This window comes from Leptolyngbya sp. Cla-17 (assembly GCF_016807185.1).
GTDB lineage: Bacteria > Cyanobacteriota > Cyanobacteriia > Leptolyngbyales > Leptolyngbyaceae > ULC077BIN1.
The window spans coordinates 1,773,367-1,888,709 of sequence record NZ_JAEVYN010000002.1 but is presented as its reverse complement, the minus strand read 5'-3'; the positions used below and the strand labels follow the sequence as shown (position 1 = coordinate 1,888,709).

Genomic DNA, 115,343 nt, shown 5'->3' with positions numbered 1-115,343 from the left:
CATTCGTCAAGCCATGGATGTGTTTCAGCATCGCCAGCCAGCTTTGGTGATTTTGGATTCGGAATTGCCCGATGGAGACGGAGTTGAGTTTTGTCGTTGGTTGAGACAGCAGCAATCCTTAATTTTGATGTTATCTGCCCGAAACACCGAAGCCGACATTGTAGAAGGGCTGCGGGCTGGTGCAGATGATTATTTGACAAAACCTTTTGGAATGCAGGAATTTTTGGCACGCGTAGAGGCTCTAACCCGTCGCCGAATAGCAATGCCGCCGCCTATTTCATTAGACTGTGGGGACTTGAAAATTGATTTGGTTCATCGCCGGGTTCGATTTAGGGAGGAACTCATCGATCTGACCCCTCAAGAATTTAGTCTTTTATACGTGTTAGCACAGGCAGAAGGTCTGCCGCTTAGTCGTTCAGAATTGCTGCGTCGAGCTTGGCCTGATGCAATTGATAACCCTCGCACAGTTGACACGCACATATTATCGCTGCGGAAAAAAGTGGAAACCGATCCACGCCAACCAAACTTAATTCAGACCGTCCGAAACGTTGGCTATCGCCTGGGCTTGGAAAGCCTGACTCTCAATGCACCGACTCACGCAGACTACTCCAGCAATCGTCGTAAAGCGTTGGTACAGTCTTCTTCTCGGAGAACGGCAGTGGGCGATTCGTGAAACATTAGCGAAGTTTTCCACGGGACTCTCTACGAAAATCGCACTCCTTGAAGAATCCTAACCCTTCCTTTGTTTGACCACTGTTAGGATTCATTCATTAATGCAAGATTATCTCGATGAACGACCGTCTCTGGACAGGGGTAACCCAGAATCTGTTCAATTTCATCGGATTGATGCCCTTGAATTTTTCTCAGTTCCACGCTCCTATAATTAACGACTCCGCGGGCAACCTCTTCACCTGAACGATCGCACACTGCGATCGCATCTTGACTTTCAAACTCGCCCTCCACATGAATAATTCCGGCAGCTAACAAAGACTTTCCAGCGTGACGAATGGCTTGCACAGCGCCTTCATCTAAAAAAAGCTTACCCATTGGCACTAATCCATGAGCAATCCAGCGCTTACGCGCATTGGCGGGGCGAGATTGGGGTTCAAACTGGGTACCAATCGCTTCGCCTTGCAAAATCTTTTCAATATTTTGGGCAGTACGCCCATCAGTAATCACCGTTCGCACGCCTGCACCTGTGGCAATGCTAGCTGCTGAAATTTTGGTCATCATCCCCCCCGTTCCCCAACTAGAGCCGCGATCGCCGATCTGCACCTGTAACTCTTTAAGGTCAGTGAGTCGATGCACTACCGAAATTGGTTTCGCATCAGGATTGCTGCGAGGATCAGCAGAATACAAGCGGTCAACATCGGTTAATAAAAATAGCCAATCTGCTTTGACTAGGCTTGCCACCAATGCTGATAACGTATCGTTATCTCCAAATTTAAGCTCATCCACCGCCACTGTATCATTTTCATTCACAATGGGAATGACCCCTAACTGTAACAATTCCTGAAACGTTTGTTCTACATTGATATAGCTGTTGCGCTGCACCAAATCTCCGCGAGTTAACAACACTTGGGCGATCGGCTGCTGTAACACGCTGAATAAATCATCGTATATGCGCATTAATCGTCCTTGTCCAACGGCTGCAACCGCCTGTTTGAGAGCAATGCTTCGAGGGCGCTCTGTTAAACCTAAACGGGCACAGCCTACCCCCACTGCTCCTGAAGATACCAATACAACACGATATCCTTGGTAGCGCAACCGACTCAGCGTTTCTACCAAGATTGCAATAGTTGACAATGCCAAGCTACCTGTTTCTGGCTGAGTCAAGCTAGAGGTGCCAATTTTAACAACGATGGTTTGAGGCATGAATCAGTAAGAGAAGATTAAGAGTCTAGATAAGACAAAGCGCCAACCCCCTATCAACTGGGAATTAGCGCTCTATCTATTACTCATAAAAATATGTTTAAGGTCTTTATTTAGCTGACCTCATTGAATCTTCTATAAGAATGCCAGTAAAACTTGACGTTAAAAAAATTCTTAATGTTTTCTTTGTATTCTTATAAATCACACCATTATGTAGGTTTATTAGTTTCTTTCATAGAGCGATTGGATGGTAGCGACGCACCCAAGGCTTGAGAAAGCCAAACTTCCAAGGTGTGAAAAGACGATTTTCGAGGATCAAAGTCGGGATGTATCATTGGTTCTACGAGGATGGTAAACATGCCAAGGCGGTTTCCTGCTAAAACATCGGTAAACAGGCGATCGCCCACCATTCCCACTTGTTCTGGTAGTAGACCCATAGACTCAACGGCTCTCCGAACCTTACGTCGAGAGGGTTTAGCAGCGCCCGAAATATAAGGCAAGTCAAGGGCTTTGGCAATTCGCCGAATCCGCGCTTCACTTACGTTATTGCTAACAAGCCATAGCGTTGCCACCTGCTGCACTTCTTTAACCCAAGGCAAGAGTTCTTTGGATATTTGAGCAGCCCGCAACGGCACTAGGGTTTCATCTACATCTAGCACTAACCCTTTGAGTTGATGGGCATTCAGCAATTCAGGCGTGATCTGAAGAATAGTGCCCGGAATCACCAGGTTCGGTTGTAAAAGTTTGCTCCAAAACATAGAAATCTTATTTTGAATAATTAGCTTGGAAAAAATTGACTGTTAGGTTGCCACCCCCATCCTTACCTCTTAGGTTGCCATCCCCATCCTGCAAGCTACTGTTAACTTGCCCCATGCGGCAGAATTTTCTACAAAGCTTATTTTATTGGGCGAGAGATTTTGTGGCATCCCGCTGATCGTGAATGGTGTTTTGGGCAGCTTGGTGAGCAGCTAAGGTGCGACTGAATACGTGGGTACCATCGTATCGGGCAACAAAGTAAAGATAATCGGTGTTTTCAGGATTAAGGGTTGCTTCTAAACTAGCTTTACCGGGGCTGGCGATCGCCGCAGGGGGCAAGCCCGGATTGACATAAGTATTGTAGGGATGTGGGGTTTCTACCTCTCGGTATAATAATGGACGATCAGGCGTTTGTTTAATGCCAAAGGCGTATTCAACCGTGGGATCAGAAGCCAAAGGCATCCCTTTCTCTAACCGATTTGTGAATACGCCCGCAATTCGATTGCGCTCCTCTGGAACCACCGCTTCTTTTTCCACAATGCTGGCTAAGTTGACCCATTGCGCCAAGGTGAGAGTCTTATCTTTTTGTTGTTGATAGATGGGCAATGCTACTTGTTCAAAGCGATCGAGCATTTGCTGAATCACGGCATCTGGCTGAGCGGGTGAAGCGATTTGGTAAGTATCAGGAAAAAGGTAGCCTTCTAGTCGTGGAAAACCTGATACTGGGCTGGCGGCTGGCAGCCAAGGATACTGCGCCAAAGAAACCTGATCTGCTGCCGCTAAGAAGTCCTTAGCGGAGAAAAAGCCTTCTTGCTCAAAGTATTGAGCCATTTCACGTATAGACCAGCCCTCTGGAATCGTGAAGCTAAGTTGCGTCACCTTGCCTGTCCAAATCGTGCTGGCAATTTCTGGCAAAGACTGAGTTTTGGAGAGTTGATAGGTGCCTGATTGAAAGCCACCTTTAGCATCTTGAAAAGTTGTCCAACGAGTCCATAGGCTCCAAGCTGTAGCTGACCGGATTAGCCCTAAGGATGCTAAATCTTGCCCAATTTCTTGGGCAGATGTGCCAGGAGCAACGCGCAGATTAATCGGTTTGGCATCTGCCTGAGCAGGGCTGGATAAAATGGGGGCTGTTGTCGTCAACCACCAGTTCCAGGTTTGCCAGGTTGCTGTTCCTAGCAGGGCTAGGGCGATCGCGAAGAAGAGTAAACCTTTGGGAAATCGTTTAGCCATAAAAAGGGTATCCATCATAGCTGTAATTACAGCAGTTTGAGACAGAAAAAGTGATCGCGGCAGGCTTTTATGCTAACCGCGATCGCTTTTTTCCTAGTTCGAGTCGAGATCATCAAAAAGTTGATCTTCGATATCAGCAAGTAAGGGCTGAAGTTTCTCCAGTTCTTCCGGCAAAAGCAGACGAGGCTGGTTATTTTCATCCATCCGCGCCAATATAAAAAATGGATCAAGCGGAGCATAAACCGCAAATTCTTTTTCCTCACGGTAAAACCGCGCTAAGAGTTGCAGTTCTTCAACATCTTCTTCGTCTGTTTCGGAAGTAATTTCGATAAATTCGTCTTCATCTTCTAGATCAGGCAAGTCTCCTTCTACCGTTAATACAACCGCTGTCCTCTTTAGAGTTAGATTTTGCTCCTCTAAAACGGCTTTTGCAATTGGAAACAGAATATCTATTTCTTCTTCACTCTCAACGGGAATTGCCTCTTCATCATCGTCTGCTTCACCCTGCCAAGCAAAAATTTCGACAGGTGCGTCTACAGGAACTAGCAAAGCATAGTCCTGCTCTTCTACTTCAATAAACCGCTCAACTGTGCAGGCAATTTTTCGCCCAGCATCATCGGTCAAAATTACTGTTTCTGCATCCATTTCAATCTCGTTTTCATCCATTGCAAGACTACTCCTCATGCATAGTGCCCAAGAAGCATTCTGCCAAAGTCTGTTTCACCTTTGCCTATTTTGGCTGAATTTTTCAAAAGAATTCTTAATTCTCGTTACAATCAAGGGCAGAATGCTTGGGCAGTTTTCGTTCATCTAGCCATTGTTGCAGAATAATTGCCGCTGCTTTGCGATCAATGAGTCCTTTTTGTCTGGTGGCTGGAATTCCTTCTGCTTTTAGCATCTCTTTTGCCTCAAATGAAGTCAGCCGTTCATCCACATATTCCACTGGAAGGTTTAGTTCATGGGCGATCGCAGTGGCGAATTTTTGTACTTGCCGAGCCTGAGATCCCAAGCTGCCATCCATAGAATAGGGCAACCCAACCACTAGGACATTCACCTGGCGATCAGTGACTAACTCTTGCAACTGTTCCAGGGTAGTTTTAAATGAACGATGCTCAATCGTCTCAATTCCGAAGGCAATGAGTCCCGTGCCATCGCAGCCAGCAACCCCAATTCGTTTCTTACCAACATCTAGACCCAACGCAGAAATCGGCATCAACCATCACCGCCTAACAACACGGACCTTCAGGCGGATGGTCAGAAAAATCCGTTTTAGAAGACAAGTTTAAGATGGCATTTTTAGGTTGAATCGATTTAGAAGACCCTTTAGAACGAATTTTTAGGGTAGCTTGAGATTGTTGCAGAGCTTGGCTGATCGATTGCAGGTTAATTCGGCTAGGAATGGGCTGCTTACGAGGTTGAAGCCCTTGCAGAACTTCTGGAAGCTGGAGATTCTCAAATCCACTGAGTCTAGATTCTCGAACCTTGTGCCACACCGATCGCGACATCATTAGCGTATGGGCGATGCGATCGGCTCCCAATTGCTTTAAGTACTCTTCTCGCTCAGGTTGATAATCGTAAGAAGCAAGCTGAAGCGATTGGGTTGGCATCTCTTGGATAATTCGTGCCATTTGAGACATCAGCTCGGGATATAGCCAAGTGTAGGAGGGATTGACAGTCAATTGCGCCTGATGAGGACGAGAACCATCTCGGCAAAGCTGAATCTGAAAGTAGCCGATCGCGGCTTTTCGCTGCGACTCAAAAATATAACCACTCACCACTTCCAATTGATTCAGCCAGTTTTTAACTCCATCAAGCAATGAATCAATCAAGCTAGTTTTGAAATCAGAAAGATGGCGATCGAACACCTGCCGTACCAAAGGCGGCATGAACATGGTGTCGAGTTGGTAGAGTAGCTGAGCATCTGCATTGCTCACGGGCAGCAAATTGGGTAGATTTGGCTCTCGGTCTGCAAGGCTTTGTAGAAGGGCTGGATCAATCTCCCAATAGGTAATGTGCGCTAAGGGCTGGAAGCCGTTTTGCCGATACAGCGCCAGCAGTTCATTGTCATTTACGTTAACTTCGAGCAACCACGTCCGAGCTTCCCAAACGGTTTCAAAGCAGTAACGTAATAAATGAGAACCGATATCACTGAGAGGTAAAGGGGCAGTATCAACCGCGATCGCGCTCTCATCCAAGCTCACAGGCTCATCCAAGCTCACAGGTTCATCTACTATTGCAACCCGATCAACCCGCCAAGTAGTGCGAGTGCGATTAAACGGAGAAATCTTGACAATTCCCCTTAGTTTATTATCTTGCCCAAAAACATAGGCACCAAACAGGTGGGAACGGTTGACCAAAAAGCTTAGAAATCGCCAGGGGGCATACCAGCGGAGTGGCTTGAGAGGCTTATCTGGATTGATAGAAAACTGTAGTTCTTCGCCTTCGACTTCATCACACAGCCGATCAGCAGTTTCTATATCACCATACTGAACAGGGCGAATTAAAACGTCGGTGGGTTGAGGGAATGATTGAGTCATTGATTAAAATGCTGAATCAGCCAGAAATGAACTGAAGATCACATTAACATTCTAATCGGTTTAGCGAATTCGCCAGTGTGACAGATACTAATTCTAGATTGATGGCTGTAGATGCAGCTTGATTAAAGGGGACGAATTAACACGACTGGGGTTTGCTCATCGGCGTTCCCTGCCGGATTTTTCTTTAAAGCTTGCTGGAGCATCTGAACTGCCACGTTGGGTGAAGCAGCCAACACTTTGACGGCTCCTAAATCGTTGACATCGACGATCGCCGCTGATAAACCCGTTTCCTGCTGAATCACATCCACAACCTGTTGAGGATTCTCTGGTCCCAACACAATGAACTGGTCATAGGGCGGCAAAGTGCCCGTTACGTCGTCAATCAGGCGAGCTTGCTCCCCTGCCAGTTGATAAAAGACCCCCGGCTTACCAAAAACTTTAGCGATCGCGCCCACTAGAAACGCCGCCAACACTCTCAGCGGACCGACCAAATCAATTAGAGCTTGCAATCCACAGGCTGTTGCTAGGCTAGAAGTGGGTAGAAATAAATAACACAGCCGTTTGGCAGCCCATCCTGGCTTAGTTTCTTGAGGATCTCGGAAGCGACCTTGCATAATCGCGATCGGGCTTTCCCCAATCGTCACCACATCCCCTGGCTTGGCATGAGGACTCACATAGCGCCGGACCACCTCCGCAGGAGTATCTAACTCTGTCAATAAATGGGTCCGAATGGGCAACACTTCAGCCGTTGGTGTTGACCGCCAATTTTTAGACTCTGCCGGATCAGGAAACTGGAACGGCACAATCACATGGCGCGTTTTGGGAATTCGCCCTTGTGGACCATACGTCAGGTAATGTACCTGCACCCACGCCGTTTTCAGTTGACTCAGATCAGCCCCGTGAATATCAATTTGTACTTCCAAGGTCGTCCGTTTACCGACCTTAACGATGTAAGCAAACCAGTAATTATCTGGACGAGCCGTTTCATCAGGATGATGCGAAACGACTTGTGTTTGAGTTGTTACGCCCATCAAACTTCCGCCTGATAGCAATTTCACTTCTGCCTCTATCTGCGGCACCATAATTTCGAGATTGGCAGTGCGGTTAATTAGCTCCATCTCGCCCACCAGCCGATAGTGGTTCAGTTCTTGCTCCTGAAGATGCCACTGTCCAACGGTTGCCACCAATTTATTGCCAGGGCGATCGCGATACTGAATTTCTAATGCCAGAAAATACAACCCAATGAGTAGGATGCTCGTGACTAGAATGAGTCCAAGAAATTGGAGAAGCACAAAAACCTCGGCGTAAAAAGGGCTGGATGAAATATTTAGAGAGCAACAGCCTGCAAAAATCGTCATCGATTGAAAATTTTACCGTGGCTTGGGCGCGTTCGGATGGAAGATAGTCATATGAAGGTGGGGGAGTTGACACAAAAACAGGTCGCGATCGCTAAAAATGAGAAGTGTTATTTTCAGGGAAGGGCGATCGCCTCTTTCCCACTCTCTCACTCGAACCCTGCTTTATGTCTCAACCAGAACGCAAATCCTGGGATGCGGGGCGATTCCTGCAAACCCTCTCTTTTTTCGAGACCATTCCTGTCGTTAGTTGGCTCCAGCATATGGTTTTTGGTTCTACTCCACCGCCGCCGCCCCAGCCTCAAGCAGGGCTAATTTTCGATTTTAGCCAGCCATCATCCACGCTAAGCCAAGTTTGGGGAGCATTAGATGATGTGGTTATGGGAGGGGTCAGTGCCAGTTCTTTCCAGATAGAGGAAAACGCAGCATTGTTTACGGGCAACGTTTCCACTGAAAATTCGGGTGGTTTTGCCTCCGTTCGTACCCGCAATTTCGATCCCCCACTCAACCTAACGGGACACACTGGAATTGAGCTACGGCTGAAAGGCGACGGGCAACGCTATAAGTTTTTGGTGCGAGATGAAGATTCCTGGGATAGCCTCGCCTATACCTATTCATTCGATACCGTGCCGAATCAATGGATAGATGTGCGAATTCCGTTTAACCTGATGGCTCCAGTATTTCGGGCTAAAACTGTTGCCAATGCCAAAGCGTTAAACACCGCACGCATTCGATCGCTTCAGTTAATGCTGAGCAAGTTTGAATATAATGGGGCGCTAAATCCCAATTTTAAGCCAGGTGAGTTTCGGTTATTTGTGAGGGCGATCGCGGTTTATTAGGGTCTATTCCTCACTGTTGAAGTGGTGATCTAAAAAGTTTAATGTGTGGTTACGAAGCTCATAGTAGCGAGGATCTTCGCGCAGGTCGGGCAAATTACGGGGATGGGCGAAAGGCACGTCTAGAATCTCACCAATTTTGGCGTTGGGGCCATTGGTCAACATGACAATGCGATCGGACATATAAATTGCCTCATCTACATCGTGAGTCACCATTAACACGGCTTGACGCTGGTTCTCCCAAATATCCAGCACTTGCCGTTGAAGTTTGCCACGGGTGAGGGCATCCAGTGCTCCAAAGGGTTCATCCATCAGCAGCATTTTAGGGCGAGTTGCCAAAGCACGGGCAATACCAACCCGCTGCTTCATCCCCCCCGAAATCTCGTCGGGGTACTTGTTTGCGGCGGCTGTCAGATTCACCATTGCCAGATGCTCCGTGACGATCGCCGCTTTTTCTAATTTGGGCAGATGCCCCAACACTTCATCCACGGCTAATCGGATATTTTCACGTACCGTGAGCCAGGGTAGCAAGCCGTAATGTTGAAACACCATCATGCGATCGGCTCCCGGCTTGCGGATTTCCTTACCTTCCAAGGTGACTCGTCCGGCAGTCGCTTTCTCTAACCCTGCCACCATTTTAAGCAAGGTCGATTTGCCGCAGCCAGAGTGCCCAATTAGGCAGACAAACTCATCATCCCGAACGGTGAGGCTAATGTCATCTAACACTACAAAACTACTACCATCTGGGTTTGGGTAGGCTTTGCTCAGGTTTTCAATCACCAAAAACTCAGAAGATAGCGAATTGGGCTGAACATTATTGGTTTGGACGGTGGATTTAATCATGATGTTTTAGGAGGAGCAAGGAGTGGTGGCGAGAGTTGTGAATGTTGAGCTTCGAGTTGGGATAAGTTCAAGGTTGAAAACTTAAGGTTCAACCTCTCCTTTAGCCCCTATCAATTCTTTAGCTCATATAAATTGCGGTAGGTCGATTAGCGCGAATCTCAAAACTGTTAAGGTAGCCAACGGGATCGCTAGGATCGAAGCCCTTTTGGTCGATGAAGGCTTCAGGTGGTTCAACTTTGTAATCATCTTTGGGACAGGCAATACCCAAATCGGCAGCGACTTCGCGGTAGATATCAGTCCGCCATCCTTGGGCAGCAATTTGATTGGCATCTTTTGGGATGTCTTCAATCTGTCCCCAGCGAGCTGCTTGGGTCATCAGCCACAAGCTGCGCGATCGCCACATGAAGGTGGAATGTTCTCCGGGCTGTTTAGGAAAATCATTGGGTAGGTCAAAAAACAGAGTGGTATCTGCGGACGAAATCACGCGCTTTTTGCCATCAAAACCGCCGTAGTTGTATTCCCCCACAATGCCCGGACGGGTAAATTTATCCACTGGTCCTTTTTTAGGTTTGGCTCCCGTGAACGATCGCTCGGTGATCAGCGTAGCGACTTCTGCACTATTTTCCGGTTTGCCGCAATATTGACAGGCCTCAATCATTGCCTTGAGCAATGATCGATAGGTTTTGGGATATTGAGTGATGAAGGATTCCATTACACCCAATAGGCGATCAGGATGTCCCAGCCAAATTTCCTTGCCTTGGGCGAAGGTAAAGCCCACATTCATGTTGCCTGTGATGGCGCGAGTATTCCAGGGTTCCGCTACCATATACGCCTGCATTGAGCCAATCCGCATATTGGTCACCATTTGCGGCGGCGGCACGATGATGATGCGAAACTCCTTCAGCGGATCGACTCCAGCAGCAGCAGATAGATAACGGGCAAAGTATTCATAAATGGCGGAACTGAGCACCACTGCCCAAACTCGGCGTTCTGGTGGCTGATTGTCAAAATAAGTGCGGAACTGTTTGCCAAAGGTTTCTAGATCGCCGTTGTATTCATGCCAAGGACGCAAGCCAAAGTCCCACATGTCTTTGTTCATGGTCATGGCGTTGCCGTGGCGATGGATTACCATTCCGGCGCAGAGTGGCGCATGGCGAGCACCTTCGGCACCGATACGGGCATTGGTCACGGCACCTGAAACCACGGGCGAGGCATCCAGACGACCGAAGATGAGTCCGTCGCGGGAGGTTGCCCAACTGGCTTCGCGGCTCAGCCTCACATTTAGCCCATACTTGCGAAAGAAACCTTTTTTCCAGGCAATCGCAAACGGAGCGCAGTCATTGACAGGCACATAGCCAACCGTAATATCCGGCTTTTCCAGTTCTTCTGAGCGAATCACAGGCGCGATCGCTCTGGCTTCTTCAGTCAAGCCTTGGGCTGAGCGATCGGCGCTAATTTGACAGGAAGATAGCGCTGCCCCACTTGCCATTGCACCAGCACCCAGCAAGAATTCGCGTCGCGTCCAAGAATTACTCATGGCAGTGGGAGAATGATAGTTTTAAGTTTTGAGGATGAAGCTGATAAGAATAGGGTTGAAGCAGCAAGTGTTTCCTGATCAACCAGGCTGATTCAATTCAAAATTAGAACTCAAGTTTATGAATTGACAGTCGAGGGGCGGCGATGGGTAACGAGGGCTTGGAGTTGCGCGATCGCCACATCCAAAAGCAAGCCCGTAACACCAATCACCAGCACCGCCAGGAAAACGGAACTCAGGTTTAAGCGACTCCACTCATCCCACACAAAAAAGCCAATACCAACGCCACCCGTGAGCATTTCTACTGCAACGATGACCAACCATGCAATCCCTAGGCTAATCCGAAGTCCAGTGAAGATATAAGGCAAGCTGGCTGGCAGAATGATCTTGTAAATCTGCCGCCACTTGGGCATTTCCAATACCTGCGCCACATCCAGATAGTCTTTAGAAACGCTCGACACGCCTAAAGCGGTGTTAATGATGGTGGGCCACAGGGACGTAATGAAAATTACGAAAATTGCTGAGGGCTCTGCCAGATTGAAAATGGCTAAGGCGATCGGCAGCCATGCCAACGGAGACACTGGCTTGAAAATTTGAATCATTGGATTGAATGCCAGCATCACCGAGCGAGACATGCCAATCAAAAAACCGAGTGGAATCGCCACCAGTGCCCCTAAAGAAAACCCAATAATCACCCGCCGTAAACTCGCCAACAACAGCCAACCGATGCCCAAATCTCCTGGACCGCGCTGGTAGAAAGGATGCAGAATAAAATCCAGATTGTTGACAAACGCCTCCGGTGGCGTGGGCATCAAATCACGACGGAATAACGCAATGATCCACCACAGAGCAATGATGCCTAAAAAGCCTAGAGCAGGCAACAAAACCGTGTCTCGTAGCAAAATTGGTTTGGAATTTTTCCAGGTTGATTGGGCGATCGCAGCAAAAGCTACCGCTAAATTCATTAGCAACATCACAGCACCTCAATATCGCAAGCGGGTACAAGAACTGAGCAGTACGGGCAAGAGACACTGGCAAGCCGTGCATTCGCTAAAATGCTGACTCTTCAGTCCTCTCTCAATGCTGACGGAGTTAGCTGACGGGCTAGGGCTGAGAGATGCCCTCCAAAGGATACAGATTGATGATTGGAGATCGATAGCTAGGAACTTTCAATCCAAAATCTTCAATCTAAAACGCCCCCGGTTCGCCCCAAAAAGTGGTTCCTCCGCTTCGCTTTGCCAATTACATAGATTGGACAGAAGCAAATTAAGCTGGCTTCAGTTGTTGGAAAAAATTTAACATATTTCTCCAAGAAGTGCTCAACTCCTACCGATTTGCACAGAAAGGTGAGCGCAGTGTTGAAATTCGCTAATTTACAGTGATGGATAAATTATCTATAGGCCTTACACAAGAAAAACAAGCTCGAATCATTGGTATGCTGAGATCTAAAGCATCTTTAGAAGCACGTTCAAAAGGTTTTCATGTCTGTTCTTAGCCCTGCAATCACCGCTTTTCCACTCGCTGCCGTCGTTGGGCAAGAAGCCATTAAAACGGCATTGCTGTTGGCAGCTATTGATCCTGGTTTGGGTGGTGTGGTCATTGCCGGACGGCGAGGCACTGCAAAATCCGTCATGGCACGCGCACTGCATGCCTTATTACCCCCGATCGAGATTGTCCAAAATTCGCTCAACTGCAACCCCGATCTACCCAGCGAATGGGACGATGCCACTATCGAGCGGAGAATGGAGAATGGCGCCTATGAAGCGTCTCCGAAGGAGTTGGGGCAAATGGAAGATAATTTGCCGAACTCTGAACTCCAAACCCTGAACTCCTCACTTTCCACTCAAATCATCCCCTCGCCGTTCATCCAAATTCCTTTGGGCATTACAGAGGATCGGCTGATTGGGTCGGTAGATGTGGCGCAGTCGATTAAGCGCGGCGAGACGGTGTTTCAACCAGGATTGCTGGCTGAGTCGCACCGGGGCGTGTTGTATGTGGATGAGATTAATCTGCTAGATGACCAAATCTCTAATCTGCTGCTGTCGGTGCTAACGGATGGCTGGAACCAGATTGAGCGCGAGGGCATCAGCTTTCGTCATCCCTGTAAGCCGCTGTTAATTGCGACCTACAACCCGGAAGAAGGAGATTTGCGAGAGCATTTGTTGGATAGGATTGCGATCGCCCTGTCTGCGGATGGAGTATTAGATATCGGCGATCGCGTTTTGGCAGTGGAGCAGGCAACCGAGTATGCCAACAATACCCAAGAGTTTCTGAGCCAATACGCCGAAGATTTGGATTCTCTGCGAACTCAAATTATTTTGGCACGGGAATGGCTAAAGGACGTGCGGATTCAGCCAACACAGATTGAATACCTGGTCACAGAAGCCCTGCGCGGTGGCGTACAAGGACATCGAGCCGAACTGTTTGCCGTGCGGGTTGCTAAAGCTCATGCTGCCTTGGAAGGACGCACGGAGGTGAGTGCCGAAGATTTGCGCCGTGCCGTGGAGCTAGTGATTATTCCGCGATCAACAATCGTGCAAACTCCACCCGAAGAAGCACCACCACCACCACCACCGCCACAAAACCAATCAGAGCAGGATCAAGAGGACGAGGAGGGCAAAGAAGACGAGGAAAACGAGGACGATCAAGAAAACGAAGACGATCAAGAACTACAGGAACCAAACAGCGTCCCAGAGGAGTTTGTGTTTGATCCAGAAGGGGTAATTTTAGATCCAGAAGTACTCTACTTTGCCCAGATGGCAACGAAGCGCGGCAAGTCGGGGAGCCGCACTACTATCTTTTCGGACGATCGCGGTCGCTACATTAAACCCGTGCTGCCCAAAGGTCAGGTACGCCGTATCGCTGTAGACGCTACCCTCCGAGCCGCCGCACCCTACCAAAAATCTCGCCGTCAACGCAGCCAGGAGACAACCGTAAGGCGGGAGGATAACTCCGCAAGGCGGGAGGATAACTCCGCACCCCGGAAACGAGTCTTTGTTGAGCAACCCGACATCCGCGCCAAACGGCTTGCCCGGAAAGCTGGAGCACTGGTGGTGTTTGTTGTAGATGCGTCTGGCTCCATGGCGCTGAACCGGATGAACTCGGCAAAGGGAGCCGTATTGCGATTGCTGACGGAAGCTTACCAAAATCGCGATCAGGTTTCCCTAATTCCGTTTCGGGGAGAGCAGGCAGAAGTATTGCTGCCACCCACGCGATCAATTGAGGCGGCAAAACGCCGACTTGATCGGATGGCGTGTGGCGGGGGATCTCCTTTGGCGCATGGACTCACCCAAGCGGTACGAGTGGGCATGAACGCGCAGCAGTCAGGTGATATTGGGCAGGTCGTGATTGTGGCGATTACCGATGGGCGCGGGAATGTGCCTTTGGCACGATCGCTGGGGGAGACGATGGAAGACGGCGAGAAGCCTGATATTAAAGCAGAACTGCTGAATATCGCTGGGAAAATTCGAGCGATCGGCTTTCAGCTACTCGTCATCGACACAGAGAATAAGTTTGTTTCCACTGGATTCGCTAAAGAACTGGCAAAGAATGCCGGAGGAAAGTACTATCACCTGCCGAAGGCAACCGATCAAGCGATCGCATCCATGGCGAAAAATGCAATTTCAGACATGAAATCTCGCTAAACTTACGTCATTGGAATCCCGCGCTAGCTAGCTTTGGGTTGCTCCAAAGTTCCAGAGAGTCCTGATATGGTTGGCGCTGGGTGCAGGGTATAACAAGATCAATTGGCTTGCGTCCTGCGATCGCTTAGAAGGATTTTTTTGCTAAGCATGAGTAACCGCAACGGTTGGCAACTCTAGACAATTCGCGGGGTTTGTGATTCCCACTCTCTAATTTACTCATGGTTTGATCCATCCGGCATAGTTGCCCCGCGTAGAATGGCTCCGGTTAAGTTTGCGCTACTCAGTTCTGCTTTTGCCAGGTTTGCATCGGTCAGATTTGCCCCACGCAAATCGGCTCTACCTAGGTAGGCTTCGATAAAATTTGTTTCTGTGAGATTGACCCCCCGCAGATCGGCACGGCTCAGATCAGCTCGGTTAAAGCGCGATCGCTGCATGGTTGCTTGAGTGCATTTTACCTTCGCCAATATTGCCGCTGTTAAATTGGCATCGTTTAAGTTGCATCCAGTCAAGTCCGACTCAGTCAGGTCTGCTCGTTCTAACTTGGCGTTCACCATCATGGCTTTCCGAAGGCTCGTTTCTACAAGAATGGCATCTGTTAAAAATGTGCCTTTCAGCTCTGCGCCGTCCAAAATAGCACCCGTTAAATTGACTTCCCGTAGGCTTGCCTCGCTCAAGTTTGCCTCGCTCAAATCTGCCTTGCTCAAGTCTGCACCCGTTAAATTTGCGCCGCGCAGATCGGCATTGCGTAAATCTGCTCCTCGGAGATTTGCGCCTTCATAGCATCGCTTCTCATAGCGAAGATTGGCACCCCGCAAGCAAGCACCCCGTAGATTTGCGCCGCTTAGGTTAACGTTGCGTAAATCCGCACTAATCAGGTTTGCATCTAACAAATTTGCCAACGTGATATCTGCCCCGCGCAAATCGGCAGCATAAAGAATCGCGCCGTGCAAGTCGCTATCCCGCAAGTTTGTTGCCAGTAAATCAGCCTGACTTAAATTGGCTCCACACAATCGCGCACCCGATAGATCAGCGCGGCTGAGGTTTGCCCGATTGAGATACGCCAACACAAAACTGGCTCCTCGCAGATCACAGTCTGTGAAATTTACCCCAATGAGGTCGGCACCGTCTAAATCCACACCGCACAGATTTTCTCCTTGAAAGTCTGTAGTACCGGAATCATAGCGCTGTATTAGCTCACTGGCATCCATGGAAATCAACCGGGTTTATCTTCTTGTAATCCAGTGTGGCAGTAGATGGAGCAGAAACCACTACTCTTGAGCATTGAAGATTCCCGTTTTTGCCGAGTGATCATCGGCAACTGACAGCAACTGAGTAGAGTTAGTCCAGGGTTCTGAAGTATCTAGCGATCGCACCGATGAAGTCAACAGTTGAGTTTGTCCAAAATTTGCCTCTGGCATTGTTGAGCCTTGGGTAGATTCTTCAAAATCGTCCAGAGTAATACGGGTTGCTTGTTCAGAATTCCCAAAGATAGACGCAGGATTACCGTGTAAATACAACGTCCGTACACATTTGATGATTGTGTCGGCAGTTTGCACTCCTTCTTCAGGCTCAGGTAGCCGTCGTGCGGTGCTGTATAACACCGCTTCTAAATCAGTGTAGGTTTGAAAATTCTGTATCAACTCACGCAACAATCCATCTAGTTCATACATTTTTAGATCAAGCCAGTCTTCTCTACTAAATGTAAAGTCAGAATAAAGCGTAGAAAAGACCAGAATCTTTGCTCGAAGCGGATTGGTGTACTTTAAGATTCCTAAGCGCACGTCAAAAAGGCCAGTGACAGATTTCAAGGCTTGGTCTGAATCACTCTGAAGGGGAGTATGAGTTTCCTGCTTAGATACAGGAGATGGTAGCTGAGCCTGCTTAGATACAGGAGGTGGTAGCTGAGTTTGATCTGGCGATCGCTCCAGCACTGCTACTTCTGCATACATCAAACCCAAACTATTGGTTAGCTCCGTAGCGATCAGAGTATATTCCGTCCGCTTGCTCAACGTTTTTACTACTGCATCTAACGCCATTTTCAGGCGCTCAATCGTTGGAGATATCGTATGCAATTCTTTTAGCAGCATTGTCGTATCAAATTTTTCTAACTGCTTGGAATCGCTGATCCATTGATTTTTACAAACATAAACCATCAGCTTTTTAAAGCGGGTGATATAGGAACTTTGCTCAATCTGATAAGCGAGATCTTGATAGGAAACGTCTGCTGCGTCAGCGATTGATTGGGTTTCCGATGCTTTGGTGCTTTCAACGATGGAGACCTGAATTTCAGGATAAAGCGGTAGCAAGTGGACGATTAACCCCTGGCCCACAACTTCATACTCCGCCGACTTATTTAGCGTTTGCACAAACTGTGCCAAGGTTTGGCGGAGTTGGTTTCCGTTTACTGCCAAACTGTGTATTTCTTGTACGAGAGAGGCAGTATCGAACTGGGTGAGCCGAGTCAAGTCACTTTCCCACTGACGGTGGCAAATATAAAAAAGTAGCTTTTTTAATCGGACTGGATCATTACCGCGATCAATGCTGTAGGCTATCTGCTGATAAATCGGCTGCATTTCCCTACGCTGAGGCGTTGCCGCAACGGGCGTAGGCAGAAGCCTGGTTTGATCGCTTACAGGCAAATCTTGAGCGGACGCGTCCTGATTGGATTGAGTTGGAGGATAAAATCGATGCGCCTCGCTCAATAGCTCTTTGGCAACAAGAGCATATTCAGTTTGCTTACTGAGGGTTCTAATGGCGGTTTCTAATCGATGGCTTAATTGCCCAACATTAGAAGCTAGCCCTAAAAATTCTTGAAATAACCCTTTTAGATGAATTGCATCAAGCTTGATAGAGTCGGTTTCCCAGCGATTTTTGCAGACGTAAAACAGCAGTTTTTTAATCCGCGCTAAGTTGGCGCTTTGAAAAAGCTTTTTCGCTGCTTCGTCATATGGATCTTCGATCGCGTCTTCTGGGTTTAGCAGAATTTTGTAGGCTGGAACAACCTCACGGATATTTTTGAGTTCGCGAGGTCCTAAATAGTGGGTATCAAGCTGTAGCACATGTTTTGCTACGTCATAGACTGTTTGGGAAATACAAATTCCACCAGGGTCAGCTTCAGTTTGTAATCGGGCTGCAATATTCACTCCATTTCCCATGACATCGGTTGCAGTGATGTACATGTCTGCAAGATGAATACCAATTCGGTGCATCAAATAGTCTTTTGGCGGCAAAATAATGGCGCTTGCACCGATCGCCTGCTGAGTCGCGATCGCACATTCCACCGCTTTGACCGCACTAGAGAAACACATCAGCAACCCATCGCCTGTGGTCTTTAAAACCCGTCCTTCAAATTGTTCACATATCCGTTTCATCAGCGCCAAATCACGCCGAATCAAGTCCAGGGTATGCTCTTCATCCACTGACATCCTGGCACTAAAGCCAACGCAATCCGTAAACACCACGGTTGCTAACGTGCGGTGCCCCTTGAGGTCTGCTGTCAGGATCTCGTCTTCCATGAGGGTCATCACCGGCAAACAATTTTCAGGCTGCAAAAAATTAATACAGGAAACACAGTAGACAAAGCTTGGAAAAGATTAATCTAAAATTACCGGCCCTACTGACTCTCTCAAGTGCCTGTTTTGACCTTGGCAACTCTGTATGAGCGATCGCCTAGGTGACGATCGAAAGCAGGTTTACACTAACTTAGATTGGGCAAGAGTTCAAATGCTTTTACTCCTACTAGATAGATAACCCCATTACTCTTTTATAGAGTGCCCTGGTTGCATAAGTTTCGCACGACTCTACAAAAATCAACTTTTGAAATAAATCTCCCTTTTAACCTACGCTCTTTCACCACGAGTTGGCGCTAAAAACACGAGCAAATCCAATTGATACCTTAACACTTGCAATATTTAGGCCGTGTATTGCGTTGCCTCACTTATAGAGAACGATTTATAGCTAACGCTCAAGATTTGCTTTTTATGCAAATGGAGTGAATTCTCTGTAGAATGCCTCATAGGTCGCTTACTTTCTGTGATTTGCCTTAGCCACTCCATAGCTGATCACGCAGATACTTGAGGGGCAATTTATTCGGCAGTTCAATTAAGTTTTGACACTGCTCAGAAATTAGCTAGGACTCGTTAGAGTAAGAAAGCTAATTGACGGCTTAATCGATTAACGATACTGCGACTTTTTATTTATGGGTATTTTAGTCACAGTCAAATTTTATTTGGAGTGAGTCCTAATGCAATCGACACGACAAACCTATGATGTGTTGGTGATTGGGGCTGGTCATAATGGACTAGTTTGTGCTGCCTATTTATTGAAGGCAGGATATAAGGTGTTGTTATTGGAGCGGCGATTAGTGCCTGGAGGAGCCGCGACAACCGAAGAAGCAATGCCGGAAGAGGCTCCTGGTTTTAAATTTAATTTGTGCGCGATCGACCACGAATTTATTCATCTCGCTCCGGTCGTGGAAGAGTTGGAGCTAACAAAATATGGATTGGAGTATTTATTTTGCGATCCGGTGGTGTTTTGCCCCCATCCTGATGGCAAATATTTTTTAGGGCATCGATCGCTCGAAAAAACCTGTGCGGAAATTGAGCGTTACAGTCCGCGTGACGCTCAAAAATATGCTGAGTTTACCGAATATTGGCAGCAGGTGATTCATGCGATGACGCCGATGTTTAATGCTCCACCGCGATCGCTAATCGACATTGCCGGAAACTACGACCCTGGCAAAATCAAAGATCTACTGTCAGTGATTGGTTCAACCAATAAAGCATTGGATTTTGTGCGGACCATGCTGTCTAGCGCTGAAGATTTGCTGAGTGAATGGTTCGACTCTGAATTTCTGAAGGCTCCCCTGGCTCGTCTGGCTGCCGAAATGGGCGTGCCTCCTTCCCAAAAAAACCTGGGCATCGGCACAATTATGATGGCGCTGCGGCATAACCCTGGGATGGCAAGGCCCAAAGGCGGCACGGGCGCATTGACTCAAGCTTTGGTCAAGCTGGTGCAGGCACTAGGCGGCGAAATTTTGACTGAGCAGACGGTGAAGCAGATATTAGTCGATGAAGGACGGGCGATCGGAGTTCGGACTAGCACCGGGCAAGAATATCGAGCGGAAAAGGGCGTAATTTCCAATATTGATGCACAGCGGTTATTTCGACTGATCGATAGCAGCGATGTGGATACTGCTGATCCGAATCTGCGGGAACGGCTGGAACGGCGCATCGTCAACAACAACGAAACTATTTTGAAAGTGGATTTGGCAATGTCGGAGCCGCTTAAGTTTGAACGCCATAACCATCAAGATGAGTATCTGATTGGTTCGGTACTCATTGCTGATTCGGTGCGCCATGTAGAAATTGCCCATAGCGACCCGGCAATGGGGCGCATTCCCGATGCCGATCCTTCGCTTTATGTCGTGCAGCCAACGATGCTCGACCCGACCATGGCTCCGGATGGAATGCATACGGTTTGGATTGAATTCTTTGCGCCTTACAATATTGCTGGATTGGAAGGAACCGGCGATCTCGGCACCGGCTGGACGGATCACTTGAAACATCAGGTTGCCGATCGCGTGATCGATAAACTGGCAGAGTATGCCCCAAACGTCAAAACTGCAACTATTGCCCGTCGAGTGGAAAGCCCCGCCGAATTGGGAGAACGATTAGGAACGCTCAAAGGGAATTATTATCACATTGATATGACCCTGGAACAGATGGTCTTTTTCCGCCCTTTACCGGAAATTTCCAACTATAAAACCCCAATCGACGGGCTGTATCTAACGGGGGCGGGCACCCATCCGGGGGGTTCCATTTCGGGAATGCCGGGACGCAACTGTGCGCGAGTATTTTTGCATACACAACAGCCAATTGCTCAAGCGTTCAAAGATGCAAAAAACGCTTTAGAGTCAGCCGCTAAACATATGATGGGGTGATATGAGCGCACAGGTTTTGATTTTGGGAGGGAGTGGGCGGATTGGCAGCAGCGTCGCAGCGGATCTGCTTACGTTTACGCAGGCAAAGATCGTGATTGCGGGACGCAACCCTATTTTGGGCAAAAAAGTATGCGATCACCTGGGAGAAAGAGGGCAGTTTTTACCGCTAGATTTGGGCGATCACGATGGATTAACTCAAGCGATTTCGCAAGCTGATTTGGTGATTCATTGTGCCGGACCGTTTCACTATCGCGATACCCAAGTGTTAGAAACCTGCATTCATCACGGCGTAAGCTATGTAGATGTGAGCGATCATCCCTCGTTTACTCGCAAAGCAATGAACTGTACAGCAGCAGCAGCGGCGGCCGGAGTCACCGCGATCGTCAACACGGGCATTTTTCCGGGCATCTCTAACAGCATGGTGCGGCAAGATGTAGAGCAGTTGGATGAAGCAGAGACGATTCACTTGAGTTATGCCGTCGCCGGGTCGGGGGGAGCTGGCGTAACGGTGATGCGGACCACATTTTTGGGACTTCAAAAGCCGTTTTCAGCCTGGATAGATGGAGCCTGGAAAACAGTGAAGCCCTATAGCGATCGCGAAACGATTGAATTTCCTCAGCCCTATGGACGCACAGGTGTTTACTGGTTTGATATGCCCGAAACATTTACGTTATCAAGCACCTTTCCAGTCAAAACCGTGATCACAAAATTTGGCACAATTCCTGATTTCTACAATCATCTCACCTGGAGTGTTGCCCGCTGGTGGCATCCCTGGCTGCTAAAACAGCCGTTCGTAATTGAGTTTTTGTCCCAGGTTAGCCACTTTATGACCGATGTTACGGATTCTTTTAGCGGTATTGGAGTTGCCATTCGCTCTGAAGTTATCGGGATGAAGGATGGCAAAGCGACTCAGGTTTGCTCCACGCTGACCCACCCTAACACTGCGATCGCGGCGGGTTATGGCACAGGCAGCATTGCCGAATTGATTCTATCTGGGCAACTTGACAAACCAGGCGTATGGGTCGTGGAACAAGCCCTGCCGACTAATTTATTTACACAAACCCTGCAACAACGGGGCATTCAAATTGAGCAATCTATTCAAACGCTGCCCCACGCAACGATTAACAGTTGACCCAGGACAAAGAACAGCAACTCAAGGCTTAAAGCTTAAGATTCCCCATCATCTACATCTGTGGCAACTTCTATGCTGCTAACGACCCGATTTCGTCCCGTGGATTTAGCTCTCAACAAGTTTTGATCTGCCCGTTTTAGCAAATTCACTCCTCGCTCATCATCTGTGCTTCTCAGCGTGGCAGTTCCGGCACTGATGGTGATCGTTAGGTCGAGTCCTGCATCAATCGTAAAGGGCTGTTCTCCAATTAAGCGGCACAGGCGACGGGAAACCAAATCTGCTTCACTTTCATCGGTGTTGCTGAGAATAATCACAAACTCTTCGCCGCCATAGCGAAATAGGGTGTCGCGAAATCTTAGATTGTGGCGTAGGCGGTTAGAAACCAGTTGCAACGCTCGATCGCCAATTGGATGACCATAAGTATAGCTGTCGCCGGGTGTGTTAGGACAGATTGGTGATGAACATCAACACCCGTGAGCTTTGTGAATTGACCCTTGTCCTAAGTCTTCCGTCCGTTGCTATATCATTAATTCGTTTGAAGTAGTCTATGTCTAGCATGACTAGGCTGAGGGATTCTGATCGCGTTAGAGTATTCTGAATTTGCCTCGGCAGCTCCCAGTCCAGCGCACGGCGATTGTTGAGTTCTGTGAGCGGATCAGAAAGCGCGATCGCTGACAGAATATCGTTTGTTCTCATCAACTCTCGATGAGTTTTAACTGCCCGTACTCCAGCTAGAATTTGCGATCGTAGTAATCGATCTTGCTTCGCGATCTCATCCGGTTTTAATGTCTCACCTTGGATATCCTGTTGAGGCAACCAGAGATAGGCATCGCATCCTCCTTCTAAAGCCTCAGTTCGGGCTTCCATCTCCCATACTTGTTTCAGGTCAGGTTCCAACATGTGAGTTGGAATTTCTAACAACAGGCAATAAATCCAAGCAAGTTTTGCTTGTCCCTTAATCTCATAACAAAGCTCAAGACTACCGGGTTGATTCGCTTGTAGAATGATCAAGTCAGGTTGCTGCGCTTGAATGAGCGGCACTGCTTCACTAGGACGAGACGCAATTTCTACAGCACAATTCAGCAAATTGTGAATACGATCCAAAAGCGTTGCAAAAAAAACATCACCTCCAACTAACAGAATTGAAGCGTCCATTGAATATTAATAGCCCAATCTGATGAAGCGGGTTGTGATTTCAAAAAAGCATCGAATCTCGCAAGCTGTAAACATACGTAGAGATAAGAAGTAGACGCCAGTTTTATCAGTAATGAAAATAGGGTTGGTGACCGAATATACTGAAACTTTCAGTACCTACACGAGCCATTCTTCCTTTTTCTGAAAATTATCAAGCAAAACTGAATATAGTAAAGAGTATCAGCTAAAAGCGATGCATCCGAGGTAGACATGCATTATGCCACTCAGCTCCTATTTTTGTGTCAACGTAGTTATCTTAATTGCTCTAAAGAGGTCATAGGCTCGTCTTTTAGAAGTTTGCCGAACAGATATGCGCCATTTTAGTACATCAAATGGATTTGCTTTTAACAAATCAAATGTTAAGCGGCTGGACGATCCTATAAAAATACATGTTCTATTTATAACTCAGTAGAATGATCCATTCTATAGAATATGCCTACTTATTTCTCAGGTAAATGCTGAAAATCACCAAAATTCATCAAATTAAATCATGCTGCTTTAATTTGATGTGTTGGTTACCTTTTTGTAGATGTGCATCTACAAGAATGGTTCTCATATGGATACATTTATCCTGATTGGAACAAATCATTGGCGAAAAGCGACTGGTAGGGAGGTTCATGTCCGTTGAGATCAAGCTGGTTTACTTCCTCTTTTTCTTAGGTATGGTCTCGTTTAATACGGCATAATTCTTGCAATCATTTTTAACCACGCTTATGCACCTTGACTTTAAGTTGCCCTGGGTTCTTTCTAGTCTTGCTGGTTTTCTGCTAGTCTTTCCCAGTTCAGTTCAAGCGAATAGCTTGCAATCTTGGCGCTTTGATGCTCGGCAAAATCGGCTAGAGTTTTCTACTGATGAAGGGGTGCAACCCACTGCTCAGCTAGTCGCTAATCCAACCCGTTTGGTAATTGATCTGCCGGGTACAAAGTTAAAGCGCCCAAAAATCAGTGAATCTTTTAGTGGGACGGTTCAAAACCTGCGAATTGGTCAGTTTGATGCCCAAACGACTCGATTAGTCATTGAACTGGCTCCAGGCTATGTGCTAGATCCAGCCCAAGTTAAGGTGCGGGGACAGTCACCAACTCAATGGTCTGTGCAGTTGCCTACACCTCGCCTCGATGTTGCAAGCCCTGTTGTGATTCCGGCGCAAACCACTGGTGCTTCCCAATGGGCTGGCGCTACCATTCCCAAACCGACTGTGATGGGAACTGTGCCTGGACGAAAAATTTCTCCAGCGATCGCTGCAACTCCACCAGCCATTGATTTGAATGGGTTGATGCCAGCGGGGCGATCGCTCAATTGGCTTCAGCAAAGACTGGCAAGCTTGCGATCGGGTGAATATGCCTCTCTAAAACCAGGCATGTTTTTTATGGACTTAGAGACTGGAAACTATGCAGAGGTTAATGGAGACAAAGTGTATCCCACGGCTAGCATTATCAAGCTGCCCATCTTAATTGCCCTGTTTCAAGCAGTGGATGCCGGAACCATTAGCCTGAACGAAACGTTGACCATGACTAGGGATGTGATTGTGGGCGGCTCTGGAGAAATTCAAGACCTGCCACCAGGGAGCAAGTTTAGCCTGCTGGATACCGCAACCAAGATGATTGTCACCAGCGACAATACCGCGACCAACATGATCATCAAGCGCATGGGCGGCATTCAAGTACTCAACGCACGGTTTCGCAGTTGGGGCTTGCAAAAAACGGTAATGCGAAACATGTTGCCCGACCTTAAAGGGACGAACACGACCACTGCCAGAGAACTTGTTCAACTACTGACCCTGCTGGATAAGCAACAGTTGCTATCATCTCGCAGCCAAAGTCAAGCGCTAGATATTTTGCAGCGGGTGCGTAACCGAACTCTGCTGCCCGTTGGGTTAGGGCGGGGAGCAACGATCGCCCACAAAACAGGCGACATCGGCTTTATTTTAGGTGACGCAGGCATTATTCAAATGCCCACGGGTAAGCGCTACTTAGCGGCTGTGCTGGTGGAAAGCGCCTACGACGATCCGGGTGCGAGAGATTTCATTCAAGATGTTTCTCGGATTGTCTATACCTATCTGAGTCAACCCGGCAGCGCTGCATTTCTTCCGTAGCGGGTTTTGGGGAACAGAGGCGGATGAATTCACCTATTCCACCGTAGTCGTCAGAACTTCGATGTGCTGGGTTTTGAGTTTGTGAATGGAGGTTAAGGTAGGTAGCATGGACCGTTAAACCTGTGTTATGCCATCCACACCCGAAAGTTTGCAAAAATTTGTTCGTTACTGCCAGCATCTCAAAGGTGATGAGAAGGGCGAGTCGCAAAACTTCCTCGATCGCTTCTTTCAGGCGTTTGGGCATGAAGGCGTGAAAGAAGCCGGGGCAACTCTGGAAGAACGGGTAAAAAAAGGCAGCAAAAAAGGCAACACAGGCTTTGCGGATCTGGCATGGAAGCCCCATTTGCTAGTTGAGATGAAGAAACGGGGCGAAGACCTCAATAAGCATTACGCGCAAGCCGTCACTTATTGGATGCAGTTGCAGTGCCCTAGCTATGTGATGCTGTGCAACTTCGACGAGTTTTGGATCTACGACTTTCGCAAGCAGTCGGAAGAGCCGATCGAGAAGATTGCGCTAGAGCGTTTACCCGAACGAGCAGGTGCATTCACGTTCATGAATCCAGAGTTGGATCGTGCGCCTGTCTTCAACAACAATCTGGTGTCGGTGACGGAGAAAGCCGCCGGACGCATGGGCGAACTGCTGACGATGCTGACCCAACGATCTCGGGATGCGGTTGATCCAAAAACAGCACAGCGGTTTGTGCTGCAATGCGTGTTGGCAATGTTTGCGGAAGATCGAGACTTGTTGCCAAAGGATCTGTTTATTGGTGTGGTGCGCGAGTGTTTGGAGCGATCGCGCCAGGGCAAACCCTCAAACACCTACGATATTCTGGGCAACTTGTTTCAGGAGATGAATCGACCGGGCATTGCTCCCGCAGGACGCTATCAGGGCGTGGACTACTTTAACGGTGGGTTGTTTCGGGAGGTTCATCCCCTGGAGCTAAACGAGAAAGAACTGGAGCTACTGGAAGCTGCCGCATCACAAGACTGGAAAGCGGTGCGTCCGTCCATCTTTGGCAACATCTTTGAGTCGGCGATCGGCAAAAGCGACAGCAAAGAACGTCATGCTCACGGCATTCATTTCACCTCCGAAGAAGACATTCTCAAGATCGTTCGCCCCACCATCACGCGCTATTGGGAAGACAAGATCGCCAACGCGACCACTCTGGCGGAACTCTCCACCTTGCAGACCGAGTTACGCAACTACAAAGTGCTTGATCCGGCGTGTGGGTCGGGCAATTTCCTGTACATGGCGTATCTCGAACTAAAACGACTGGAGCGGGTGCTGCAAGACAAGATTGATGCCCGTCGCACGTCGGAACGAGGGCAGGGGCAGATGAGCATTGGCTTTGTTACCCCGCAGCAGTTTTATGGCATGGACACGAATGCGTTTGCGGTGGAGTTGGCACGAGTGACGCTGATGATTGCCCGCAAAGTGGCGATCGACCTCTGCGATATTCACGATCAGCCTGCCCTGCCGTTAGACACGCTGGATGAAAATATTGTCTGCAAAGATGCGCTGTTTACGGAGTGGGTAAAGGCAGACGCGATTATTGGCAATCCACCCTTCTTGGGTGGTGCGAGAATGCGAAAGGAACGGGGAGATGATTACGTTGAACGAGTCTTTGAAAAGTTTTCAGCAATCAAAAATCAGCAAATTGACTTTGCTAGCTATTGGTTTCGACTGGCGCATGAGCGACTTAATGAAAATGGCAGAGCTGGTCTAGTTGCTACAAACTCAATTAGTCAAGGCAAAAGCAAAGCAGCAGCTCTAGATTACGTTACTGATAACGGTGGATTCATACACGACGCGATCTCTACTCAACCCTGGACAGGAGAAGCGGCTGTTCATGTCAGTATTATCAACTGGAGCCGCAGGAACCCTGGAGCTTTCTATCTTGATGATCAGAAAGTCGGTTTTATTAGCTCATCGCTCAAATCTACTACAGATGTTTCTGCTGCTAAACCGCTTAAAGCCAACGCAAATAAGAGCTTTAGAGGTGTAGAACCCAATGGTATGGGTTTTTTAGTCACTAACGAGCAAGTACAAGATTGGTTAAAGGCTGATTCTCGAAATCAAGAAGTCCTTAAACTGTTTTCGATGGGTGCGAACTTGGCACAAAATCCTCACGGAATGCCTAAACGTTGGGTGATTGATTTCAATGAAATGACTGTTGAGGATGCCAGCGACTATAAACTACCTTTTCAGCATGTCAAAGCTACGGTCAAACCAGAACGAGATAAAAATCGTGTGCAACTGCTGAGAGATACGTGGTGGAAGTTTAAACGTACTAATCAACCAATGCGGATAGCACTTTCAACATTGAGCCACTGTTTTGCAGTTCCGCGAGTCTCTAAGTGGGCAATGCCTCTCGTTATTTCTGTCGATTGGCTTGTAGGAGAAAAAACGGTTACTTTCGCTTCTGATGATTTCTATGTCTTAGGCGTTTTACTATCTGCCGTTCACAGAACATGGATGGAGGCTCAAAAATCTACTTTAAAGGGAGATATTGCCTACACTCCAAGCACCTGCTTTGAAACCTTCCCCTTTCCCCAACTAAAAGATCCCCGACATCTTCAAGATGTCGGTACCCCTAACAACCGCGATCGTCGAACAAATCCGCGCCACTGCCCTCGAACTCCACGACTACCGCGCCACCCAAATGGAACGCAAACAGTGGGGCATCACCAAGCTCTACAACGAATACTTCCACGAACCCACCAGCCAACTCTATAAACTCCACGCCAAACTCGATCGCTTGGTGATGCAAGCTTACGGCTTCGACCCAGACGATGACCTCCTCGAAAAACTGCTGACGTTAAACTTAGAATTAGCAGAAAAAGAGAAGCGGGGAGAAGCGATTGTCGGTCCCTGGGCACCTTATACGGAATTGCGGAAGGCAGTATTTTTTGACCAGATTAAATTGCTTGAATCCAATCAAAGCCCACTTTGCCTTGAACTATCGCAGGATGCTGCATCAACCATTGGCACCGCTTGACTAAGACATCCTCTAAAGCATCAAGATTGTCAAACACTTGATTAGCGACTGCTTCGCGCAGCAAAGACCAGACACATTCAGTGGGTTGCAGTTGGAGGGTATAGGGCAATAGCGGGTAGAAGAAAATGCCGGGGGGCACCTGAAGTTTTTGGCTCATATGCCACGCGGCTTGATCAACCAGTAGAATGATCAACTGCTGACGATGGGGATTGACCTGAGCCGCAAATAGCTCTAACGCCATCTGCATCATGGAGACATTGGCACGGGGCAATAAAAGGAAGTAGCTCGCTCCAGTGGCAGGATGGACAAAACCATAGGTGTAGACCCATTGATAGCGGCGACAATGATGCGCTGATGGGCGCTCTCCTATGGGTGCCCAAACCCGCCTGACAATGGGTTGCAAGCCTAATCGAGCTTCGTCTTCCGCCCAAATTACAATCTCCCGATTGGGAAACAACGAGCGCAACCACGTCATACCAAATCAAAAAATGCCTGCGACAGATAGTGCATCTACAATAAAGCTAAAGCCAGTCAGAGAAGCAACGGTTTTGGTCGTTAAATCGGCAATCAATTTGTCCACTTTCGTTTGTAGTTGAGTTAGGTTCTTGAACAGTGCCCAGCGCAAATCCTTCTTCAAGTGCTGCCACAACCGCTCAATGGGATTCAACTCAGGGCAGTAAGGCGGTTGAAACAGCAGCATGATATTGTCTGGAATCACCAGGTCTTTGGCTTTATGAAAGGCTCCGTTATCGACTTGGAGGATGTTGAGGCTATCTGGATAGGCTTGCGAAAATTGGTCGAGGAAAAGCTGATAGCATTCACTATCGACATGGGTAAATTGCAAAAAGAACTGCTCTCCGGTGGTCGGTTCCACCGCACCATAGATCCAAAAGGCTTTGAACTGCCATTGCCAACTGCCTAGTGGTTTGACTCCTAAGCTCGTGATCAATCGTCCAACTGTCGTTTTCAACCCAAATCGACTTTCATCCTGAGCGAAGTAGCGAATCCGTTCAAACTCCGGTTTTACTAGCGTTGCATACTGTTTGAGCAGAATCAGGTCGTCGCTGAGGTTTGCTTAAAGGCCTCAAGGGCTTCTGGGTTCTGCTTGGCATGAACCGGACGGGCGGCTTTCAACTTCGCACCCAAGCGGTAGCGCACCAGATGATGCACGGTGGCATACTCGGCTTCTACGTTCAAGGTCTCTGATAACCATTGCTGCACTTGTGTGTAGCTGCCAAAGCCTGTTTCAGGGTCATCCAATCGTCGTTGCAGGCTCTTGAGCGCCCACCCTGGAATCACCTGCGGTCGTCCTGAACTTTGGCGAGTTTCGAGCAATCCGTTCAGTCCCGCTTCCCGATACTGGCTCAACCAGCGTTGCACACTCCCCCGGTGCCGCCCGACCACTTTTGCAATCGCACTAATACTCCTGGCATCCGCTAACTTCAGCAAGTACAACACTTGCAACCGCTCTTTCCGGTTTGGATTTGATTGCTGTTGAATCAGAGCTTCTAGTTCTGCCACTGTTTCCTGGATTTTGATGCGAGTGACACCCACCATTGCTGTTGTTCTCCACACGGTAGAACTTAGTCTCCCATTTGTTACTCCCTTTTTTCAATTTGGTATCACATGACCTGCCAATCCTGCTTTGAACTCTGCTTGCTGCTCAAGGGTTGCGCTTTGATGATGCACCGGACGCGGCACCTGCAAGCTCAACCCCAAACGTCGTAGATACTTCCAGGCTGTTGAGGAGTGTAAAGAAATGCCAAAGTAGGTTTCGATGTACTCCCCGACTTTCGGACCGCTCCAGAGTCCGCCATCCTCAGGGGGACTCTGTAAGCGCTGCTGCAATTCTTGTTGTTGCTCATCACTTAAAGCCAGACGATTGCCTCCAGGGTTCAAGCGCTGACGATTCACCAGTCCCACTGCACCCTCGACGTTGTAGCGACGAGCGATTTTTCGCACTCCACTACAACTGAGTCCACAAATTTCAGCGGTTTGTTCAATGCTCATCGGAGTCTTTGGATGACTGAGCAATCGAATCACTAACCAACGGTTTTTCTCGCCAGCATCTTGGCACTGAATATACCGCTGAGTTAGATCTGCGTAGTCTAGATGAGGGCTAATTTGAGTGCGTCGCCGAGGCATTGACAGAGTACCTTTTTCATCTTGTTAAATGATACTCCCCTACTCAATTCCGTATTAGATAGATCCCCGACTTCTCTAAAGAAGTCGGGGATCTGAAACGCATTACTCATCTAACATCAGCGATCGCACGCTTACTTCTTGAGGCAACGACTGATCTTCTAAGAACATTTGATAGGCGTCCGTTGCACCTGTTAGCATCTGCACCCATTCCAGTTGCGGCAACGTACCCTGTCTCAAGCCCGCATACTCTCGATAACTCGAAAACTCCCACTCTCTCGGATGGCTCACCAATTCAGCCTTGACTGGATTCAAGTGAATGTAGCGTACCAGATGAACCACATACGCCTCGCGATCAACCTGGATCGAGCAAAAACGTCCCTGAAATAAGGAGCCAACCCGGTTGTAGCGTGCATTCATCCCTTTGGTATATGCCAGAGATAATGCCTTCATCTGTTGACTCACACTGCCAGTCTGAAACTGCACCAGTAGATGATAATGGTTTGGCATCAGACAGTATGCCAAGATTTCTACCGTCTCAGGGGTCAAATAGTGCCGTATCAACCGCAGAAAATGTAGGTAATTCTCGCGCTCAAAGAAGATATTTTGGCGATTATTGCCCCGATTGTATAGATGATAAATATTGCCAGTTTCAAAGGCGATCGCGCGATAGGGCATGAGGAAGTTTGAAAGCAGCTAAACTTAGTCTTCCCAAACCATTCGGAGATCCCCGACTTCTTTAAAGAAGTCGGGGATCTGTAAAGTCGAGAATCTGAGATTAAATCAATCCCGTAGACAAAACGGGGTTCAAATAATCGTCCTTGAGCTTTTTTAGAAATTCCAGATTTGAGTTATTGTCATACTTCTCACAGTTACGATCGCGGATGTAGTGTCAAGCTCAGCAAGTTAGAATTGATCAGCCAGCCTGATTCGGTTCGGCTGCACGCGATCGCTGTTGTCATCTGTGATTAGGAGTCTGTTCTGCCGTGGTTATGCAAGCCTCTATTAGCCCCTACGAAGCAAAAACCCAAGATATTGCTCGTCAGCTTATTTCTGCCACGCGGGAAAATCGCTCTCTATTTGCCCAAATGCGCGACCAAATGCGGTGGGATGATAAGCTGCTGGGCTGGGCGATGAGCAATCCGGGCTTGCGCGTGCAGTTATTCCGTTTCATCGACTGTTTGCCATCGCTTCGCAGTAAAGCCGAGATTGCGCGTCACCTACAAGAATATTTGGGCGAGGAATCAGTGGAGCTTCCAGGAGCATTGAAAGGAATGCTCAACTTTGCCAATCCTGACTCCATGCCGGGACAAATTGCTGCGACGACCGTCTCCACTGCGGTTGAAACCCTGGCACAAAAATACATTGCGGGTGAAACCATTCAGCAAGTGCTGAAAAGTATTGAACGATTGAGGAAAGAGCGGGCAGCTTTTACAGTGGATTTGCTAGGCGAAGCGGTGATTACGGAACCAGAAGCGAAATCCTATCTTGATCGCTATTTGGAACTGATGAATCAGCTAACGGACGCAGCAACTCGTTGGTCGAAAGTAGATCAAATCGATCGCGCGGATGGAGCAGAGTTGCCCAAGGTTCAGGTGTCCATCAAGCTAACGGCGCTTTATTCCCAGTTCGATCCATTAGATGAGAAGGGCAGCCAGGAAAAAGTGAGCGATCGCGCCCGAACCCTATTGCGCCATGCGAAAGAATTAGGTGCTGCTGTCCACTTTGACATGGAGCAATATCAATATAAATCCAGCACGTTGGCAACGCTGAAGCAACTGCTGCTTGAGGATGAATTTCGCGATCGCTCGGATATTGGCATTACGTTGCAAGCCTATCTGCGCGACAGCTTGGGGGATTTGAAAGACCTGGTTGAGTGGGCAAAAGAACGGGGCACCCCAGTAACCGTGCGCCTGGTCAAAGGTGCCTATTGGGATCAAGAAACGATTAAAGCAGTGCAAAAAGACTGGCAGCAACCTGTTTTTAATGACAAGGAAACCACGGATGCCAACTTTGAGGCAATGACGCGTCTGCTGCTAGAAAACCACGAGCATTTGTACGCCGCGATCGGCAGTCACAATGTTCGCTCTCAGGCACACGCGATCGCGATCGCCGAAGCACTGCAAATTCCACCCCGCCGATTTGAGTTTCAGATGCTCTACGGGATGGCGGATAAATTGGCAAAAGCGATCGCAGATAAAGGCTACCGTGTGCGGGTGTACTGTCCCTATGGCGAACTGATTCCCGGTATGTCCTACCTGATTCGCCGCTTGTTGGAAAACACCGCTAACAGTTCCTTCCTACGCCAAAATCTGGAAGAACGCCCCGTGGAAGAATTGTTGAAAGCACCCGTCAGAAGAGAGGAGTCTGAGTCCCCACTCCCCCAACTCCATACCTCGAATCCCTTCCTCAACGTTCCCGACACGGACTATGCCAATATGACTCATCGCCAAGAAATTCAGCAGGCATTGCAGCGAGTCCGTCAACAGTTGGGTAGGACTTACCTGCCATTGATTGATGGCGAGTATATCAACACTGAAACGACGGTAAAGTCATTGAACCCATCAAACTTTAGTGAAGTGGTGGGCGAGATTGGATTAATCAGCATTGAGCAGGCAGAGCAGGCGATCGCGGCGGCTAAAGCGGCGTTTCCGGCTTGGAAGAAAACTCCGGCAACTGAACGAGCCAATATTCTTCGTCGGGCGGGTGATTTGATGGAGCAGCGGCGCGAAGACCTAATCGCCTGGATGGTGCTGGAAACGGGGAAAACCGTGCGAGAAGCTGATCCAGAAGTGTCAGAAGCGATCGACTTTTGTCGCTACTATGCCGATGAAATGGAGCGGTTAGATAGCGGCGTTGCTTACGATTTCCCGGGTGAAACCAACCGCTATCACTACCAACCACGAGGCATTTCCCTGATCATCTCGCCCTGGAATTTTCCCCTGGCGATTCCCGTGGGCATGACCGTTGCCTCTCTCGTGGCTGGCAACTGCACTCTGTTGAAACCGGCTGAAGTGTCCTCAATCATTGGCGCGAAGATTGCCGAAATTTTGGTAGAAGCCGGTATTCCTCAAGGGGTGTTTCAGTTCGTTCCCGGTAGAGGCTCTACCGTTGGCGCTCACATGGTCAAGCATCCTGACGTTCACATGATTACGTTTACCGGATCGCAGGAAGTAGGCTGCCGAATCTATCGAGAAGCGGCGGAACTACAACCCGGGCAAAAGCACCTGAAACGGGTGATTGCAGAAATGGGCGGCAAAAACGCCGTGATTGTGGATGAAAGCGCAGATTTGGATCAGGCCGTGCAGGGCGTAGTGCAGTCAGCATTCGGCTACAGCGGTCAGAAATGTTCTGCTTGCTCTCGTGTGATTGTGTTGGAGTCAATTTATGAATTATTTTTGGCGCGGTTAGTGGAAGCAACGCGATCGCTCAACTTGGGCAACACCGAACTGCCGAGTACGAAAGTCGGTCCTGTGATTGACGCCAATGCCCAAACCCGCATTAAAGAATATATCGAAAAAGGACGACTTCAGTCTCAAGTTGCCCTAGAAATGGATGCCCCGGAAGGCGGCTACTTTGTCGGTCCGGTCATTTTTCGAGATGTGCTGCCCGACCACACGATCGCCCAAGAAGAAATCTTTGGTCCCGTGCTAGCGGTGCTAAAAGCAACGACTTTTGATCAGGCAATCGCGATCGCTAATGGCACCAATTTCGCCTTGACTGGCGGTTTATATTCTCGCACGCCATCCCATATTGAGCAGGCACAACAGGAGTTTGAGGTCGGCAATCTCTACATCAACCGGGGAATTACCGGGGCGATCGTGGCGCGGCAACCCTTCGGTGGCTTCAAGCTCTCTGGGGTTGGCTCCAAAGCAGGGGGACCCGATTACTTGCTGCAATTCTTAGAACCAAGAGTCATCACTGAAAACATTCAGCGCCAAGGGTTTGCTCCCATTGAAGGAGCGGATTAAAAGCTGCGAAGTTGCTGAGTTCGGGGATTACTGTGGGTTGAAAAATATGGATTCTAATCAACGACTAGACTACCTCTATAAAGAGTATGTCCGGTTAAATCAACAAGCTGAAGAGTATATCAGAAGTGCATTTGAAGACTTCAAATTAATGGGAGTCATTGGTGCAACGATCGCGCTATGGAAACCTGTTGTTGATATCATCGTGTTGGCAAATCCCAAAATCGACTATAGCGGTTTGCTATTTATCGGATTTTTGAGCCTTTTGCTCGTCATTGCCACCATTGGCTTCTGGAACTTAATTAAGCAATCTTTTATTATTTTCTTCGCCGATAACCTTCAAGGCTACGAAGAAGAGATTCGACGAGAGCTAAATGAGATGAATAACTCCAGAGTTTTTAATCTCAACCTCGATAAAGAAAACAAACTGATTGGCAGCTATCGAATCACATATACCGCTTTCTTAGCAATTTTCTCCATAGCAACCACTATTATTCCATCGATCATCCTGTTTCTCTTCGACAGTCGGTATGCGGTGATCTATCTGTTTACATCAATCACCCTTTTCACGGTCTACTTGCAGGTACTAAGGAAATCAACGAGACGTTTTTTGCTCAAGTAAAAGGCTTGGACGCTTGGGTTTTCTCGTTTATTTTTGTCTCAATGTTTATCCCAACAGAATTGGGATTGAGCATGGCATGATGGGGCGATCGCCGCTAGCGGGTCAAAACAGCCTACAATGCAGGACGATGTTGGAAGATCGGCGCTTACGCAATAGGGAACTATGGAACTGGAAAATAAGCTGAAAGAAGTGAATACAAAGGCATTAGAGCAGGCGATCGCCAAAGTCATCACCGATGCCACAGGTTGGGACTATGCCTGCACTTTTAAGGTGATTGAATATGTGAATACGGGCACCGCAGAAGTAAAGCTCGTGCTGGAAACCACCGACTGGCTGATGCCCAAGCAAGATTAAAGGAGCTTAAAACTTGAATGTCAATTGAATTTTAAGGACGAACGGTACAAGCTTTGCGATCGCGGTCTGATCCTGGTTCTTGCCAAGAATAGGCAAAGTGGCTCACTGACGTAAGTTGCGGTGCTAGCCGATAAAGCACCTGCATTTGTGTTTCCAACGGGGGACGGTTGCCCACCGATTTTTGCCAGACCCCAGCCAGCACTGGTTTTACCTGTACTCCCACTGGGGCGCGGCTCAATACCCGCTGAATTTGCTGCATGATGCAGCTGGTATTGCCACACACGCCATACGCCATTGGATGCCATTCACTGGTAGCAGGAAAGCGATCCCACAGTTGCAACCTAGAATCATAGCCCTGCCCAATCGTCAGGTTGCCATCGGGAAAAAATACGACTCCAGCAGGCATACCTCGATTTTGCACGTTACCTGTGGCTTCGTTGACAAAATCAATCACTCCTTGCCCCGCATGGGCAACGGCTAACCGCCAGAGTTCTGCCTGAAAAAGAGTGGCTTGTTTTGCGGTGGGCAAGTTGGCGGGAATCTGCGATGTATCAATTCCTTGCCAAACGGGGCGCTGCTCTGCCAGTTGCGGTGTAAGACCTTTGACACTGTTGGTTTCTTTCAAATCACTAGCTTTGAGAAAGCCGTATTGCAAAAAGCGTCGTAGCAGTTCTACCCCGCTGGGATTCTGCGCCCGTTGCAAAAGTGTCTGTTGGGAAGCATCACCATAGACCCATAAATCTTGGACTTTGCTGGCGACTGAAGCACTACCTGTTCCACGAGGATACCGAATGTAGTCGAACAAAATACCATCGGGTTTACGTTGGGCGATCGCGGCAATTAGCGCCGAATAATCTTGTCGGGCTCGAGGGCTGTAGGGATCGACAAAGACTTCATCTGGAGTCAGTTGCCCTAAATCGGTGCTGAGTCCTGGCAGCACATTGGCAGTTAAGCTCGTTTGCCCCAACCCATTTTTTGCCAACGTTTGCTGGCGATCGAAGCGGCGCACATAGTTTGCACCAAAGTTCATGCCAAACATCCAGGCATACACCTTCAGCCCACGCGCCCGTCCTTTTTGAATCGCTTGTGCCAGCAGATCCACATTGTCGGCACCCGAACCCGCCAGAGTAGACAGCCAAGGAGTAGTGTTTTGGTTGACCGGCAGCAGCGCCCGACCGGTATAAAATGCCTCGACATAAACCTGGTTATAGCCGCGATCCACAATCCGATCTAACACCGCCTCTAGAACACCGGGTTTGGCATCGCACGCATACAGCCGAATCCAGATTGCTTGATTTTGAGGCCAGGTTTGAGTGCGGCATTTTCGTAGGCGATCGCCCTGCTGCACAAGCAGTGCTTTATATTTTTTTTGCGCATCTGCATTGCCTTTCACCGCTTCAACTCGCAGCTTTTCTTTTTGAGCGATCGCGGCACCCGTTTGTTGACAGTAAGGCGTATTTTGGGCTTGGGCAGGCTGCAACGCCGTTGCAGCAGCTACCAACCCTGCCGTTACAGAGGTGATAACAGCACTACGGAAAGCAAGGCGTGATCGGTGACTGACCATCAACGCAAAGGCTGATAGCCGTTTATGTGGAGTCTGCTTTGCAAAATGCAGATGATTGAAATCATTAGACACCATGGCACAAATCAGTATGAGCAAAAATCTGCCTTACCAGACTAATGCACGATCTCAAATTTGGCACAAAAATTAACCCGGCTAGAGCAGTAAAGCTGTGATTAACGTCCTTTATATAGGATATCCAGAAAGTTTCGGGCTAATGTATATGAAATATACGGAAATCTGAACATCTACTTTTCCAGAGTGTTTATACAGAAAGTTTCTCTCTAAATAGAAGTTCTGTCGCTTACGCGACTGACTGTATGCCATCGTCAAGAATCATAAACCCCGAACTTGTAGGAGTTTGGAGCGCAAACGCTAGATTTGGACTCGGTGCTCAGGCAGACGAGATTGTGGTGTTCAAGCCAGATGGCACAGGTTGGCTTGAGGTGCTAAATGGTTTTCCCTGCTCAGCAGACTTTTTCGAGTGGACGCTCACATCTCCTGGCTGGGTAGCTTTAGCTGGCACTAAAAGTCTGACGTTGGATGTAAAAACAGATAAGCTCATTGATTCTCAAGACTTAATGGAGGTCAAACACTTGCCCTATCAAGTTCAAGAGGAACATACGCCGTCAGGTAAAGTCATGCAGGTGCTTCGGATTGAATTGCTTAACTTTGGGAAAGGAGCTTTCGGTTTTCTAGAAATCAACCCCGAATCGTATACTGAGCCGCGAAATCATAGGGGAAGCCGAGTACACAAGCGACAGAATAAGGCACTGAATCTGACCTCTTCCAGCTTTGCTCGTTTCTCGCTTTTCCGGCGACGGGCGAGATTGGATCGTTAAACCATTTGAATTCTCAGTGAGGATATGCTACTGCGCAGTTGGTTGTGGACTAGACCTGTGGAAGTAAAGGATAATCAAAGGGTTGCTTTTCCTGGAGCTTTAGGTATGGTGCTTGAACTCGTTCTTTGTCCAACTTGTGAAAGCAGCGATGTGGTAAAGCATGGTCAATCTGGCGAAGATAAACAACGCTACAAATGTCGCAACCCTGAGTGTGGTCGCAGCACTTTTATTCGAGAGTATGCTTACCGGGGCTATTTGCCTGAAGTGAAGCAACAGATTGCAGCTATGGCAGTCAACGGCAGCGGGATTCGCGATACCGCTCGGGTACTCAAGATTAGCCGCACCACGGTGATTGAAACGTTAAAAAAAAGATCGTCACTTGAAAGCCGTCAACGAAGCACGTTTAGCACAACTTGAACCGACTCAAACAATCGTGAAACTGTGCCAGTGGAAAGATTTGGAGGCTGAAGCCGACGAAATGTGGAGTTTTGTGGGTTCAAAGCAACAGCAACGGTGGCTGTGGCACGCTATTGACCATCACACAGGCGAAGTGTTGGCGTATGTATTGTCGAATCATCAGGACAGTGCCTTTGTTGAACTCAAAACCTTATTGGAGCCGTTTGGAATTATGCAGTTCTATACGGATGGCTGGGGCGCTTATGAACGGCATCTTGAGCCAGCTTTTCACACGGTTGGCAAGGCAAATACTCAAACGATTGAACGCAAGCATTTAACTTTACGCACCCGGATTAAACGGTTGGCTCGCAAAACCATTTGCTTTTCTAAGTCAATTTGGTTACATAATGTCGTCATTGGTTTATTCGGTAGTGCACTAAAGGATTGTGGGGTAGGTAACGACATCCTGCCAGGTCCAAGGCTGCTCAGCCAGTTTTGCTCGTTGAGCCGCAGTTGTTTTGAATCGACTATGCCGCCAAATCCAATTGAAATAGCTGACTACTAAGCGTGTTGTCACTTTCGTTTGCTCCCACAGCTTGCCGAACTTGTTTTGCCTGCGGTGCCATCGAGCAGTTTGTTGTCGGACGATGCCGTTGGTTCGCTCTAAGCGCTGCGTTTTGTCTTTGCCAACATAGTGCAGAATTTCAGGCGGAAGGACTCGTTCATAGCCTCCCCAGTCATCACTGTTCCACTGTTTGCAAGCCGTTTTTCCCTGTGTACTAATTACCAATTCCTCAATAAGTTCGTCTGTATGCTTGCCCACTCGTGCCGCTAAAATCAGTCCACTGGAGTCCGCTAAACTCAGACCTATCCAGCAGTCTCCCACTTCTAATTCATTGGAAAGACATTGCTTCTGTTTTTTTGCACGAAAGACCACATCTCATCCGCACTCACCTCTGCGGTTGCCACTTGCTTGACCTGGTCGTTATGAATTAGCTGAGCCTTGGCACTCGATGCCCGAACAATACTGACCACGGTGTTGTATGCCAAGCCTGTAATTCGGCTAATCCCTCGTAAGCTGCTGCCCTCACTATGAGCTTGTAGCACCTGCTGAACTTGTTCCGGACTCACTCGTCGCCAGTAGTACAGCGTGTCAAAGCTCTCACAGAAGGTTTGCTGGCAGTGAGGGCAGAAATAGCGTTGGTGTCCATTGGGCAGCTTGCCATGCTTATGACACTTAGGATGACCACAAAGTCGGCATTCCATAGCTTCTTGAGGGGAAAGAATTGATCCTACTTTACCAAGCCCACAATCCTTTAACGCACAATCGTTTATTCATCAACCGCTATGAATTTGGCTTGAATATTTAGCCTCAATCCACAGGTCTAGTCCATTACCTACCGCAGTGGGTTGTTAGATCAAGTACGCCTGAGAACAACGAAGCGATCGCCTTTCATCCCAACCAGCCTTTCAACTTTTCTGCTACTTGAGGACGACGAAGTTTCCGCATTGCTTTGCTTTGAATTTGGCGAACTCGTTCTCGTGAAAGGTTAAATAAACCGCCGACTTCTTCTAAGGTGCAAGGTTTGCTAGAGCTTAAGCCATATCGCAGCGAAATGATATCTTTTTCGCGCTCGGTGAGTACGTCACCCAGCACGTTCCAAATGTCTTGGCGAAGCATGGTTTCGCTAATTTGCGATTCGGGCGATCGCGTTTCAGCATCTTCTAGCAGATCGACTAACTCGGTATCTTCATCTTTACCAATGCGGTAGTTAAGCGACAGCGATCGACGATGCACCTGATGTAGATTTTGCAGTTGTTCGGGGGTCACTTCCAGCGCGAGCGCCAGTTCTGCTTCTGTGGGATTTCGATTTAAAGACCGCTTTAAATCTCGTTGAATCACCTTGAGCTTGTTTAATTTTTCGACAATGTGAATGGGCAGGCGAATAATGCGAGAATCATTGGCGATCGTGCGGGTGATGCCTTGCCGAATCCACCAGTAGGCATAGGTCGAAAACTTATAGCCCTTTTCTGGGTCAAATTTCTCAGTGGCGCGATTGAGTCCTAAGGCCCCTTCTTGAATCAAATCTAGAAAGGGAACACCACGATTGAGATAGCGTTTAGCAATAGAAACCACTAAGCGCAGATTAGAGCGAATCATGGTGCGCTTAGCAACCCGACTGCGATGAAGTTGATGTTCTAATTGGCGCTCAGTAATCTGCAGTTCTTGAGCAAGAGTTGCTTTGCTAGGTAATTGGCCTAAATCGTTGAGCAACCGCGATCGCGTTATTTCTACCTCCGCCGTAAACTGAATGCGTTGAGCGAGTTCCAATTCCTCGGCGGCAGTTAATAAGGGGTAGCGCGCCATCTCCTTAAAAAACGCACCCACAGCATCATCAGTTAGCATTTTGCTATGACCAGAGGGTCGTGCCGAGGCAATATCCTCGTCAGAATCTAATAATTTATCCAGTATCAAGTCAGAGTTTAGTCCAGCGTCAATTCCTAGATCCAATTCCAACCCGCTCTCCTTGCCTGAAGAATCGTCCTCAACAAATTTTGTTAGAGAATCTGCCAACTTAACTTCAGACCCATCTAATAATTCTTCTACCTCACCAAATGTGGAATAAACCCTTGTGGAAGCATTGGAGCGTTTCATCTCTGGGGACATATGCATCTCGACTAGGTGAAGGAGAATTGTCTAAACGATTTGAAGCGCAATGCTAAGACAAGAAGAGATTAAGCACAGAACGTTCGATCATATTAGCGACTCTGAAACTAAACCGCCTCAAACTAAGGACAGATCTAATGTAAGGACTTATATCAGTTAGGTCTAGTTTCAGAACATTTAGAATTCAATCACTGCACTTTTGTCAAAAGGTTCCTCTCAACTAACCTACTTGAAATGAGTTTCTAGGTTGTTCATAGAGTTACAAATGCAGGTTCTGATCCAGATTTCAAAGTAAATTTATGTGACTGACGATTTCAATCGCAGTAGGACGCAGGGCATTTGCAGCGGTTACGGGGCATCCATTTAACGCATTTTCAGCAAAGGATTAGACCCGTGACAGAAAAAGTTTTGCTGTTTTGCAAAAAGGGCGTATAGTAGGGGACATTTTGCCGTCATGTGTGGTCGTTATCGTGACTCTTCCTACTTTTCCTGAAGCAAATCATCCCCTGATCAAATCCCTGGCGCATTATAGCGACCAGGAACTGCTAACGCTATTTCAACGCCATTCTGATGCCGGGCAGTACTTTACAGCAATCTTTTGCCGCTATAGTTCAATGGTCTACACGTTGATTCGCCATTCTGCGCGATCGCCTGTGCAAGCCGATTACTTATTTGCCACGACCTGGCGACACATTTTTTATGAACTCAGCGGTTTAGATTTGCGATCCGCCACGGGCGAAGCAATTTTGACGCTACAAGCCTGGCTGCTGAACATTACTGCTATCTGCATTAATCAGGCTGATCTCCCTGCTGTCGAAACCATCCACTACAGCCTCAAAGAAGCGCCACCGCCGCTCTGGTGTTACATTGAGCAGGCGTTGGATCAGATTCCACCTGTGCTGCGGTTGATGGTGCTGATGGCGCAAACCTTCGGCTGGAGCGAAACCCGGATCTCCGCTTACTTGCAGGCTGAAGGAGAAGGCATGTCAGCCGCCGAGGTACGGGTGCGCCTGCAAGAAGGCTACCAACGATTGGAAGAAAACTTGCCCGATGATATTCGCGCGATCTATTTGGTGACTGAACAGTGGGCACAGGGCGATCGCGCTGCGGTAGTTTAAACCCATATCAATTGTTTTATTTGCACAGCCTTATTGGGGCATAGAATGCTGTTTCTGCTTACTGCCTAGGGGTTATGTGCAGGAAGTCTTTGCACTTTACGCCTACGTCTCGTCAGTGATCGGAAATGTAATTTGAAAAGCCGTTCCTGTTCCCGGCAATAGTGTAATGTCTCCCTTAATCTGGTGGACTAAGTTCCGCACGATTCGCATTCCTAAAGATGGAGAATTCTGCCAATCAATGGTTGTAGGGATGCCAATCCCGTTATCCATCACTAACAAAGTGCCTTTATATTCATTGAGTGACTCATCTAAAACTGAGGTGACACAAATTCTGATTTCCCCCAATTGATTAGCGGGAAACGCATATTTTAAGGAATTGGAAATGAGTTCATTAATGATTAAGCCACAGGGAATGGCAGTGTTGAGGTTTAAATAGGTGCCGTTAGTTTCAATGCTGAGTGTGACTTGTTGATAACTAATGCCATAGGAACTGAAAAGGTTATTTACGAGGCTATGCAGGTACTCGCTCAGATCAATTTCGGCTAGATCTGAAGATTGATAGAGTTGCTCATGAATCAATGCCATAGATTGCACTCGATTTTGAGATTCTTGCAGCACCTTAAAGGTTTGCAGACTATCTACTTTTCGGGATTGCATTCGCAGCAAGCTTGAAACAATTTGTAAGTTGTTTTTCACCCTGTGATGCACTTCTTTGAGCAGCACTTCCTTTTCTTGCAGCGATTTTCTGAGGCTGGCTTCGGCTTGTTTGCGATCGCCCAGTTCGGTTTGCACTTGCCGATAAAGGTTTGCTTGTTGAATAGAGATCGCCAGCTGATTGGCAATTTGCTGCATCAGGTCGGCTTCAGCAGGTAGCCATTGCCGTTTTTCGGCGCAGGCATGAACAATCAGCAATCCCCACAAATGAGGAACAGCAGCATCACTACGATGCACAATCGGAGCAACAATTTTGGATTGCACCTGTGTTTGCTGCATAAACTCAACTAAACAATCGCCCCAGCCATCTAAAGCAGTGGAAGAGACAATGCGCGAGTTGCCTTGAAGGTACAAGTCGTGGCAAGCCGGTGGAAAGTGTTCATCTTCAAACCACATGGCTGCAATGGTGGGGTAATCTGACACAACCGACTCTTTCAAAATCACACCAGAGCCGTTAGTGGTGAGGTGAAAAATCAAGGCACGGTCTGCCTGTAAGGTTTGGCGTACCTCGTTGACGGCAACGGTCAGCACTTCATCCAACTCAAGGGATTGATAGATATTCTGCGAAATAGATCGGAGTAGGTGTTCGCGAGCGGCTTGCTGCCGCAGAGTTTCTTCGGCTTGCTTGCGAGCGGTAATGTCTAGGGCAACCCCAAAAAGGCGAGTCACCTGCCCGGCAGCATTGCGTTCGACCTGCCCCAAGCTAGACAGCCACACACAGGAACCATCTGGGCGAATGAGCCGATGATCGACTGCATGGGGTTCACCCTGCCCAAATGCCTGATCTATCACTTGGCAATACATTGCGCGATCGTCGGGGTGAATTAACTGGATAATTTGTTCTATCGGAGGTTTGGGTTGATCGGGATCTAGCCCAAACAGGCGAAACAATTCCGCAGACCAAGTGCCTTGCTGAGTCATGGGATCGACCTCCCAACTGCCCACGTGGGCAACGCGTTGAGCTTCTGCCAAACTGGCTTGGCTGCGCCGCAAGGCTTCCTCAGTTTGGTGACGCTCGGCATCTAGTCGCTTGGCTTCGGTGATGTCTTGGGGCATACAGAGGCTATACAACGGCTTGCCATCGGGATCATAGATCAAGGCAACAGTGAGATTGACCCAGATGATGTCGCCATTTTTGCGAATGTAGCGCTTTTCCATTTGGAAGCGGGAAATTAAGCCCGCTAGAAGCTGGTAGAACAGTTTAAGATCGGTAGTCACATCGTCGGGATGGGTGAGATCCAGGAACGTCATCTGGCAGAGTTCGGGGTCGCTGTAGCCCAGCAGTTCTTGATATTTGGCGTTGCTGCGAACCATACGCTGGTCATTCATAGTGGCAAGACCGATCGCAATTGGTGCATTTTCAAAAAACGCGCGAAACTGCTCTTCGCTTTGGCGCAACGCGTTTTCAGCCTGTTGCCGTTCCGCTTCACGCTGTTTAGCTGCGGTGCTATCTTGAAACATGCCGAGGCTATAGCGGGGGTTGCCATCGCGATCGCGAATTAAAGCAACAGTGAGAGTAGTCCAAACAACGTCACCATTCTTTTTAATAAATCGCTTGTCCATTTGAAATCGAGATTGGTCGCCTTCAATTAAGCGCTGGATGCAATTGACATTGGTGAAAACATCGTCTGGATAGGTAAAATCGACAAATGTCATTTTGGCAAGCTCTTCGTCGCTATAGCCCAATAGCTGTCGATGTGCCGCGTTGACTCGCACAATCCGGTAATCATAAGCATCAGCAAGCGAGATCGCGATCGGTGCATTTTCAAAAATGATGCGGAGCTGTTCCTCGCTATATTGCAACGCTTCCACTGCCTGCTGCCGCTCTGCTTCCAGGCGCAGGCGATCGACTTCGCTGCTTTTGTATTCAGCTTCGCCGCGCTTCGCTTCGCTTACATCTAGCAAAACGCCATCCCACAGCATATCGCCATTGGGTTGACGCTCAGGATTAGAAACACCTTGAATCCAAACAACTTGCCCCAAAGGTGAAATAAAGCGCCCTTCCCACTGCCAGGAATTTAGCGTGGCGAAGGACTCAGCCGTAGCCGCTTCAAGAGATGCGCGATCATCGGGATGGCAGCACTGCACAAACACTTCCGCATCTTGCTCAACGGTTGCGGCGGAAATGCCAAACAAGGCTTCAAACTGAGGACTGACATAGGGCAAAGTGCGATCGCCATCCGTACTGATGCGGAACTGAAAAATGACTCCCGGAATATTCGCCGCTAATCGTTGAAACCGTTGTTTGCCTTGACGTAGTGCTGCTTCGGTTTGCTTGAGAGTAGTGATGTCGCGCTCAATCACCAAAATGGATATCAAGTTGCCATCAACATCAAATTCAGGAATGTTATGGGATTGGAACCATCGCTCCCCGTTAGGCGCTGACATCGAAAAATCAACCGTCAAAAGTGTTTGGGTTTGCATCACTGTCCGCAGCGTTTGCTCCCAAAATGTAACCGACTCGGCTGGCAGACTCAATTCGCGATCGCTTTTGCCTAAAACAACCGATTGCGGCAGTCCAAGAGTCTTTGCAGCCGCAGGATTAAGATATAGATAGCGAAACGCTAGATCAAAGCGAAAGATGCCATCGGGAGAATTTTCAGCTAAGGTGCGAAATTCTTGCTCCTGTCGGCGGAGACTAGCTTCCGAAGCTTGCAGTTGTTGGGTTTGGGCTTGCACGTGGCGCTCCAGCTCATCATTGAGATCGTGAAAGGCTTCTTCGATCGCTTTGCGCTCAGTAATATCAATTGCCGCCCCTAGCATTTGCACGGCTTGTCCGGCTGAGTCATAGCTCCAACGGGCGCGGTCAACTATCCAGTGAATGCTGCCATCGGGATGAATAATGCGATACTCTATTTGGCAGGCAGTCTGTATTTGTGTGGCTTGGGCAAACGTTGTTTCAACCCGCTCTCGATCATCTGGATGCAGGCGATCTCGCCAACGTTCATAACTCGGCTCTACTTCCCCTGGCACATAGCCTAGTAGCCGATAGCAATTCTCAGTCCATGCTAATTTTCCCGTAGCAAGCGTCAAACTCCACAAGCTGATGTGGTTTAAATCGATCGCCAGCCGCAGCCATTCTTCACTTTGGCTTAGAACAGCTTTTGCCCCTTTAACTTCCGAATCTGGGGAGGAACAAGAGTTTAAATCCTCCAGTATTGAAGAGTTTGGGAAGCAGACAGGGTTTGCAGTTGCCGTGCAGTCATTTGAAAGATGTAAGGGTGTTTCCAACGTGCAATGGGCCGCTTTTGCTAACTCTTGCCGACATTGGGCTAATTCTGCCTGTAGTTCAGCGTTTTGTGTTTGCAAAACAGCAACAGAACGGGCGATCGCAGCACAATCAAAAATCTCACTTTCAGGACGCAGAAACTCGGTCATGACTCAAAAGGGTGAATGATGGATTAACCACACTACAAATAGAATAATAGGGGCGGAAGCTAGCGGTCAGCCGTCGAACACATACAGGGCAGATGCGGCAATAAATCGACGGCTGCCAGCAGATCGCCTAGTGCGACCCTATTTTATTGTCCCCAGATTTGCTTTGCTTATCGTCTTTATGTCGATTTTCTCAGTGAACTTCAAGAAAGCAATCGCCTTGATTCGCTGATTTCCACATTGGGTACCTTAGGTTCATGACAACAATTTTGATGATTGATGACGACTTATTGGTGCGAGAGTCCCTGAAGGATTTGTTAGAAGTTGAGGGATTTCAGGCGATCGCGGCCAGTAGTGGGGCTGCTGGCGTGCTGCTGGCTGAGCAGCAAGTTCCTGATGTCATTTTGTGCGATGTGCAAATGCCAGAGATGGATGGCTATCAAGTGCTACATACACTTCAGCAAAACCCGATTACCGCGACTATTCCATTCATTTTTTTGACTGCCAATGCCAGTAAGGCACAGGTGCGACAGGGAATGACCCAAGGAGCCGATGATTACCTGGTCAAGCCCTGCACGACTGAAGAGTTGTTGGCAGCGATCGCTACCCGCCTTGCCAAACACGCCGCGCTGCAATCTCAGTCTGAAAAACAATTGAGTAATCTCCGCAGCAGCATTTCGCTCTCTCTGCCCCATGAATTTCGCACCCCCCTGACTGCTATTCTCACCTCGGCAGAATTGTTGCATGGTATTGCGGATGAAGCGACCCCAGAAGAAATTTTAGAAATTGCCCAAACGATTCAATCGGGCACTAGAAAGCTCTATCGCCTAGTCCAAAACTTTTTGCTCTATGCCAAGTTAGAACTCCTCCTGCGGGAGACCGATCGATCTCACACTTTGCCGCTGGGCGAAACCCATGAGCCTGGTAGCTTTATTACCGGAATCGCTAGGAAGCTGGCTCAACAACGCGATCGCGCTGCCGATCTGCACGTGGAACTAGGCACTGCTATTCTTGCCTGTCCTCATTTTGAGGTAGAAAAAGTGATGACTGAACTGATTGACAATGCCTTTAAGTTTTCGGAAAAAGGCACCCCCATTCAAATTTCAAGCCATCAAGACCTAACTGCTTATCACATAGAGATCATTAATCAAGGGCGCGGCATGACCAACGCACAAATTGCCAATGTTGGTGCTTATGTGCAGTTTGAGCGGCAATATTATGAACAGCAAGGCATCGGACTGGGACTCGCGATCGCTCATCGACTGCTCACTCTTTACGGCGGACAGTTGATCATCGAGAGCATACCCAATCAGTCGATTTGCGTGAAGGCAATCTTTCCGATAGGGCAGGAGGAAGAGAGGGAGTAAAAACGTGCACCTCTTTACTCTCTATCTTTTCACGGCTTCACTCTCTTTCTGCGCATCCAAAAGCTGGTCTAGCTGCTGCCATACTTGATTGAGAACAGCATCCAAACCTTGACGGGTAGCGGCGGAAATTTTGAAAACCGGGGCGTGGCTTATCTGACGCAGTTGGGCAGCGATCGCCTCTACATCCACAGTTTCATCCACAGCATCCATTTTGCTGAGTGCCACAATTTGGGGACGATTGGCCAATCCGCGATCGTAGGCACAAAGTTCATCTTGAATGGTGTGGTAGCTGGCGATCGGGTCTTCGCTGGTCACATCAATCAAGTGCAATAGCAGACGAGTGCGTTCAATGTGGCGTAAAAAGTCAAATCCCAATCCAACGCCTAAGTGCGCCCCTTCAATCAGTCCTGGAATGTCGGCAAACACAGTGCCATCACCGGTCGGTTTCCGCACTACACCCAGATTGGGCACCAGCGTTGTAAAGGGATAGTCAGCAATTTTGGGGCGTGCTGCCGATACTGCCGAAATAAAAGTAGATTTTCCAGCATTGGGCAATCCAATAATTCCCACTTCTGCCAGCAATTTCAACTCTAGCCGCAGCATCCGAGAATCACCGGGCAATCCGGGCATGGCTTTTTCGGGAGCGCGATTGTGATTGGTCAAAAAGCAGGAGTTTCCTAAGCCGCCTTTTCCACCCTTCGCTACACAGACCGTTTGCTCTAGTTCCACTAAATCTCCCAGCAGCTCCTCGGTTTCTGCGTCAAAGATCATGGTGCCACAGGGAACTTCAATGATGCGATCGTGCCCTGACGCACCTGTGCACTTACTTGGTCCACCCCGCATTCCGTCATCCGCTTTATACAAACGGTTGTAGCGAAGATCGAGCAAGGTTTGTAGGTTCTCCACAGCTTTTACAATCACTGAGCCACCCCTACCCCCAGTGCCTCCGGATGGTCCACCCGCAGGCACATACTTTTCTCGCCGAAAGGCTACCAGCCCATCGCCTCCATCCCCTGCCTTCACTTGAATCTCGGACTGATCAATAAATTGCATGAATTAGAAATTGAAACCCTCTCTCTTGATGATAGACGGGATACCAGACGAGATGCGAAAGGAGTGGATGATCACCAGCCAGCGATGCGCTGAAACTCGTTCATGAAACTCATGTGTACTGTGGCATCCGCACAGACAAACCGAATTCGTCCCATCTCGGTACTTCGGAGTAGAAATTGGCTCACAGTTTCTAAGGCGATGCGCGCAGCGATATCGGGTGGAAACCCTGATTTTCCAGTCCCCAATGCTGGAAGCGCCAGTGCTCGAATGCCTCGACTACTTGCCAGTTCTATACAGCGTGAATAGCACTGAGCTAAGAGGGCTTCTTCATCCTGATTGCCACCATTCCAGGCAGGGCAAACAGTATGAATCACCCACTGAGCAGGCAGCTTAAATCCGGGTGTGATCCGTGCTTCTCCCACAGGGCATTCACCCACCTGTTGGCAAGCTGCTAATAATTCTGCCCCTGCTGCCCGATGGATAGTGCTGGAGAGAGCACCCGTTGCAGAAAGGGTGCGATCAGTAGAGTTGACGATCGCGTCCGTGTGTTGCTGCAAAATATCTCCCAAAATGATGCCTTTCCCCAGCGCGTAGAACAGGCTGGTGTGTCCTCTGCTGTGGCTGCTACTGCGGCGACTTGTCTGGTATTGCGCCATCTTGCGCGAACCTGCAATATCTCTGGCTCGCAGTTGCTCATCTAAATCACCCAGTTGCTCAGCTTCGGGGGCAGACATAGGCACATTGGAGTCTAACACCCTCTTCTTTGCCTCTTGCAACACGGCACTGGCACCGTCAAACTCTCCCCGATCCACGAGACGGATAGCTTCTTTCTTTGCTCGTGCTGCCATCATCAGAACAACCTGTTGCTGCACATCCTGGTTGAGTGGCAGTGTTTCAAATTGGGCAGCGGTGACGACGGGTAGGTGCAATACGGCTTGCTGGGTCAATCGCGCTTGGTGAGGATCAGTCCAGGAAAGGTGGATAGTGCATAGGTCAGATGAGTGAGCCAAAGCAGGAATTTTGAATCGCACAACTACATCCAGTGGGCTGCCACTAATCAAATTGGGTAACTGAAATTCTCCCTGGTCGTTGACGGTCAGGTCGTTGAGAACGTCCGCGACCACGACATTGCCTTGAGGCGCGATCGCCAACGCAACATTAGTGCCCACCGTGGCAACTAACCCAGTCAATTCTCGCTCAAAGATGCCGGGTAACTGCTCTGGGGAAGCAATGTAGTAATAGTTACCATCCCCACTACTTGCCATCGCCGACAAGAGGTCTTCGTTGTAATTATCGCCTACGCCCATCGTGGACGTGCTGATGCCGCGCTTCGTTAAGCCGTGAACATCTGTAGCGATGCGATCAGGGTTGGTTTCGCCCACGTTTGCCAGACCATCGGAGAGTAAAATCACTCGGTTCAACTGAGCCGAGAGGTATTGACTGACTTGAATGCTGCCTTGCAGCCAGCCGCCATGTAGAGCAGTACTGCCACCGGGTTGAATTTGCTGAATTTGGCGGACAAACCGGGCTTTGTTATTGGCGGGAGTGTTGGGAATCAGGGTTTGCACCTGATCATCAAAAATCGTGACGCTGAGGCGATCGCTGGGTAGCAATTGTTCAATCGCATAACAGGCTGCTTTGCGCGCATAATCAATTTTGTTGTGTGACCCCATTGACCCCGATCGGTCAATCACAAAGCCAATATTTAAGGATGGGCGTTTAGTATCCAGTTCAATCGTGGGTGGGGTGAGCCGCACCAACACATCTAGAGTCGTTGGGCGATCTGAGCAAACCGCAGATTGTAGGGGAATTAAATCAATGCGAGGCAGATTCATGAGGATGACCTCCGTTTTCGGGTATGTGTGAGCAAGGCAGACAATATCAGTTGCAACAGGGTTTGCTGTTCTTGAGAGCTACTAGGAGAAACAAAGTCATTCCGCACATGCAACTCTAAACCGGGTAAAATCTCAATCCGAAACCACTGGGAGGGCGTTGGCAGTGAGGAAGTTGGCAATGAAACAGGAGTCGGAGAGGCTGGAGCATTTCCTATCAGCTTGTTTTCAGCGGAGATTGAGCGATCGCCCGTTCGCTGCTGAATTTGTTGCAAATAGGCTAAAGCTGGATTAGCAGGCGTAATGGTCAATTGAACGCCACCTTGCAATAAATTTTCCAATTCAGAATTGGTTTTAGCTTTAGCAAATTGCCCAATCGCGCTGGAACCATAGCCTTCGGTTAACAACTTGCGAACCAGCAATACTTGCAATAAATGGCGATAGGTATATCGAGCTTCCCGTCCTTCCTTGAGCGGCTCATCCAACATTTCCAGACTGGTGTAATGGCGGACAAGCCGAGGCGTGACTTCTTCTCGAATCCGACTTTGCACCCGTTCTTCTGGTAAAAATTGGGGCAACAATTCGTTCGCAACCTGGACTAATTCATCCAATGACCAGTTGGGTGAAGCTTGAGCAAGCTGCTGCAATGATTTCATGTTTCCATCCTAATCCTAACAATCCGAGTTGTCAATATCAACAAAAATAGAAAATACCTGATTCGTCAAAGATGAACGAGGCGGTTCCAAGAGGTCAGCTATCATAGGCTGTACTTGGTGACTTCCAGTCATGACCCATTGTCTCAACCCTAATTGCCAGAAGCCTCGCAATCCTGATAGTGCCAAAACATGCCGCAATTGTGGAGCAACACTGTGGCTGAAAGATCGCTATCGGGCGATCGCCGCGATCAGTCAAGGCGGGTTTGGCAGGACTTTTTTGGCGGTAGATGAAGACAAGCCCTCCAAGCCGCGCTGCGTAATCAAGCAGTTTTTGCCCGTTGCTCAAAATCCGCGCAACCTTAAGAAAGCTGCCGATTTATTTGAGAAAGAGGCAATTCGGCTAGAAGATTTAGGCCACCATCCCCAAATTCCAGAACTGTTTGCCTACTTTCGCCAAGACGGACAGCAGTATTTGATTCAAGAATTTATCCATGGCACAACCCTTGCCGATCTATTGGCGCAGGGAGCCTTTAGCGAAGTGCAGGTGCGGGAAGTGCTGACTAGCCTATTGACTGTGCTGGAGTTTATCCACGCGCACAATGTAATTCATCGCGATATCAAACCCGGCAACATCATTAGTATGGCAACTCCTCCAGGCGGCATGACATTGCTGCAATCTGGAAAACTCGACTGGACAAGTTTGCAGCAAGCCCTTGCCACTGAAGCTGCCCAGGGTTTTCGGAATGTGATGAATCCATCTTACCGATTTCATGAGTTGCTCAGTTTTAGCCTCTCTCAACCGCCAAAGGATTTTGCAATTGGACTACAAACTCACTGTGAACAACTTGCTGCTCAGTTTGCCCGCTATCCTGCTCTGGCTTTAGCACAGCGTCAATATCTGGTTGCCGATGCCAACCGTCTATTGTTTGAACTGCGGCAAGCATCGGAACCGAAAATGGGACAGACTGAGATCGGGCGATTGGGGCTGGTGGATTTTGGAGCCGCCAAATCGGTGAAAGGTTTGGAGCCGTTGCAAACTGGAACCACCATTGGCAGCCCAGAATATGTAGCGCCGGAACAGGCAAGAGGAAAAGCCGTTTTTGCCAGCGATTTGTATAGCTTAGGCGTGACTTGCATTCATTTACTGACCCAGCTTTCGCCCTATGACCTGTTTGATCCCCATGAAAACGCCTGGATTTGGCGCAGATCTTTAACTCATCCCGTGAGCGACAGGCTAGGATTCATTTTAGATAAGTTGCTGGAACCTGCTATTCCCAAACGCTATCACTCTGCAACGGAGGTTTTGCAAGACTTGGAGGGAGCGATTCCCGTAGGGATTGTTCCACGAATCGCCGCATCTTCCTCTGTCCCAACTTCATTCCTATCCGCTTCAATAGCAACATCAATACCAGCTCCGCTCTCCGTATCAGCCTCCTTCCCTCCAGCGAGAATCCCAGCGGCTCAGCCCTCGTTTCAAATCACCCCCCGCCCCCGCTTGATCTCTCCAGGATTGGCACCTGTTTCAGAACCCAATCCGACCGTCTTGAATGCGCCACCCCCTGAGCCAAAGTTGAGGCGCAAAGCTCCACCAAGCTGGCAGTGCATTCACACCTTCGAGGCGATGGGCAGAATTTATGCGATCGCCCTCAGCCCGACGGAACCTATTTTGGCAGGCGCGATCGGCAACACCATTAAACTGTGGGATCTCGACACTCTCCAACCCCTTCGCACCCTCACCGGGCATCTGGATATTATTCCTGCTCTCGTCATCAGTCCCGATGGCAACCTAGTGATTAGCGGCAGTGCCGACAAAGCTATTACCTTTTGGGAAATTGCCACAAGCAGACGACTAGCCAATTTGCCTCTGCACACGGATACCGTATTAGCACTAGCCGTGTCGCCCATGGAAAAACTGCTTGCCAGCAGTAGTTTTCACGACCCTATTACCCTCTGGGATATGGCGTTGGGACACCAGCGTCATGGCTTGTTCGGGCATTCTGCCAGAATTGATGCGCTGGCATTTAGTCCCGATGGCACCCTGCTTGCCAGCGGCAGCGGCGATATGACAATCAAACTGTGGAACACGGAAACCGGAGCAGAAATTCGCACTCTTACAGGCCATGCCCATCAAATTTCTAGTCTTGCGTTTAGTCCGGATGGCACCACTTTAGCAAGCGCTAGTTGGGATGGCACTGTCAAACTGTGGAACTTAAAAAATCGCCGTCAAGGACGAATGCTAGAAGCAGCATCGGGGCGAGTAAATGGGTTGGCTTGGAGCGCCGATAGCAAGAAGTTGGCGATCGCCAGCGATAATCTTCAAATTTGGACTCCTACCTCCACTAGAACTAATCCAGTGCTGCTGGGGCATACCGATGCAGTTGCTGCCGTACTCTTTGGACGCGACGACTACACCTTATTTAGCGCCAGTGGCGATCGCACCATCAAACTCTGGCGTTGGGAATAGTCTCGATTTGCTGCGGATTCGTTACGGGGAAACAGGTTGAGGGAACGCTAAGTCCCACGTCTTGTGAACTTTCTTTAGCATCGCTAATCTGTTGCATGGTAGAAATCAACCGCTATTACGCAGTCCTAGAACTCTCTCCTAACGCACCTTTCGCAGAAGTCAAACGAGCTTACCGAAAGCTAGCAAACATTTGGCATCCGGATCGAGTCGGCCAACAATCTCATTCAAAGCAACAGGCAGAGGAAAAGATCAAGCTGATTAATGAAGCTTATCAATATCTTAAAGATCACCTGCCCATGCAGATACCCATCGACAGCGCAACAGTCGCGTCACAGCCTACGCCGCGGCCAGTCTCTACGGAAGTATCTACTAAGCATACTAGACCAGAAATCTACTACGACCAAGGAGCCGAACACGCTAAAGGAGGTCGTTATAAGGAGGCTTTGAATGACTTCAGCATGGCAATTCGACTGAATCCTAACTATGCTGAAGCCTATCGCTATCGAGGATTTGTGAACTCAATGTTGGGATTTGAGTTGGGCGCAGAAGCTGATTTGCAAAAGGCAAAGAGACTTGGAGTGAAAAAATCATCCCCCGTCCAAAACAACTCAGCCAGCCAGCAAAAGTCTACTTCTTCTACGACACGACCACATACTGTGGAAAAAACGCCATTTTCTCAGCCATGGAAGTGTGTGCAAACATGGCAAGAATATTCAGGCACTATTACAGATATGGCTATTAGTCCAGATGGAAGAATTCTGGCAAGTAGCAGCACAGACAATACGGTGAAACTTTGGAACCTACGAACGGGTAAAGTATTTTGCACCTTAACAGGTCATACTGCTTGGGTTCTATCGGTTGCGTTTAGCTGTGAGGGGCAAGTGCTTGCTAGTGCTGGTGATGATCAAACTATTAATCTTTGGCACTTAAAAACTGGCTCGTTGATACGTACCCTCGCTGGGCATACCAAAGCGATTTCAACTATTGCCTTCAACCCGAATAGACAAACCCTGATTAGTGCCAGTCAGGATGGTGCAGTTAAAGTGTGGAATCTATCCACTGGAAAATTTTCTCACAATCTTCCCTTGCCGATAATTCCAATTCGTGCGATCACCATTAGCCCTGATGGTCAGATGTTGGCGATTGCGAACTGCGATCGCACACTCATACTTTGGCATTTGCCCCTCAATCGAATTCTCCAAACCCTAACGTGGAACAGTGACATAACGTCTAATATTACTTTCAGCCGTATGGGTCACTATCTTGCTTTTGCCAACGCTGACCAGACTATCCGCATTTGGGAAGCACAATCAGATGCGATAACGCACACTATTTCTGCCCACTCAGACACGATAAAAACTCTTGCATTTAGCCCCAACGAACAAATGCTTGCGAGTGGAAGCAAAGATCAAGTCATCAACCTGTGGAATGTAGAAACAAGCAAGTCATTTCATGCTTTAAAGGGTCATCAAGATACAATTAAGTCAATTGCATTTAGTCCAGACGGTCAAACTTTGTTTAGCTCTAGCTTTGACAAAAGTATCAAACTTTGGCGTTGGGAATAGTCTCACTACCCCATGCTGGGGATTAATCCAGCAGTCAGACGGCTCATTGCTGTACTGGCTATATCAGAATAGCGAAGTTGACCGCATAAAATTTGCCCAAAAGCAGCCGTCGCTCTGGGTCGCTTGATGCCTTTTTTGTAAGCAAGCCCCGGAAATCGGTAAAAAGCTCCGGCAATACGCTGTGCCCAAAGCATTTCTTCTCCCCAGCGACCATTCACTACCTGAGTGTAATTTTCTAAAGCGCCTAAGTTGCCAAACAGTGCTTGGTCGATCGCCTCGGCTGCCTTGACCCCAGTAAACATTGCGGGACGCACCCCTTCAGCGATTAGTGGATCAACCATGCAGGCTGCTTCTCCCGCCAACAAGGCATTTTGCGTATGCAGCTTTTGGTTGCCATCCCACAGACAGATAGATTGAATGAAATGCTGACAATCCGCCGGATTAATACCCGTTTGCTTAGCATAGTCTGTCATTGTGGCGCGCAAGTCAGACGGCTCATTTCCGCGAAAAGTTGCCCCCGCAATTGAGCAGCGATCGCCCTTTGGAAAGCTGGAGATATATCCATTTTTAACCATGCCAAATTCAAACTTAGCGAGAGTAGGCTGGTTTCCAGCAGTAGAAGATTCTAGGATGGTTCCCATTCGCTGCTTAACCTGTTTGAATCCTAACCAATGCCGCATCGAACCAGCGGCTCCATCTGCGGCGATCAAATAGCGGGCTTCAATCATACCGTTTGCTGTATTAACGTGCCAGCGATCGCCCTTAAACTCAATCCCCGTCGCTGTGGTGTTATCTCGCAGTTCTACACCTTGCGCTTGCGCCTGTTGAACCAAGAAATGGTCAAAGACATCCCGCTGCACCATCCACATCGGTTCCATGGTTTCTAAGCGAGCTTCTATTGGATCTCCTAGCTTCCAGGTGTAGCGCAAGTTTTCGACCTTACAGGCGATCGCAGGTGAAAAGTCAAAATCAAACCATTGAGCTACTTCAGGAGAAACTCCACCTGCACAAGGTTTGTATCGAGGTAGTGCTTGTTTCTCTAGCAAAATCACCGAGCGTCCGCGTTTTGCTAAATGATAGGCAGCAGATGCACCAGCCGGTCCGGCTCCCACAACGATACAATCAAACGTCATGCTGGAACTCTCCTTCAGTAACTTAACTAAAATATCTTTCGTAAAACTAACCTACAGAGGGTCTATCAAACAACACACTAGAGCTAGAGTTCTTCAAAGCTCTATAAAATTCCTTTTTTTAAGAGACGAATTACCGCCCGCCAAACGATTATTGACTGTGTCTTACTTTAAAGCGTTGCCCTAACTGGATTAGAGAAGTCAGCAGATTTACAGAGATTGAATAAAGTAACTTTATATTCTGAAATTCCTCAAGTTTTTAGAGTTTTGCAAAGAGGAACGCGTAGCCATTTTTTATCCCTTTTTTGAATGGGTTATAGCATCGATTGATAAGGGTTTTGCATTGCTTGAGCGATTGTTAGCAAAGTTCAACAATTATACGGAACCCAATTATTTTTTAGGCTTCTAGGATAGATTCATGGGAAATTCATAAAGATAAAGAATTTGATTTTCCCCTATATAAAGAGGATTTAAAAGATGAACTGGCAAGTCTGTATTCGGTATCCAAACGGTCAAGAAAAAGCAATTTGCTCCTTCCAAAATCGAGAAAATGCTTTGAAACGGATTGATGCCATTTATTCTCAGGGTTATCCCATGCACGTCGCTTATGTAGTTCGCCCCGCGCAACGCATAGAAGTTATAAAGAAACCGCTCAGCCATTTTCAGACTGCTTAAGTAATTTCATGGTCCTCTATAGTTGATATTAAAATTTATTTAAAAGAACGTGCTTGTCACATTAATTGACGCCGACGCCATGTGCAACTACTTTTCTTTTAACTCAACTTTTTCCCAAGAGAAGGGCTTTAACTATTTAACTAAAAGTAAGGGCAGGCTTGGCTAAGATTCAACGGTTCTGCCGACAAATCAATTACCAAACCTGCCCTTACACATTTTAGAAACTGTCTTAGACAGTGGTAATGTCCTTCTCTTTAGCCGCAAGCACTTCTTCCACTCTTGCCACAAATTTGTCGGTCATTTTTTGAATCTTATCTTGTAGATCGCGTGATTCATCCTCTGAAACTTCGCTCGTCTTTTCTTGTTTACGCACCGCCTCGATCGCATCACGGCGGATATTTCGAATGGAGACTTTGCCTTCCTCTGCAAGCTTAGCGGCAAGCTTAACCAGTTCTTTACGGCGATCGCTCGTCAATTGTGGAATATTTAGACGAATCACAGAACCATCATTGTTTGGAGTCAATCCTAAATCCGAGAGTTGGATTGCTTTTTCAATCAGGCTAATACTGCTTCGATCAAACGGTTGAATAGCAATCGTACTCGCATCGGGAATGTTAATGTTTGCTAAAGATTTTAATGAGGTAGGTGATCCGTAATATTCCACTGAAATGCGATCGAGTAGAGAAGGGTTAGCGCGCCCTGTGCGAATGGTATTGAAAGACCGTTGAGTTGACTCAACCGCCTTTTGCATATGATCTTCAACTTCAGCTAACTTCACAAAGACCTCCGACAAGGGTTCCAATTGGATCTCCCATCACCGCTTTGCGAATGTTTCCCTTTACTGAAAGGTCAAACACGATGATGGGAATGTTGTTCTCTTTACATAAGGATATGGCAGTAGAGTCCATTACTCGCAAGTCTTTGTTAAGAACATGAGCATAGTTTAGTGTTTGATAGCGCCGCGCATTTGGATTCGTCCGCGGGTCTGAATCATATACGCCATCTACTTTCGTTGCTTTGAATACCACATCTGCGCCAATTTCAGCCGCTCGTAGGGCTGCGGTCGTGTCAGTTGTAAAGAAAGGATTGCCCGATCCTGCTCCAAAAATAATGATGCGCCCTTTTTCTAGATGACGAATGGCACGTCTTCGGATGTAGGGTTCGGCAATTTGCTGCATTGAGATCGCAGTCTGTACACGAGTGGGCACTTCCATCCGCTCTAAGGCATCTTGTAGGGTCATGGCATTCATCACCGTTGCGATCATGCCAATATAGTCAGCGGTCGCCCGATCCATCCCGGCTGCTGCACCTTTAATGCCTCTAAAAATGTTGCCGCCACCGACTACAACGGCAACTTGCACCCCGTTTGCCGTGACATCTGCAATTTCTTCGGCAATACTCTGCACAATGTCTGGATCGATTCCGTAAGACAGTTCGCCCATCAGGGCTTCACCGCTTAATTTTAAGACTATCCGTTGATAAGTTAAGCCCATGGGGTGTCAGTTGCCTCAAATACCTTCTTAACATACTCGCTAAAAAATCACTTCGTCCACCCATTGACAGTGATCATTTTTTACATTGAATTTTTTACCTTGATCATTCCAGTCCTCAGGTTCGCCATTTGACCGAACAGCCAATCGGTGACGTTGAAGTGGGCTTGACTGGAGCACCGCTGAGCGTTTGAGCGATCGCATCCCGAAAGTAGGTGACCCTTACACTACCAGCCTCTTCAGCATTATCGTCCAGGCGTCCGCTGTAGCAAAGAATGCCATCACGATTAAGTAGAAAAACATGAGGAGTTTTTTCTGCCCCAAAGCTGTGAGCGACATCCTGGGTAACATCCCGTAAATAGGGGAAGTTCAACCCATTGTTTGTCACAAATGCCTTCATATTGTCAAAACTGTCATCTGGATAGCGTTCGGCATCATTTGGATTAATCCCGATCAGGGTAAATCCTTGGTCCGCAAAATCAGCTTGCAGTTGCTTCAGTCGATCTAAATACATGTGAACATAGGGACAGTGGTTGCACATGAACACCACCCCGACTGCCTGAAACCGCTCTAAGTATCGAGATAAGTGGTGTACAGCCTCATCGGCACCTGGCAACTCAAAGTCTGGTGCATAGCCTCCGATCGCGGTTCCCATTTTCTCCATAACGTTGCCCCTGTGAATGAATGAAAGATTACCAGCCTTTGGCGATCGCCTGATAACCAATCAGTTTATAAACCAATTTAGCAGCCGTAAACTCTGAAACCACAGAATCTGCGATTGGTGCCAACTCCATGACATCGCAGCCAATCACATCGTGGGTTTCAAACACACGTTGCAAAAACACGAGCAATCCAAACCAGTGTAAACCGCCTGGTTCTGGAGTCCCCACGCCTGGCATTAAAGTTGGATCAATTCCATCCAAATCAATCGTAATAAATACCTTCTCCGTTTGAATGCCCGCCCATGCTCTTTCCATCCAGTCAGGTTGGAGTGCAATCTCCCGCGCTCGAATCACCGTTAACTGCTTTTCACGAATCAGGTCAGCTTCTTCTTTACAAAGACTGCGAATGCCAATTTGCACAGTTGGCAAACCCATATCCACAACCCGACGCATGATGCAAGCGTGGTTGTGAATGGAGCCTTCGTATTCATGTCTCAGGTCGCCATGGGCATCAATTTGCACTACAGTGAACGGCTCTTCAGGATTTGCCTGTCGGTATGCTTCCACAATTCCTGTAGTGATGCTGTGTTCACCACCTAGGGAAATGACAAACTTATGATCCGCAAGGAGCTTGCTCACGGTTGCCTGAGTCACTCTCAGCATTTCTTCTGATGGCATCAGAGCATGATTGCGGGTGTCGGCGATCGCATCATGGGTATAAATGCCAACTGTCCACAGTTCGCGATCGTAGTCGTCATCATAATATTCCACTTGCTGAGACGCATCCAAAATGGCTGCGGGTCCATTTTCACAGCCGCGCCGATAGGTCGTAGTCGCCTCAAATGGAATTGGCAGAATAATCACTTTGGCAGCATCGTAATCTGCTGCAACCTCTGCCCCCAAAAATGGTAAAGGAGATGTTAATGTTTGCACCTAAATTCTCATGACATAGCAACTCTCTCAATCCTGACATGATTGAGGCATCTATTGCCACACACAAACTGTAAGGAAGAATGCAAACTAGTTAACTATGATTTAAGGTGTGATTTAAAATTCAGCCTTCATAATCACAATTTTGTCTCCATTTGTTCGAGGAATCGCTGTAAAGGTCGTTTTTTCTCCGGCTTTTAGCGAATTTGCTTGGGTTCTAGCTGAACCACTGTAAACAGGCTTCCATTTCGTTTCAGACTCTCTTTCTAAAACGACGTAATTAATAGAAACTTCTCCAATCTGTTTACCTGTCTTGTTTCTAGCAAAACCGACTAAGACACCATCCTCATAATTGAGATCTGAAAACTCCAGAACACGCTTAGCACCAGATTCCACAGAAACTAGTTTTTTGCCCCCATTTGGCTTACCACTGCTAGGCATTGCTGAAGAGGATGCGTTTTTTTGGATCGGAGTTCCCATTTGAGTCGTCGCACTAGCACTATTGGTGCGCTGACTTGATTGGCAGACTCCGGTTAAATCTTTAACTCGTCCTGTCATTTGCTGTTGATAGCAGAAATAATCTAACTGCATTGGAATCGCCCCAACTGCATTAGATAAAGCCAGTGAAGCAACTGAAACCATTCCTCCAATAACCCAACATTGGATTTTTTGCATAGCTTCCATCCCCCTCTCAAATAACGTAATTAGATTTAGAGTGCCCGATTAATATCTGAGCGAACGCTTAAATCACATTTACTTGAGGGCAGCCCTATTGTCCGGATTGGATAACTCTGAAGCTATTTAGGAAGCTGGGAATCGAACATTTTCAAGACCGTAGTCGGTTTATTTGTTGACTCGCTTGATTTGCGGGGGCTGTGGATCTTTCACCCACACTTTTGGCAACTTCTACACCGTTCTCTTCCAGAATGACAACGGGAATAGAACCCGCACCCATTTCAATTCGTTTTATCAGCACTCTTCCACCAGAAATCCGCTGTCCAACACCAACATACCGACTTCCTGGGTCACCAGGCGCTATGACAATTGCCTGAGGAGAGTTGCCGACAAACACAACTCCCGTTATTTCGACAGCGCTTGCAGTGGTAGTTGAAGGTGGCACAGGAGCCGCAGGAGGAGGAGGAAGAACCGGAGGCACATTAAAGCCTAGTGGAGCGTCTTGAGCTTTTGGAAGGGTAGGATTCTCTCCTAAAGAGATAGGGGGAATTAAAGGTCCACTTGCGATCGGGCTATTTGCAGTCGGGCTATTTGCCCTGCTACTGGTTGGTCTTGCGGGTCGTGTTCCTGGTCTGGAAGCGCCTGTCTTGGGAACTGCTGCACCTGTTTTGGGAAGTTCTGCAATAGTGGGAACTGGTCGTGAAGGATTACTTGTCGGTCTGGGTAGTGCGGGAGGAAGGCCGACAAATGGGTTTTTAGTTGCGTTATTTCTGATTTCGGATTCAATCTGCTTTGCGCGTTCTTCAGCATTAGTGGGTTGAATCAGTCCTGCTACTGCGCGAGTGCTTTGCTTTTTTTGAACGACCAGCGGTTGAGCAGCAGGAGCAAGGGCAGTTTGAGGGATTGGAGTCGCAGCAGGAGTAGGGGATGGGGTGCTAGCCGTAGGGGTAGTAGTGTCTTCGGAGCTACAACCAGCGATCGCAACTGTCATTGCCCCAATCAATGCAACTAGTCTTTGCAAACCCATGATTTCATCCTCTAACTGCTTTAATTCCAAGATAACTCTAATCAGATTCATCTGTCGAAAATCATAAGTTTTGTCAGTAAGATTCTTCACTTTGGAAGTAGTAATCGTTTCTTAATTAGTGCCTTGCAAATAGGCTGCCGAGCAAAAAAGCATCCGTTTGCATCACATGACAAAAGACCTGAATCAGCTACTTATGAATAAGTTAGTGCTTATTTTTAGTAAAACTTAAGTTAGTTCTCCCACAAAGTAGTGTTTTGGTCGAGATGAGAGCCCTTGAAATAAATACTTCTTACGTTGATTTTGAGCGGCTCATATAAACAGCTTTCTGCTTTTAAGGAGAGTAATTTTTGCCAACTTGGGCAGAATGATTGCAGTTGAGAAGACAGTTTCGTATTCTTATTAAATAGACGGTTTGTGTTTGAAATGTTATTGGATAAATTAGCTAAACCCTTTTGATCTGGGCAAACTGTTCTTGACAAAATTTTGAGGAGGCAAAATGAGAAGTCGCTCGAACCTATATATTCACGCCTTTCATCATGGGATGACTTTAGCAGTAGTCAGTACTTTGCTTGGACTTAGCAGCGTTACGCCAGCGTATGCAAAGTATGGCTATCTCGAACTAAAAGATGCGGATGACAATACTTGGCGATGTGAAGGGCAATTTCAGGGAAATAGTGGTCAAGGTATTTGTGTTAATCAATCTAATAAAGATGTTGGCGCACCGTATAAGTACTATCGAGGACAAATTCGGAATAAAACCTTTGCTGGAAATGGCACGCTTGTTTATGAAACTGACGATCGCTATCAGGGGCAAATGAAAAATGGACGACCCAATGGTAGAGGAGTCTTTTTAGCAGTAGCTGATAATCGTCGCTATGAAGGAACTTTTCGGAATGGAGAGTTTCATGGTCGTGGCACTTACAGTTTTGCCAATGGAGATCGCTATGTTGGGCAATTTGCAGGCGGACAACCCCATGGAATTGGCAAATTTTCCTTCTTTAAAGAAGGAAGAACTGCCTACTCTTATAGTGGGCAGTTTTATTTAGGTGTGATTAACGGCAAAGGTGTTGTCACAAATGCCGACGGCACTACTTGTAACGGTGTTTTTTACAACAACACCTTGAGCGGAAAAGGCACCTGCTCCTTTCCGAAGGAAAGTACGTTCCAATCCTATACAGGTGAACTGTATAACGGTCGCCCTAATGGTCGCGGAACGGTCGTTTATGCCAATGGCAAGCGGTACACGGGTGAATTTCGCGAAGGAAAACCAGGGTTGTCAAAAGATGCTGGTAACTAATGCAAATTAGAATCCTTTTTTATCATCGCTAGCATGACTGATTGAATTGAGCGGCAAACTAGGACAAGCATTGGGAATAAGGCGCAAATAGCGTAGGCATTCTTCAGGTGTTAGCTGGCGCAAGCTGCGATCGCGGGCAAGTTCCAACAAGCTCTGCCAATGGACAGTCCATAACCGCAGCTTGCCATTCTCATTCAAAGTCGCAACATATTGTCCATCGGAGCTAAAAAAAGCACGCTTGATTGGGTCAGTTTTCTCCGTGGCTTTGAAAGGGCGTAGCAAACTTTTTTCGGTGCCAGTATTTACATCCCACAATCGCGCTGTACCATCTGCACTGGCGGTCACAAGAACCTGTCCATCGGGGCTGAAATTCGCATCTAGTACAGCTCCCCGATGACCTGCCATGATCACGCGCACCGTTCCAGTCTGAGAATCTAGCACTTGAGCCGTTCCATCCAAGCTAGTGATGGCAAGGCGCTGTCCATCAGGGCTGTACTGAACACTGGTAACCGCATCATTATGAGAAAAGGTCGTCAATAGGCTCCCTGTAGCGCTATCCCAAATGCGAATGGTGCGATCCCAACTCGCGCTGATAATCTGTTGCCCATCGGGGCTAAATTGGGCTTGCTCGATAAACCCTTTGTGTCCAGAGAGGCGATGGAGAAGTTTTCCAGTGGACACATTCCAAACTCGTACGGCTCGATCTGTTCCAGTTCCTACAAGTTTGAGTCCATCGGGGCTAAAGGCAAGTTGACGGACAACGCTAGAGCTACTGCTGTTGCTTTTTTTCGTTGAAGGTTGAGTGGTAGTAATGGGAGCCTGCAACGAGCGCCAAGGAGTAAGTGCTTGGTTTGTAGCGACTTGCAAAAGCTCAACAGTGCCCCTATCATCTGCGATCGCCAAGAGAGTATGATCCGCGTTGAAGGCTGTACTCGTAAGTTTGGCACCATTGGTGATTTGCTTAACTAGGTTCATGTTTGCAGGCGTTGATTTGATCATTGTCACAACGTGATTGAGAGGTTGCTGTGTGATTGAAGCACCTGGCAAAGATTGAATAGCGGGTGTCTCAGAAGACAAAGGTTGCCAACGTTTGTATAACTTACTGCCAAGGGCAAAAAATTCATTACCAACGTTGTTTATTACTTCCTGGAACGTTTTTTTGGCACAAGATGCAGAAAATCGAGTAGCACCTTTCGTCTGGCAAGTGTGGTTGTTAGGACTGGGTGAAAACGGCTGCTTGATCAGTTCCCACTGTTGCCAATTGCCGTTGGGGGAGATCGCGACCATGCCACTTGGCAAATCTTTCGCAGCCGTCTTCACCGGAGGGCGACTAGCTTGCAATGATGAATGAGCTGTAGAAGGTGTCTGAATGACAGATGGCTGGAAAGCCGACCATTGCATGGGTTCTGCCACGGTTTCCAGTGTGGGCAATTCTCCATCTATATCCACTGTCCAAAAGCGAACAGAGCCGTCGGCATTGGCGCTCATAATGGATGAACCATCCGAGCTAAACTGAACGACATTAATCGTGTGGGAACGTTCCTGAAACAGGCTAACTTCATGTCCTGTGGATAATTCGCGAATCGCAATAGTGGAAGATTCGCGATCGCTGGTTGAGGTGGAGATCGCAATCTGTTGATTGTTTGGGCTAAAGGCGATCGCCACTTTCTGCGGGTCCTTGCGGGTTAGGTCTGTTCTAACTGCCGTATGCCACTGCGATCCTGATTGAATTTGCCCTTGTCCTTGTCCCGATTTCAACCCCCACACTTGCACTTGACCGTTCGTTTTAACCGATGCCAGAGTTTGTCCGTTGGGGCTAAATGCAACTTGGGTGGTTGAGGATGGTTGAGCAAGATGGTTGTTATCTAGCAGCGATGAAGTCAGGGTTTGACGCAGCTTGTCTCTCTTCACTTGCCATAGTCGCGTGCCATCCTCGGCGGCGGTTGCAATCAGAGTGCCATCGGGTGAAAATACAGCCTGGTTTACTGTTGTTGCATGAGATAGCTGATACTTCTGCTGCCCTGTTTGTACTTGCCACAGAGTTGCCGTGGTACCGCTAGCAATTGCTAAAAATTTCCCATCGGGGCTGAAGTCGATACTGTGAACGTCGGCAGGTTGAAACAGGTTGAGATGAAGTTTGCCGCTACTGATTTGCCAAACGCGGAGGGAGCGATTTCCTTGAGAGATCCGCTTTGCGGAATCACGGGTAGCAACAGCTAGCCAATCACCATCGGGGCTGAGGGTTAGATGGGTGATCTCGCTTTGTCCATCTCCTAAGGTTTGCAATAGTTTGCCCGTTTCTGCTGACCAAATTTGAATACCGACTAGAGAACTGGTAACCAACTTGCCATCGCTGGTAAACGCGATCGTGCCTTTGACCATAGACGGCGATTCTTTATTATCTGCAATACCCGTGCTTGCAGGCTTGGGGACTTCAATCTGCCAGACCTGTTCAACCGTTTGCGTTTTAAGCGCCCATAGGCGAACAGTACCCACAGCATCTAAAGTGGCGAGGATCTGTTGGTTTGGGCTAACAGCGATTTGCTGGATGGAATATTTGTCTGCTTGCAAGATTGCTTGAAGTCGAAGCTTTTGCAAAGCGGCTCTCAGGCTAGCTTCTGCTTCGTAGGTATGCCCCCGTTCTGCTGCCAAGCGACTAATTAGCAGGGCAGGTGTTGGGTCACTGTCTGGTTCTTGCAAAATAGATTGGGCGATCGCCGACCACTGCCGCGAGGTTGCCACCTGTAGTTGATAATCCTTCTCTTTTTCGTTGGTTAACGCCACGCGATATTGATTAAATGTCACTCCTAATGCCATTAATAAGGCGCAAGGAATCGTGATTTGGAGTAAACGCATCTCTCGATGCGATCGATAACTTTCCTCTCGACTAATCGACACATATCGCTGCGCTAACGACGACAGTTCGTGGGGATAAACATTCAAAAAATCTTCTGCATCAACTAGATGACTGCCCTGCAACAAATATTCAAGCGATCTTGACTGCTGCGTGCCATACCATTCCCGTGCTGTGCGCTCAATTCGACGCTGACGACGCAGCATTTCTCGGTTCTCATCCAACCAGGTTCGTAACAATGACCAATTGCGAATCAGTGCTTCATGGGCAATATCTACGGTCTCTTGGCAAGTTTCTCCGGGCAGAAGTTCCAACGTTTCTAAATCTGAAACATGGGATAGACGCTCCACATTGAGTGTGCAGCCAGCTTGAAATGAATGGGATTCAGTAGCATTTTCGTCTCGGAGAGCATGGCTTGGCACAACTTGGCGTGGTTTACTGCGTAACACCTGGGCAATTCGTAGCGCTGTTGAAACATTGGCAAGCCGCTGGTCAATTTGCTGTTGATAACCATTAGTCGGCACCACTTGATTTGTGACGACTAATTTAGAGATTACTAACTTTTCCAACACTCCTTCCACCAGCTCGGTGGAGAAGTGGGAACTGACTAATTCTGATTTGAGTACGCGCCGTCGTGTATCTTCTGTTCCTTCACCTAACTGAGTTAAGGCAATAAAAATTCGTCTTGCAACCTGCTGTTCTTCAGCAGTGAAACTGTAAAAAATCTCATCTGCACGTTTTTGTAATGTGCCTCTCACGCCCCCTAGCTCGGTGTAAGCATCTAACGTGAGTCGAGATGCTCCTCCATCTGGATTTTGCCATCGTCGATGCCATAGTTCTAGCAGTGTGTATTGCAGCAGGGGAAGTTCACCTGGTGCGCCCACAATATCTAGCAACATGTTGTAAACCAAGTTAGGGTCACACTGAAGCCCAACTTTCTCGGCAGGTTTGAGAATGGATGCTTTGATCTGGTCGTAGCTGAGCGGGGTAACCATGACTAGATTGTGTTCAATTTGCTCTGCTAGCCCTTGGTACTGGGCACATTTGCTGAAAAAGTCTGCTCGTAGTGCAATGACCACACTAAACTGATTGTCTGTATCTTTTAGTGCTGTAAGTAGACAGTTAAACAGGCGGTGTCGATCGCGATCGGCATGGGCACCCTGGCAAAGCGTAAAGACTTCTTCAAACTGGTCGATAATCAGCACAAACCGCGCATTTTTAGTCGGTGCCGACACCAGGCTCGCTTTAACCAGTTGAGTCAATCCTGCCCCGTCTTGCAAAATCATCTCTGCTCGACGGAGCTGTTCCGCCCGATCAATCACAGTCTCCGCTGGATTGATAAACGCATTTGCCAAACTTTTGAACGGCTGCTCTGTCGGCGTAATCAAACGAATTTGCCAATGATTGCTGCCAGAGAGAGTTTGCCCTCGCTGTAACTTATGCACCAAGCCAGCCCTGACTAACGAAGACTTCCCACTGCCGGAAGCGCCGACTACAGCGAGAAAGTTTCCAGTACGCAGCTTGTTTAACAGTTCGTCGGTCAGAGGTTCTCGACCAAAAAAATATTCAGCATGTCCTTCTTGAAAGGGTTCTAAACCCCGATAGGGACAAATTTCAGGCGAGGGGGAAGATTGAATTGTTGTCAGCGACTCTTGACAGCGAGTCAAAATAATTTCACTGCCGGAATTTTCAAACAAGGGCTGTTGAGATTCGCCTTTGAGTGTTGTGCTGACCCAATCCGTTAGAGCATAGTTTGTAATTGTGCCGCTGGTTAACCTTCGTGGGTCAAGTCCTTCTAAAAGGGCTTTGGTAAAAACGCTGTACTCGCCTGTGAGCGATTCGTAGGCGGCTTCATAATCCCGCGAGGCTGCCATGAACAGGCGATCGGTGCCTGATTTGGCACCCGGATCGGCTTCCAAAAAGTTAAGTATTTCACCGCTATGGCAGCAATCCAGCAGCACTATCCGTTGGCGCACAGGGCTTTCTTGCAATAAACGACGCAGCCAAAATAGGGAAAGCCCATGAAAATTGGCGTTGGGGTTAGCATCGCTTGTTGCTAGGTAGCCTTCTCGAATGCCTGCTTCCTTTTGTAAGCCATGTCCAGAAAAATAAAACAGGGCGGTTTGAGAAATGTTGTTACCTTTTGGCTTAAAAAGTTTAACGAGTGCCGTTTCGAGTTCGGTTAAAGTAACAAGAGTTTTTGTGCCAATTCTCAGTTTTTCAGCTTGCACAATTTCTGGTAAACGAGCAACTCGAAAATCTCCATAAGTTTCAATCTGTTGCGCGATCGCCTCTGCGTCATGGGCGGGTGCATTTAAGCTCGGCAAAAATTGATAGCTACTCACCCCAACAATCAGGGCATCTCGTGACATTTCAAATTACTCCTAAGAACTCTTTAAAAAGCAATGATTTGCCAAATCATCTGAGTAGCCAGGTGAAATTAAACAGAAGACTCTCATCCGCATCCTTCTTCCCAGAAAGAAGAAATATTCAAAGTACTTCTCCTAAAGAAAAGAGATTTAGGATGAGGATAGATTTGCGGCATCCTACATTTAATTAGATCTGTCTACTTAATGAGTTTTTGAATGGAAAAGACTCACATCAGTTTTGGCGAAAACTGAACAGGAAAAGAATTACACACAACTTAACCTAATCACTATTTCGTTAACTGTAAAAGGGGGCTAGACCCTCTATTGAAAGACCTTCATGATTTTTTTTCTTAAAATATGGTTTTATAAACACTAATTTAAAGTAGACGAAATTCTGCCTGTAGACCATTTAGCGAAATTAAAAATAGCTATTAACTAATAACAATCGTGGCTAATATGAGTTGTCGAGAGGAGTGATTTATTGTAGATAAATGGCAGTCAAAACCTTAAAAGTGGGCATGAATCGCTCACAAGTTCAAAGATAAATGATTAATAATTTGTTGTGCAGAATTGGAGTTTACAGCACCAAAAAAACAAATTTCATGACGAGCGCGATCGCAATTGCAGCCGCTGCTCCAATCAAAGTATTTACCACATTCACTAATTCATTACTCAGCCACTCAATCTGAGTTTGTAGGGTTGCGCCAATCACGCTTTCCATAGTGGTGGCAATGAATGCTGCAATGATGCAAATGACGATTCCAGCAGGTGTGATGAAACCTACAGCCCAACCAACAACAGCGATCGCCACAGAAGCGACGATGCCTGCTATAGTTCCTTCTAAGCTAACCGCGCCCTCAGTACCGCGGGGAACCGGTTGTAAGGTCGTAATTAAAAATGTGCGTTGACCATAAGCCTTACCAATTTCACTTGCACAAGTATCTGCTAGCTTTGTGCTAAAACTTGCCACATATCCCAGCGTCAACAGCGGCACAATCAAAGAAGTAGTTGGACTCGGCGAGAAAAAGCCAATATAAAACCAAATGCCTACCGCACACAGAGCCGCTGTAAAGGCTGAGCCCCAGACGTTTTCCGGTCCCCGTGCGCCGGAGCGCTTTTCTGCAATGCCTTCGGCTTCTTTCTGGGCACTACCAATTTTTGTCACCGCTGAGCCCATCAAAAAATAGAACATGACTACCGTATAGCCCTGCCAGCCTAAACAGCCCCAGACCAAGATGCCCAAAGCCCAAGCATGAATTAAGCCTGGAGTAGTCAACAGTTTTTTGGGCACAATCCAGGCGATCGCGGCCAAAACAGTATTCAACGCAACCGCAATCATCCAGCTATTAAGAGACGGTGTAGCGTAGAGAAAATCAAGATTCGCATTAACCATGGTTTTGCATTTGCGAATAACGACAATATCTTTAACTTTAAGTGCAGAGTGCGAAGTTTAAAGTTCAAGCAGCATTTGTCTTTCATAGCCTAAGCCTTTATGCCAGCAGCTAAGCCCTCCACCCATTCACTCTTTTATGGCTCACTCTCTTTTCCATCTTGCCTTTCCAGTTAGTAATATCCCTGACACCAAGCGGTTTTATGCCGATGGCTTGGGGTGTCAAGTCGGGCGAGAAAATGCAGCGTCACTTATTTTAAATCTCCGTGGAAATCAATTGGTTGCCCATGTGACCAGAGAGACGCTCACCCCGCAGCAGGGGGTCTATCCACGCCACTTTGGGCTAATTTTCACCGACGAAGCAGAGTGGCGATCGCTATTAGAGCGAGCTGAGCAACAGCAACTTCATTTCTACCAATCCTCTAAATGCCGCTTTTTAGGCACAGCGTTAGAGCACTCTACCTTCTTTCTAGAAGACCCATTTTTCAATCTACTGGAATTTAAGTACTATCGACATTTTGAGGCAATTTTTGGAGAGAAAGCATTTGTTCAAATTGGAGATGTGGAGTCTTAAAGCGGTATGGCAAACGTAAGCGGAAGCTGGCTTGGAACTTATTGGCAGAATGCAAACCCTACTCGGTTTGAGGTAACGTTTGTGCAGGCAGGGAACACGATTAGTGGCAGTATTTTGGATGATAGCCCCCTATTAGGAGAAGCACAGGCAGCGGGTGAAGTGATTGGGCGAACCATCCAATTTACTAAACAATATTTGACTACATCAATCTATCCCATCAACTATTCGGGACTGATTGCTGAAGATGAAAATTCGATGCAGGGTAGCTGGACTATTCAAGGACTTGAATCGGGCAATTGGGAAGCTCATCGTAGTGGTGATGATTTAATTGCTGAGCTACAAAATCGACGGTTAGAAGCTATTCCTTTGGGGAACCGTTAAAGACACGGCAGAATGCAGTTTCAAGCAAAGAAATTTTCAGAAAAACTCAACGCGACAAATAACCTGCCAAATGACTTGACCAGCCTTTGAGTGCTAGGACAATAAGGCCCTTGATAATTGAAATGAATTTTGGTGAAGAAATGTAGATAAATCTTGCTTGTGTTCCCACTAAACTCTCATAATTAGTCACATATCCATTGGCGGCGATCGCTGACGTGTTGCGCGTTTGAGTGATTGGTGGCAATGCGAGATATATTGCTCTAGCGGCAGTTTAAGCAGGCAATTTTTAGGTTGTCGCAGTCAAGTGATTGCTACTTAGTTGAATGTCTAAGAGAATTTTTTGGCTAATTTAGCGATCGCTTCTAATCCCACAAGTTTTGTAATAGTTTTTACATTCGCCTCACAGCGTCAGAAACGTCAGGAGCAATTTTCATGAGCGGCATTATCAATCTCATTAAAAGCTTAGTTGGTGGCATTTTTAGTTTTCTTGGCGGATTTTTTAGCAAGAAAGCACCAGCAGTAGAAGGTGTATCTAATTCACCCTCTAAAAAAGGTAAATCAGGATACTTTTTAGAATTTGATGACTCTCAGTCGGCTAAACCCGCAGTCGCAAATGCTGCATCCGCAAAAACAACAGCAGCGATCGTAGAGTCTGGAAATGGAAAGGCACCGACCCAAACCAAAAAGTCTACAGGTAAGGAAAACCTAGCATCGGCAAAAGCTTCCAATGGCACGCCTGCTTCCACCACTGCTACAAAAGCGCCCGCTACAGTAGTAGCGGCTCCAGCTTCTGAAGTCGGATTTGCTACAAAATATCCCATCCCAATGAGCAGCGGCGGTCGCCGTCTTCCTGGCGCTAACATGAATTCTTACCTTGATATGGCGCGTCAGATGAAATAGGCTTTGTCATTTAGACAGAATTTAACCTTATAGAGGCTTGGCAGTGCCAAGCCTTTTTTGATGACTTCTAAACACGTAGAAATCAAAGACAATCAAAAGTTGGAACAATCAGGCAGATAATTGCCTCTAAAATGATCATGGTTTAGCATGAGCCTGTCTACTTACAAATTTGATTTCCAGGATTCTTAACGTAGGTTTCCTTATAAAGAAAACCAAAGCTACAAAGACCCTAAAGAGAACTAGCTGAATATTTGTTGAAGAGAAAATATAGAAAGTACGACATCTTAAAACAAAACTCAAAACTTATCCATTCTCATGCCCCAAGTTTCTTTAGATGAATTAACGACTAAGGTTTCCGATGGTTCGCATTTAGCCAGTTTTCCAACGGATACGGTGCCAGCTTTGGTGACTCGTCCTGATCAGGCAGCGCTAATTTTCACTGCAAAACAACGTAGTTTTGACAAGCCACTCATTCTAATGGCAGCGGCTGTTATAGATCTTTGGGATTATGTGAGAGGAAGTGCGGCAGAGTGGCATCAGTGGGAATTAGTTGTCAATCAGTATCTGCCGGGGGCATTAACTTTGGTGCTACCGGCTAGCGATCGCGTACCCTTTATCATGAATTCTCATGATCCTACGACAATTGGCGTGCGCGTACCCAATCATGCGATCGCTCAGGCGATTCTGACGCAGACAGGTCCTCTTGCAACCACTAGCGCTAATTTTTCTGGGCAGCCACCGCTGCAATTAATGACCGAGATCGAAGCGCAATTTCCGACCGCGCTAACCCTATCACCCGATGAGATTCAGCAGATTGAAGGAACGCAGCCCCCTACTGTTTCGGGTGTTCCATCTACCGTTATTCGCTGGCGTGATATGGGATGGGAAATTTTGCGGCAGGGAGCTATTGACTTACATAGCAGTAGCCACAAAGATTAGGGCAGGTGGTAGGCACTAATCTTAGATGCAGGCTATTTCCATCCTTATCATTTGTCATATCAGGTTGTAACTGAGAGAAAATTTGATGGATTTCGGATGGCTAATGATTGGGCTTTTGGGTGGGTTAATAGTAGGCTGGCGAATCCGCCATTCGGCTCCATTATCCTCTTCTCACTTAACAGCGGTAGTCCCCGACCTGAGTAGTCAAAAGCTCTCTCTTGCCCAAGAGGAAGATCCATCGCAGCAATCGCTTCAACTGGCTTACGACATGGCAGTAGAGATGAGCCGTTTGAAGGGAGGTTTTTTAGCGCGAACCTCACACGAACTGCGATCGCCCATGAGCGGATTGATTGGAATGCATCAGTTGATTTTGGCAGACTTGTGCGATAGCCCAGAGGAAGAACGAGACTTTATTAAACAAGCAAATGAAGCGGCACTACGCATGGTAAAAGTGCTGGACGATGTGATTGATGTTGCCAAAGTGGAACACGGCGTAAGCGAACTGACTCTTCAACCTGTGCAACTCAACATGCTGCTGCTGAATTTATACACAGCGACCCATTTGCAAGCACAAAATCGAAACTTACAGCTGCATGTTTCAGCGGTGAACGAAGCGCTGTATTGCATAGCTGATCCCCGTCGGTTGCAGCAAGCGCTCATCCATTTAGTGGATAGCGCGATCGCAAATTTGGAGGAGGGCACCATTACAGTGCTGCTGGGTGCAGTAGATTCAGCCTCGATTCAACTTTGGATAGACCAGCCGCTACCAGTAAATGTGTGGAATCAACCGATTGAATTCCTTCCGCCTGCGATCGCGCCGCTGGAGTCAGTTTTGGAAAATTCTCTAGAGAAAGCCGCGATCGTGCAGCAGACAAACACGCCCTCCCCTTCCCCTAGCTTTGTGCGACTGCTAGCCGAAAAACTCTTGGTTTCAATGGGCGGCAGCTTGGAGATCCTACTGATGCAAGATTCTCCTTCGCTCGATCAAACCCGGATTCAATGCACCATTCCTTTGGCAACGGGACAACGTTGAGACTCGCTGTCTAAGACAACAGTACACTGGAGAAAAGTTGTCTTTTTAGAGATTTGGTATGACTGGGAATTCTTCTAACTCTGCACCCGATGCTCCAAAACTTTCTACCAGTCCAGCATCCGAAGTGACTTCGGCAACCCGTCTCCGAAATTTTGTGCTTGCTCTAGTAGCGATCGCCCTCAGCGTCTCTATTTTTCTGGGCTTCAAAACTGAAACTGCACCCGGAATGCTGAGCGCCATGGCTGAGTCAGCGATTCCATTAGAGACGGCTCTGAGTAACGGCAAGCCAACGCTGATGGAGTTTTATGCCAACTGGTGTACAAGCTGTCAAGCAATGGCAACCGATTTGCAAGCCTTGAAGCTGCAGTATGGCGATCACCTCAACTTTGTCATGCTTAACGTAGACAACAATAAATGGTTGCCGGAAGTACTGAAGTACCGGGTGGACGGCATTCCTCATTTCGTCTTTCTGAATGACGAAGGCAATAAAGTTGCGGAGGCAATTGGAGAACAACCGCGATCGATAATGGAAGCAAACCTGGTTGCTCTTGCAGAAAATGTTTCGCTACCCTATGCCCAACCTTCAGGACAAACCTCTGCATATTCTGCACCGATTTCTCCGGATAAAGCTAGCAAAACTGATCCTCGTAGCCATAGCAGCCAGGTTGTAAATTAAACTTCACCAGGCACTTTCTCTTTCGTCGCGTCAACTAATTCATCAGGTGCAATGCGAGATTCTATCGCGGTGGGACGGTGGGTTGGTTCATTGCTGAGCAATGGATCACCTTTACGAGTCATGCGAATTGATTCCAACGCTTCTTTAATCAAAACGGCCGTTGGCACCGCCACCACGACTCCCAACAATCCACCGACCCGCGCGCCTGTCAAAATTGACACAAACACCCAAAAGGGATTTAGCCCCGTTACACTGCCTAGCACCTTAGGCGCAATCCCGTTTTCTACAATTTGCTGAATAATCAACGCCACTGACAGCACTTGAAACGCCATGCCAATGTCCCGCAGTCCCACGAGCAGCGTAACTAAGGCAATACCGGCGGAACCGCCAAAAGGCACTAGCGCCATTAAGCCAATTGTTAAGCCAAACAGCAGACCGAAGGGTACTTTTAGCACCAGGAAAATGGAAATCAATCCTACTGCCATGCAGGTAGAGGAAATAATTTGCCCTAAGAAGTAGTTTTGAAAACTTAACCGCAAGGTTCTAGAAAAAGGCTGCTGAATTCGTGCTGGCAGCCAGCCAACAATATTTTTCCATACTTCATCGCCATGCTGGAGGAGATAGAACGTAGAGATAACGGTTAGCAAAACGTCGATCAGTTTGGCAACCGTAAACACTGCCAGATCGAGGGTCAGATTAAGCGCACTGCCTGCAATGCCTTGAAGTTGGCTTTTGAGGCGATCGTTGAGCTGCAAAATTAATCCATCCAGGCTGACAGGCAACCCCACAGTGCTGAGCCGATCATCCAGCATCACTAGCTGACGCTGCCCTGAGTCAAACCATTCGGGCAAGCGAGTCACAAGCTGCTGGGCCTGAGCGATCGCCAATGGCAAGAGCGTTACGCCCAGCACACCTAATACCAATAACGCTAACAAAAACACAATAATCGCCGCTTGAGTCCGCTGCACTCCTTTTTCTTGCAGCCAATAAACGGGGTAGTTCAAGATAAAAGCAACGAGGGATGCCACGATTAGCACCACCATCAAGGACTGAAAGTAGCTAAAAATAGACGAAAATGCCCAAGCATTTAACACAGAAAGCGGTGCCGCTAGGGCGATCGCCAACATCCGCGACATCGGTGTCAGCGAATCCCACCAGCTTAGTAGGCGACTTTTTGATTTCGGTAAACCAGAACTAACCATTCATTGGCTCTCGAATTTATTAAGCAATGCTAATGGCTATTATGCGGAAACATGATCCCCAATAGCATCTAACTGAATAGTGATTTAAGAAAAAGAAAAAAATTGAGTGCGAGGTGCGGAGTTTAAAGGGTGTTTCTCATGGAAATTCTTTAGCTGACTTTTGTAAACTCTACCTCACTTTCGTAAAGCTAAGGTCAAGAGCGTCGTTAATAGGGAACCTTATAAACATGTAAGAAGTGTAGAGATTAGACGACTGCACATTGACCTAATTAGGAGAATGAAAATTTATGCTGTATTCACCTGCGTCTCTGGGTAAGCGACTATTGGCTATAGCCAGTCTTGCTCTGCTAACGGCAATTCCTGCTACTGCAAATGCATTGACCCTAACGTCTCAAACAAACCAAACCAATGAAGCCTCTATCAGCCAGAGTGCTAGCACTCAGCAGTGGTTGATGGCAGATAAAGATGATGACGATGACAAGAAAGGGCGGAATAAAGATCGCGGACGGGGGCGCGATGACGATGATGACGATCGGAGGGAAGTTCGGGTTGACTTGAACCGAGCTAAAAATCTTGCTCGTCAAGCCGCAGAATCAGCTAATGGCGGCATTCGAGTCTATCGTGCCGAGAACTCTATGCACGGACCTGCCAGCCAATGCCCTTATGTAGATAATGGTGATTCCTGGACATTTACCTTTCTCGGAGGTCGCCCAGGCGTAACAACTAGGACGATCGAAAGTGTGGTTACGGTTTACAAAACCAGCCCCAGAGTGGTGGTTGCCTATAACGGTGCTGTTCGTAGTGTTCAGCAAACGCGGGTTCAAAGCTTTACCAGCAGTCAGCGCACGGTGCTGGTTGATTTGATGCGTGGAAACTGTAGTAACTGCAACTATCTGGTGAGCAATTCACTCCGCACGCAGATTGTTAACCAAGGGCGATCGCTACCCCCCGGAATCCAAAAGCAACTGTTGCGCGGTAAGGGTTTACCTCCTGGCATTGCCAAGAAACTAGTGCCACTGCCTAAGCAAGTCAATACCTATATTAATCTACCGAGCTATTACGACCTCGTTGTAGTGGGTTCTAATATCGTGTTAATTGATCAAGTAAACACGGTTGTAGTGGATTATATTTCCTACATTCTGTAATTCTCTTGCACTAAAGGCGATGTGGGAGAGGTTAATTCTCGACCTGACTTTATCTAAAAAATCGAAGCGCTGCATCGTGTTTACAAGTCAATCTAAAAGGCTCCCCAGAGGGGTAATAACACTGGGGAGTCTGAAATTATGTGAGTGGATCGGCTGTGCTGAGTATACTGGACTGACTCTTTGACCAATCTGGTTTAGCTACTACACTAACTTAGATAAATTTCCTATGACTAATCCTGGAAGCCCGCCTGAATCACCGAAGAAAGGATTTAAGCTCACCTTGATGCAAGGAGTAATTGGGGCCGCCTCTTTAGCTGGAACGACAGCAATCCCCCTTCTCGTTCAGCGCACTCTCACTTCGCCCCTTCCTACTCCTATTCCGGTTCAAAGTACTTCTGCTGAGATAAAGCCTGCTCAACTATCTCCAGCAAGTGCTTCACCTGAAAGCCTAGAGGATGACAACAATGGAAAAGGTAGAAAAAAGGGCAAGAAGCACGATTAATTAAACAATCTGATTAATTGCCCTTCACTTCCATAGATTCTGATCCACTATTCAAACCCCAAACTCATCACCTCTACTCTCTCCCGGCGCTTCTCGAATTAGCGCCACCATGCGATCAGCGAGATCAAGAACCGTCTAAAACTGGCACTAGTGTCAGTTTTAGACGGTTCTCGCTCGTTCTCGACTTCAGCCTGCCATCAGCTTTGCGATCGCCGGACGTTCACCACAGCGCTGTAGCCACTCCATAACGTTAGGAAACGCCGTCAGATCGACTTCCATTGAGCCAATCCAACCGACGATACCTTGCAGGTGCGTGTCCGCAAGGCTGTAGTCGTCGAGCAAGAACGATTTTCCCTCCAGTCCACCGTCAAGAATTTTGAGGCAGACAGCTAGGTCTGCTTTTGCCTTCTCCACTGCGATCTCGCTGCGCTGATCGGGGGGCACCCAGTCTAACGAATTGGACTCGACTGCTCCTTCAGTATTACTCGGCAGCGACGCGGACAATCGACCCGCTGCTTCGGCGAGCGTGACGTTGCCCCAAGCGATCCACTTCATTGCTTCGCCGCGCTTTGGTCCCGGCGCGGGGTAAAGCATAGCATCCACGCCAAAGACCTCACCGAGGTACATTGTGATGGCGGAAGATTCCCAGATCGGTATGCCCTCATGCACGATCACCGGCACCCTTCCGTTCGGGTTGACCTTGAGGAAGTCCAGCTTTCTAGTGTCGCCCGCGCTGATGTCGAGCTTGACGCGCTCACAGGTTGTGCCAAGCTCTGCCAGAATGGCTTCGGTAATGCTTGATGTGGACATGGGGACGTAATAAAACGTTAGGCTCATCGATTTTCCTCCTAATGTTTGAGCGTTAAGATACTTGCCTCATAAAGACACAACGACCACTCTCTGGGAAACACGCCATATCCTATCCGTATCTCATAGGAGAGAACAAAATTAGATTCACTCCTCTCCTAGCAGGAGAGAGTTGGGGGTGAAAGCAACAGGTTTGGCAGGTTGGGTTTAGTATATGAGTACTAATATTTGACTGTCAACTGTGGCTCGAAAGTAGGCGTTGATCTATATAACCGTCTGGGCCACATAGCCATTAGCTTACCTCTCGGATTAGCACTGCCATACGATTGGCGCTATTGGGAACGGCAAGGCTAGCGGTTTGGGTCGCCATCTGATTTAGATCTTGAACATTGGCAGGTGTGGTGCTTAGCAGAGTCAGCACTTCGGTAGTGAGAGCGGTGGCGGTGAGGGCTTTTTGCTGAAAGAGTTTGGCGGCTCCGGCATTGGCGAAAACATTGGCGTTGTAGGTTTGATGATCTTCTGCGGCAAAGGGGTAAGGAATTAGCAGAGAGGGTGTATGGGCGATCGCAAGTTCCGTTAAGGTGCCAGCCCCAGACCGACTGATCACCAGATTGGCTCGATGAAACAGACCCGCCATGTTGGTATAGAACGGCAATGAAAAATAGTGGGAATGCTGCAAGCTTTGAGCATCAGGATCATTGTCGCCCGTTTGATGCACAATCCAAATGCCTGCTGCTAGCCAGGTGGGGGCACATTCGCGAATTAGTTTATTCACAGCAACGGCTCCCTGACTACCGCCCACAATCACCAGAAGCGGAACTTCTGCCGGAATAGGCAAGTCGGTCAAAGGCGGCGGTGGATTTTGCAAAAACTGAGCGCGGACGGGTGTGCCGACATAAACACACTGCTGAGCACGGGGCAAGTAGGTCGTGGCTGTTGCAAACCCGATCGCCACCACATTGCACCAAGGACTGAGCAGTCGGGCAACTTTTCCGGGTAGGGCATTCGATTCGTGCAGCACCACAGGAATACCTAAAGAACGGGCAGCAATCACAGCAGGAGCGGCAATGTATCCACCCGTGGTAAACACACTATCAAAGCGACCTTGTTGCAGCAGTTGGCGCACTTGCCACAACGATCGCGCAAATTTCAGCAGCACCTTGACCGCTGCCAATCCTTTTTTTTGAAATCCTTCCACATCTACTAAGTGCAAAGGATACTGAGCCGGAACTAATTGCTTTTCCAGGCGATCGGGCACTCCTAGCCACTCAATTTCATAATCAGAAAGCTCCTCAGCAACAGCGATCGCGGGAAATACATGTCCACCGGTGCCGCTTGCCGCAATCAGCAGGCGTTTGGTTGGCGGTTGAATCAAAGGATGGGTCACAGCGTTCTTTGATAAAGCGGTTAAAGTACAGGATTTCCTGCTGATCCATTTAATACAATAGCCCTAAGGTTAACTTAAGATAATGTTTGACTCTAATCTGCTGATCTTCAGTAGGCTAGTTCCTAAAATTTGTCACATTTAAAGTTCTATGCACCCTCGTTTTCGCGATCGCCTTATAGACACTCCTGCTGTATCTACTCGGTCTCAAGTAGTTTCCTCTCAATCTGCAAAGCGCTGCCGGGTAGGGATGTTCAAGCTTAGTTTAGCCACCTTGTTATTCAGTACTGTGCTGCCTTTGGCTGCTCAAGCACAAAATCCTGCCAGTAGTGCGCCCGCTCAACTAACCACGCTTCTGACTCAAATGGATGCGGCGACCAATGCTCGGAATGTGACTACCGTTGTTGATTTGTATGGCTCAAATTTTTCTAGCAGCGATGGATTAAATCGCCAAAACTTGCAACAGTCGCTAAGCTCTCTCTGGAAGCGTTACCCAAAGCTGAACTATCAGACTGAATTGAAATCTTGGAAGAATGAAAGCAACGGCATCGTTGCGAATACCGTCACCCGGATCACGGGTACCTTTCAAGAAGGAGATCGCGAATATAAGCTGGACTCTACCCTCGAATCACGCCAGCGGATTGAGAATCAAAAGGTGGTTCGTCAAGAAATTGTGAATGAGCGCAGTCAAATTACCAGCGGTAGCAATCCACCTACCCTCAAGCTAAATGTGCCGAATCAGGTCAATCGTGGTCAGAATTTTAGTTTCGACGCGATCGTTCAAGAGCCTTTGGGTGATGATTTGCTGTTGGGTGCAGCTTTGGAAGAAACCATCAAGCCTTCAGGCTATCTCAATGCCACCACCGTTGATCTAGAACCGCTCAACTCCGGAGGCATCTTCAAAGTTGGCAAAGCGCCCACCAACTCGGAGCAACACTGGTTATCGGCAGTTGTGGTTCGTCATGATGGCATTACGATGGTCACCCAACGCCTGCGGATTGTAGGCAATAACTAGAGGCTATGGGCAGTTTTTTTGATACGACTCACAAATTTTCCTCTCCCTAGCACTTTCCTGGGGAAAGTGCTAGGGAGAAGCAATAGACAGGATATCCTCGCGTTGATTGCAAGATGCTTGAATAGGGCATTTTTAAGGCGCGATCGCTGTCAAAATGTCGGCTGCGTGAGTTTCGGTATTCACCGAAGTGTAAACTTGACTGATCTTGCCATCTGCACCAACCACATAAGTGACGCGGGTAGCGTAGCGCATCCCATTCTTTTCACCCTGCACATCATAGGCTTGGGTTACTGTTCCGTCCACATCTGACAGCAACGGAAACGGCAAATTGAACTTTTCGGTGAAGGCATGATGAGAATCTTCGCCATCCATGCTCACCCCTAACACAGCAATGCCTTTACTGAGGTATTGCTCATAGTTATCGCGGAAGCTGCAAGCCTCTTTAGTGCAGCCAGGAGTGTCATCTTTAGGGTAGAAGTAAATTACAACGGGCTTGCCAGCATAGTCAGATAGAGAAATGGGCTTCCCATTTGTATCGTTGACCGTAAAATTTGGAGCAGTATCACCAATTGATAATGGCATAGGGTGAAGTCCTTTCCAGAGCGAGAACGTCAAGGATCGTAGCATTTATAGGTATTCAAAGCGCGATCGCCAAAACTTGAAAAAGCGATTGGGCTAACAGGTATGAAACTGATTAAGACTATGCATCCCCGACATTTAACAGAGGAGTGAGCATAGGATTTTGTCAGAATAGTTGCATGACCTAAAATGCATTGTCTTGCAGACAATTTTCTCTAAAAAAGAAGCTAAGCATTTCGGCAAACACAAACCCCGCACTGAAACAACAATCTGATGATTATCGTTCACCACTTAAACAACTCCCGCTCTCAGCGGATACTCTGGCTGCTGGAGGAACTGGGGCTAGAGTATGACATCAAATATTACGATCGCGACCCCAAAACGATGTTAGCGCCAGCGTCCTTGCGTGAAGTGCACCCACTTGGCAAATCACCTGTGATTACGGACGGGGCAACGACAGTTGCGGAATCTGGAGCCATTGTTGAATATCTAGTTGATCGCTATGGTGAAGGGCGATTCGCGCCTTTGCCCAACACACCAGAGCGGTTGCGATATACCTATTGGCTGCATTATGCCGAAGGTTCCGCCATGCCGCCCCTGCTGTTAAAGCTGATCTTCGATCGCATTGAGCAAGAACCTCTACCATTTTTTGTTAAACCAGTTGCACGGCTAATTAGCAATAAGACCAAAAGTTCCTTCATCAATCCACAGATCACACAGCACCTCAGTTACTTGGAATCAGAACTTGGGAAAAGCCCATGGTTTGCGGGGACTGAGTTTACAGCCGCCGATATCCAGATGAGCTTTCCCATTGAGGTAGCGATGGCGCGAGGGGGCTTAGATGCTAGCCAACCCAAGCTTTTGGACTTCCTTGATCGAATTCATACTCGTCCGGCCTATCAACGGGCACTAGAGCGAGGCGGCGTGTACAAACTTACGGGTTGAACCTGGGAAAACAGATTGGAAAGGTTCATCTGTCACGGTGCTAGCCCAATAAAAAACTAGCCCAATAAAAATCAAACCTTGGGTCTTTTAGACTCAAGGTTTAAACGAAATTTAAGGAAAAGTTCAGTCAACGCTAAAAGCGATTTACCACAAGCCTCGAACCGCAGGAGACGGACTTTCAGACGAATTTCCAGACGAAGCGGGTTGAGGGCGGGGCGCAGTCGGGCGATCGGGTGCCGTGGTGGATGGTTGAGCGACGGTTAGAATTGGACCTACCAACGCCAACACTTCCTGTTCAGTGGCGTAACCATCGAACGCATCGGAGCTAAACGGAATCGGGGAACCGCTACGATTCTCGTTGTAAATCACTTCATCTGCGTTTCTAATCCACGGACGCACGTCAGCATTGAGCAAGGTTTGGCGCAAAAAGCGAATTCCTGCTGCATGGCGGGCTTCAACGGTATGAATCGCTAAAGCTCCAGCTAGAACTGTTTTGCCAGCTTCACCCGCAGCCAGCAAGTTTTGCACTTGCCCCTTATAGGCAGCCACTCCTAAGTCCTCAACATATTGTCCTGCTTGCAGCAAGTCAGTGGGATTCGCAAAGGGATCGCGTCCTAAAATAGCCCGGTAATTTGGATTCGATGGAATAGTTACAGCATCTGGGTTGCCGCCCAGCGATCGCAGCACTGCTGATAGGTCCGTCACATGCTGAGCTTCATCCTGACCATAGGAAACCAGTGCTGCTTTTGCCACAGCAGGAGCCGATGCGAGTGGACCCCTCTGAGCCGCAGCAACGGCACGACGATAAAAGTCAGCTTCTAGCTTTTCTAATGTCAAAGCATATTCCACCACCTGCCGGGGAGACATCGTCGCACTCTGAGCATAAGCAGGAGCAGTAGGAGCAAAGAACAGAGACATCAATAACAAAGGCAAAATCAGCACGGCGCTTGTAGCAGGAGCCAAAACATGGCGCACCAAGCGGCTGCATTGATTGAGCAGAAGAGCAAAAGCGCGGCGGTTAAGCCGTGCTGTAATGACCGTCGGTTGCCTCATCCAGTTAAAACAAATCATAATTCAATATTTCCTTGGGTTAAGCGACCAACGAGCCGTTAATTGGATTGTTCAATACTTTGAGAGAGCCAACCGCAGAGACAACTTGCTTCGGTGTGTAGAGTTCATCGTAAGCACGCCCCTTAAACGGGTTGATATTGGCTGGTAGGTCAGCATCTTTTACCAGTTGCTCGCTGCCGGTTTCGGTAGTGGATCGTCCCAAAAGCGCTCTGACTCCCGCTGCATGACGACCTTCTACTGAAACAATGGAACCTGCCGCTAGGAGATAGGTTGAATTCGTCAGGCTCGGACCTGCGCCGTTGTAAGCATGAACGCCTAAATCTTCTAAGGTTACAGCCGTATTCAAAATTGTGGAGCGATCGCGGAGAAGGGCGGTTAGTCCGGATGAATTCAGGCGTAAGTCACTAGTTTGAAATAAGACGTTGTTAGCTAAAACATCACGCAAAAATTTGACGTGAGCGGCTTCCTGGTTGCCCAACGCGCTCAAATAGTCGAGTTCTTTCGGATCGGTGATCTTGCCGCTTTTAATTGCGGCTGGATAAAAAGCTGCCTCCAGTTCTTCTAGCAGCAAGGCAAAGTTAAGAATGCCAACATCATCTGCATTGAAGGTCAATGCCTTCATGCCGCCAGTTTGAGCCATTAATGCTTTCGGAACTCCCGTCAACATTGCTGTGCCCAAACTAACAAGACCCAACCTCAGTAAGGTGCGTCGTGAGGGAGAAGCATTTCTTCCTAAAAACACGCTTGGAAAAGCCATATGCGGTTATTCCTGTAAAAATTATTTAAACACTTTCATGGCTTTGAAGTAACTTCCAAAACCTATAAGTGATTTCACGTTAAGAGTAATTACTATATTCAATAAATTTCTCTATCTATGGGTACAGATAGAAAACACCTTTTGGGATTCCTTTGTCAGAGAAGAGCACTGGCTTGTCTTCGCGTGACTGCAAGTCTTTGATGTCATTTGCCCAATTGAGCATGTAGAGTCATACGCACATCGCTCTATGCTTGGATTTTAGTAACGAACAAAAATTTGCGCCAAAACATTGCTTTTAGCGATCGCACCGCGAAACAGGATGCATCCAGTAAAGTTGTGCGACAAAACCCACGCTTCAAGATATCTTCTGTAACATAGGATACGAAGTCGAATTTTTGTATCTGCTTTTGCTCACTTTTGCGCTCTGACTCGCAACAATCGTGTACAGCCAAGGCTGGGAAAAACTGAAGCAAAATGCAGCACGTTTTTAGGAGATTAGTGATGAAACTTGAAAAGGAATTTCAAACTCACATCCATCGGCAGCAGATGAATATTGCCCATCGGGTTTCGGCAGCTCTGCAAACTCAGCGATCGCTTCCGTCCTCGTTAAGCTCTTCTACTTGGGTAAAGCTCCACAATCCCCCCACGGAACTTTGTCAGGATGAAGCGCTGTTATTATGCCAGGCAGCTAGCAATCAATGGGTTGCTTGGATTCCTGACCATGGCAAAATTTTGCTTGCTGCTGAAGATTTTTCCCTAGAATAAGCCATTTTTCTACAGCAAGTTTCCTGTTGATTCACTCACTTGTCGCGATCGCCCCTCGCTCCTCGCCCCCTGCACTTTCTGGAAGACCTGAAAGTGTTGCCAAGCTTGAATGACATTGCCCTGCATCAGGGAAGCAATGCTGGCGAGAGCCTGCACTTCTGGGATAGCAGGATTCAGCTTAAGCGCACTTTGTAAGGCGGTTTGAGCAGTACCAGGGCGGAAGTCATATAGGTTAACGAAGGCGAGATAGGCGTAGGAGTAGGGATTTTGCGAATCTAGCTGGGTTGCTTTTTGCAGAGCAGCGATCGCGGGGTTTACTTGCCGCTGCAAGGCATTCGCTAAAGCTAAAGTGTAGGCATGTTGAACATTTTTTGGCTCTTGAATCAGGCGATAATCCGTCGCCTGTTGCACCTGAATTAAATAATCCTGCACTGGATCATATTGATTAATTCGAGCCACTTCATTGGAAATTGTTTCTAGAGGTTTCACCCCTTGTGGTAAGGTTGCTGCCAAAGTCCGGAGTTGGGTTAATAAGTCTAGCTCTGGTGCGGGAGTAGCTGAAGCAATAGGATCTATTTTTAGGGTGATGTTTGGCAGGGCGATCTCTTGGGTTTTGCCAGTGTTGCGATTCAAGTAAGTTGCTTCAAGCGTGTATATGCCGGGTACTGCATTTGCAGGGGGCAGCATTGCCATTCGCTCGGTCACTTGCCAGCGGCTTGCCTGCTTCTCTGTCAGTACTGCTGGATAGAGTGATCCCATGCCAATGCCGTGGTCATGCAGCCAGCGGGTGCTTCCTTTTAGCTTTACATCTCCTTGTTTTTGCCAGGTTAAAATCACCAATCCGGGCTGCAATGCATCCCAGGTGCCTGACCATTGATAGGTCACCGGAACTGGCATTCCCGCAGGCGCAGCAGTGGGTAAGGTTATTTCATCTAACCGCACCAAAGCCTTTTCTTCGGGTTGGGGATTGATGATGGTTTGCAGTTTGCCGGAGCTTTCTACTGATTGAATTGTCTCGGTCGTTATGCTTTCTGCCGCTTGGTTTTCAACTTCGGAATTTTGCGCTTCAGGCTTTTGCGCTCCAGACTGCGGATTTTGAACGATCGCCTCCTTCACTTCCACCGCTGCCACTTTGCGGCGATAGAGCTTTAAGTTGCTCTGGTCTGGCAGTACCCAAGTCTGATGGAGTCGAAAATCTTTACCCTGTTCAACTGCTTGCACTAAGGTTGTTTGGGCATCTTGACGGCGAATGGCTCCCTGGTCGTTAGTTTTAGTTAGGAACCAGGTGAGCGATCGCCGATCTTTTTCGATGGTTCGTTTGCGATCGCCCACTTGCCGCCCAAACACTTGAAAATCTCCCAATAAACCGTAGTAATTAATGTTGTGCTGGTTGAGTTCTGGAGTGGAAGGCAGCACTCCAACCGTAGAGATTAAATGAGGTTCAGCTCGCCTAATCTCAGCAATCACTTGGGCATGGGGATAGGATTTGCCCTGGTAAGGAAAAAATCGAGAAACCCGTTGCGTCGCTCCTTGCCCCACAAAAATCGGGAACAAACTGTTGAACATCAGCACGATCGCGAAGGAAATAGTTGCCCAAGGCAGCACCCGCCAAGATTTGGGAAACAGCGTCATGCCATAGGCAAGCAGCACAGACATCGCAGGCAAGTAGGGCGCAATGTAACGAGCATCCTTATTCGGATTTAGGGTAGACAGCACATACGCCCCCAGGATGAAAATCAACAGCCAGCCCAGCGATCGCTGCGTGGCTGCATAGCGTTGCTGGCGATGATCTCGTAGTGCTGCCACCGAATTCAATGAGGTCACGCCTCTACCCATGCGCGATCGCCGCCAAAACCAGATAATTCCCATCAGTGGCACCAGCAGCAATGGCAGGGACACCATGTTGGGCAGTTCCGCTAGGTAAAGCGTCAAGCCTCTCAGCGATAATACTGGCGCTTCCCCTTCCGCGATCGCTGAATCAATCGTCGCCCGTTTGCTCGATGTCAAAATCAGCAGCCAATTGGTGCGATACCAGGGAAACCACACCGGCAGCGATGCCACTAATCCCAATCCAAATTGCCCTAATCGGTGCCATTCTTGCCGCCACAAAACTTCTCCTAACACCCACAGTATCGGCACCAGCATGAACAGCAGCGACGTTTGCTTAGTCATTAACGCCAAGCCGAAAGTGATGCCAAACAGAACGGCAAGCAGCCAGGGGCGAATAGCTGAAGATATGTGAAAAGATACAGGCAGAGAAAAGCCAGAGGATAGGATTTTGTCACTGGTGATCAGGGTTGCTTCGTCCTGGTTTTCTACCTTTTTCTCAGCAATTGACGATTCCCTGATGTCCTTTTGCCTTTTACTAACTTCTCTCCACACCGTGAGGCAGGTAAAACATAGCGTCACCATCGCGGTCAGGGGATAGTCCAGCAGAAACTCAAGCCGCAATTGGTACAGGCTCGGCATTAGGGTGCTGAGTATCGCAGCCCATAGTCCCACTTTCCAATCAAACAGAAAAGTGCCCAACGCGTAGACTGCTGCTAGCAAGATGGCGCTGTAGAGCAGCATGACCCAAAAACTCTGGTCGATTCCCGTGCCAAACACATTTAGAAACGGCGCTGTGGAAATGTAGAAGAATGGCGGGATTTTGCTAGATAAAAGCCACAAATCAGTCCACCAACTGCCAGAAAACCATTGCGGCGTGGCTAAGGCATTCCAGTAGGTTAGAGCACCGGCGAGATAGTCTGCTGGGTCCCAGGGAGGAGCGGAATGATCTAGCGCTAGCCATAGGCGATCGATGATGGCACTCATTAGCCAAATGCTACCCAAAATCGGTAGCCCTTTCAGCCAAGCATGGTGCGTTTTATTTGAAAGCTGCTCTGCGGAATCGTGACCCAACACCCGTTTTATCCGACTACCGCAACGACTTTTTCATCTTAATATGAGGAATTCCGGCTTCCTCAAATGGGGTTCCTTCTATCTGAAACCCCAGCCGTTCATAAAATACTTGCACCGATTGTTGGGCATTCATGCAGACTTCTGTTGCCTGTTTTTCAGTCACGAAGCTAAGAGTATACTCCATCAGCCGTTGACCGATGCCTTTTCCTCTTGCTTCTGGCAATACCGCAACCCGTTCCACCTTGGCAATTTGTGGAGTCAGAAAGCGAATGCGAGTCGTGCCCACTGGTTCTTCATTTAAAAATGCCAATAGATGAGTCGATCGCTCATCTTCTCCATCAAACTCCAATGCAGGATCAACCCCCTGTTCAACCTGAAACACTAAGTATCGAATTTGAAACACCTGGGGCAGGTCATCGGGTAGGGTTGCCACTCGAATAATCAGATCATCCATGCAAATGCTCCTTGCCAAATTGCGAATTTTCTTTAGCCCAAGGGCACTCTAGCCTTACTCCTCTATTGAGGATATTCGATTCACGTAGGGCAGCGTCAGGCTGGAGTTTTTGGGTGCTCATGGTAGAAGAACGTGCTTTTTGGCTAGCAATGTCTGGAATTGATGGGATTGGCCCGATTTCACTCCGGCGCTTGCACAAACATTTTGGCTCCCTAACCGCTGCATGGGAAGCTTATCCGGCTGATTTACTGGAAGTGGAAGGGATTGGGTTGCAAACAGCGGATGCGATCGCCAAGGCACGACGACACATTCAACCCGCAGAACTGTTGCAACAGCATGAACAGGCAAACCCGACGTTTTGGACTCCCGGCGATCGCGACTATCCCCGGCTGCTATTGGAAGTTCCCGATCCACCACCGATGTTGTACTATCGCGGCACTGTAGAGCCACAAGAACTCAGCGGCGTAACACCCATGATTGCGATCGTCGGCACCCGCAATCCTTCCGATTATGGCAGGCGCTGGACGCGACGGATTACGACAACGTTGGTCAAGCATGGCTTTACGATTGTGTCTGGTTTAGCTGAAGGAATTGACACCGAAGTGCATCAGAGTTGTATCGAAGCAGGGGGGCGGACGATCGCTGTTTTGGGCTGTGGTACGGATGTCGTCTATCCCTGGAGCAACCGAGAACTGTATAAAAAAGTGATGAAACATGGACTGGTGGTGAGTGAACATGCCGCTGGCATCCAACCCGATCGCATGTTTTTTCCGCGCCGCAATCGTGTGATTGCCGGGTTGTGTCGCGCCACGCTGGTAATGGAGGCTCCCGCAAAATCCGGTGGGTTAATCACGGCGCACTATGCCAATGAATACGGGCGAGATGTCTATGTACTACCCGGCAGTTTGGATAATCCCAAAGCGATCGGCTGCCTCAATTTAGTTGAGCAAGGAGCGCACCTGATTTTAGGAGAAGATAAACTAATTGAAAAACTAGGAATGTTGCCCCAACTCGATCGCCCTGCTGCCACCGCTCAACAAGCCATTCCCCTTAACCTGCCGCCCGACATGCAGCAAATTCTGCTAGCCCTCACTGAATCCCAATTCTCTAACCCAGAAGGCGTTCCCCTCGACTTACTCGTTCAAAAAACCGGACTCGCCCCCGGCACCGTTCTCGGCTCCCTCACTACTTTAGAAATGCAAGACTTGATCACAACCCTGCCCGGAATGCGCTATCGATCGATGTGAAAGGGTTAGGAGGGGGAATATGGAGCTACCAACGAACTAACGAGTGGCGAGCGCTAAATTTTCAGTTTTAAGTTCGTACTTCGCACTTCACACCTCGTATTTTGCATTTCACTCTTTACCTTTCTTTGCAATTTGGTAGGCATCCTTTGGCTTTCATCAGGTAGGTTTAAGCAGAGCTAATTTCTCAACTTAATGACTGACTCATCTGCGATCCGGTTGATTAATTCATCTGCCACTAAGGTGCCTGACCAGCGATGGCACATTGCGGCGGCTAATGCTGACTTGGCGACGCAAATTGCTCAAGAAACCGATTTGTCTCCCTTGATGGCGCAAGTGCTGATTAACCGTCGCTTGACCACGTTGGAGCAGGTGCAGGCGTTCCTCAGCCCTGAATCGCAATATCTGTCTTCGCCCCTTGCTGATTTTCCCGATTTACCTCTCAGCCTGGAACTGTTGATTAATGCGATCAACACACGGCAACGGATTGCGATTTGTGGGGATTATGATGCTGATGGCATGACGAGTACGGCGCTGTTATTGCGGGCACTGCGATCGCTCGGTGCCCAGGTAGACTACGCGATTCCGAGTCGCATGGCAGAGGGCTATGGCATCAATCGGCGAATTATCGACGAGTTCTATGAGGAAGGAGTGAGGCTGCTAATTACAGTGGATAACGGGATTGCAGCGTATGACCCGATCACCCATGCGCGGGAACTGGGCATCACCGTCATCATCACGGATCATCATGATCTACCGCCGCTTTTGCCGCCTGCCCATGCCATTCTCAATCCCAAGATGATCGCCGAAACCTCTCCCTATCGTGGCATTGCGGGGGTCGGCGTTGCCTACATCTTGGCAAAAGCGTTGGCGCAAAGCATGGGTAGTTCCAGCGATTTGACCGATTCATTGCTGGAACTGTTTACCCTGGGCACGATCGCCGATTTGGCACCGCTGACGGGAGTCAATCGTCGCTGGGTAAAGCAGGGTTTGCAGGTACTCGCAAAATCGCGCTTAGCGGGAGTGCAAGCGCTAATTCAGGTATCCGGGTTGAGTAACGAAAAAAACCTGAAACCAGAAGCGATCGGCTTTCGGTTGGGGCCTCGGATCAATGCGGTGGGTCGCATTGCTGATCCGCAAGTGGTGATTGAACTGTTGATCACCGATGATGAAGGCGTGGCGCTGGAACGGGCGATGCAGTGTGAACAGATCAACCAGCAGCGGCAGAAACTTTGCGAAGAAATTGAACAGGAAGCGATCGCTTTGTGTGAGAGCGGTAAGGGCACGAATCAACCCTTCAATATTCAAGAGAACTGGGTGTTTTTGGTGGTGCATCCGAATTGGCATCACGGCGTCATTGGCATTGTGGCTTCGCGCCTGGTGGAACGCTACGGTGTGCCTGTGTTCATCGGCACCTACGAAGACGAGACACGGCAGCACATTCGCGGCTCAGCCCGCAGCATTCCAGAATTTAACGTGTTTGAAGCGCTGGAATTCTGTAAGGATTTACTAGATAAACACGGTGGACATCGGGCAGCAGGCGGCTTTTCCTTCAAGGCTGAAAATTTGGAAGCCTTGCGATCGCGCCTACGTACCTTTGCTCACCAAACCCTTGCCCCAGAATACTTGAAGCCGCTCGTCACTGTGGATGTTGAGGCTCCTTTGTCACAGATTGATTTTAGTCTTTATTCCCAGCTAGAGGCGCTGCATCCCTGCGGCATGGAAAACCCCGATCCGGTGTTTTGGTCGGCTAATGTGCGGATTCACGAGCAAAAAAAGATTGGTAAAGGGCACCTCAAGGTCACCCTCAGCCAGGATGAAAGCGTGGGGCAACCCGCCAAAAAGATCACCGCGATCGCGTGGCGTTGGGGCGATTTCTATCCTCTGCCATCTCGCATGGATATCGCCTATCGCCTCCGCACCAATGAATGGAATGGCGAAGTTTCCCTAGAACTAGAACTGGTGGGAGGGCGCTCTGTTGCCGCAGCCAGCGAACGGGCAGAGTTTGTCCACGGCGATCGCTGCTATGCCTGCCGCCTAGTTGCGATCGACCAGGGCAAAGAACTCCGCATCCGCAATCCCGCAGGCAAAGTGCTGATTGTGCAGCAGGGGCAGCGGATTGGACACCTGACTCACCCGTCCACGGAAACCATTGAAGTCGATGTCTGCCAACCCCACTACTTCGCTCTGATTAGATCCGCATTGGAAGCCTTAGGCATTGAAAAAGAACAAGACGAAAAAATGACAGGATAGGGGAAGCATTTATGCCTGTTCAGGGTCAAAAACAAAGAGTACAAATGGGCAGGAGCAGAATCAGATCGGTATGGATCAGAAAACCACTTAGACGGATGCTGCAACTTTTTTTGCTGGGTTATCTAGCGCTAAATGCCTTTGCCTTTTTCTATGGCGAGCGGCTGATTTTTCTACCGCGCCCTAGAAGCTATCAAGACAGCCCAGAAATCTTGAAGCTCACAACTCACAGCGGCGAACAAATTTCAGCGCTATATCTGCCCAATCCAACCGCAACCTACACTGTGCTGTATAGCCATGGGAATGCCGAAGACTTGGGGCGCATTCGCCAACGATTGGAACGTCTAAAAAACTTGGGAGTCTCAGTGTTTGCCTATGACTATCGGGGCTATGGCACCAGTCAGGGCAAACCCTCGGAACAGAATGCCTATCAAGATATTGAAGCAGCGTATCGCTACTTGACCGTCACGCTCGGCATTTCACCCAATCGAATCATTCTCTATGGGCGATCGCTGGGCAGTGGCACCAGTGTGGAAATTGCCAGCCGAGAAGCGATCGCTGGGTTGATTCTGGAAAGCCCCTTTACTAGCACCTTTCGCGTCATCACCCAAATTGCGGTTGTCCCCTTCGATCGCTTCGATAATCTCCGCAAAATCGAAAAAGTGCGCTGTCCGGTGTTGTTTTTGCACGGCACCCAAGATGGCCTGATTCCCTTTCGCCACAGTGAAATCTTGCTGCGCCAGGTGCGATCGTCCAAGCAGTTAGTGGCGATCGCCGGAGCCGACCATAATGATTTACTCGAAATCGCTGGCACTCAATACAACCAGGCTATTCAAACTTTTATCCAGCAGTTAAAACACCCTTTAGTCCCTCAGCCTTAGTGATCTGCCACAGTCAATATAATCTTGATGATCAAGGGTGGTATCCCAGTTGCCTTGTCTCACCTTTTTTTGCAAAGAAAGCAGTGGAAAAGAGAGAAGTGAAGTACTCAAGACTATTAGCTCCTCGCTAACCGCTAATTGGTTCACTGCGATTTCTATCGTTGCCCTGTGACAATATAAGCAACTCGCTTCCCGATATTGGTGGCATGATCTGCCATGCGCTCTAAATGCCGGATAGTTAGCACTAACAAGACAATCGGTTCTACAACGCCTTGAACATTTTTCTGCTGCGCCAATGAGTGATAGAGGGTTTCATAGTCTAAATCCACTGCATCATCGCGTATTTTTACGGCTAGTCCTGATTCTGCATCCAGATCGGATAAGGCGGCTAAGCTGAGCGCCAACATTGCCCGACACCGATCGCACATCCGCTTTACCTGTTCCATATAAACTGGAACTGGATAAGGAAATAGCAAAATTGAAATTTCACCTAAATCTTCTGCGTAGTCACCAATCCGCTCAAGGTCACGGACTAACTGCATCATTGCGCTCAGCAAACGAAGATCCTGAGCAACAGGCGATTGTAGGGCAATCAGCGTCACACAGTCGTGCTCGATTTGACGATAAAGTTTGTCAATTTGCTCATCTTGGAGTGAAATTTGATTGGGAGCTTCTAAATTGCGCTCAAAGAGGGCTTGCCGTGCCAGCCAAAAAGAGTTTTCAACTAGCGCACCCATTCGCAAAACATCTCGCTGAATGCGCTTAATCTGTCGTTCAAACTGTAAACGGGTTGAGCTTGTATCCAATAGTTCGCTTGCCACATGCACTTCAAAGGTCTTTACTGTAGCTTTTTTTAACTAGCCTGAGACTTGTTGAGCGCTACTCTGTCACTATATAGACCTGTTATCTCTATCGCCATATCGTAGATTACATTTGAGTTAATCCCGCTGCTAAAACCGTTTCGGGGGAAGTTTCACCAGAAAAACATCCCTCAACTGTATTGCAAATGTCAAGTTTTTGTGACAAACCCCTCGCAGGGTCGCGCAATGATTCATGCGTTACAGAGGGACTAGTGCGCTACTGTAGCTAGCAGCGATTTTAGAATTTTAGTTATCTTTTGGATTCTCGTTATGTCTCAGACCAGTGTCTCTCACGGATGGTTCACTCAGTTACAAAAGCAATATCCTATGAGTGCTTTGGTGACAGAACTGGTGCAAATTCACCAAGAGCGATTTATTGTGAAGGCGATCGTGCAACTGAATGGTGTGGCGATCGCAACCAGTATGGCAGACTCAACCACACTTGAAATGGCAGAAGATCAAGCGAGGCTAAGAGTTTTAGACTTTTTGGGCATATTCACAACACCTACATCCGCAAACCTGGCTCCACTCGTTGCGCCTGATTTGACAACACCCATTAGCAGCGATCGCTCACCCGAAACTCCGCTACCAGAAATTTTGCCTACCTCGATTAGGCACCCAATAGATAATGGCTTTCCGATAAAAGCATTACCCAACTTAGATCCGGAAGCGATTGAAGTGTCTACTTCGGAACTTATTGAAATGGCTGCCCCCCCGCCCTTACCTGCGGTGCCGATGCCTGAGATATCAGTCGATTTATCTATGCCGTTTTCAACATCGCTATTTTCAGAACCAGCGATGCCTACCGAAGAAGACCACACTGATGAGACTGTGAATGATCATCCTATCGAAGAGTATTTACCCAGTGTTGAAGACTATGGGGCGGGATATGAAGACAGCGAACCCGAATATGAATTATCTGAAGACCCATTACCTGAAGACCCACTAATTGAAACTGAGACAGTCGCCACAATCGCCCCTGCCGCACGGGTGCAAGAAGATCAGCGCGAAGAGGAGCACCCAGTTTCTGCCAACTTAAGCAAACCCAAAAAGGCGATCGCGGAAGAAAATCCAATCGCTTCCCTCCCTTCGGATGCGAACGAGCCAGACGATCTCTCGACCCTGATTGCTCATACCGATGTTGAAATGGATCGCATTGGCTGGACCAAGCAAGAGGGTCGCGATTACCTAAAGCGCACCTATAAAAAATCAACTCGACAGCGCCTAGACGTGGACGAGTTGATGGACTTTTTAAATTATTTGAGAGCGTTACCTTCAGTCAATGGCATTTAAGCCAGTTTGAGGGCGATCGCTCAGTTGTTAGCGATCGGATGGACAGCTGAAGGGCGACGATCAATCACTTGATCGATCAAGCCATAGTCTTTTGCTTCATCCGCAGACATGAAAAAGTCACGTTCGGTATCATCCTGAATGCGATCCAATGGCTGCCCAGTGTGATCTGCCAGCAACTCATTCAAGCGCTGCTTGTGATACAAGATTTCCTTTGCTTGAATTTCAATATCGGTTGCTTGCCCCTGAGCACCACCCAGTGGTTGGTGAATCATAATCCGAGAGTTAGGAAGACTCATGCGCTTGCCCTTTTCTCCGGCACTCAGCAAAAATGCGCCCATGCTGGCAGCAAGTCCCATACAAACCGTGGAAACGGCTGGGCGAATTTGCTTAATGGTGTCATAAATGCCCATGCCAGCGGTCACTGATCCACCCGGCGAGTTGATATAGAGGTAAATATCTTTTTCTGAATCTTCTGCTTCCAAAAACAGCAGCTGGGCAACAATCAGATTCGCCAGATCTGAATCAACCTGCTGACCCAAAAACACAATCCGCTCCCTCAGAAGGCGAGAGTAGATGTCAAAGGCGCGTTCACCGCGACCAGACTGTTCAATAACGGTAGGAATCATAGAGCCTGCGTGTAGTGATTTTCTCCCATTCTACAGATTTGCTGGGAGATATGAGGCGGGAGGCGATTGAAACTAGCAGGATGCTGCATAGTGAACCAGTTGCCCCAGGCGATGACGGAGCGTTTCTAAGCCAAGCCGTTCGCTGGCAGAAATAAATAGCGCCTGAGGATGCTCTTCTTTTGCCAGCATGAGCGTGTCGCCATCAATCTGATCGATTTTATTGAATGCCAACAGGCTAGGACCGGGGGCGATCGCCATGCCAGATAAAATGGTCATGACTGAGCGAATTTGGCTTTGCCATGCTGGATGCGACAAATCCACCAGATGTATTAGTGCTGTAGCTTCTGTTACTTCTTCAAGCGTGGCACGAAAGGCATCAACCAAGGAGGGCGGCAACTCATGAATAAAGCCGACAGTATCGGTTAGCAAAACCGACAGTGGCTCTTGCGTGATGGCATCAGGGACGACCATGCGGCGCGTTGTCGGATCAAGGGTGGCAAAAAGCTGGTCAGCAGTATAAACCTCAGCATTGGTGAGTACGTTTAGCAGGGTTGATTTACCCGCGTTGGTGTAGCCCACTACGGCGATTGAGGGCACCTCTTCATGCTGACGGCGTTGGCGCATCCGGGCACGGTGGGCTTGCAGTTGGGTCACTTCCCGTTGTAAGCGAGTGATCCGCTGTTGAATAGAGCGGCGTTCAGTTTCTAGCTTTGTTTCACCGGGTCCTCGGGTGCCAATACCGCCGCCTAATCGTGACATTGCCTGGCCGCGTCCGGTTAATCGGGGTAGGCGATATTCCAATTGCGCCAGTTCAACTTGCAGCTTCCCGGCTCCCGATTGGGCGCGCTGGGCGAAGATATCTAGGATCACTTCCGTGCGATCAATAACTCGCAACCCAATTTGAGTCTCCAAATTTCGTACTTGGGCGGGAGACAAATCGCGATCGAAGACGACTAGATTCGCACCCACGCTTTGCACCGATCGCGCAATTTCCTGAACTTTCCCTTCTCCTACCACGGTGCGAGGATGGGGGTGGGGTCGCTTTTGCGTCAGAGTCTGCAACACCTCGCCTCCCGCTGTTTCAATCAGTCGCCCTAATTCTTCTAGGCCATCTTGAAATTGCTGAGAGTGGATTTTTTCAGTATGCAGCCCCACAATCAAGACGCGATCGTGATCTTGATCAACCTGGCGGGCAATAAACTCGCGGCGAAACTCTTCTTCGAGTCCTTCTACTAAGGCAGAAAAATCTTGGTCAGCAATGACATCTACGCTCAAGGCTGGAGTCACTGTCCAGGTGGCTTCTGGGTGGGGCACCAGATGGGCAAGATAGGCTGCCGCAATGTAGCCCGTCGCTCCCCCCCCGCGACGCTCGAATCCACTTCCAGTCAAGCTCAAAACCACTAGAGCGTCTAGCCGCTGCATTGCCATCACCGTCAAAGTTGTCTCGCCAGGCGGCTCATTTTTTAACTGTGTTGCAATACAGCGAATGCCACTCAGTCGTTCTGCTCCGTAGCGAGGTAGTTCTAAAGGTGGAATGCGAGTTTGGCGAGGAGTGCCAACACCCACCCGAATGACCTGTCCGCGACGATTAATGTAAGCACAAATAGGTTGACTCAATTCAGTACTGACGGCAGCAAGGCGCTGAGCAAACTCGGCAGTAGTCGTGCGATCGCTGGGTAATCGCTGCTGGTAAAGCTGCTGCAACTGTTTAAGCTGACTACTCTTGATGCCTTGAAGATTTCCGTGAATTAAGTCGATAAACTGCCTAGCCAAACGCGTCTGGATCTTATTCTATCTATAGGAGCCGAGCTAAAGCGATCGTTACGGGATGTATTGATAAGTATTTCTGTGGTTATGCATACAAAATTCAAACCAGTATGCTTAATGGTCAGTTCTCTTCTCTCCTTTAAAGCGCCAGAGAGGGTGGTAGAAACGGTTTTAGGATTTAGAGAACTTCATCTGTTGTGCAAAGCATTTTCCAAATCAGTAAGCAATTCTGCTTATCGATTCGTCACAAGCATATGAATATGGTTAGAATCGTTTTGTGGGAGTACCCTTTCAAAGTTGCAAAACTAAGAAGTCAATCTCTTAAAAAAGGGGTTGAGACTGACTGTCTCTATAGATACTTTGTTTAGCAGTAAGCTCAGTTATCCTGTATTTGGCTCAGGTTCAGGAAAGCAATGATGAACCTGATGACAAAGTCAAGGAGCGGTTTGAAGTCTTGAGAGCGTGCATTATCGTTTATAGTAAATGTTTCAATTCTTGACAGAGTTTTTCGAGAATTGCATGTGGTGATTGGAGGGCAGCCGTGTTTATAAGACTTGCAGAGCAACATCGTCAATTTGTCCAAGATTTGGTCATGAATCTTCAGGCTCTTGCGATCGTGCTAGAGCGAAAGGGTTATCTAGCATCTTGCTATACCTGCGGCGGCCAAATGAATAGCGCGTCATTTATGGTGAGTCTGGCAGATAGCCATCTAATTCGTTTCTTGGTTTCTGATTACGGCATTACTTGGACTGAAATGCGCGACGATCGCGAGTTGATGAAGCTAGAAGGTGCGGAAGCAATTAGTCAACTTCAAGAATTAGCTAACCTCGTCAAATATCAACTTAAGCCTTCCCAATCTGTTCCAGCAATGGTAACTGGAAATTTAGGCTAGCTGACTGAACTAAATGCCTGAGTGCAGGTCACTAGTTTTTAAAAGCAGAAGACTCTTGTTGACAAGAATCTTCTGCTTTTGAAGTTCTCACTGCAAAGATATTAAAGACATTGATTTGACTGACGGTGCAAGCAATTTTTCCAATAGTTGTTTAATATCAGGCGATCGCGCTGTTTCTAATAAAAGCAGGTTCCTATCCTGATGGTTTTTCCTGTTTCCAAAGAAACGGTTTCAATGTGGACGCGCGATCGCGTGCGGCTCGATGCGGATGTGTATCGTCCGGTGATGAACGGTGAGTTTCCCGTGCTGTTAATGCGGCAACCCTATGGACGGGCAATCGCTTCCACCGTGGTTTATGCCCATCCCTCCTGGTATGCCGCTCAGGGATACATTGTGGTGATTCAAGATGTGCGGGGACGCGGCACCTCAGAAGGGGAATTCAAACTGTTTGCTCACGAAATTGAGGACGGTTACGACAGCGTCCAGTGGGCGGCAAACCTGACTGGCAGCACAGGCGCAGTAGGCATGTACGGCTTTTCTTATCAGGGCATGACTCAGCTCTATGCTGCTGCCGCTAAGCCCCCGGCACTCAGAACCCTGTGCCCTGCTATGCTTGCCCATGATCTATATTGCGACTGGGCCTATGAAAACGGGGCATTTTGTTTGCAGTCAAATATGGGTTGGGCACTGCAACTGGCGGCTGAAACGGCTCGGCTGAAAGGAGATGAAACTGCTTTTTATACTTTAACGACGGCAGCTAAAAATTTGACCTTTGGTGAAACGGTGCCCGCGCGATCGCGTGTTTTAAGCGAACTTGACTCCACCTCGTTTTATCATGACTGGCTAGCCCAGCCTGATCCAGGTGATTACTGGGAAACCCTTTCACCCAAAACCTACTTGAAAGATGTGGATTTGCCGATGCTACACATTGGCGGTTGGTTTGATACCTTTTTGCGCGGCACCCTCAGCCTTTACAAGGAAATGGCAAGCCGCAGCCAATATCGCCAGCAGTTGATTGTGGGTGCTTGGGCGCATTTACCCTGGAGTCGGCAGGTTGGCGCGATCAATTTTGGTGTCGAAGCCAACAATCCCTGCGATCGCCTGCAACTCCACTGGTTTGACCACTTTCTTAAAGGCAATGATCCCGGCTTACTTAATGAACCGCCGATTCAGCTATTTGAGATGGGCACGAACCAGTGGCGATCGCTTGATTCCTGGAATTTTGCTGAACCCACTGCCTTTTACCTGTCCAGCACTGGACTTGCGGGTATGAATGACCAAGACGGTCAATTAATTCAAAATCCAAAATCTAAAATCCAAAATTCCTTCGATACCCTCGTTCACGATCCTTGGCGACCTGTTCCTGCTCAAGGAGGTCATGCTGCTTTTCCGTCGGGATCGTTTGAGCGATCGGCGTTGGATTGCCGCACAGATGTTTTGACTTACACTTCCGAGCCTCTAATGGAAGCTTTGCACTTGGCGGGAGAAGTGATCCTGACGGTGTATTGTTTTGCCGATGCACCCAGCTTTGATCTGGGTGCGGTGCTGTCAACGGTGCATCCCAATGGCGCAGTTTACAATTTTACTCAGGGATATATGCAGGTTCAGCCAGCGCAAAAAACTGAGCCGCTGACCTTGGCACTTCAGCCCACCTGTATTTGCATTCAGCGAGGTTATGCAATTCGCCTTAGCCTCAGTGCTGCTTGCTTTCCGGCTTATCCAGTCAATGCTGGAACGGGCAAACCTGCTGATAAAACACGACTGATCGATCAGAAAATTATCACCCTAACGGTGATGAGTGGTGATAGTGATGGCGCTTCTCAAACAGAAAATCATTTGTCCTGCATCTGGCTACCGATTACCTAAGATCCAAGCGGGATGCCAGAATTTTTGTGAGGGATCTGCTTTGCAGAATCGCCTTCAATATGAATCACCACGTTTGTCGATCCATAATCTTGATAAATTGCTTGCTGTGCTTGGTGAATAATGGCGTTGGATAGGTGTAAATATTCGGGATGCAGAATGAGACTCATCTCTACATAAGTCCATCGACCCACCATGCCTTGTGATCGAATTCCGTAACAGTGGACAATGCCTTCTACACGGCGAATTGTTCTTATCAGAGCTTCCGGCGCGATCGCGACTTGATTAACTAACGAAGGGATTTGCCGATTCAGTATCCGCCAGCCATTGGCGATCGCAACGCCAATGATTGCGATCGCTACCACCGAGTCAAGCCAGCCCCACATCCAGCCGGAGATGACTAATTCAAGCATGACGATGATCATCACCACAGCATCTTGCAAACTGGTGCCAAAGCTAAAACTCAGGGAAGGACTTTCTAGCATTTGAGCGTGCGATCTCCCAAAAATTCCCATGCAGAAATTAATTGCAATCATCGCAACAAACAAATAAATCAACGACAGATTGATCGGTTCAACGCGAGAGATTGAACCTCCCGTAACCGCTGTGGCTACTTGCTGAACGGCGATAATCAATATTGTGCAACCTGTAAAGCCAATTAAGCTGGTGACCACTAAGGTCAAAATCGTGTCTATTTTGCGATGGCCCCAAATGTCGCGACCAGGAGCGCCAGAAAATGCTAGGGTCAACCAACTGAGCATCAAACTAAAGCTAGTTACGAGGCTATGAATGGAAGCAGCCAACAAGCTAAGCGATTGAATGGCTAACCCTATCCACACCTTCATTGCCAAAATCATCAGCGTCAGCCACAGTGCTACCAACCATCCTCGATGATCTGCCCACCGATGACTTTGTACTTCTGTCATATGCCTGACCCTATTTTCTGCTCAATCTGCCCTACTTGCCATCCAGCTTGACTGGAATGCCTTTCAATTATGGGCATCAAATTCAAAAATGCACGAAAACATTGAAGCATTTGCATTGCTTTTCTTGGAATCCAGGCTTAGCATCGGCAAGTATCTTTTGCTCATGCTCAATTACCACGCCCAACGACTATCCTATGCAATCACCCACTTCTTCCAAAGCAAACATTCAACTGCTGGTGCTTGATATTGATGGCACGATCGCCGGAATTTCCAATGAAATTCGTGAGCCGATTAAGCAAGCAGTTCAGGCAGCACAGGCAAAAGGGATACAGGTGGCGATCGCCACTGGGCGCATGTATTGCTCGGCTCTCCGCTTTCATCAAACGATCGGTGCCACCTTGCCATTGATGGCTTATCAAGGTGCTTTAATCAAAGATCCGACAACTGAACAGGTGCATCGCCACTGGACAATGTCCACCCACTTAGCTGCCGCCCTGCTGGACTATTACGAGCAGCCAGCCCTGCGGGATCAGCTTTCCGTTCATCTTTACATTGACGATCAGCTTTATGTGCGGGAACTCACGCCCGACAGCAAAGATTATGGCTATCGCACTAGCGTGATCCCGATTCCCGTGGGGGATCTGCGATCGCTGCTTGACCAAGAGCCAACGAAAGTACTGGCGCTAGGAGAAGATCCGGCGTTGATGGATCGCGTGTTGGCAGAGTTGCGCGATCGCCATCCAATAGACGAACTTTATCTAACAAAATCCGTACCCATTTTTGTTGAAGCAACCAATCCATTAGTCAACAAAGGTACAGCCGTTAAATACTTGGCAGAAGACTATTTGGGCATTCAGCCAGAAAATGTCATGGTCATTGGAGACAATTTCAATGATCTCGAAATGATTCAGTATGCAGGCATTGGGGTTGCCATGGGCAACGCACCAGCAGCAGTGAAAGCTGCTGCCGATTGGGTCACTTTAGGCGTTGAGGCGAATGGCGCGGCTGTGGCGATCGCAGAGTTTTTGCTCTAGCCCTAGTTAACCTCACACTTCATCTCGCACTTCCTTGATGCTGGTTTTACGTTCCAAAATTTCTTTCAACACCAATGTCACTAGCGCCAACATCGCCAGCAATACGGCGGCAGAAAATGCGGCTTCTGTTTGATATTGCTTATAAGCGTCTTCCACGAAAAGAGGCAAGGTTTGAGTTTTGCCAATGATATTGCCAGAAACAACTGACACCGCGCCAAACTCGCCCATTGCTCTCGCATTGGTTAGCAGTACGCCGTACAACAATCCCCAACGGATATTGGGTAAGGTGATCCGCCAAAAAGTCTGCCAGCCGTTTGCCCCTAAGGTTTTAGCCGCTTCTTCTTGTTCTGCACCCGCCTCTTCCAAGACCGGAATCACTTCACGGGCCACAAAAGGAATGGTGACAAACGCTGTTGCCAAAACCATGCCCGGTAACGCAAAGATAACTTTGAGGTCGTACTGCTGTAAAAACTCACCAAACCAGCCATTGCGACCATACAGCAAAACAATCATTAGCCCTGCCACCACCGGAGAAACAGAAAACGGTACATCCAAAATACTAATGACAAAGGCGCGTCCTCGAAACTGTTTGCGGGCAATAAGCCACGCGGCACACAGCCCAAATACAGTGTTTATAGGCACCACAATCAGGGCAATGATCAAGGTGAGGTTGACAGCATTTAAAAAATTTGCCTCAACCAAATTGGCAAAAAAGGGTGCCCAGCCTTTGGCAAACGCCTGGAAAAAAACGTTCACAGTTGGAATAAACAGCACCAGAGTCAGATAGGCGATCGCCACTGCAATCAATGCAACTTTGACCCAAGGGCGATCGCGAGGCGCAGTGGAAGACTTAATCGAGCGATATGAATCATGAGAAGAGTCTAAATTAGATGTCATAGCGGCGACCCCAAGCTTGCAACAGGTTAATCAAAAACAGCAGGATCAGCGAAATGGTCAACAATACTGCGCCAATAATGGTCGCTCCAGAGTAATCGTATTGCTCCAGCCGTTGAAAGATTAAAACCGGAGCAATTAAATCTTGAAAGGGAGTATTGGATGCCACGATCACAACTGAACCGTATTCTCCAACAGCCCGAGAAAAACCTAGCGCCACTCCCGTTAAAATGGCCGGCATCAGCGGCGGCAACACAACCCGCCAAAAGGTCTGAAAACGAGAGGCTCCCAATGACCAGGCTGCTTCTTCAACGTCTTTTTCCATTTCAGCCAATACTGGCTGAACGGTGCGAACCACAAAAGGCAGAGAGATCAGCAGCATGGCGATCGCGATGCCCAATCGAGTAAAGGCAACTTTAATGCCAAAGGGTGCCAATAAAGATCCAATCCAGCCATTGTCGCTGTATACCGTCGCCAAGGTTAAACCCGCAACCGATGTGGGCAATGCAAAAGGCAAATCTACAGCGGCATCCACCAATCGCTTTAACGGAAAGGTATATCGCGTTAACACCCACGCAATCAGCGTGCCAAAAAGGCCGTTAACGATCGCTGCTCCAAAAGCAGTCACAAAGGTCACTTCATAGGCAGATAAAGCAATTGGGCTCGTTGCGACTTGCCAAAATTTTCCTGAGCCTTCGCTGGCGGCCTTTAAGAAAAGCGCGATCGTGGGAATCGCCAGCATGAAGAACAAGTAGCCCGATGTGATTATCCACAGCCAGGGAAGGCGCTTGAAGAAAATCCAGAAGCGATGCCCCTGGAAGGTATCTGGAGTAGAAGACGCGGTCATGAGTAGTTCGAGCTGGAAGATTAAGAGCAGAAACCATCTTAATCTACTTAAGTCAGATAGGAAAACCGTATTTAACGGAATCGGAAGAATTCAGTCATTCAACGGTCGTTGGGCCATCCTCGATTGCCTGTTCAGCCCAACGACAATAAGGATGTTTTGATAGATTGGCATTGTAATACCGGCGATCATGGGAGACTTCTGCGCCAATCCAGTCTGGCAGGGCGATCGCTTGCTTTTCATCTGCAAGTTCAACCTCCGCAACGATTAAGCCCTGATTCTCTCCATCAAACTCATCGATTTCCCACACTACTCCACCCAATTCCACCCGATAGCGTGTCTTTTGAATTAGTGCAGGTTCGCATAAGGTTTGCAACAGTTCTTGAGCGTGATCGACGGGAATTGAATATTCATATTCCGCACGGGCAATTCCTGTGGTAGCACCTTTAATCGTCAGATAGGCTTGTTCGCCTGCAATTCGCACCCGCAGCGTTTTGCTTGGAGAGTTAACTAGATAGCCCTGGCAATAAAATGTTCCTGTTCCCAGCGATCTCCAGTCATCATTTTTCACCAAAAACTTACGCTCGATTTCAGTTGGCATGAGAAATAGACCCTTGCAAGCAGAACTATCTTTCTATTAATAGCCTGCTGCAGCAAAATCAAGCTTGCAGCTATAAACAACCCGCTCAACTTCGCTTTCCCATTTTCCATTCGGATAAAGCGTCACTAAACGCAAACCGGGCTGCTCTTCATCCAATGCAAAGTTAACGCTGTTCGGCTTAAATTGAATGCGGGTTGAGGGCGTGCCTAAGTAATGCACTTGATTGCGCTGATGGCTAAAGTTTTGGTGAATATGCCCAAATAAAACAAGCTTGACGTGAGAATGGCGATCGCAAGCTGATACAACACAGGTGCAATCAATAAGGCGGGTAAGAATGCTGCAATTCGAATTTTGGCAATATCCAGCAGGTTAAATCCAATTCCCACAATCATCAAGCCGCCCACGCCTGTAGTTAATAAAATAGGAGGCGCAGTGGTTGGGTCGGGAATAATTTGAGCGAGAATGCCTGCCAACAGAGACAAACTACCTTGGTAAAGCAAAATCATTAAGGCAGAGAAGCCAACACCGATACCAAAACTACTGGTAAACGCGATCGCGGTCAAGCCATCCATTGTGCTTTTGAGCAGCAAAATCCGATTGTCGCCGCTGAGTCCGTTGCTCAAGCTGCCTAAGATTGCCATTGGTCCCACACAAAACAGCAGGCTAGCAGCCACAAACCCCTCGGTAAATCTGCTGTCGCCACTGAACTGATGCTTCAGGCGATCGCCCAGTGCTGTCAGCCGCTCCTCAATTTGTGCCCATTCGCCCAGCAAGCCGCCACTCACCAGCGCAATCAGCCCCAAAACAATGCCATCCAACCATCCCGCTTGCACTTTGATCAGATTTCCTGCCATCGTGAAGCCCAAAAACGCAGTCAGCAACCCCACACCTTGAGTAATCACGCTAATCATTCTAAAAGGCAAGCGCCCACGCAGCAATGAACCAGCCGCAGTTCCCAGCGCGATCGCTAGGACGTTGATCCAAGTGCCGCTCGTCTTCGCCCAAAAATCTAGAGTCACCGATTCCGTTCCGCCACGATTCCTACAAGGTAGCCGATGCCTCACACTTTGGCATTCGACTCTGGCAACGGTCTACCCTTGGGTTCTGGCAGAGTAGGGCGCAGGGGTGCATAGGGCATGGGAATGTATTGCACCGAAGGTTTGCCGCCTTGAGACTGAGGATATAACTCCATCAAGTCATAAATGCTGCGGGGCAAGCCAGCGGAAATCGGCAAACCCAAGCTAGTGGCTTCCTCAACGGTAATCGGGTAATCGTGCGTCACTTGCCCGGTTGTTAGCGCTTCAATAATTGACTCAACTTTTTCAGGGGCAATTTTTTGCGTGGGCACGTCATCCAGCAGCAGCGTTCGCACAAATCGCTGCACCTGCTGAATTGCCTTGCGGGAAAGATCCGCCATGATCAGCATTTCGTCGCCAATTCTGTCAACGTTTTTTTGTTCTACTACTTTGAGAATGCTGGCAGCTGGAAAGTTACCTAGCTGTGGATCAACGGGACCCAGTACTGCATTCGCATCCATGATAATTTCGTCCGCCGCAAGTGCCAGCATCGTACCGCCGCTCATGGCATAGTGGGGTACAAAGACGGTGACTTTTGCAGGATGGCGAATCAACGCTCTGGCAATCTGCTCAGTTGCAAGCACCAAGCCGCCGGGGGTGTGCAAAATTAAATCGATTGGCACATCGGGTGGAGTCAGCCGAATGGCGCGAAGAATTTGCTCGGAATCCTCAATAGTGATGTAGCGGGAAAGAGGAATACCCAACAAACTGAGCGACTCTTGCCGATGAATTAACAAAATAACCCGGCTATTGCGTTGCTGTTCAAACTGTTTGAGTGCCTGCACTCGCCGCGCTCCGATTTGATACTTCTGCCAAATGGGTTGCAAAGAGGAGATGACGAGAAAGACCCAGAATAAGTCGAAAAAATTAAAATTCACTGCAACCTCACTCCTAAACTGCTGGATTATGCTTTTGCATTATTCCAAGTTGCAGAAAAAAACCTATCTACCATTTTGCAGAACCAAGGATTAGTCGTTGATTGTTCATGAAGATAATTGAAAAAACTTGCGCTACTAATTGCATCTAATTCTCAAGTAGTTATAAGATAAAAACTATGCTTTTGCGGTCGTTTTAACAACGATGCCGTAACTATTGCTTTTACTTGAGGCTTGCAATGATTTCTACTCGATGGCTTAAACTAACTACTGGTGCTGCTCTGATCAGCTTTGTTGGCTTTAATGCTGCCCTTTCTTCATTTTTATTGTTGGGTAAAAAGGCGATCGCGATTGAGCCAACTGCCCCTCAATTTCAATCCTCTAGTGCATCTAAAGTGCAACTACTGGCTCAGGCAAATGCCAAAAAAATACAAATAGTTTTTCCGGGACGGGCAGATGCCACTGATTTAAAAACCAAAATTGATGCGGTCGCTAGCTTTTTGACCCGTGAAATGGGCATGCCTGTGGAAGGAGTGATTGCGGACGATACAGCAGCCGTTGAGGCTTTGCGGGCAAACCGAGCCGATGTTGCCTTTTTAAGCAGTCGCCCTGCTTTGAAGGCGCAGCAATTAGCCAATGCCAGACTGTATTTGGCAGAAGTGCGACCGAACTATTCTGGTGGCCACACCTACCGTTCCATTTTTGTTGTGCCGAAAGATAGCGCTCTTAAATCGAGAGCTTCTAACAATCAGACCTTGGCACAACTGCGTGGCAAGAAAATTGCTTTCACATCCCCAACCTCTGGCTCTGGGTTTATTTTTCCGGTGTCTGAGATGGTGAAGCAAGGTTTGGTGCCAAACCGCGATCGCGTGGGTAGTTTCTTTAAACAGGTCACCTATGGCAATGGCTATAGTGGTGCCCTACAAGCCGTGTTACGCGGACAAGCCGATGTGGCAGCCGTATCGGAATACACTTTAAGAGCGCCCTACATTACCGAAGCAGAAGCTAAAAAGCTGAGGGTGCTAGCGTTTGTTTCTAACGTTCCTGCGCACGGCATTGCGATCGATGATGATGTGCCGACTGCAACCCGAAATAAGCTAATCAACGCCATGATGAAGCTGAATGAGCCTGCAAATAATAAACTGTTGAAAGATCTTGGCAACGCCACAAAATTGGTGCGTGTGGATCACGATCGCCACCTAAACCCCATGCGCGAGGCGCTCAAGCGTGCAGGAATCGAATAATCAATGGGCAGCCATTGACTGCCAAAGCCTTCAAACAGCGTACCTTGCAGCGTTACAGCGTCCGATTTTGAACCGAATTAATTTTACGATTCAAAATGGAGAATTTGTCACGCTGCTGGGTCTGAATGGTGCGGGAAAATCTACCCTGCTGCGATCGCTGATGGGATTGGTACCTATTCATCAGGGCAGTGTTACGATCTCTGGAATGCCCTTGTCGCCCCGCACTCTGCCCCAGATTCGGCAAAAAATGGGGATCTTGTTTCAAGGCGGCGGCTTAATTCCTCAACTTTCTGCCCTTGATAATGTCCTCTGCGGTCGATTGGGACAATTACCCAGTTGGCGCACCCTGACAGGGTTTCACCATTCCGATCGCCGCCGTGCGCTTGAGCTGCTGGATCACTTGGGACTCAAAGAGTTGGCATCTCAAAAAACGAGGTGCTTGAGTGGTGGGCAGCAACAGCGTGTCGCGATCGCCCGTGCGCTGATCCAATCGCCCAAAATCCTATTGGTAGATGAACCAATCGCCGGATTAGATGTGCTGGCAACCCAGCAAGTGATGGATACTCTGGCGCAGCTAAATCGTGACGGCATCACCATTGTGGCGGTGCTCCATGATTTGGCGATCGCTGCTAAATATGCAGAACGGGCGATCGTTTTAGATCAAGGCACCGTCGTTCACGATGGCTCTCCGCATCAGCTTTCAGCGCACTTTCAGATGCAGGCATAAAGCAATGAAGGACTTAAAATACTTTTGGCATCGCGCCGCATGGCTGAAACACCTGTTGATTGGAGCAGGGGTTGTATTGCTCTATGGCTGGGCATTACAGGGGCTTAAAATTGATCTGGAACTGCTGAAAACGAGCGTTCCCTATGTGGCTGATTTTGTCTCGCGCATGTTTCCTCCTGATTGGAGCGTGCTGGATCTGGCCGGAAAAGCGCTGGTGGAAACCGTGCAAATGTCGCTGTGGGGTACGACGATTGGAGCGATTCTGTCGGTGCCGATCGCCGTTCTTTCTGCTCGTAATTTAGCTCCCCGCTGGCTACGATTGCTTGCTAATTTGCTGCAAAATCTGGTGCGATCAGTGCCATCGATTGTGTTGGGGTTATTGTTTGTCGCTGCCACGGGTCTAGGTGCCCCCGCTGGCACATTGGCATTGAGCATTTACACAATCGGCTATCTGGCGAAGTTTTATCAAGCGGCGATCGAGTCGGTGGATGGGCGATCGCTAGAAGCCCTAGAAGTCTCTGGAGCTTCCTGGCTACAAGTCGCTCAATACGGCATCTTGCCGCAAATCTTGCCCCTCAGCTTGGGCTACACCTTCTACATGTTCGAATACAATATCCGTGCTGCTTCAGTGTTGGGCGTAGTTGGGGCGGGAGGCATTGGCTTTGAGCTGATCAGCTACATTCGCGGGTTTGAGTATCCTAAAGCCACCACCATGATGCTGGTGTTGTTAGTCGTGGTCACAGCGATCGATGCCCTTAGCAGTCACCTCCGCCGCCGTTTAGAGGCTGACAATGGGAACTTTGATTGAGGGCGCACAACGGTAAATCTTGACTTGATGGGCAACTCTGTTGGGGGCGAGATCGCGTGTGCTTTGGGAGTGATGTACCGTTTTACACTCAGGCTCAGCTACAGTCCTCCATTTAGAGGAAATACCAGCACGAATTGAGTCTGATTCGCATCGCTAAATGCTGAAATAGAGCCATTGAGTCTCTCCATCAATTTCTTGGTTAACGCTAACCCTAAACCCGTTCCTCCGTGTTTCCAGGGATCGTCGTTGGCGATGCGATAAAACTTGTCAAAAACGTGTGGAAGCTCACTCTCAGAAATTTCTACTCCAGAGTTTGTCACACTAATTTGAAGTTCAGAACTGGTTGCTTTTGCCGTCACTTGAATGGTTCCTCCTGGTGGAGTGTATTTGCAGGCATTGTTTAAAAGCTCTGTCATGACTCGTTCTAAATAGGATTGATCTGTTATTAGAGGTGGCAAATCAGGTGGAACGGTAATTTCAAAACGTTGCTGGTTTTCCAACATGCGTGCCTCAAAGGGTTCGGCAATGTATCCTAACCAAGATTGAAGCTGAATCGTAAATGGCATCAGCGGGTCAGTCTCAGAATCCAGACGGGTTAGATCTAGCAAGTCATTGATCAGGTCAATTTCTCGGTGGCATTCATCCTGCAAAATGCGAAAATATTGAGCCGCTTTGTTCTGACTAGATTTGAATTCATCCATCTGCTCCAAGCTGATTTCTAGCATTTGAATCGCCATTTTGATGTTAGACATCGGCGTTCGCAACTCGTGAGAAACCGTGCTGAGGAAATCATCTTTGAGGCAATTGAGTTTTTCTAACTCCTCAATCTGGGCTTGAGAGGCTTGATAAAGTCGTGCTTGACGAGTCGAAATCGCGCAATGACTAGCAACCTGCTGCACGAGACGCAACTCTAGTTCTGGAAAGGCATAATCTTGGTGATTCATTAACCACAGATCGCCGAGAACGCCTTGGTCATCGAAGATGGGGCAAACGAGCGTCGCACCTTGACCTGAAATTGTATCAGGCGCGATCGCACATAGTTGAAAGCACTCCCCTTGCTGTAGCTGACTGTAAACTTTAGGTCTTTCTGTCATCTGTAGAATGCGGCCGTGTCTGGAGGGAATTAGCGGCGTGTACTCATAACAAACGGTTGCTGTGCGCTGTTCCAGGTTATACAACGTTACAGAACAGTAGCTTACTCCTAACCCTTGCCCCAACTCGTTTACCACGGTCTGCAAAATTTGCGCTTCGTCTAAACTATCGCGCACCTTGTCCGTAATGCGTTTTAACAACGCTTCAAAATCCAGCGCCTGTTGAAGTTGGGCTGTGTATTGCTGTCTCACTTCCTCGGCTTGTTTGCGCTCCGTGATGTCGTGCATACTGACCACTGCGCCTAGCTTGTGTCCTTGCGAGTTGAAGATCGCCCGACCACTGGCCAACAAGCTCCGCTTTGGGCGATTTTTAGGCGCAATCACCATCTCAACGTTGCAAACTAAAGTGTCTTGTAGAGCGCGAAAGAGGGGAACCTCTTCCTTGCTCATCAGCGTGGTGCCATTGGGTAAGTAAAGGTCGTAATGAGATGCCCACTGCTCGGCTGATAAAGGAGCTTTAGAAACGGCGTGAAACTCTTGCGTAGCGCGATTAAACAGCATCAAAATCCCCTCGGCATCACAGGCAACCACTCCATCTTCAATATTCTCCAGCACAGCATTCAGAAACTCACTTTCTCTCTGAAGTGCCGCTTCTACTTGTTGGCGCTTGAGAATTTGCTGCTGAAGATCGCGGTTCGCAACTTCTAACTGGGCAGGGCTGGGTAACGCCAAGGCTTGGGGTATCAGGTAGACCAACTCTGCTGCCGTATAAAGAGAAATGATCCCGGTTCCTAACTTAATGACTCCGGTCACCCAGTAGATGGGATGCCAAAGCGTCCAGATTTCCATTAAGTGAGTGGTGCCACAGGCAATAATGAACGCGCCAAAAAGCAAAAACACCCGATTAAATGGCAAATCTTCGCGCTTGCGAACAAAGTGAAACAATAAAATTGAGATGGAAAAGTAAGCCACTGCGATCGCAGCGTCAGCCATCAGGTGCAGCCCAACCAATCCTGGTCGCCACAAGTAACAGTGCCCGTGAGGAATAAACCCGTTTGAAGACAGAAAATTCTGAATTAGATCTGGCATCACCATTTATTCTTGCTGCCCTAACTATCTGACACAACTAGAAAAGAGAGGCAAAGATTATGTGCTTTGAGGGTGACCAATTAACAACTGGAAACACCCCTCCCTTATGTGTAAGATGGGCGGTGATGATTGGCAGGTCAACCATCGGAGGGCAGAACAAGAATAGTTGGGTCGTGACAGCGGATGAAAAGTGTCACTTTATTGAACCTAAGTTCAGAACCTGAAAGGAAGGGTGGATAAGCTGAAAGGTGTTAAACCATGATGCAATTAACCTTTTCCCTGCATAGTTTAGAGAAGCTTTTTTGCGACATCCACACTCAGCACTTGATTATTGTTGACTTTCAATCATCTATTTAACCTTGCCGATCACTCCTTCCACTAACCACGCCATCGACTCAAGTTCGATCGCTCTCTGTCCCAGTTCTTTGCCAGCCGGAACGACAGTTTTGCCTGTATTGTCTTTGATTTCGCCCTTGTAAATAACTAGCGAACCGTCCTGAAGTTTGGCTTTGGCAGCATCGGCGGCTTGCTTTGCCTCAGCCGATACCGCAGGTCCATAGTCTGAGATCTTCACAAAGCCGTCTTTATAGCCACCCCGCAGCAAATGGGGAATGCCACCATTCATCAGGGTTTTACCCGCCTGGATTGATTGAATTACTTCGGTATAAACCGTTGTCCAATTCCATTCGGCTCCTGTGAGATAGCCTTTGGGCGCAAGCACACTTTGATTGGCGTGATAGCCCGAAGAGTAAACGCCACGCTTTTCTGCCGTTTCGATCACCACTTTAGGGCTGTCTACATGGCAGGTAATCACATCAACACCTTGATCGACCAGGCTATTAGTGGCTTCGGCTTCTTTTACAGGGAGCGCCCAATCTCCTGTAAACACGACTTGAGTTGTAATAGAGGGTTTAACGCTGCGCGCTCCTAACGTGAAACTGTTCACATTTCGCAGCACTTGCGAAATCGGTTTCGCTGCCACAAAGCCCAACTTGCCCAATTTGCTGGTGTAAGCAGCAACAATGCCCGCTACGTATTGAGCTTCGTCAATATAGCCAAAGTAGCTGCCGACATTTTTAGGATGCTTGCCCTCTTCATATAGTCCGCCGCAGTGAAAAAACTGCACTTCTGGAAAGTCACCTGCCACCTTAAGAATGTGCGGATCAAAGTAGCCAAAAGAAGTGGGAAACAGAACAGCGGCTTGATTTTGATCGATCATGTTCCGCATCACTTCCTGGACTTCTACCGTCTCAGGTACGCTTGCCTGATCCACAGTCGTCGCGTTGGCTAAACTTTTTAGCCCTTCTTTACCTAAGAAGTGAGCCTGGTTATAGCCATAGTCATCTTTGGGACCGACGTAGATGTAGCCTATGGTGAGGGGGCTGGCAGATGCAGCAGAGTTAGCTGGGGAGCTAGTTGGAGCAGGCGTAGGGGCGCATCCTGTCCAAAGACGAGAAGTAGCACCAAACGCACCCGTGGCTAGCAAGCCTCGAATAATTTGGCGGCGGGATGGCTGGGGCGATCGACGAGTATTCAACTGTTCTTCCTCACACTATTTAGCAACTGATAGCCATAGACTGTGTAGTCTTTTGAATGAATCAATAGAACTATTTTTGTTGCCAAAGAATTGTATGAAAGATCACATATAGAGAGGCGCAATCTTCTATGGGTATTGATCATGAGGGGCATGTACTCAAGCTGACGCAATCTCAGTGTCTATATGACTGCCCTTGTTCGCGTTAGCTTGTGTTAGTCCTACTTAGTCAAGAGCAGCAATCAAGGCTTCAGAATCAGCAACGGCACCGAATACACCGCCCTGCATTTTCACCATGCTGAGCGCAGCCAAATGGTTGCCATAGTCAGTCGCTCCAGTGCAGTCAGAGAGCAGTAAGCATTCGTAGCCGCGATCGTTAGCATCGCGCATGGTGGTATGAACGCAGACATCAGTAGTAATGCCTGCAAGCAAAATGTTTTGAATGCCTTTACGGTGCAAAATCAGGTCTAAATCGGTGGCGTAGAAGGAACCTTTACCCGGTTTATCAATAATGGCTTCACCGGGCAAGGGAGCCAATTCAGGAATGATATCCCAGCCCGGTTCGCCACGGACTAGAATTTTGCCGCAGGGTCCGGGGTCACCGATGCCTGCACCAATTTGCTGCGATCGCCAGCGCTTATTCTCCGGCAAATCCGACAGGTCGGGGCGATGTCCCTCACGGGTGTGGATGATGGTGTAGCGAAGTGGGCGCAGTACTGCCAGCAGCCGCTGGATGGGCGCGATCGGCGCTTGGGTCAACGACAGGTCGTAGCCCATTTTGTCTACATATCCACCCTTGCCGCAAAAATCGGTCTGCATATCGATGATGATCAGTGCCGTGTTTTCGGGTCGCAGATCGCCATTGAAGGGATAAGGGTAAGGTTCAGCTTGAACATAGCGACCCATATCTACAACCCTTTCGCAATCGCGGATGTTTTAGGCACAGATGTTTCGGTGGGCAACTCTTCTCCGCGATAGTGGCGTGTGGGAGGCGGAAATCCGCAAACAGTGCCATCCGTGTGAATAACTTCATCCTCCCAAGGCAACCGATAGGTTTCATTCACCAAATCTTTCATGTAGGTATAGGGACAATCCTGAGCGCCGCCCTTGACTGCAACATAGCCGCGATGCCCAAATTGATACATGTTGTTTTCCACCATCCAGTGCTTACGGGCTTCGCGCACCAAATCAGGACGCACTTCAGCGGTAATGATTTCATCTGCACGGTGGCTCCCCATTACCATTGGCGTACCATCAAAATTGACGAACATACCCTCACCCATGGAGTCAAACGTGCCGTCGCTGCCGCACATGCACACAGAGGCAGTGTAAATCAGATTACAGAACGCATTCGCCTGATTAGTGATCTGCCAGCTATGACGAATGGGAGCCGTGTAGCCAGCCGTGCGGATCATGATTTCTGCTCCTTTGTAAGCACATTCCCTCGCCATTTCAGGGAACATGCCATCGTGACAGATAATCAGGGCGATCGTGCTGCCATTTGGACCTTCACACACGGGAATGCCAAGGTTTCCAGGTTCCCACGGCTCTACAGGCACCCACGGATGCAGTTTGCGATAGTAAAGCTTGAGTTCACCATTGGCATCGATAATGATGCCGCTATTGTAGGGATTGCCATGGGGGTTGTACTCCATGATGGAAAAGCAGCCCCAGATTTGATGAGTACGGCAGGCTTGCTGAAAGGCTTGCACTTCCGGTCCATCTAGATGACACATGATTTCAGAGTTGGTGTCCATCGACAGCCCATGCAGCGAATACTCAGGAAAGACGACTAAATCCATCGTAGGCATGTTAGCCCGTGCTTTCCCCACCATCTGGCAAATCCGCTGGGTTTGGTCGGCAAGATCATTTGGCGTGGCGACGTGGGGAAGTTGTAGCTGTACTAACCCGATTACAACGCCATTGGGTGATTTGTTTAAGCCACCTAATCCACTCATAGCCAAAATCTCTTTGTTACTGCACTAGATGCTGTAACACGGCTTGCTATCCCAACTTGGTATAGTGGCTTACGAACTTGCTACTCTGCTACTCATCTAAAGTGCCGATAGAGCCGAGAAGTCCGTCGTGAGGATAGTGATTCAAGCGCCGCTCGTCCTCTAAAAATCTAGGGTCAGCGATCGCTCCTCCGTCTCTTGATACTGTACACACAATAAAATGTCTTCATCACTGCTGTGTTGAGCTAAGTTACTTCAAATTCGCTCCAGAGGTTACAAGGCTTCCAATACAAACAGTTTTCACTTACATAGCCACACTTCTCGTAGAAGCCTGTTGCAGCGTCATTTGCAATAGTGACGACGGTAATATCATCTTCCCCGCCAACCACCTTTTGGATGCGATCCAATAATTCCCTGCCGATTCCTTGTTTTGCGTAAGCTCGATCTACGCCAAGGTCTGTGACAAAAAGGAAGTAGGCAAAATCCGTAATCCCAAAGGCTATCCCAATTAGTTTCCCTCCATCATTCCTGGCTGTGATGGCAACGGATCGAGTCGTTAATAGCTTCCTAATCCTTTGCTCAAAGCGCTCCTGAGGATATTGGCTTCCCAGATCAGACCTTTTCAAGAAGTCGTAATACTCTTCAAAAGACAGTTTTTCATTCTCTCGGTATTCAATCATCTTTGTTCGCCTGACCCAGTATTTGTGATGGATAGCTAAGGAGTTTAGGAAAAAAGTCACGTCAAAAAAAGTGGAATTAGTTAAATCACTACCAATGTAGTGTGAGCTTTCCTTTACAATGTGTGGGAATTTCCTGGACTGTTTGACTATGCCCCGCCGTAATGATCTCCACAAAATTCTGCTGATTGGCTCTGGTCCGATTGTGATTGGGCAAGCCTGCGAGTTTGACTACTCTGGCACTCAAGCGTGTAAAGCGCTGCGAGATGAAGGTTATGAAGTGGTGTTGGTCAACTCCAACCCAGCAACCATCATGACTGACCCAGACACTGCAGACCGCACCTATATTGAGCCATTAACCCCAGAAATTGTTGAGAAGATTATTGAAAAGGAGCGCCCCGACGCATTATTGCCGACGATGGGCGGACAAACGGCGCTAAATTTGGCGGTGGCTTTGGCAAAGAGCGGCGCGTTAGAAAAATATAATGTGGAGCTGATTGGGGCAAAGCTACCCGCGATCGAAATGGCAGAAGACCGCAAGCTATTTAAAGAAGCCATGGCGCGGATCGCGGTGCCGGTGTGTCCATCGGGGTTAGCAACAACGTTAGAAGAGTCGCGGGAAGTGGGTCGCCAAATTGGTAGCTACCCGCTGATTATTCGTCCGGCTTTTACCATGGGCGGTACGGGGGGTGGCATTGCCTACAACCAGGAAGAATTTGAGGAGATTGCCACATCGGGCATTGATGCCAGTCCCGTATCTCAAATCTTGATTGAGAAATCCTTGCTCGGCTGGAAAGAATATGAGCTGGAGGTGATGCGGGATCTGGCGGATAACGTGGTGATTATTTGCTCGATCGAGAACTTAGACCCCATGGGCGTTCACACGGGCGACTCGATTACGGTTGCTCCGGCGCAAACGCTGACCGATAAGGAATATCAGCGGTTGCGAGATGCTTCCATCAAAATCATTCGCGAGATTGGCGTGGAGACGGGTGGTTCCAACATTCAGTTTGCGGTCAATCCCGATACAGGCGATTTCATTGTGATTGAGATGAACCCCCGTGTTTCTCGCAGTTCGGCGCTGGCATCGAAGGCAA

Annotated in this window: 95 protein-coding genes, 3 pseudogenes and 1 riboswitch (1 of these 99 running past the window's edge); of the genes and pseudogenes, 39 read left to right on the top strand and 59 right to left on the bottom strand. The window is 48.2% G+C overall.

The features are described 5' to 3' along the window. Positions 1-673, top strand: partial view of a response regulator transcription factor gene (locus JOY44_RS19645; RefSeq protein WP_171575248.1) — the 3' portion only. 104 nt of this gene lie to the left of the window's left edge; only the last 673 of its 777 coding nucleotides appear in the window; its start codon lies off the left edge, out of view; the stop codon is at positions 671-673. Positions 674-756: 83 nt separating this feature from the next. Here the strand turns inward: JOY44_RS19645 and proB are convergent, their stop codons facing one another. The 7 genes from proB to JOY44_RS19610 all read right to left on the bottom strand — a co-directional run bounded on the left by proB (position 757) and on the right by JOY44_RS19610 (position 7,756). Beyond that, entirely contained in the window at positions 757-1,875 is a 1,119-nt protein-coding gene (gene proB / locus JOY44_RS19640; RefSeq protein WP_171575247.1) for a glutamate 5-kinase, read from the bottom strand. A 206-nt stretch (positions 1,876-2,081) separates the two neighbouring features. Continuing rightward, complete coding sequence (locus JOY44_RS19635) at positions 2,082-2,630, bottom strand: YqeG family HAD IIIA-type phosphatase (RefSeq protein WP_171575246.1); 549 nt, start codon at positions 2,628-2,630, stop codon at positions 2,082-2,084. A gap of 142 nt (positions 2,631-2,772) precedes the next feature. Next, positions 2,773-3,861: an endolytic transglycosylase MltG gene (gene mltG, locus JOY44_RS19630; protein WP_171575245.1), complete on the bottom strand. Its 1,089-nt coding sequence runs from the start codon at positions 3,859-3,861 to the stop codon at positions 2,773-2,775. 93 nt (positions 3,862-3,954) lie between these two features. Next, complete coding sequence (locus JOY44_RS19625) at positions 3,955-4,527, bottom strand: DUF3727 domain-containing protein (protein WP_171576128.1); 573 nt, start codon at positions 4,525-4,527, stop codon at positions 3,955-3,957. Between the two features lie 94 nt (positions 4,528-4,621). Next, positions 4,622-5,074 carry a Holliday junction resolvase RuvX gene (gene ruvX / locus JOY44_RS19620; protein ID WP_171575244.1) on the bottom strand — a complete coding sequence of 151 codons (453 nt, stop codon included), beginning with the start codon at positions 5,072-5,074 and terminating at the stop codon, positions 4,622-4,624. A gap of 13 nt (positions 5,075-5,087) precedes the next feature. After that, entirely contained in the window at positions 5,088-6,398 is a 1,311-nt protein-coding gene (locus tag JOY44_RS19615) for a GNAT family N-acetyltransferase (RefSeq protein WP_171575243.1), read from the bottom strand. Positions 6,399-6,520: 122 nt separating this feature from the next. Continuing rightward, a complete protein-coding gene (locus JOY44_RS19610) occupies positions 6,521-7,756 on the bottom strand; it encodes a hypothetical protein (RefSeq protein WP_197985588.1) in 1,236 nt (411 codons plus the stop codon). Between the two features lie 164 nt (positions 7,757-7,920). Here JOY44_RS19610 and JOY44_RS19605 point away from each other — a divergent pair, with 164 nt between their 5' ends. Then, entirely contained in the window at positions 7,921-8,592 is a 672-nt protein-coding gene (locus JOY44_RS19605; RefSeq protein WP_171575242.1) for a CIA30 family protein, read from the top strand. 3 nt (positions 8,593-8,595) lie between these two features. On the opposite strand, the gene JOY44_RS19600 is transcribed toward JOY44_RS19605, so the two are convergent. The 3 genes from JOY44_RS19600 to ntrB all read right to left on the bottom strand — a co-directional run bounded on the left by JOY44_RS19600 (position 8,596) and on the right by ntrB (position 11,940). Beyond that, complete coding sequence (locus tag JOY44_RS19600) at positions 8,596-9,432, bottom strand: ABC transporter ATP-binding protein (protein WP_171575241.1); 837 nt, start codon at positions 9,430-9,432, stop codon at positions 8,596-8,598. A gap of 118 nt (positions 9,433-9,550) precedes the next feature. Beyond that, on the bottom strand, positions 9,551-10,969 hold the full coding sequence (locus JOY44_RS19595; RefSeq protein WP_171575240.1) for an ABC transporter substrate-binding protein: 1,419 nt from the start codon (positions 10,967-10,969) through the stop codon (positions 9,551-9,553). Between the two features lie 116 nt (positions 10,970-11,085). Next, positions 11,086-11,940 (bottom strand): nitrate ABC transporter permease, encoded by an 855-nt coding sequence (gene ntrB / locus JOY44_RS19590; protein ID WP_171575239.1) that lies wholly within the window; start codon positions 11,938-11,940, stop codon positions 11,086-11,088. Between the two features lie 93 nt (positions 11,941-12,033). Continuing rightward, positions 12,034-12,240: riboswitch (cyclic di-AMP (ydaO/yuaA leader) on the bottom strand. Between the two features lie 207 nt (positions 12,241-12,447). Between ntrB and bchD the strand changes: the two genes are divergently transcribed. Further along, a complete protein-coding gene (bchD, locus tag JOY44_RS19585) occupies positions 12,448-14,610 on the top strand; it encodes a magnesium chelatase ATPase subunit D (protein WP_171575238.1) in 2,163 nt (720 codons plus the stop codon). Positions 14,611-14,822: 212 nt separating this feature from the next. On the opposite strand, the gene JOY44_RS19580 is transcribed toward bchD, so the two are convergent. Continuing rightward, positions 14,823-15,818 carry a pentapeptide repeat-containing protein gene (locus JOY44_RS19580; protein WP_171575237.1) on the bottom strand — a complete coding sequence of 332 codons (996 nt, stop codon included), beginning with the start codon at positions 15,816-15,818 and terminating at the stop codon, positions 14,823-14,825. 60 nt (positions 15,819-15,878) lie between these two features. After that, positions 15,879-18,125 carry an adenylate/guanylate cyclase domain-containing protein gene (locus JOY44_RS19575; protein ID WP_197985587.1) on the bottom strand — a complete coding sequence of 749 codons (2,247 nt, stop codon included), beginning with the start codon at positions 18,123-18,125 and terminating at the stop codon, positions 15,879-15,881. A 728-nt stretch (positions 18,126-18,853) separates the two neighbouring features. Between JOY44_RS19575 and crtO the strand changes: the two genes are divergently transcribed. Together crtO and JOY44_RS19565 are read left to right on the top strand one after the other, a co-directional pair. Next, a complete protein-coding gene (crtO, locus tag JOY44_RS19570; protein ID WP_171575236.1) occupies positions 18,854-20,551 on the top strand; it encodes a beta-carotene ketolase CrtO in 1,698 nt (565 codons plus the stop codon). A 1-nt stretch (position 20,552) separates the two neighbouring features. Next, the gene (locus JOY44_RS19565) at positions 20,553-21,683 is read left to right on the top strand and encodes a saccharopine dehydrogenase family protein (RefSeq protein WP_171575235.1); all 1,131 of its coding nucleotides are present in this window, start codon (positions 20,553-20,555) and stop codon (positions 21,681-21,683) included. A gap of 35 nt (positions 21,684-21,718) precedes the next feature. Here JOY44_RS19565 and JOY44_RS32440 read toward each other — a convergent pair whose 3' ends face one another. Then, a complete protein-coding gene (locus JOY44_RS32440; RefSeq protein WP_197985586.1) occupies positions 21,719-22,075 on the bottom strand; it encodes a GGDEF domain-containing protein in 357 nt (118 codons plus the stop codon). Positions 22,076-22,124: 49 nt separating this feature from the next. Continuing rightward, complete coding sequence (locus tag JOY44_RS32435) at positions 22,125-22,838, bottom strand: diguanylate cyclase domain-containing protein (protein ID WP_197985585.1); 714 nt, start codon at positions 22,836-22,838, stop codon at positions 22,125-22,127. Positions 22,839-23,590: 752 nt separating this feature from the next. On the opposite strand from JOY44_RS32435, the gene JOY44_RS19555 reads away from it, so the two are divergent. Continuing rightward, a complete protein-coding gene (locus JOY44_RS19555) occupies positions 23,591-24,970 on the top strand; it encodes a serine hydrolase (RefSeq protein ID WP_171575234.1) in 1,380 nt (459 codons plus the stop codon). 127 nt (positions 24,971-25,097) lie between these two features. Beyond that, a complete protein-coding gene (locus tag JOY44_RS19550; protein ID WP_197985584.1) occupies positions 25,098-27,707 on the top strand; it encodes a class I SAM-dependent DNA methyltransferase in 2,610 nt (869 codons plus the stop codon). 182 nt (positions 27,708-27,889) lie between these two features. On the opposite strand, the pseudogene JOY44_RS19545 reads toward JOY44_RS19550, so the two are convergent. The 5 genes and pseudogenes from JOY44_RS19545 to JOY44_RS19525 form a co-directional block, all read right to left on the bottom strand. After that, positions 27,890-28,435 (bottom strand): annotated as a pseudogene (locus JOY44_RS19545) (IS630 family transposase); the annotation flags it as partial. Between the two features lie 15 nt (positions 28,436-28,450). Beyond that, a complete protein-coding gene (locus tag JOY44_RS19540) occupies positions 28,451-29,020 on the bottom strand; it encodes an IS630 family transposase (RefSeq protein WP_281063326.1) in 570 nt (189 codons plus the stop codon). A 2-nt stretch (positions 29,021-29,022) separates the two neighbouring features. Further along, complete coding sequence (locus tag JOY44_RS19535; RefSeq protein WP_171573907.1) at positions 29,023-29,526, bottom strand: helix-turn-helix domain-containing protein; 504 nt, start codon at positions 29,524-29,526, stop codon at positions 29,023-29,025. A gap of 54 nt (positions 29,527-29,580) precedes the next feature. Continuing rightward, positions 29,581-30,114, bottom strand: coding sequence for a winged helix-turn-helix domain-containing protein (locus tag JOY44_RS19530; RefSeq protein WP_171575232.1), 534 nt, complete (start codon positions 30,112-30,114; stop codon positions 29,581-29,583). 102 nt (positions 30,115-30,216) lie between these two features. After that, entirely contained in the window at positions 30,217-30,789 is a 573-nt protein-coding gene (locus tag JOY44_RS19525) for an REP-associated tyrosine transposase (RefSeq protein WP_171575231.1), read from the bottom strand. Between the two features lie 314 nt (positions 30,790-31,103). Here JOY44_RS19525 and pruA point away from each other — a divergent pair, with 314 nt between their 5' ends. The 3 genes from pruA to JOY44_RS19510 all read left to right on the top strand — a co-directional run bounded on the left by pruA (position 31,104) and on the right by JOY44_RS19510 (position 35,055). Next, positions 31,104-34,082, top strand: coding sequence for an L-glutamate gamma-semialdehyde dehydrogenase (gene pruA, locus JOY44_RS19520; protein ID WP_197985582.1), 2,979 nt, complete (start codon positions 31,104-31,106; stop codon positions 34,080-34,082). 46 nt (positions 34,083-34,128) lie between these two features. Then, complete coding sequence (locus JOY44_RS19515) at positions 34,129-34,701, top strand: hypothetical protein (RefSeq protein ID WP_171575229.1); 573 nt, start codon at positions 34,129-34,131, stop codon at positions 34,699-34,701. A 162-nt stretch (positions 34,702-34,863) separates the two neighbouring features. After that, the gene (locus JOY44_RS19510; RefSeq protein ID WP_171575228.1) at positions 34,864-35,055 is read left to right on the top strand and encodes a hypothetical protein; all 192 of its coding nucleotides are present in this window, start codon (positions 34,864-34,866) and stop codon (positions 35,053-35,055) included. Between the two features lie 31 nt (positions 35,056-35,086). On the opposite strand, the gene JOY44_RS19505 is transcribed toward JOY44_RS19510, so the two are convergent. Further along, positions 35,087-36,694, bottom strand: coding sequence for a family 10 glycosylhydrolase (locus JOY44_RS19505; protein WP_197985581.1), 1,608 nt, complete (start codon positions 36,692-36,694; stop codon positions 35,087-35,089). A gap of 242 nt (positions 36,695-36,936) precedes the next feature. On the opposite strand from JOY44_RS19505, the gene JOY44_RS19500 reads away from it, so the two are divergent. Continuing rightward, positions 36,937-37,458 (top strand): hypothetical protein, encoded by a 522-nt coding sequence (locus JOY44_RS19500; RefSeq protein WP_171575227.1) that lies wholly within the window; start codon positions 36,937-36,939, stop codon positions 37,456-37,458. Positions 37,459-37,563: 105 nt separating this feature from the next. Continuing rightward, positions 37,564-38,281, top strand: a pseudogene (locus JOY44_RS32895) (IS1 family transposase); the annotation flags it as partial. Positions 38,282-38,290: 9 nt separating this feature from the next. On the opposite strand, the gene JOY44_RS19490 reads toward JOY44_RS32895, so the two are convergent. Together JOY44_RS19490 and JOY44_RS19485 are read right to left on the bottom strand one after the other, a co-directional pair. Next, positions 38,291-39,120 (bottom strand): IS1 family transposase gene (locus JOY44_RS19490; protein ID WP_171573290.1). Its coding sequence is split into 2 segments (ribosomal slippage): positions 38,291-38,776 and positions 38,779-39,120, totalling 828 coding nucleotides; the frame shifts between segments, so codons are not numbered across the junction. Between the two features lie 187 nt (positions 39,121-39,307). Next, complete coding sequence (locus JOY44_RS19485; RefSeq protein ID WP_415881129.1) at positions 39,308-40,522, bottom strand: RNA polymerase sigma factor, RpoD/SigA family; 1,215 nt, start codon at positions 40,520-40,522, stop codon at positions 39,308-39,310. Positions 40,523-40,992: 470 nt separating this feature from the next. Here JOY44_RS19485 and JOY44_RS19480 point away from each other — a divergent pair, with 470 nt between their 5' ends. Further along, positions 40,993-41,640 carry an RNA polymerase sigma factor gene (locus JOY44_RS19480; protein WP_171575226.1) on the top strand — a complete coding sequence of 216 codons (648 nt, stop codon included), beginning with the start codon at positions 40,993-40,995 and terminating at the stop codon, positions 41,638-41,640. Between the two features lie 102 nt (positions 41,641-41,742). On the opposite strand, the gene JOY44_RS19475 is transcribed toward JOY44_RS19480, so the two are convergent. Then, entirely contained in the window at positions 41,743-45,732 is a 3,990-nt protein-coding gene (locus JOY44_RS19475; RefSeq protein WP_171575225.1) for a PAS domain S-box protein, read from the bottom strand. A 254-nt stretch (positions 45,733-45,986) separates the two neighbouring features. Here JOY44_RS19475 and JOY44_RS19470 point away from each other — a divergent pair, with 254 nt between their 5' ends. After that, on the top strand, positions 45,987-47,096 hold the full coding sequence (locus JOY44_RS19470) for a response regulator (RefSeq protein WP_171575224.1): 1,110 nt from the start codon (positions 45,987-45,989) through the stop codon (positions 47,094-47,096). Positions 47,097-47,117: 21 nt separating this feature from the next. Here the strand turns inward: JOY44_RS19470 and obgE are convergent, their stop codons facing one another. From obgE to JOY44_RS19455, 3 genes are all read right to left on the bottom strand, one after another. Beyond that, on the bottom strand, positions 47,118-48,149 hold the full coding sequence (obgE, locus tag JOY44_RS19465; RefSeq protein WP_171575223.1) for a GTPase ObgE: 1,032 nt from the start codon (positions 48,147-48,149) through the stop codon (positions 47,118-47,120). A gap of 71 nt (positions 48,150-48,220) precedes the next feature. Then, on the bottom strand, positions 48,221-49,984 hold the full coding sequence (locus tag JOY44_RS19460; protein WP_171575222.1) for a macro domain-containing protein: 1,764 nt from the start codon (positions 49,982-49,984) through the stop codon (positions 48,221-48,223). Further along, a complete protein-coding gene (locus tag JOY44_RS19455; RefSeq protein WP_171575221.1) occupies positions 49,981-50,637 on the bottom strand; it encodes a MerR family transcriptional regulator in 657 nt (218 codons plus the stop codon). Before JOY44_RS19455 ends, JOY44_RS19460 begins: the two co-directional genes overlap by 4 nt. A gap of 130 nt (positions 50,638-50,767) precedes the next feature. Here JOY44_RS19455 and JOY44_RS19450 point away from each other — a divergent pair, with 130 nt between their 5' ends. Both JOY44_RS19450 and JOY44_RS19445 read left to right on the top strand, forming a co-directional pair. Continuing rightward, entirely contained in the window at positions 50,768-53,101 is a 2,334-nt protein-coding gene (locus JOY44_RS19450) for a serine/threonine-protein kinase (RefSeq protein ID WP_171575220.1), read from the top strand. Between the two features lie 95 nt (positions 53,102-53,196). After that, positions 53,197-54,666, top strand: coding sequence for a DnaJ domain-containing protein (locus tag JOY44_RS19445; protein WP_171575219.1), 1,470 nt, complete (start codon positions 53,197-53,199; stop codon positions 54,664-54,666). A gap of 5 nt (positions 54,667-54,671) precedes the next feature. On the opposite strand, the gene JOY44_RS19440 is transcribed toward JOY44_RS19445, so the two are convergent. Next, positions 54,672-55,799, bottom strand: coding sequence for a geranylgeranyl reductase family protein (locus tag JOY44_RS19440; protein WP_171575218.1), 1,128 nt, complete (start codon positions 55,797-55,799; stop codon positions 54,672-54,674). Positions 55,800-56,273: 474 nt separating this feature from the next. Here JOY44_RS19440 and JOY44_RS19435 point away from each other — a divergent pair, with 474 nt between their 5' ends. After that, positions 56,274-56,471 (top strand): family 2 glycosyl transferase, encoded by a 198-nt coding sequence (locus JOY44_RS19435; protein ID WP_171575217.1) that lies wholly within the window; start codon positions 56,274-56,276, stop codon positions 56,469-56,471. 229 nt (positions 56,472-56,700) lie between these two features. Here JOY44_RS19435 and frr read toward each other — a convergent pair whose 3' ends face one another. The 6 genes from frr to JOY44_RS19405 all read right to left on the bottom strand — a co-directional run bounded on the left by frr (position 56,701) and on the right by JOY44_RS19405 (position 61,255). Then, on the bottom strand, positions 56,701-57,222 hold the full coding sequence (gene frr / locus JOY44_RS19430) for a ribosome recycling factor (RefSeq protein ID WP_197985761.1): 522 nt from the start codon (positions 57,220-57,222) through the stop codon (positions 56,701-56,703). Between the two features lie 13 nt (positions 57,223-57,235). Continuing rightward, complete coding sequence (pyrH, locus tag JOY44_RS19425; protein WP_171575215.1) at positions 57,236-57,964, bottom strand: UMP kinase; 729 nt, start codon at positions 57,962-57,964, stop codon at positions 57,236-57,238. A gap of 115 nt (positions 57,965-58,079) precedes the next feature. Further along, positions 58,080-58,625, bottom strand: a complete 546-nt coding sequence (locus JOY44_RS19420; protein WP_171575214.1) for a thioredoxin family protein — start codon at positions 58,623-58,625, stop codon at positions 58,080-58,082. A 28-nt stretch (positions 58,626-58,653) separates the two neighbouring features. Continuing rightward, a complete protein-coding gene (gene speB / locus JOY44_RS19415) occupies positions 58,654-59,556 on the bottom strand; it encodes an agmatinase (protein ID WP_171575213.1) in 903 nt (300 codons plus the stop codon). 114 nt (positions 59,557-59,670) lie between these two features. Beyond that, positions 59,671-60,228 (bottom strand): hypothetical protein, encoded by a 558-nt coding sequence (locus tag JOY44_RS19410; protein WP_171575212.1) that lies wholly within the window; start codon positions 60,226-60,228, stop codon positions 59,671-59,673. 151 nt (positions 60,229-60,379) lie between these two features. Continuing rightward, entirely contained in the window at positions 60,380-61,255 is an 876-nt protein-coding gene (locus tag JOY44_RS19405; RefSeq protein WP_203032063.1) for a hypothetical protein, read from the bottom strand. 496 nt (positions 61,256-61,751) lie between these two features. Here JOY44_RS19405 and JOY44_RS19400 point away from each other — a divergent pair, with 496 nt between their 5' ends. Then, positions 61,752-62,552 (top strand): MORN repeat-containing protein, encoded by an 801-nt coding sequence (locus JOY44_RS19400; RefSeq protein WP_171575210.1) that lies wholly within the window; start codon positions 61,752-61,754, stop codon positions 62,550-62,552. Positions 62,553-62,558: 6 nt separating this feature from the next. Here JOY44_RS19400 and JOY44_RS19395 read toward each other — a convergent pair whose 3' ends face one another. Beyond that, positions 62,559-67,778, bottom strand: coding sequence for a caspase family protein (locus JOY44_RS19395; RefSeq protein ID WP_171575209.1), 5,220 nt, complete (start codon positions 67,776-67,778; stop codon positions 62,559-62,561). Positions 67,779-68,352: 574 nt separating this feature from the next. Then, positions 68,353-69,168, bottom strand: a complete 816-nt coding sequence (locus JOY44_RS19390) for a TIGR00297 family protein (protein ID WP_197985578.1) — start codon at positions 69,166-69,168, stop codon at positions 68,353-68,355. 136 nt (positions 69,169-69,304) lie between these two features. On the opposite strand from JOY44_RS19390, the gene JOY44_RS19385 reads away from it, so the two are divergent. Both JOY44_RS19385 and JOY44_RS19380 read left to right on the top strand, forming a co-directional pair. Further along, a complete protein-coding gene (locus JOY44_RS19385; protein WP_171575208.1) occupies positions 69,305-69,739 on the top strand; it encodes a VOC family protein in 435 nt (144 codons plus the stop codon). A 6-nt stretch (positions 69,740-69,745) separates the two neighbouring features. Further along, complete coding sequence (locus tag JOY44_RS19380) at positions 69,746-70,120, top strand: hypothetical protein (RefSeq protein ID WP_171575207.1); 375 nt, start codon at positions 69,746-69,748, stop codon at positions 70,118-70,120. A 587-nt stretch (positions 70,121-70,707) separates the two neighbouring features. Here JOY44_RS19380 and JOY44_RS19375 read toward each other — a convergent pair. After that, positions 70,708-70,983: a hypothetical protein gene (locus JOY44_RS19375; RefSeq protein ID WP_203032062.1), complete on the bottom strand. Its 276-nt coding sequence runs from the start codon at positions 70,981-70,983 to the stop codon at positions 70,708-70,710. 352 nt (positions 70,984-71,335) lie between these two features. On the opposite strand from JOY44_RS19375, the gene JOY44_RS19370 reads away from it, so the two are divergent. The 3 genes from JOY44_RS19370 to JOY44_RS19360 all read left to right on the top strand — a co-directional run bounded on the left by JOY44_RS19370 (position 71,336) and on the right by JOY44_RS19360 (position 73,668). Then, positions 71,336-71,959, top strand: coding sequence for an L-threonylcarbamoyladenylate synthase (locus JOY44_RS19370; RefSeq protein ID WP_171575204.1), 624 nt, complete (start codon positions 71,336-71,338; stop codon positions 71,957-71,959). A gap of 85 nt (positions 71,960-72,044) precedes the next feature. Continuing rightward, the gene (locus JOY44_RS19365; protein WP_171575203.1) at positions 72,045-72,992 is read left to right on the top strand and encodes a sensor histidine kinase; all 948 of its coding nucleotides are present in this window, start codon (positions 72,045-72,047) and stop codon (positions 72,990-72,992) included. Between the two features lie 58 nt (positions 72,993-73,050). Continuing rightward, complete coding sequence (locus JOY44_RS19360; protein ID WP_171575202.1) at positions 73,051-73,668, top strand: thioredoxin family protein; 618 nt, start codon at positions 73,051-73,053, stop codon at positions 73,666-73,668. Here the strand turns inward: JOY44_RS19360 and JOY44_RS19355 are convergent. Next, positions 73,665-74,870 carry an AI-2E family transporter gene (locus JOY44_RS19355; RefSeq protein WP_171575201.1) on the bottom strand — a complete coding sequence of 402 codons (1,206 nt, stop codon included), beginning with the start codon at positions 74,868-74,870 and terminating at the stop codon, positions 73,665-73,667. The two genes, JOY44_RS19360 and JOY44_RS19355, sit on opposite strands and share 4 nt — an antisense overlap. 287 nt (positions 74,871-75,157) lie before the next feature. Between JOY44_RS19355 and JOY44_RS32430 the strand changes: the two genes are divergently transcribed. Next, on the top strand, positions 75,158-76,015 hold the full coding sequence (locus JOY44_RS32430; RefSeq protein ID WP_171575200.1) for a hypothetical protein: 858 nt from the start codon (positions 75,158-75,160) through the stop codon (positions 76,013-76,015). Between the two features lie 226 nt (positions 76,016-76,241). Beyond that, positions 76,242-76,517, top strand: a complete 276-nt coding sequence (locus tag JOY44_RS19345; RefSeq protein ID WP_171575199.1) for a hypothetical protein — start codon at positions 76,242-76,244, stop codon at positions 76,515-76,517. A 186-nt stretch (positions 76,518-76,703) separates the two neighbouring features. Here JOY44_RS19345 and JOY44_RS31530 read toward each other — a convergent pair whose 3' ends face one another. The 3 genes and pseudogenes from JOY44_RS31530 to murG form a co-directional block, all read right to left on the bottom strand. Continuing rightward, complete coding sequence (locus tag JOY44_RS31530) at positions 76,704-77,111, bottom strand: glutathione S-transferase family protein (RefSeq protein ID WP_242541845.1); 408 nt, start codon at positions 77,109-77,111, stop codon at positions 76,704-76,706. A gap of 75 nt (positions 77,112-77,186) precedes the next feature. Beyond that, positions 77,187-77,327: pseudogene (locus JOY44_RS32890) on the bottom strand (glutathione S-transferase family protein); the annotation flags it as partial. Between the two features lie 289 nt (positions 77,328-77,616). Beyond that, positions 77,617-78,711, bottom strand: a complete 1,095-nt coding sequence (gene murG / locus JOY44_RS19335; RefSeq protein ID WP_197985577.1) for an undecaprenyldiphospho-muramoylpentapeptide beta-N-acetylglucosaminyltransferase — start codon at positions 78,709-78,711, stop codon at positions 77,617-77,619. Positions 78,712-78,859: 148 nt separating this feature from the next. On the opposite strand from murG, the gene JOY44_RS19330 reads away from it, so the two are divergent. After that, entirely contained in the window at positions 78,860-79,723 is an 864-nt protein-coding gene (locus JOY44_RS19330) for a hypothetical protein (RefSeq protein ID WP_197985576.1), read from the top strand. 132 nt (positions 79,724-79,855) lie between these two features. On the opposite strand, the gene JOY44_RS19325 is transcribed toward JOY44_RS19330, so the two are convergent. Next, positions 79,856-80,305 carry a peroxiredoxin gene (locus tag JOY44_RS19325; protein WP_171575197.1) on the bottom strand — a complete coding sequence of 150 codons (450 nt, stop codon included), beginning with the start codon at positions 80,303-80,305 and terminating at the stop codon, positions 79,856-79,858. A 270-nt stretch (positions 80,306-80,575) separates the two neighbouring features. Between JOY44_RS19325 and JOY44_RS19320 the strand changes: the two genes are divergently transcribed. Next, on the top strand, positions 80,576-81,247 hold the full coding sequence (locus JOY44_RS19320; RefSeq protein WP_171575196.1) for a glutathione S-transferase: 672 nt from the start codon (positions 80,576-80,578) through the stop codon (positions 81,245-81,247). Between the two features lie 144 nt (positions 81,248-81,391). Here JOY44_RS19320 and JOY44_RS19315 read toward each other — a convergent pair whose 3' ends face one another. Beyond that, complete coding sequence (locus tag JOY44_RS19315) at positions 81,392-82,300, bottom strand: ferritin-like domain-containing protein (RefSeq protein ID WP_242541808.1); 909 nt, start codon at positions 82,298-82,300, stop codon at positions 81,392-81,394. 37 nt (positions 82,301-82,337) lie between these two features. Next, the gene (locus tag JOY44_RS19310; RefSeq protein ID WP_171575194.1) at positions 82,338-83,075 is read right to left on the bottom strand and encodes a ferritin-like domain-containing protein; all 738 of its coding nucleotides are present in this window, start codon (positions 83,073-83,075) and stop codon (positions 82,338-82,340) included. A gap of 501 nt (positions 83,076-83,576) precedes the next feature. On the opposite strand from JOY44_RS19310, the gene JOY44_RS19305 reads away from it, so the two are divergent. Further along, positions 83,577-83,840: a hypothetical protein gene (locus JOY44_RS19305; protein ID WP_171575193.1), complete on the top strand. Its 264-nt coding sequence runs from the start codon at positions 83,577-83,579 to the stop codon at positions 83,838-83,840. Positions 83,841-83,849: 9 nt separating this feature from the next. Here the strand turns inward: JOY44_RS19305 and JOY44_RS19300 are convergent, their stop codons facing one another. Together JOY44_RS19300 and JOY44_RS19295 are read right to left on the bottom strand one after the other, a co-directional pair. Then, positions 83,850-86,744, bottom strand: a complete 2,895-nt coding sequence (locus tag JOY44_RS19300; protein WP_415881118.1) for a glycosyltransferase family 39 protein — start codon at positions 86,742-86,744, stop codon at positions 83,850-83,852. 13 nt (positions 86,745-86,757) lie between these two features. Beyond that, positions 86,758-87,195: a GNAT family N-acetyltransferase gene (locus JOY44_RS19295; RefSeq protein WP_171575192.1), complete on the bottom strand. Its 438-nt coding sequence runs from the start codon at positions 87,193-87,195 to the stop codon at positions 86,758-86,760. Positions 87,196-87,314: 119 nt separating this feature from the next. Between JOY44_RS19295 and dprA the strand changes: the two genes are divergently transcribed. The 3 genes from dprA to JOY44_RS19280 all read left to right on the top strand — a co-directional run bounded on the left by dprA (position 87,315) and on the right by JOY44_RS19280 (position 91,570). Next, on the top strand, positions 87,315-88,442 hold the full coding sequence (dprA, locus tag JOY44_RS19290; protein WP_171575191.1) for a DNA-processing protein DprA: 1,128 nt from the start codon (positions 87,315-87,317) through the stop codon (positions 88,440-88,442). 192 nt (positions 88,443-88,634) lie between these two features. Then, positions 88,635-90,692, top strand: coding sequence for a single-stranded-DNA-specific exonuclease RecJ (gene recJ, locus JOY44_RS19285; RefSeq protein WP_171575190.1), 2,058 nt, complete (start codon positions 88,635-88,637; stop codon positions 90,690-90,692). A 95-nt stretch (positions 90,693-90,787) separates the two neighbouring features. After that, positions 90,788-91,570 carry an alpha/beta hydrolase gene (locus JOY44_RS19280; protein ID WP_197985574.1) on the top strand — a complete coding sequence of 261 codons (783 nt, stop codon included), beginning with the start codon at positions 90,788-90,790 and terminating at the stop codon, positions 91,568-91,570. Between the two features lie 155 nt (positions 91,571-91,725). Here JOY44_RS19280 and phoU read toward each other — a convergent pair whose 3' ends face one another. Then, the gene (phoU, locus tag JOY44_RS19275) at positions 91,726-92,391 is read right to left on the bottom strand and encodes a phosphate signaling complex protein PhoU (RefSeq protein WP_171575189.1); all 666 of its coding nucleotides are present in this window, start codon (positions 92,389-92,391) and stop codon (positions 91,726-91,728) included. Positions 92,392-92,700: 309 nt separating this feature from the next. Here phoU and JOY44_RS19270 point away from each other — a divergent pair, with 309 nt between their 5' ends. Then, positions 92,701-93,723 carry a hypothetical protein gene (locus JOY44_RS19270; RefSeq protein WP_171575188.1) on the top strand — a complete coding sequence of 341 codons (1,023 nt, stop codon included), beginning with the start codon at positions 92,701-92,703 and terminating at the stop codon, positions 93,721-93,723. Positions 93,724-93,743: 20 nt separating this feature from the next. On the opposite strand, the gene clpP is transcribed toward JOY44_RS19270, so the two are convergent. Next, positions 93,744-94,349 (bottom strand): ATP-dependent Clp endopeptidase proteolytic subunit ClpP, encoded by a 606-nt coding sequence (clpP, locus tag JOY44_RS19265; RefSeq protein WP_171575187.1) that lies wholly within the window; start codon positions 94,347-94,349, stop codon positions 93,744-93,746. A gap of 72 nt (positions 94,350-94,421) precedes the next feature. Next, positions 94,422-96,122: a GTPase HflX gene (hflX, locus tag JOY44_RS19260; protein ID WP_197985573.1), complete on the bottom strand. Its 1,701-nt coding sequence runs from the start codon at positions 96,120-96,122 to the stop codon at positions 94,422-94,424. 535 nt (positions 96,123-96,657) lie between these two features. Between hflX and JOY44_RS19255 the strand changes: the two genes are divergently transcribed. Both JOY44_RS19255 and JOY44_RS19250 read left to right on the top strand, forming a co-directional pair. Further along, positions 96,658-97,008 carry a DUF1815 family protein gene (locus JOY44_RS19255; RefSeq protein ID WP_171575186.1) on the top strand — a complete coding sequence of 117 codons (351 nt, stop codon included), beginning with the start codon at positions 96,658-96,660 and terminating at the stop codon, positions 97,006-97,008. Positions 97,009-97,209: 201 nt separating this feature from the next. Beyond that, on the top strand, positions 97,210-98,874 hold the full coding sequence (locus JOY44_RS19250; protein ID WP_171575185.1) for a CocE/NonD family hydrolase: 1,665 nt from the start codon (positions 97,210-97,212) through the stop codon (positions 98,872-98,874). Here the strand turns inward: JOY44_RS19250 and JOY44_RS19245 are convergent. Beyond that, positions 98,871-99,797 carry a cation diffusion facilitator family transporter gene (locus JOY44_RS19245; RefSeq protein ID WP_171575184.1) on the bottom strand — a complete coding sequence of 309 codons (927 nt, stop codon included), beginning with the start codon at positions 99,795-99,797 and terminating at the stop codon, positions 98,871-98,873. The two genes, JOY44_RS19250 and JOY44_RS19245, sit on opposite strands and share 4 nt — an antisense overlap. Positions 99,798-99,991: 194 nt before the next feature. Here JOY44_RS19245 and JOY44_RS19240 point away from each other — a divergent pair, with 194 nt between their 5' ends. Next, on the top strand, positions 99,992-100,831 hold the full coding sequence (locus JOY44_RS19240; protein WP_171575183.1) for a Cof-type HAD-IIB family hydrolase: 840 nt from the start codon (positions 99,992-99,994) through the stop codon (positions 100,829-100,831). A gap of 12 nt (positions 100,832-100,843) precedes the next feature. Here the strand turns inward: JOY44_RS19240 and cysW are convergent, their stop codons facing one another. From cysW to JOY44_RS19215, 5 genes are all read right to left on the bottom strand, one after another. Next, on the bottom strand, positions 100,844-101,728 hold the full coding sequence (cysW, locus tag JOY44_RS19235) for a sulfate ABC transporter permease subunit CysW (protein WP_171575182.1): 885 nt from the start codon (positions 101,726-101,728) through the stop codon (positions 100,844-100,846). Continuing rightward, positions 101,718-102,572: a sulfate ABC transporter permease subunit CysT gene (gene cysT, locus JOY44_RS19230; protein ID WP_171575181.1), complete on the bottom strand. Its 855-nt coding sequence runs from the start codon at positions 102,570-102,572 to the stop codon at positions 101,718-101,720. The genes cysW and cysT overlap by 11 nt, the downstream gene beginning before the upstream one ends. A gap of 94 nt (positions 102,573-102,666) precedes the next feature. Next, on the bottom strand, positions 102,667-103,170 hold the full coding sequence (locus JOY44_RS19225) for a CYTH domain-containing protein (RefSeq protein WP_171575180.1): 504 nt from the start codon (positions 103,168-103,170) through the stop codon (positions 102,667-102,669). A gap of 206 nt (positions 103,171-103,376) precedes the next feature. Then, on the bottom strand, positions 103,377-104,189 hold the full coding sequence (locus JOY44_RS19220) for a DUF554 domain-containing protein (protein WP_171575179.1): 813 nt from the start codon (positions 104,187-104,189) through the stop codon (positions 103,377-103,379). Between the two features lie 41 nt (positions 104,190-104,230). Further along, entirely contained in the window at positions 104,231-105,124 is an 894-nt protein-coding gene (locus tag JOY44_RS19215; RefSeq protein WP_171575178.1) for an SDH family Clp fold serine proteinase, read from the bottom strand. A 236-nt stretch (positions 105,125-105,360) separates the two neighbouring features. On the opposite strand from JOY44_RS19215, the gene JOY44_RS19210 reads away from it, so the two are divergent. From JOY44_RS19210 to phnE, 3 genes are read left to right on the top strand one after another with little or no spacing between them, the layout of a single operon-like run. Beyond that, positions 105,361-106,365, top strand: a complete 1,005-nt coding sequence (locus JOY44_RS19210) for a phosphate/phosphite/phosphonate ABC transporter substrate-binding protein (RefSeq protein WP_171575177.1) — start codon at positions 105,361-105,363, stop codon at positions 106,363-106,365. Then, positions 106,349-107,092, top strand: a complete 744-nt coding sequence (locus JOY44_RS19205) for a phosphonate ABC transporter ATP-binding protein (protein ID WP_171575176.1) — start codon at positions 106,349-106,351, stop codon at positions 107,090-107,092. Before JOY44_RS19210 ends, JOY44_RS19205 begins: the two co-directional genes overlap by 17 nt. Positions 107,093-107,096: 4 nt before the next feature. Further along, positions 107,097-107,900 (top strand): phosphonate ABC transporter, permease protein PhnE, encoded by an 804-nt coding sequence (phnE, locus tag JOY44_RS19200; RefSeq protein WP_171575175.1) that lies wholly within the window; start codon positions 107,097-107,099, stop codon positions 107,898-107,900. Between the two features lie 98 nt (positions 107,901-107,998). Here the strand turns inward: phnE and JOY44_RS19195 are convergent, their stop codons facing one another. From JOY44_RS19195 to JOY44_RS19175, 5 genes are all read right to left on the bottom strand, one after another. After that, entirely contained in the window at positions 107,999-110,080 is a 2,082-nt protein-coding gene (locus JOY44_RS19195; protein WP_171575174.1) for an ATP-binding protein, read from the bottom strand. Between the two features lie 349 nt (positions 110,081-110,429). After that, the gene (locus JOY44_RS19190; RefSeq protein ID WP_171575173.1) at positions 110,430-111,617 is read right to left on the bottom strand and encodes a BMP family ABC transporter substrate-binding protein; all 1,188 of its coding nucleotides are present in this window, start codon (positions 111,615-111,617) and stop codon (positions 110,430-110,432) included. 222 nt (positions 111,618-111,839) lie between these two features. After that, on the bottom strand, positions 111,840-112,520 hold the full coding sequence (locus tag JOY44_RS19185; protein WP_171575172.1) for a cysteine hydrolase family protein: 681 nt from the start codon (positions 112,518-112,520) through the stop codon (positions 111,840-111,842). A 2-nt stretch (positions 112,521-112,522) separates the two neighbouring features. Then, positions 112,523-113,572 carry a formamidase gene (locus JOY44_RS19180; RefSeq protein ID WP_171575171.1) on the bottom strand — a complete coding sequence of 350 codons (1,050 nt, stop codon included), beginning with the start codon at positions 113,570-113,572 and terminating at the stop codon, positions 112,523-112,525. A gap of 242 nt (positions 113,573-113,814) precedes the next feature. Then, positions 113,815-114,249 carry a GNAT family N-acetyltransferase gene (locus JOY44_RS19175; protein WP_171575170.1) on the bottom strand — a complete coding sequence of 145 codons (435 nt, stop codon included), beginning with the start codon at positions 114,247-114,249 and terminating at the stop codon, positions 113,815-113,817. Between the two features lie 148 nt (positions 114,250-114,397). Here JOY44_RS19175 and carB point away from each other — a divergent pair. Continuing rightward, positions 114,398-115,343, top strand: a 946-nt coding sequence (gene carB, locus JOY44_RS19170; RefSeq protein ID WP_171575169.1) for a carbamoyl-phosphate synthase large subunit, incomplete at its 3' end; no start/stop codon positions are given.

What these genes read in the sequence shown, in the direction of transcription:
- JOY44_RS19460 (WP_171575222.1), bottom strand. Translation starts at nt 49,984, where the DNA reads ATGAATCTGCCTCGCATTGATTTAATTCCCCTACAATCTGCGGTTTGC.
- JOY44_RS19600 (WP_171575241.1), bottom strand. Translation starts at nt 9,432, where the DNA reads ATGATTAAATCCACCGTCCAAACCAATAATGTTCAGCCCAATTCGCTA.
- JOY44_RS19505 (WP_197985581.1), bottom strand. Translation starts at nt 36,694, where the DNA reads ATGGTGTCTAATGATTTCAATCATCTGCATTTTGCAAAGCAGACTCCA.
- JOY44_RS19270 (WP_171575188.1), top strand. Translation starts at nt 92,701, where the DNA reads ATGTCTCAGACCAGTGTCTCTCACGGATGGTTCACTCAGTTACAAAAG.
- JOY44_RS19580 (WP_171575237.1), bottom strand. Translation starts at nt 15,818, where the DNA reads ATGGATGCCAGTGAGCTAATACAGCGCTATGATTCCGGTACTACAGAC.
- JOY44_RS19395 (WP_171575209.1), bottom strand. Translation starts at nt 67,778, where the DNA reads ATGTCACGAGATGCCCTGATTGTTGGGGTGAGTAGCTATCAATTTTTG.
- JOY44_RS19610 (WP_197985588.1), bottom strand. Translation starts at nt 7,756, where the DNA reads ATGACGATTTTTGCAGGCTGTTGCTCTCTAAATATTTCATCCAGCCCT.
- JOY44_RS19360 (WP_171575202.1), top strand. Translation starts at nt 73,051, where the DNA reads ATGACTGGGAATTCTTCTAACTCTGCACCCGATGCTCCAAAACTTTCT.
- JOY44_RS19185 (WP_171575172.1), bottom strand. Translation starts at nt 112,520, where the DNA reads ATGGGTCGCTATGTTCAAGCTGAACCTTACCCTTATCCCTTCAATGGC.
- JOY44_RS19435 (WP_171575217.1), top strand. Translation starts at nt 56,274, where the DNA reads ATGAACTGGCAAGTCTGTATTCGGTATCCAAACGGTCAAGAAAAAGCA.
- ruvX (WP_171575244.1), bottom strand. Translation starts at nt 5,074, where the DNA reads ATGCCGATTTCTGCGTTGGGTCTAGATGTTGGTAAGAAACGAATTGGG.
- phnE (WP_171575175.1), top strand. Translation starts at nt 107,097, where the DNA reads ATGAAGGACTTAAAATACTTTTGGCATCGCGCCGCATGGCTGAAACAC.
- JOY44_RS19550 (WP_197985584.1), top strand. Translation starts at nt 25,098, where the DNA reads ATGCCATCCACACCCGAAAGTTTGCAAAAATTTGTTCGTTACTGCCAG.
- JOY44_RS19405 (WP_203032063.1), bottom strand. Translation starts at nt 61,255, where the DNA reads ATGGGTTTGCAAAGACTAGTTGCATTGATTGGGGCAATGACAGTTGCG.
- JOY44_RS19455 (WP_171575221.1), bottom strand. Translation starts at nt 50,637, where the DNA reads ATGAAATCATTGCAGCAGCTTGCTCAAGCTTCACCCAACTGGTCATTG.
- JOY44_RS19175 (WP_171575170.1), bottom strand. Translation starts at nt 114,249, where the DNA reads ATGATTGAATACCGAGAGAATGAAAAACTGTCTTTTGAAGAGTATTAC.
- JOY44_RS19295 (WP_171575192.1), bottom strand. Translation starts at nt 87,195, where the DNA reads ATGGATGATCTGATTATTCGAGTGGCAACCCTACCCGATGACCTGCCC.
- JOY44_RS19420 (WP_171575214.1), bottom strand. Translation starts at nt 58,625, where the DNA reads ATGGAGAAAATGGGAACCGCGATCGGAGGCTATGCACCAGACTTTGAG.
- JOY44_RS19530 (WP_171575232.1), bottom strand. Translation starts at nt 30,114, where the DNA reads ATGCCTCGGCGACGCACTCAAATTAGCCCTCATCTAGACTACGCAGAT.
- JOY44_RS19225 (WP_171575180.1), bottom strand. Translation starts at nt 103,170, where the DNA reads ATGCCAACTGAAATCGAGCGTAAGTTTTTGGTGAAAAATGATGACTGG.
- JOY44_RS19315 (WP_242541808.1), bottom strand. Translation starts at nt 82,300, where the DNA reads ATGAGGCAACCGACGGTCATTACAGCACGGCTTAACCGCCGCGCTTTT.
- bchD (WP_171575238.1), top strand. Translation starts at nt 12,448, where the DNA reads ATGTCTGTTCTTAGCCCTGCAATCACCGCTTTTCCACTCGCTGCCGTC.
- JOY44_RS19375 (WP_203032062.1), bottom strand. Translation starts at nt 70,983, where the DNA reads ATGTTAGCGCCAGGAAGACGGCGACCGCCGCTGCTCATTGGGATGGGA.
- JOY44_RS19535 (WP_171573907.1), bottom strand. Translation starts at nt 29,526, where the DNA reads ATGGTGGGTGTCACTCGCATCAAAATCCAGGAAACAGTGGCAGAACTA.
- JOY44_RS19210 (WP_171575177.1), top strand. Translation starts at nt 105,361, where the DNA reads ATGATTTCTACTCGATGGCTTAAACTAACTACTGGTGCTGCTCTGATC.
- JOY44_RS19515 (WP_171575229.1), top strand. Translation starts at nt 34,129, where the DNA reads ATGGATTCTAATCAACGACTAGACTACCTCTATAAAGAGTATGTCCGG.
- ntrB (WP_171575239.1), bottom strand. Translation starts at nt 11,940, where the DNA reads ATGTTGCTAATGAATTTAGCGGTAGCTTTTGCTGCGATCGCCCAATCA.
- JOY44_RS19475 (WP_171575225.1), bottom strand. Translation starts at nt 45,732, where the DNA reads ATGACCGAGTTTCTGCGTCCTGAAAGTGAGATTTTTGATTGTGCTGCG.
- JOY44_RS19510 (WP_171575228.1), top strand. Translation starts at nt 34,864, where the DNA reads ATGGAACTGGAAAATAAGCTGAAAGAAGTGAATACAAAGGCATTAGAG.
- JOY44_RS19625 (WP_171576128.1), bottom strand. Translation starts at nt 4,527, where the DNA reads ATGGATGAAAACGAGATTGAAATGGATGCAGAAACAGTAATTTTGACC.
- JOY44_RS19410 (WP_171575212.1), bottom strand. Translation starts at nt 60,228, where the DNA reads ATGCAAAAAATCCAATGTTGGGTTATTGGAGGAATGGTTTCAGTTGCT.
- crtO (WP_171575236.1), top strand. Translation starts at nt 18,854, where the DNA reads ATGCAATCGACACGACAAACCTATGATGTGTTGGTGATTGGGGCTGGT.
- JOY44_RS19345 (WP_171575199.1), top strand. Translation starts at nt 76,242, where the DNA reads ATGACTAATCCTGGAAGCCCGCCTGAATCACCGAAGAAAGGATTTAAG.
- cysW (WP_171575182.1), bottom strand. Translation starts at nt 101,728, where the DNA reads ATGACATCTAATTTAGACTCTTCTCATGATTCATATCGCTCGATTAAG.
- obgE (WP_171575223.1), bottom strand. Translation starts at nt 48,149, where the DNA reads ATGCAATTTATTGATCAGTCCGAGATTCAAGTGAAGGCAGGGGATGGA.
- recJ (WP_171575190.1), top strand. Translation starts at nt 88,635, where the DNA reads ATGACTGACTCATCTGCGATCCGGTTGATTAATTCATCTGCCACTAAG.
- JOY44_RS19605 (WP_171575242.1), top strand. Translation starts at nt 7,921, where the DNA reads ATGTCTCAACCAGAACGCAAATCCTGGGATGCGGGGCGATTCCTGCAA.
- JOY44_RS19310 (WP_171575194.1), bottom strand. Translation starts at nt 83,075, where the DNA reads ATGGCTTTTCCAAGCGTGTTTTTAGGAAGAAATGCTTCTCCCTCACGA.
- JOY44_RS19615 (WP_171575243.1), bottom strand. Translation starts at nt 6,398, where the DNA reads ATGACTCAATCATTCCCTCAACCCACCGACGTTTTAATTCGCCCTGTT.
- JOY44_RS19500 (WP_171575227.1), top strand. Translation starts at nt 36,937, where the DNA reads ATGCCATCGTCAAGAATCATAAACCCCGAACTTGTAGGAGTTTGGAGC.
- frr (WP_197985761.1), bottom strand. Translation starts at nt 57,222, where the DNA reads ATGCAAAAGGCGGTTGAGTCAACTCAACGGTCTTTCAATACCATTCGC.
- JOY44_RS19245 (WP_171575184.1), bottom strand. Translation starts at nt 99,797, where the DNA reads ATGACAGAAGTACAAAGTCATCGGTGGGCAGATCATCGAGGATGGTTG.
- JOY44_RS19320 (WP_171575196.1), top strand. Translation starts at nt 80,576, where the DNA reads ATGATTATCGTTCACCACTTAAACAACTCCCGCTCTCAGCGGATACTC.
- JOY44_RS19635 (WP_171575246.1), bottom strand. Translation starts at nt 2,630, where the DNA reads ATGTTTTGGAGCAAACTTTTACAACCGAACCTGGTGATTCCGGGCACT.
- JOY44_RS19450 (WP_171575220.1), top strand. Translation starts at nt 50,768, where the DNA reads ATGACCCATTGTCTCAACCCTAATTGCCAGAAGCCTCGCAATCCTGAT.
- JOY44_RS19380 (WP_171575207.1), top strand. Translation starts at nt 69,746, where the DNA reads ATGGCAAACGTAAGCGGAAGCTGGCTTGGAACTTATTGGCAGAATGCA.
- JOY44_RS19575 (WP_197985587.1), bottom strand. Translation starts at nt 18,125, where the DNA reads ATGGAAGACGAGATCCTGACAGCAGACCTCAAGGGGCACCGCACGTTA.
- JOY44_RS19400 (WP_171575210.1), top strand. Translation starts at nt 61,752, where the DNA reads ATGAGAAGTCGCTCGAACCTATATATTCACGCCTTTCATCATGGGATG.
- JOY44_RS19470 (WP_171575224.1), top strand. Translation starts at nt 45,987, where the DNA reads ATGACAACAATTTTGATGATTGATGACGACTTATTGGTGCGAGAGTCC.
- JOY44_RS19325 (WP_171575197.1), bottom strand. Translation starts at nt 80,305, where the DNA reads ATGCCATTATCAATTGGTGATACTGCTCCAAATTTTACGGTCAACGAT.
- JOY44_RS19370 (WP_171575204.1), top strand. Translation starts at nt 71,336, where the DNA reads ATGCCCCAAGTTTCTTTAGATGAATTAACGACTAAGGTTTCCGATGGT.
- pruA (WP_197985582.1), top strand. Translation starts at nt 31,104, where the DNA reads ATGCAAGCCTCTATTAGCCCCTACGAAGCAAAAACCCAAGATATTGCT.
- JOY44_RS32430 (WP_171575200.1), top strand. Translation starts at nt 75,158, where the DNA reads ATGCTGTATTCACCTGCGTCTCTGGGTAAGCGACTATTGGCTATAGCC.
- JOY44_RS19330 (WP_197985576.1), top strand. Translation starts at nt 78,860, where the DNA reads ATGCACCCTCGTTTTCGCGATCGCCTTATAGACACTCCTGCTGTATCT.
- JOY44_RS31530 (WP_242541845.1), bottom strand. Translation starts at nt 77,111, where the DNA reads ATGCTTTACCCCGCGCCGGGACCAAAGCGCGGCGAAGCAATGAAGTGG.
- JOY44_RS19525 (WP_171575231.1), bottom strand. Translation starts at nt 30,789, where the DNA reads ATGCCCTATCGCGCGATCGCCTTTGAAACTGGCAATATTTATCATCTA.
- mltG (WP_171575245.1), bottom strand. Translation starts at nt 3,861, where the DNA reads ATGGCTAAACGATTTCCCAAAGGTTTACTCTTCTTCGCGATCGCCCTA.
- JOY44_RS19385 (WP_171575208.1), top strand. Translation starts at nt 69,305, where the DNA reads ATGGCTCACTCTCTTTTCCATCTTGCCTTTCCAGTTAGTAATATCCCT.
- JOY44_RS19365 (WP_171575203.1), top strand. Translation starts at nt 72,045, where the DNA reads ATGGATTTCGGATGGCTAATGATTGGGCTTTTGGGTGGGTTAATAGTA.
- JOY44_RS19595 (WP_171575240.1), bottom strand. Translation starts at nt 10,969, where the DNA reads ATGAGTAATTCTTGGACGCGACGCGAATTCTTGCTGGGTGCTGGTGCA.
- JOY44_RS19240 (WP_171575183.1), top strand. Translation starts at nt 99,992, where the DNA reads ATGCAATCACCCACTTCTTCCAAAGCAAACATTCAACTGCTGGTGCTT.
- JOY44_RS19180 (WP_171575171.1), bottom strand. Translation starts at nt 113,572, where the DNA reads ATGAGTGGATTAGGTGGCTTAAACAAATCACCCAATGGCGTTGTAATC.
- JOY44_RS32435 (WP_197985585.1), bottom strand. Translation starts at nt 22,838, where the DNA reads ATGGACGCTTCAATTCTGTTAGTTGGAGGTGATGTTTTTTTTGCAACG.
- JOY44_RS19355 (WP_171575201.1), bottom strand. Translation starts at nt 74,870, where the DNA reads ATGGTTAGTTCTGGTTTACCGAAATCAAAAAGTCGCCTACTAAGCTGG.
- JOY44_RS19305 (WP_171575193.1), top strand. Translation starts at nt 83,577, where the DNA reads ATGAAACTTGAAAAGGAATTTCAAACTCACATCCATCGGCAGCAGATG.
- JOY44_RS19250 (WP_171575185.1), top strand. Translation starts at nt 97,210, where the DNA reads ATGGTTTTTCCTGTTTCCAAAGAAACGGTTTCAATGTGGACGCGCGAT.
- pyrH (WP_171575215.1), bottom strand. Translation starts at nt 57,964, where the DNA reads ATGGGCTTAACTTATCAACGGATAGTCTTAAAATTAAGCGGTGAAGCC.
- JOY44_RS19555 (WP_171575234.1), top strand. Translation starts at nt 23,591, where the DNA reads ATGCACCTTGACTTTAAGTTGCCCTGGGTTCTTTCTAGTCTTGCTGGT.
- dprA (WP_171575191.1), top strand. Translation starts at nt 87,315, where the DNA reads ATGGTAGAAGAACGTGCTTTTTGGCTAGCAATGTCTGGAATTGATGGG.
- JOY44_RS19565 (WP_171575235.1), top strand. Translation starts at nt 20,553, where the DNA reads ATGAGCGCACAGGTTTTGATTTTGGGAGGGAGTGGGCGGATTGGCAGC.
- proB (WP_171575247.1), bottom strand. Translation starts at nt 1,875, where the DNA reads ATGCCTCAAACCATCGTTGTTAAAATTGGCACCTCTAGCTTGACTCAG.
- JOY44_RS19485 (WP_415881129.1), bottom strand. Translation starts at nt 40,522, where the DNA reads ATGTCCCCAGAGATGAAACGCTCCAATGCTTCCACAAGGGTTTATTCC.
- cysT (WP_171575181.1), bottom strand. Translation starts at nt 102,572, where the DNA reads ATGACCGCGTCTTCTACTCCAGATACCTTCCAGGGGCATCGCTTCTGG.
- JOY44_RS19440 (WP_171575218.1), bottom strand. Translation starts at nt 55,799, where the DNA reads ATGACGTTTGATTGTATCGTTGTGGGAGCCGGACCGGCTGGTGCATCT.
- clpP (WP_171575187.1), bottom strand. Translation starts at nt 94,349, where the DNA reads ATGATTCCTACCGTTATTGAACAGTCTGGTCGCGGTGAACGCGCCTTT.
- JOY44_RS19390 (WP_197985578.1), bottom strand. Translation starts at nt 69,168, where the DNA reads ATGGTTAATGCGAATCTTGATTTTCTCTACGCTACACCGTCTCTTAAT.
- JOY44_RS19445 (WP_171575219.1), top strand. Translation starts at nt 53,197, where the DNA reads ATGGTAGAAATCAACCGCTATTACGCAGTCCTAGAACTCTCTCCTAAC.
- JOY44_RS19280 (WP_197985574.1), top strand. Translation starts at nt 90,788, where the DNA reads ATGCTGCAACTTTTTTTGCTGGGTTATCTAGCGCTAAATGCCTTTGCC.
- JOY44_RS19195 (WP_171575174.1), bottom strand. Translation starts at nt 110,080, where the DNA reads ATGCCAGATCTAATTCAGAATTTTCTGTCTTCAAACGGGTTTATTCCT.